Here is a 114,944-nt window from a genome sequence, read left to right on the forward strand (position 1 = left end):
CGCCGACACCGAGCGCCGGTTTGCCGGTGGAGTAGGCGGCCCGGACCATCGCGTTGCCGCCGGTCGCCAGGACCACCGAGACGGCGGGATGCCGCATCAGCTCGTTCGTCGCGGCCACCGACGGCTCGTCGATCCACTGGATGCAGTGCTCCGGCGCCCCGGCGGCGACGGCGGCGTCGCGGACAGTGCGGGCCGCCTCCGCGCTGCAGCGCTGCGCCGCCGGGTGGAAGGCGAAGATCACCGGATTGCGGGTCTTGAGGGCCAGCAGCGCCTTGAAGATGGTGGTCGAGGTCGGGTTCGTCACGGGCGTCACGGCGGCCACCACGCCCACCGGCTCGGCGATCTGGGTGATGCCGGTGATGTCGTCCTGCGCGATCACCCCGACGGTACGGATGTCGGCCATGTGGTTGGTGACGTGCTCGCAGGCGAAGATGTTCTTCACCGCCTTGTCCTCGAACACGCCGCGGCCGGTCTCCTCGACCGCCAGCATCGCGAGTTCGGCGTGCCGGCCGAGCGCGGCCACCGACGCCTTCTTCACGATCTCGTCGACCTGTTCCTGGCCGTAGGAGTCGTAGCGGGCCAACGCCGTGAGACCGTTCTCCACCAGGGTTCCGATCATGCTTCCGCCCTCCACCGGTCCGTCACCTCGAACCTAGATCCGCGGCGATCGATGCGACTACGGCCGGTGGACCCGCGAGGACGGGACCACCGGCCCGCGCTTGGCCCGCTGGATCTGCTCGTAGACGTGGGTCCGCAGCTCGGTGAACCGGGGCAGGGCCCGGGTGGTGAGCTGGTCGCGTTCCCGGGGGAGGTCGATGACGAGGTCCTCCTGCACCCGGGTCGGCGAGTTCGACAGGACGAGCACGCGCTGGCCCAGATACACCGACTCGTCGATGTCGTGCGTCACGAACACGGTGGAGATGCCACGGGTCAGGTGCAGTTCGCGGACGAGGTCCTCCAGATCGGCGCGGGTCTGTGCGTCCACGGCGGCGAACGGCTCGTCCATGATGAGCACGTCCGGCTGGTACGCGATGGCGCGTGCGATCGCCACCCGCTGCTGCATCCCGCCGGAGAGCTGCCACGGATGGCTGCGCGCCGACTGCGGCAGCCCGACCGCGTCGAGGGCGTCGGCGACCGTCCGGGCGCGTTCGGCGCGGGAGAGCTTCTTGTGGCGGAGCGGAAGCTCCACGTTGCCGCGGACCGTCAGCCACGGGTAGAGGCTGCGGCCGTACTCCTGGAAGACCACCGCCATCGCCGGGCTCGGGCCGGTCACCGGCGCCCCCTCCATCTCGACGAGGCCGCTGGTGGGGCGGAGCAGCCCGGCGAGGCATTTCAGGAGCGTGGTCTTCCCGCAGCCCGAGGGACCGACGACGCACAGCAGCTCGCCGGGGTTCATGGTGAAGCTGATGTCCCCGATCGCCTCGACCTCACCCCGGCCGGAGGCGTAGACCTTCCGCAGGTGCTCGACCCTCAGCAGGGGACGCCCGTCAGCCACGGGTCACCTCCTTCATTCCGTGGTACCAGCGCAGGACGCGGCGTTCGACGACACCGAAGACCACGGCGAGGACGACGCCGATGAGGCCGAGCAGCAGGATCCCGCTCCACATCTCGGCGATGAGGTAGTTCCGCTGGAAGTAGGCGATCCGGTAGCCGAGCCCTGCCGACGACGCGAACATCTCCGAGATCACCATGAGGATCAGGGCCACCGAGAGCGCCTGCCGTACGCCGGTCATGATGCGCGGGCTCGCCGCCGGGAGGGTCAGCCGCCACAGCCGGTCCCACCGGGAGATCCGGAACGAGTACGCGGTCTCCGTCATCACGCTGTCGGTCGCCCGGACGCCTTCGATCGTGTTCAGCAGGATCGGCCAGATCGCGCCGGAGGTGATGACGACGACCTTCATGGTGTCGGTGATGCCGAGCAGCAGCATCGCGACCGGGATCAGCACGGGTGGCGGAATCGCCCGGAAGAACTCCAGCAGCGGTTCGAGCATCTCGCGCAGCGGGCGGATCCGGCCGATGACGACGCCGGCGGCGACGCCGAGCAGGATCGACGCGAACAGTCCGATCAGGAGCCGGTACAGGCTGGGCAGGACGTCGTCGACGAACGCCGGGCCGATCCAGGTCTGCCGGAACGCGTCGAGGAGCGTGCCGGGGCCGACGAGGAAACGGTTCGTCGACCGGGTGGACCAGGCGGCCCAGAGCGCCACGGTCAGGACGGGAAGCCCGACCGCGAACAGGACGTTCTCGGCGACCCGGATGCCCAGATCGCGAGGGCGGGCCCGGCCCGCGCCGAGGGCGGTCACCGGGTCGCCTCGTCCGCGAGCACCGACTGGTGCCAGGCCAGCGAGCGCCGTTCGACGAAGCGGAACACGACGTTCACCAGCAGCCCGAGCATCCCGGTGACCACGACGAGGCCGTACAGGCCGACCGCGTCCCCGGCGGAGCGGGAGAGTTCGATCATGCGCCCGAGGCCGGGGTTGCCGATCACCATCTCCGCGGTGACGGCCAGGATGAGCGCGACCGCCGCGCCGAGACGCAGGCCGGTCATCAGGTACGGCAGCGCGGTCGGCAGGACGAGGTATCGCAGACGCTCGGCGCGGGTGAGGCCGAAACTGCGCGCGGTGTCCCGGGCGACGGTGTCGACGTCTGCGACGCCGTAGATCACCTGCACGAACACCTGCCAGAACGCCGCGTAGACGATGATGACGAGCGCGGCGCGCATCTGCAGGCCGAACATCAGCACGGCGAGGGGGATCAGCGCGACCGACGGCACCGGCCGCAGGAACTCGACTGTCGTGTGCGTCGCGCGGCGCAGGAACGGCACCATCCCGACCACTGTCCCCAGCGCGACCGCGGCGAGCGTCGCCACCGTCAGGCCGATCGCCCACGAGGTCATGGTGAGCCTGACCCGTCGCCAGAACGCCAGGTCGCGCACCTCCTGGGCCAACCGCCCGAACACGTCGGTGGCGTACGGCAGGTAGTGCGGGTCGACCAGTCCCAGGGTCGGGATCAGTTGCCAGACGACGAGGAACCCCAGCAGGCCCGCGGCGCCCAGCAGGATCTTGCGCATCGGCCGGCTACTGCTGCTGGATGAGGCGGTCGAAGTCGGGTCGCCGGTCGAGGACGCGGTACTTCTGGGCGAGCGTCGCCAGTTGCTCCAGGCCGGCCCGGTCGAGCTCCCACCCGAACGCCGGGAGCCGCACGGAGTCCGCCACCGCCTCCGGTAGTTCGAGATTGTCCTTGATGGCCTGACGCAGGTCCTTCTCGTTGGCCGGATCCTTGGCCCAGGTGAGCGTCTTCTTCATCGCCGCCGAGAAGTCCGCGACCAGGGCGGCGTCGGAGTCCTTCAGCTTGCTCGACGTGATCGTCGTCAGGGTGGTGAGCCCGGGGACGGTGGCCTGGTACGGGGCGACCACGAGGACGTCACCGCGCTTGCGCATCTGGGTGATGAACGGCTCGGTCACCCAGGCGGCGTCGATGTTGCCGGCGGCGAGCTGGGCCGGCGCGTCCGGGAAGGCCACCTCGACGAACTTGACCTTCGCGGGATCGCCGCCGTCCTTCTCGACCGCCGCCATGATCGTGACGTCGCCGGCGGCGCCCAGGCTGTTCACCGACACCTTGCGCCCGGCGAGCTGGGCGGGCCGGGTGATGCCCGACTTCGCCGACGCCACCACGGCGTTGATGTCGTCACCGTCGGCGTAGGACGACGCGTAGTTTCCGATGATCACCACACCGAGGTTCTGCAGGTCGGCGCGGAACGGGCCGAACGGCTGACCGATGGCGAAGTCGATGTCGCCGTTTAGTAGCGCCGGGATGGCCTGTGCGCCGCCCTGCGCGGGCACGACCTCCACGTCGAGCCCCTGCTCCCGGAAGATGCCCGCCTTGATGCCGCCCCACAGCGCGGCGGTCTCGCTGATCGGCAACGCGGCCACGCGGACCTTGCGCAGGTCGCCGCTCGCTCCGGGAGACGGATCGGTGGCGTCGGAGTCCGTGCAACCGGTCAGGGCGATCGCGACGCCGGCGAGAACAGCGAGGGCGGTGACCTTCTTCATGGACGAGCCCTTCCGTGCGAAGCGCTGGTGCATCCGGAGGATTGGGGGCCGGTGAGGTGAGGTGAGGTGAACCATCCGACCGCGTCGATCAGCGTCATGCAGAGGTGATTGATTGTCAAGAATTCCGATAAGGCGAATCGCATTGCGGGACGAGTGGTCGGAACTCGATGTGAATACGTCTTGACGAGTGACGATTTTGTGACCAAACTGTGCGGTTGGTGGTCCGGTGGCGGAGGGAGCGACGACTTGGCGATCGTGATCGTGGGCGCGGGGATCGGTGGCCTCACCACCGCTCTCAGCCTGCACCGGGCCGGCTTCCGTGAGATCACCGTCTACGAGCGGGCCGACGTGCTGCGCCCACTCGGCGTCGGGATAAATCTGCTCCCGCACGCCGTCCGCGAGCTGACCGAATTGGGCCTCGGCGACCGCGTGGAAAGGCTGGGGGCCGCCCCCGGCACGCTTGCCTACTACAACCGGCACGGTCAGCAGATCTGGAGCGAACCGCGCGGACTGGACGCCGGATACCGCTGGCCGCAGCTATCCGTGCACCGCGGCCGGTTCCAGATGGAACTGCTCGACGTGGTGCGGGAACGGCTGGGGCCCGACGCGGTACGCACCGGGCACCGGCTCGTCGGCGTCCGCGACGGCGTCGCGCACTTCGAGACGGGGGCGGGGGAGGTGAGCGTCGCGGGCGACCTGATCGTCGGAGCGGACGGCATCCACTCCGCGTTGCGCGGGCAACACCATCCCGGCGAGGGGCCGCCGATCTGGAACGGGCTGACGCTGTGGCGGGGCACGGCCCGGGCACCCGGATTCCTGGACGGGCGAACCATGATCATGGCGGGGGACGCGGAACAGAAGTTCGTCGCGTACCCGATCGGCGCCGGTTTGATCAACGTCGTCGCCGAGCGGCGCGGGCCCGGTTTCGCCGGGCCCAACGCGGACTGGAACCGGACCGTCGACCCCGCGCCGGTCGTCGCCCTCTTCGCGAACTGGCGTTTCCCGTGGCTCGACGTGCCGGAACTGCTCGCCGCCGCCGACGAGATCCTCGAATACCCCATGGTGGACCGCGACCCGATCGGCACCTGGACCCACGGGAACACGACGCTGCTCGGCGACGCGGCGCACCCGATGTACCCGAACGGTTCCAACGGCGCGTCGCAGGCGATCCTCGATGCGCGTACCCTCGCCTTCCACCTCGCCACCGCGCCGACGGTCCGGGCGGCGCTCGACGCCTACGAGGCGGACCGGCGGCCGGCGACCACCGCGCTCGTGCTGAGCAACAGGCGGCAGGGCCCGGAACAGGTGATGGTGCTCGCCCATGAGCGCGCGCCGGACGGGTTCGACCACGTCCACGACGTCATCCCGCCGGAGGAGCTCACCGAGATCGCCACCGGCTACAAGAAGGCGGCCGGCTTCCTGCCCGCCGACCTCAACGAACGGGCCTCCCTCACGCCGACTGTCTTCTCCGGTGTCCTGCCGTGACCGGCCCGGAGCCGGCCGAGCTGGACGCGGCGCGACTGGCGTCGGTGATCTCGCCGCTGCGCCGCACGCTGCTCGCCGCCGCCCGCGCCGCCGAGCACCTGCCGGAGATCCCGGACGCGCAGATCGAGATCGTGCGGGCCCTGCCCCGGGGCACCGTGTCCGGCCCCGGCGAGCTGGCCGAACGACTCCGCCTGAGCCGCTCGACGGTCAGCAACCTGCTGACCACGATGGAGGGCAACGGTCTCGTCGAGCGCCGCCCCCGCCCCGGCAACCACCGCCACGTCGACGTCCTCGCCACCCCGAAGGCCCTCGACCTGTTCGACCGCTTCGACCTCGCGAGCGGAGACCTGGTCGCCCGCGCCGCGGCCACCCTTCCGGCGGCGGACCGCGCGGCCCTCGCCGCCGCGGTGCCCGCGCTGGAACGCCTCCGCGACGCCCTCGCGCAGACCAAGGACACTCCATGAGTACGCGCCGACACGTCGGCCGCGACCCGGCGGTTCCCGGTCTGGAGGCCGCGTTCGACGTGGAGGTCCGGCTCGGCGCGCTGGAGGACCACGGGGTGACCCGCGCGGGCCACCGCCGCGTGGTGCCTGTCGTCGGCGGCCGGGTCACCGGCCTCGTCGAGGCCGACATCCTTCCCGGCGGCGCCGACTGGCAGCTGGTCCGCCCCGACGGCGCGATCGAGATCGACACGCGCTATTCGGCGCGCACCGCCGACGGCGGTCACGTCTACCTCCGCACGTTCGGCGTCCGCAGCGGCCGCCCGGAGGTCCTTGAGGCGTTGCTGCGCGGCGACGCGGTCGACCCCGCCGAGTACTACTTCCGGCTGGGCGTACGACTGGAGACGTCGGTGCCCGCGCTGGCCGTGCTGGAGCAGTGCGTCTTCGTCGCGTCGGCGATCCGTGAGGCCGACCGGGTGCGCTACACCGCCTACCGCGTCACGTAGTCGTTCCCGCGCGGCGCGTTGTGCGCGTTCGCCCTCCCCGTGCCCGGCCGCCGTGATACCCCATCTACTATGCGCCTGTAGTAGACGCTGGTTGTCGAGGTGGACGCCACGCGCCGGGCCGGACGTGCGGAGGGCATGGGATGGGACGCGCTCACCCGCTGCTGCGGCTGGCGCTGTTCGTCGCCGTGACGTTCGGGGTGTTCGGCATGCACACCTTCGGCCACCCGGCCGGACCCGACGCCGCCCACGCGAGCGCCGTACACGGGAGCACCGGCCACGCCGCCGACGCCGCCCGCGAGATCGCCGCCGCGCCCGGCGCCGCACACGGAGACGACAGCTCGCCCGGACGCCACGACGGGACGCACGTGTTCACCGTGTGCCTGGCGGTGCTGGGCGGCGCGCTCGTCCTCGGCGCCCTGTCCCTGCTGTGGCGGCCCCGCCGCGGCACCGGCACGCCGGCCGGCCCTCGGTCCCGCGGGCCCCGCCCGGACCGGGGTCCACCCCGCCGGCGCATCGGGCTGCTCCTGCGAGCCGTCACGGTCCTGCGCACGTGAGGAGAACACGGTCCGGCGTCTCGCCCGGACCCGACGACTCCGTTCCGGCACACCTCACGACAAGGACCACGTACCGATGAAACCGACCATCCTGCGCCGCGCCGCCCTCGCGGGCGTCGCCCTGACCGCCCTGCTCGCGACCGCCGCCTGCGGCGGCGCTGACGACACCGGCGGCATGACGCACGGCACCGGCAGCAGTTCCGCGGCGGGCGCTTCGGCCTCCGCGGACGCCACAGTAAACGACGCGGACGTGATGTTCGCCCAGATGATGATCCCGCACCACCAGCAGGCGGTGACGATGGCCGACCTGGCCCCGACGCGCGCGAGCGACAGCGAACTGAAGGACCTGGCCGCGAAGATCAAGGCGGCGCAGGATCCGGAGATCGCCACCATGAAGGGGTGGCTCACGGCCTGGGGCAAGCCCACGGACCTGCCCAGCGACCACAGCATGCCCGGCATGAGCGCCACGCCCGGGCACGGCATGCCGGGGATGGACGCGGGGATGCCCGGCATGATGTCCGAGCAGCAGATGAGGGACCTCGCCGCGGCGAAGGGCCCCGCGTTCGACAAGATGTTCGCCGAGATGATGATCGCCCACCACAAGGGCGCCATCGACATGGCCAGGACCGAGCAGGCCGACGGGAGCAACCCCGAGGCCAAGGCGCTGGCCGCCAGGATCGCCTCGGACCAGGCCGCCGAGGTGCAGACCCTGCAGAAGATCCTCGACCGCCTGTAGGCGACCGGGCGCGGCCGGTCCCGGCTTCGGGGCCGGCCGCACCGCCACGACACCTGACGTACCCTGACCGGCACGAAGGGAGAGCACGTGGCGGAACTGGGCAGACTCGAATCGGCGGTGATGGACGTCCTGTGGCGTGCCCCCGAGCCCGTGCTCGTGCGTGACGTCCTCGACGCGGTGACCACCGACCGGGTCCTGGCGTACACGACGGTGCTCACCGTGCTGGACAACCTGCACCGCAAGGGCTGGGCCGTACGCGAGAAGGACGGCAAGGCCTACCGCTACCGGGCCGCCGGCACCCGCGAGGAGATCATCGCGCGGACACTGCGCCGGGTCGTCGAGACGAGCACCCACCCCGACCTGGTGCTGCTTCACTTCGCCCGGTCCGCCTCCGACCACGAGCTGCACATCCTGCGGCAGGTCCTCGACGAGCGGGAGTCCGGGGCGTGAGCCTCGCGCTCGCCCTCGTCGCCGGCGCGGCGCTGGTCGCCTGGTGTGGCCCCGCCGCGTTGCGGCTGTCCTTCCGGCACGTCGCCGACCCCGTCGCGATGCTGCTCGGCTGGCTCGGCCTGATCGTCGCGGTGCTCGGCACCTTCGTCCTCGCCACCGTGATGCTCCTCGCGCCGGGCAGCACCCGGCAGTGGGCGCTGCACGACCTCGCCCGCATCTGCTGGCACTGGGCACAACCCAGCCGGCCGCCCGCCGCCGACGAGATCGTCGGGGCGACCGGAGCGCTGCTCCTGCTGGCCGTGCTCGCCCGGTTCACGGTGACGAGTACCCGCCTGGCGATGCGCGCCCACCGTGCTCGCCGCGCCCACGCCGACCTGCTCACGCTCGCCGGCGGCCCGCCGGAGCCCGGCGAGGCGCCGGTGCTGTGGATCCCGCACCCGACCCCGATGGCTTACAGCCTCGGCGGGTCCGGCGGGCTCACGGTCCTGGCCAGCGCCGCCGGTGACCTGCCGGCGGACCAGCTCGCCGCGGTGCTCAGCCACGAGCGGGCACACCTGCGGGAGCGCCACCATCTCCTGGTGGCCGCCGTGGAAGGGCTCGCCGCCGCCGTACCGTGGCTGCCCCTGACCCGCCAGGCGCCCGCAGCAGTGCGCCTGCTCGTCGAACTGCGCGCCGACGCCGCCGCCGTCCGCGAATGCGGTCCGACTGCCGTACGCGACGCGTTGCTGACGTTCGCCGGCGCGCCGCGCCCGCCGTCGGCGCTGTCGATGGCCGGCGCCGACGTGGCGATCCGGCTGCAGCGCCTCCAGGGACGCCGCCCGCACCGCCGCAACCTGCTCGCCCGCGCCCTGCTCGCCTCGACCGCCCTGGTCGCCCCGCTGGGCGCCGGCGTGGTCACCGGCATCCTGTTCTGCCTGTAGACCCCGGGGCCGCCCCGGTCACGCGGGCCCGGGTCTACATGCCGGTGTTGACCAGGACCGCGGTGGCCAGCAGGACGGCGACCATCAGCACCGCCTCCGCCAGCACCGTGCGGCGCAGGCGACGCATGCCCTCCGGGGTCGGGTGGTCCAGCCGGGGCACCACCCGCCTGCTGTTGTAGAGCCCGACGACGGCGACGACCGCCACCAGCGCGACCTTGACCAGGAGCACCTGGCCCCATCCGGTGCTCACCAGGTGACCGGGCCGGTCCAGGATCGTCAGCGTCAGCGCGGCACCGGCGACGCCGGTGAGCGTCACCGCCGCGGTGGCCGGGACGGAGAAGCGCACCGCCATCTCGGCGGCGCCCGTCGGCACACCGAGGCGCGCACGGCCTAGCAGCAGCGCCGCCAGGAGCAGAACGCCGCCGACCCACACCGCCGCGGCGACGGTGTGCGCCACGTCCGCCGCCACGACGACCGCCCGTGGCCCGGCGGTGACGGTGTGCCCGTCGAACAGGAACGAACCGAGCAGCAGCGCCACCGTGACGCCGAGGAGCACCGGCCGGACCGCTCGCGCGCGGACCCGCTGCGCCTCGTCGCCGCTCACGTCGTCGGTGGGTGGCACGACAAGAGGGCGAGGGGCGGTCGGGATCGCGGCGACCGTCACCACGGCGTGCCGCCCGACCGCGTGCCGGCCCCGGATCAGCGCCGCCTCCAGGGAACCGGCCACGAGCAGCCCGGCCGCGCCGGCGAACCGCAGACCCAGTCCGGCGGCGACCGGCGTACGGCCGAGCGCGGTCAGCGCCTGCGTGCTGACCGCCGAGGCGAGACCGCCCCCGCCGAACACGGCCGCCAGCGCCGCCAGTTCGAGCAGCACGCCGGCCACCACCGTCAGCCCGGCGATGCGTACCCAGACCTGGACCAGCCGGATGTCGCTGCGTGTACCCACCAGTGTGGTCAGCGCGAAGACGAGACCACCCACGCCCAGCAGGATCGCCCCGTAGGACAGCCAGCGCCCCGCCGTGCCGACGAACCGCACCGGACCCTGGCCGGCGTCGGCGGTGTGGCCCACCGCGTGCCCGCCGGAGTGGGCCGGCGGCGACGCCGACGGAACGGCCGGTCCGTCGTGACCGGTGTGCCCGTGCGAACCAGCCGTGGGCCGGGGGGCGACGGTCGCGCCCGGTGGCGCGTCGGCCGGGACCACTGTGAACGTCACATCGCCGGTCAGCGGATGGGCGTCCGGGGCGGCCACGCTCCAGCGCAGCGTGAACTTCCCGTCGGGCAAGGCGGCGGAGGGGTGGACCAGCCACGTACGGCCCCCGTCGGGGGTGTGCGTGGTCACCGGAACGGCAGCACCCTCGCGGGAGAGCTTGAAGCCGGTCGCGGTGGGCGTGCCGGGGGCGCTGAACGTCAGCCGGATCTCCGTGACCGTGCCGTCCACGCGGGCGCCGTCCGCCGGTACGACCTTGAGCAGCTTGAAGTGCGCGGCGGCGGGCGACGCGAACCCGAGCACCACGAACACGGCGGGACAGCACGCCAGCCACACGAGCAGCAGCCACCGCGCCACGCGACGCGTCGGCGAGCGATGACGCCGCGGGAGAGGCACCACTGATCCCCTTCGTCAGGGAGACATGGACCCGGCGCCCATCGCTCCGACCTGATGCGGTCGCCATCCTAGGGGAACTACTAGGACCTGGTAGTAGAGCGTCGGCCTGATCAACGTCGTGGCCGAGCGGCGCGGTTCCGGTTTCGCCGGGCCGAATGCGGACCGGAACCCGTCACGTCCTCGTTCCCGGAGGCGGACGGAACCGCGGGCTTCAGAACTGCACGCCCGAATAGATCCGCGGCACGATCAGCGCGTACGCGAGGACGAGCGCGGCGACGGTGACCACTGGAGTGCCGACGAGCACCACGGCCGATGCCACGCGGACCCGGGTTCGCAGCCCTCTGTGCATGCCGGGGGTCTGCGTCAGCACCATCAGCGCGGTGACCCACGTGGCGAGGCCGACCGTGGCGACGATGCCGAGCCACGACAGCAGCACCATGACGTTGGTCCCGAACCGGTCACCCGCGTCGCTGCCGTACTGCAGCAGATACGGCCGGTTCCGCAGCCCGATCCAGAGGTTGACGCCCGCGAACGCGGTGAGGGCGACGGACCACAGGGCGGCGAATCCGACGGCGGTGCCCCGCAGCCGGGTGCGGGTACGCTGCGCTGCCTCGTCGAGTACGGCCATGCACGGATGCTAGGCCATCGGTGGTTCACCTGATCAGCGCGCGCTTGTCCGGCTTTCCGCTCGGTGCCGTCGGCACCCGCTCGATCGGCTGGATCGCCTGCGGGACCGACGCCTCGCCCAGCGCCTCCGCCACCACCGCGCGCAGCCGCCCGGCATCAGGTACGCAACCGGCGGCGGGCACCACGTAGGCGTGCACCGCCTCCCCGGTGACGTCGTCGGGACGGCCGACGACGTACGCCTCGGCGACTGTGGGATCGGCGGCGAGGACCCGCTCGATCGGGCCCGCGTACACCAGGTTGGCCTGCACGATGACGACGTCCCGGATCCGGCCGAGCAGGTGCAGGTAGCCGTCGCCGTCGAGCCGGGCCAGGTCGCGGGTGCGGACCCAGCCGTCGGCGAACACCTCGGCGCTCTCGGCCGGATCGTTCCAGTACGCGGTGGCCTGCGCCGGTGTCCGGACGAACAGTTCCCCCTCGGTGGCGGGACGGCCCTCGGCGTCCCGGATGGACAGCGCCGTCACCGGGGGAGGCCGGCCGACCGAGGCGAGCGCGGCCGGGTACGCCAGCATCTCGGCCGGCGTCACCATCGTGATCATGCCGGTCTCGGTCTGGCCGTAGCCGTGGAAGACGACGGGCCCGAGCACGTCGAGCGCCTCGGCGAGCCGGCCCGGTGCGAGCGGGGAACCGGAGACCAGCAGGGCCCGCAGGCTGCTCAGGTCGACCGGGTCGGTGCGCTGGTCCCGCACGAGCTGGTACAGCTTGCCCACGGTGATCACGCTCGCGGTCGCCCGGTGCCGGGCGATCATGCCGGGGAAGCCAGGGGGCCGGGCCGCGACCAGGGTGCCGCCCGCGGCCAGGGTGAGGATGCCGTACTCCAGCATCACCTGGCTGCTCAGCGAACCGAAGACGAGATACCGCTGGAGCCGGGTGGCGAGGTCCGCGACCGCCGGCGGCCAGCGATCGGGGTACGGCGTCCAGGCCGCGCTCATCGCCGCGTACGTCTGGGCGCAGCCCTTCGGGCTGCCGGTGCTGCCGCTGGTCCAGATGATCCGGGCGACGTCGTCCGGGTGCCCGGCGGCGATCAGCGGTCGTCCGTCGTCGGGGGTGCGCGCCAGTTCGGCGACCCGGGCGTCGTCGACCAGCAGCGTGGTGCCGCCGAGCTGCCAGGCGCGGTGCGCCGGGCCCAGGTCGGGGCGGATCCCGGAGACCCGGGCGCCCACCGCGAACGCCGCGATGATCGCCGCGAACGCTTCAGCTGTGACACCGAGCCGCAGCGCCACCCCGACACCGGGCCCGGCCCCGGCGGCGCGGAGCCCGGCGGCGATGCGACGGACCAGCCGGTACATCTGGGCGGTCGTGACCGTCCGGTCGCCCTCCTCGAAGACCGGCCGGTCGTCACCGGCGGCGAGCAGGTCCAGCACGGGCTGGGGCCAGACCTCAGCCGGCATCGGAGAGGACGCCCTTGACGAAGAGCACGAGCGGCTGGTGGTGCACGTCCGGCAGGTTCCAGTGGTTCTCCAGGTTCTCCGCGAGGTGGTGCGCCGCGACGACCTTCCCGCCACGATGGACCCGGACGACCGGGTGCAGGTAGCTCGCGTCGTGCGCGTGCGCGGCGTCGTTCTCGGCGATCCGCGGCACCGTGATGTCGAACGGGTCGACCTGGTCGTGGTCCGGCCCGTACTCCAGGGTGACCACGAACGCGAACGGTTCCGGGCCCAGCCCGCCGTCGTGCACGTACGCGACGGGCACCTCCTCGTGGTAGCGCGCGGTGTCGCCGGAGACGACGACGACGTCACCGAGGACGGCGAACTGCTGCCACAGCGCCGAGGTGCGGTTGATCCGCGCGATGATCGCGTCCGCGATCGCCTCCGGGGTGACCTCCAGCGGCGTGGTCGGCCACGGCGTGTCGTGGTGGCGGGCGCCGAGGATCCGGTGCAGGGCGCGTACGCCGTACCGGAAGCCGTGGATGAACCCGTTCGTCGAGCGCTTGAAGTCGCGCTGCTGGGTGAGCGTGCCGGCGAAGTAGAGGTCCGGTACGTTCACCGACTCGTACGCCGAGGTCTGCTCGGGAAAGCGGTCGTTGATGACGAGCCGCGGCCGGGCGGACGGGTCGAAGATGCCCGCGTCGAACCGGAAACCGGTGCAGAGGATGACCCGGTCGTAGTCGATCCGCCGGATCGCCTCGACGGTGCGGGCGTACCGGAAGTCGATCCGGTAGCCGCCGTCGTCGCGCCGGACGATCCGCTCGACGGTGCCGTCGAGGACCGCGTTCTGCGACTTGAGCTGGTACGTGTCGAGGAAGTTGTTGTTCACCGCGCGCAGGTGCCCGACGTAGTGCGTCTGCCACGCCAGCTTGATCGAGTGCGGGCCGGCGACGTGGATGACGGCTGCCGTCTCGACGAGCGCGTCGGCGGTCTCGAATGCGGAGTTGCCCTTGCCGATGATGAGGACGCGCTGGTCGGTGAAGTCGTCCGGGTCGACGCTGACCGTGTCGTACCGTTCGGCGAGTTCGGCGCCCTCGATCGGCGGCACGTACAGCTGGGACACGCCGGTGGCGACTACCACCCGGCGGGCGGTGAGCGTGTCGTCGCCGGCGTCGACGGTGAACAGGTCGCCGTCGCGCGCGACCCGGGTGACCCGGGTGCCGTACCTGATCCGCAGGCCGCGGGCGACGTCGGCGAGGTAGCGCACCATGTCCGCGGCGTCCGGGAAGTAGCGCCGGCTGTAGTTCTTGAACAGCAGCGCCGGATCGTCGGTGAGCAGTGAGTTCCAGTCCGCGCGCAGGTTGAACTCCGGGTCGTCGGAGCCGGTCCAGACCTTGTTGATCGAGATGAGCTGCCGGTGCCGGGGGTAGGTGGCGAAGAACGTGCCCGGCGCCGGGCCGGCCTCCAGGACCAGGTAGTCGTGGCCGTCGCGCTCGAGCAGGTGAGCGAGCTGCAACCCGGCCGGTCCGGCTCCGATGATCAGATAGTCGAGCGTCATGCGCCGCAACGTAGCGACTCGATCTCAGAGCGTTCTGAGAATTCGTCTCTAGGGTGCGATCCCATGACGACAGAGGTGGACCTCGATGTCCCACTGCGGATCGCCGACCTCCGCGCCGCCCGCGACCCGATCAAGGTCGTGGCCGGGCCGCAGGTCCGGGGCCGGGTCACCGCCGCCCGCACGTTCCTGTCCGCGGTGCTCGGCGAGGACCGCGCGGTGTACGGCGCCACCACCGGCTTCGGCGCCCTGGTGGGGTACGCGGGCCGCCCCGACCTGCGCGACCAGGCCGACAACACGCTCGCCCACCTCGGCGCCGGCCAGGGCCCGGACATCGATCCGGACGTGGTCCGCGCGACAGTGCTGCTGCGGGCCGCGTCGCTGGCCCAGGGCGCGTCGGGGGTCTCCCCGCACGTGATCGACGCCCTCGCGGCGATGCTGGCGACCACGTTCGTCCCCGCGATGCCCCGGCTGGGCTCGGTCGGCGCCAGCGGTGACCTGATCCCGCTGGGCGCCGCGGCGCAGGCGTTGCGCGGCCGGGGGCACGCCTACCTGGACGGGGTGCGGATGCCGGCGGGCGAGGCGTTGACGCTGGCCGGCCTGGAGCCGTTGCCGCTGGACGGCCGGGACGCTCTCGCCCTGGTCAACGGCACATCCCTGACCACGGCGGCGACGGCGCTGGCGCTGGACGCGGCCCGCGCCGCACACCGGGCGGTCCAGGTGCTCACCTGCCTGCTCGCCGATCTGCTCGGCAGCGACACGCAGTTCCTCGACGCCCGGCTGCTGGGCGCGTACGGCCATCCGGGCGCGATCGACGTGGGCGAGCGGATGCGACGGGTCAGCGCCGGCCTCGTCGCGTCCGGCGCGCGTCCGTTGCAGGAGCCGTACAGCATCCGCTGCACGCCGCAACTGCTCGGTGCGGCCGAGGACGCCCTGCGCTACGTCGACGCCGTGGTCGCGGCCGACCTCGCCAGTGTCACCGACAACCCGCTGTTCTTCCCCGGCGACGACCTGGTGGTGCACGGCGGCAACTTCTTCGGCCAGCCGGCCGCGTTCGCCGCCGACGTGCTGTCGATGGTCGTCGCGCAGGTCGGCAACCTCGCCGAACGGCAACTCGACCTGCTCGTCGACCCGAACCGCAACGGCGGCCTGCCGCCGATGCTGGCCGCCGGCCCGGGACAGCAGCACGGGCTCCAGGGGGTGCAGCTGGCGGCCACCGCGCTGATCACCGAGATCCGCCGGGACACCATGCCCGCGAGCATGCAGAGCGTGCCGACGAACCTGCACAACCAGGACGTCGTCCCGCTCGGCACCCAGGCCGCGTTGCGGGCACTGGACCAGGCCCGGCTGCTGCACCTCGTCGTCGGGTCGCTCGCGCTGGGGCTGCGCCAGGCCGCCTACGTGGGCGCGCGTACGCCGACCGCGTCCGGCTGCGCCGAGGCGCTCGCGGCGCTGGCCGCTGTCGTACCGCCGGTCGATCCGGACCGGCCGCTGGACGGTGACGTGCGGCGCGCGGCCGACGTGATCGCGGATCTCTCCGTTTCTCTTCCCTGAGGGTGGGCGCACATGACGCTTGACTATCTGATCGTCGGGGCCGGGCCGGCGGGCCTGCAACTCGCGGCTCTGCTGGAGGCCGACGGCAGGCGCGACTATCTGGTCCTGGAACAGGCGGACGTCCCGGGGGCGTTCTTCGCCACCTATCCCCGCCACCGGCAACTGATCTCCATCAACAAGCCGCACACCGGCTCGGACGACCCGGAGCTGAACCTGCGGCTGGACTGGAACTCGCTGCTCAGCGACGACCCGGCGCTGCGTTTCACCGGCTACACCGAGCGGTACTTCCCGGACGCCGACGTGATGCTCCGCTACCTGGCGGACTTCGCCGCGAAGACGGGGGCACGGGTCCGGTACGGCACCCGGGTGACGTCGATCGGCAAGGCCGACGGGGTGTTCGAGGTCCGGGCGGGGGAGGAGGTCTTCCGGGCGCGGCGGCTGATCGTCGCCACCGGCGTCTCCCGGCCGTACCTGCCGCAGATCCCCGGGCTCGAACTCGCCGAGCAGTACGCGGACATGTCCGTCGACCCGCGCGACTACCTCGACCAGAAGGTGCTGATCATCGGCAAGGGGAACTCCGCGTTCGAGACCGCCGACAACCTGATGGAGACCACCACACTGATCCACGTCGCCGGGCCGAGTTCGGTGCGGATGGCCTGGCGTACGCACTACGTGGGTCACCTGCGCGCGGTGAACAACAACTTCCTCGACACGTACCAGCTGAAGTCGGCGAACGCGATCCTCGACGGCGAGGTCAGACGTATCGAGCGCGACGACGCCGGCTACACGGTGACGTTCTCCTTCTCCCGCGCCGACGAGGTGGTCAAGGAACTGCGGTACGACCGGGTGCTCGTCTGCACCGGGTTCGCCTTCGACGCGTCCGTCTTCGAGGACACCTGCCGGCCGGCGCTCGCGATCAGGGACCGCTTCCCGGCGCAGACCCCGGCGTGGGAGTCGGTGAACGTCCCCGGCCTCTACTTCGCCGGCACGATCAGCCAGGAACGGGACTTCAAGCGCTCCACGAGCGGCTTCATCCACGGTTTCCGGTACGCCGTCCGGGCGCTGCACCGGATCCTGGAGCGACGGTACGGGGACACGCCGTGGCCGGCGGAGAAGCTGGACGCGACCGGCGAGGTGATCGCCGACGCCGTCGTCGCGCGCGTCAACCGCACGTCGGCCCTGTGGCAGCAGTTCGGCTTCCTCGGCGACGTGGTCACTGTGGCCGGGTCCGACGCGCGCTACCACGACGAGGTGCCGGTCGAGTACTTCACCCGCACCGGCCTGCGTACCCCTGACCACGACTACACGGACGCCTTCGTCGTCACCCTCGAGTACGGCCCCGACCACGACCGGGTGGACCCGTTCGACATCACCGTCAGCCGGATCGCCCAGGACGTCCCCGGTCAGGCCCACGACGCGGCCTACCTGCATCCGGTCGTCCGCCACCACCGGGCGGGCCGGGTCGTCGCCACCCACCACCTCGCGGAGAACCTGGAGAACCGGTGGGACCGGCCGGAGACGCACGTCGCGCCGCTTGTCGCGTTCGTCGACAGCTGCCTGAGCCGTGCCGAGGCTTGAGATGCGCCCGCTCGCGGGCGCCGCGCTGGACGGCGCGGCGCTGAACCTGACCGAGCTGGCCACCGACGCGCGGGGCCGTCTGGACCCGGTGCACTGGGACTTCTTCTCCGGTGGAGCGGGCGAGGAGCGCACGGTCCGCGCCAACGAGGCGGCCTTCACCAGGCGGTACGTGGTGCCCCGCGTCCTGCGCGGCGCCGGACGGCGCGACCTGCGGATCTCGCTGCTCGGCACCCGGATCTCGATGCCGTTGCTGATCGCGCCGACCGCGTTCCACCGGCTGGCCCACCCCGAGGGCGAGGTGGCCACCGCCCGCGCCGCCGCCGAGGCGGGCACGATCATGGTGGTCAGCATGGCGGCCACCCGGCGGGTCGAGGAGGTCGCCGCCGAAGGCGGCCCGCTCTGGTTCCAGCTCTACCCGCAGGCGGACCTCGACTTCACCGCGCTCGTGGTACGGCGGGCCGAGGCGGCCGGCTGCTCGGCCCTCGTCGTCACCGTCGACTCGCCGGTGTTCGGCCGGCGGGAACGCGACCTGCGGCACGGCTTCGCCGACCTGCCGCCGGGGATGGCCTGCGAGAACATGCGCGACGCGAGCGGCCGGGTACGCGACATCGGGATGGACGCCGGGCTGGACTGGGACCGGATCGCCTGGCTGCGCGAGGTGACCACGCTGCCGATCCTGCTGAAGGGGGTGCTGCATCCGGCTGACGCGGCGCTTGCCGTCTCGTACGGGCTCGACGGTCTGCTGGTCTCCAACCACGGCGGCCGGCAGCTCGACGGCGCGCTCGCCACCCTGGACGCGTTGCCCGCCGTGGTGGAGGCCGCCGGCGGGCGGCTGCCTGTGCTGCTCGACGGCGGCATCCGCCGGGGAACCGACGTCCTGGTGGCGCTGGCGCTCGGCGCGAGCGCGGTGCTGGTCGGCCGCCCGGTGCTGTGGGGGCTCGCGGTGGGCGGCGCCGCCGGGGTACGCCACGTGCTCGACCTGCTGCACGCCGACCTCGACCGGGCGCTGGCGCTGGTCGGCGCCGCCGGTCCGGCCGACCTGAGCGCCGATCTGGTCGCCACGGTGGCGTGCGGATGAGCGCCCTGATCGTCCTGGCGGGGGTCGGCGTGGCGTGGACCCTGCCGTACTGGCTGCCCCGCACGGTGGTCCGGCTGCGGGAGTGGGTGTTCGTCACCGTCAACGGCGTCGAGGGCGTACCGGTGCCCGGCCCCACTGTCGGCATGGAGCACTTCGAGCGGGTGTACGCCGATCCGGCGGCGGACGGGCGCAGCCGGGGAGCCGGGTTGTCCGACCTGTTCTGGTACTGGCTGGCGCCCGGACCGCACATGCACCAGGAGCACCTGGAGCCGGGCGAGCGGTACCGGACCGTGGCCGCCACCACCCGGCGGGTGCTCGCGGTACGCCGCGGGCGCTGCGACGACCTGGCGACCGCCGCCACCGGGCGCGCGCTCGACCGGCTGCCCGCCGGCCGGACCAGCCACGTCCGGCTGCGCGACCTCATGATGCCGGTCTGGGCCGAGGTCTACTACGAACTCGTCTTCGGTGAGGCGTGCCCGGCGGACGCGCGGGCGCTGATCGTCGCAAACGCCGAGGACGTGGTGAACGGGCTGAAGTGCACCGGCCTGCGGCACATGCGGCGGCGTGATCGGCTGACCCGGTATCTGCACGACCGGATCGAGGCGGGGACCTGCCCGGTGACGCTGCCGCCGCCGTTCACCAGCCGGGAGACGGCCTGGTATCTCCAGGGTGCCTTCTTCAACACCGCCGTCGTGCAGATGTCCGAGGCGATGGCGCACGTGCTGCTCGCCCTCGCCACTCATCCCTCCCTGCAGCGCGGACTCGACGACGACGAGGCGCTGGACCGGGTGATCGACGAGACGCTGCGGGTGCATCCGCTCTTCGGCGTGGCGCACCGGATCACGTCCGCGCCGATCACGCTGCCCACCGGCGTGTCCCTGCCCGCCGGAACCGTACTGCTCTTCAACTATCTGGCGTTCCACCGCGGCGGAGCCGCCGGCGACGACCGGTTCGACCCGGACCGGTGGCTGACGCTCAAGCGCGGCGACGCGCACTTCATCCCGTACGGGGTCACCGCGAACCGCGCCTGCCCGGCCCGCGGCGTCGCGCCGGTGATGATGCGCGCCGCGACCCGTGAGGTGCTGCGCCGGTACGTCCTGACGTCCTCCGCGTCACACACCCGCTCGCTGCCCAGCCGGGGTCCGGCGTACCTGACGCCGGCCGGGTCCCCCGTCCCAGGGCGGCTGCGGCTGGCCGCGATGCGGTCGCGGGACCGGTGGGCCGACGTGGGCCGCAGCGTCCGGCAGTTGGTTTTCGGCACCTGGATGGTGCTCGACGCCCGCCGGCAGCGGTTGTGCACCGACTACTTCGAGAGGGCTGTCCGATGACACCAACGGAGCTGGCGCCACGGTTCTTCATCGCGGTCACCGTGATCCTGATCTTCTGCAAGGGGGTCGCGTGGCTGCTCGGCAAGGCGGGTCAGCCCGCCGTGGTGAGCGAGATGCTCGCCGGCGTGCTGCTCGGCCCGTCGTTGCTCGGGCTCCTCCTGCCGGACGTGCAGGACGCCCTGTTCCCGGCCCCGCTGCTGCCGGTCCTCTACGTCGTGGGTCAGGTCGGCCTGGTGCTGTTCATGTTCCAGGCCGGGTACGCGTTCAGTGCCCACCGGGTCACCGGGCTCGCCGGCACCGCCGGGGTGATCTCCCTGGCCGGGGTCACCGCACCGCTCCTGCTGGGGGTGCTGCTGGTCCTGGTCACGGCGGGCGCCGTGCCGATCCAGGCCGACGGGACGGCACTCGGGGTCTCGGCCGCGTTCGTCGGCGTCGCCCTGGCCATCACCGCGTTCCCGATGCTGGCCCGGATCATCACCGAACACGGGCACGCCGGCACCCGGCACGGCACCCTCTCCCTGGCCAGCGGCGCGATCGACGACGTGGTGGCCTGGATCATGCTGGCTGCCGTCCTGGCCTTCGCGTCCGGCCGGGCCGGTCCCGCGCTCGTCACCGCGGGCGGAGCGGTCCTGTTCGGACTGGTGCTCTGGTTCGGCGGGCGGGCGGCGGCCTCCACGCTGATGACCCACCGGGCCCTCAGCGACCGCGCCCGGCTGCTCGGCACCGTCGCCCTGCTCTTCCTGGTCGCCTGGTACACCGACGAGATCGGCCTGTACGCGGTCTTCGGCGCGTTCGCGGTCGGCGTGGTGATGCCCCGGACCGACAACACCGACCGGGTGGTGGACACGCTCACCCCGGTCGCCGCGACGCTCTTCCTGCCGCTGTTCTTCACCTACTCGGGGCTGCGGACCGAGTTCGGCCTGCTCGGCTCCCTGCCGGTGCTGTTGTTCGCGCTCGCCTGCGTGACGGCGGCGATCGCCGGCAAGTTCGGCGCCTGCTGGGCGGCGGCCCGGCTCCGTGGCGAGCCGCCGGGTGTAGCGCTGCGGGTCGGCGCGCTGATGAACGCCCGGGGCCTGATGCAGCTCATCGCGCTGAACGTCGGGCTGGAGGCGGGCATCGTCAACCCGGCCCTGTTCACCGTGCTGGTACTGGTCGCGCTGGTCACCACGCTGATGACGACGCCGGTGCTGAGCTGGATCGAGCGCCGCGAGGCCCGGCAGCCGGAAACCGTCCACACGCCGGCGCTCGCGGTTTCAGATAGTTGAAGAGGCAAATACCGGTGCTTCCATCGGCCGCTATCTATGAGATCGTTAACATATGCGGGGCGGAAGATCGAACCGGCTGCTGCTGGTCGAGGACGACGCGGACCTGACCGAGATGCTCACCGAGGCGCTGGGTCAGGAAGGCTACCTGGTCGACCGGGCCTTCGACGGCCAGCGCGGCCTGCATCTCGGGCTGACCCGGTCGTACGACGTGATGGTCATCGACCGGATGCTGCCGGCGCTCGACGGCCTCGACCTGGTCACCCGGCTGCGCGCCCGGGCGGTCCCGTCCCGGACCCTGATGCTCACCGCGCTCGGCGCGGTGGACGACCGCATCGCCGGGCTGGACGCGGGCGCCGACGACTACCTGGTCAAACCCTTCGACCTCGACGAGCTGAGCGCGCGGGTCCGGGCGCTGTGCCGGCGCACGCCCGAGCCGACCGATGTGCTGCGCATCGGCGCCGGGCGGCTCGACCTGGCACCACGCGAAGCGGTGCTGGCCGACGGCACCCGGGTGGCGCTGTCCACCCGCGAGTTCGAGCTGCTGCGGGTGCTGGCGGTCCGGCCGAACGCCGTCCATCCCCGCGCGGTGCTGCGCCGCAAGGTCTTCGAGGAGGCCGCGGCGGCGTCGATAGTGGACACCTACGTCTACTACCTCCGGCGAAAGCTCGGCCGTGCCGTGGTCCGCACCGTGCACGGCCTCGGCTACCGCCTCGGGACGCTCTGATGGAGGCGTCCGAGCGGGTGATCGTCCGGCGGACCCGGCTGCGGATCGGCCTGTTCGTCGGGCTGACCATCGGGGCCCTGCTGCTGCTGGCCGGCGGTATCTCCTACGCGGTCCTGGTCCGCGGCCAGGAGGCGCAGATCCAGCGCGAGCTGACGTGGGGCACCGAACACGGCACGATCGCCGGGCCGCCCGCCTGCAGCTGGATCTTCCAGTACGACGGCGCCACCGTGCGCACCGGCGCGAACCCGCCACCACCCGGCTTCCCGTTGCGCGACGCGCTGGACACCGTGGCGGCCACCCGGGCCACCGAGATCATCACCGTCGCGCGCAACGGCACGACCTACCACGTGCGCACCGAGGCCCGCGGCGACACCGTCGTCCAGGCGGTGTTCGACGCCCGGTTCCAGCTGTCCGACCGCCGGCACCTCCTGCTCGCGTTCAGCCTCGCGGCGGTGGCCGGGCTGCTCGCCGCCATGCTGACCGGTGTGCTCGTCGGCCGCCGGGCCGTCGCGCCACTCGCGGAGGCGCTGACCCGGCAGCGGCGCTTCGTCGCCGACGCCAGCCACGAACTGCGAACCCCGATCGCCCAGGTGCACACCCGCGCCCAACTGCTCGCGCGGCGGGCGCGCCACGACGGCACCGCCCGGAACCTGGACGACCTGGAACGCCTCGTCCGCACCACCCGCCGGCTCGGCGAGATCGTCGACGACCTGCTGCTCTCGGCCCGGCTCGCCGCCGCTCCCGCCGACCGGGAACCGGATCCGCCGGTCGACCTCACCTCGCTGGTCGGGACGACGGTCGCCGCCGAGGGCGACCGCGCCGCCGAGCGCCGGGTCACCCTCACCCTGGACACCCCCGGCGACCCGCTGCCGGTGCCGGGCGTCGAGTCGGCCCTGCGCCGGGTCGTCGGCGAACTGCTCGCGAACGCGCTGGCCCACACGCCGGCGGGCGGCCGGATCGACGTGACGCTGCGGGCCGCCGGCGACGCCGCCGAGTTCGTCATCGCCGACACCGGCAGGGGGTTCGACCAAGCCGACGCCCGGCGGATCTTCGACCGGTTCCACAGGGGTGCGGGCGCCGGGGACCGGCGTTTCGGCCTGGGTCTGGCGTTGCTCCAGGAGGTCGTCACGAGCCACCACGGCACGATCGAGGCCGAGGGCCGTCCGGGGCGGGGAGCCCGATTCACGGTGCGCCTGCCCCGGACGCGATCGCCGGGCACTACGAGTAGGGCCTCGCGGATCAGGAACCTCCGGGTGTGGCAGCTCGGTGCCGGTGCGTGAGCGCCGGATCGTGGAGCGCGTTCTCCGGCCCACCGCCGGAAGGCCCGAGGTGCAGGATCGCGGTCGGCGCGTCGGCCAGGTTCCCGCCGGCCGGCAGCCGGGTCGCCGGGGGAGTCGCCGCCTCGGCCACCGTGCCCGGTGCGCTCCTGCGCCGCACCAGCACCAGTGCGAGCGCGCCCAGGCCCGCGGCGACCAGCAGGCCGCCCAGGAGGAACATCGACGTACTGCCGCTCTCCTCACCGGTGGCCTTGAGCGTGGGCGGCGCAGCCGCGGGAAGGTCGTCGCCGGCCGCCGCGGCGGGAGGGCTCGCCTCCTCGGCGGGCGACGGCGACGCAGTGGCCGGCGTGGCCACCGCGGCAAGGGTCAGGCGTACGGTGGCGACGTCACCGGCCCTGCCCCGTACGGTCGCGCGGGCGGTGCGGTAGCCGTCCACGGAGGCGCGGACCGTGATGGATCCCTCCGCGATCGTCCGGCCGGCCCTGGCGGTGATCGAGAACTGGCCGCTGCGGTTGCTGGTCGTCCGGTACTCGTGACCGGCGCTGTCCCGGATGGTCAGGTCCGCGCCGCCGATCGCCTTTCCGTCGGCGTCGAGGACCCGGCCGGAGACCCCGCTCACCCCGGCCGCCGGTGCGGCCCCGCCGGTAAGCGAGGCACCCGGTCCGTGGACGTAGACCATCTTGTAGGCGTAGCTGTTCTGCCCGGCGAGCCGCACGCCGATCGAGATGTTGAGGCCGGTGGTCTCGCCCGGGCGCGCATCCGGGGCGACGACTGTCGCGTCGAAGGTCCGGCTCTGGCCGGGGCCGAGATTCGGCTCCACCCGGCAGCCGGTGGTGCACCGCAGGCCGCCGCCCACCACCACGATGGCCGTCTCGGCCCGCCGGCCGTCGTTGGTGACGCGGAACTGCACGCGTACCGTCTCGCGGGGTTTCACGTTCTCCGCCGAGACGCTCAGGATGCTCACCGTCTCCGGTGCGGCCGTCGCCGGTGCCGCCGCCACCGCGAGCGTCCCTCCGGCCAGCATGGCCAGTACGGCCGCCCGGGCCCGTCGGACACGTGCGCGCGTCGTCACTTCCCACCACCTTCGCGGAGAGCAGGCAACATCGGTCGATGGAGCCGCGGGCCACTATGCCCTGTGCGGGACGGGTGGCGCGACCCGCCCCGATGACCGCGGCGGCCCGCCACGGGATCGACGGGTCCGTTCCGGCGACTGCTAATCGGTTGCCCGGCGTGCCGAGGGCTGCCTAGATTGCCGATCATGAACGACATCGACGGGTGTGCCGGATGAGCAGCCGTCTCCGCGAGATCGCCCGGCAGACGGTAGCGATCGCCGAAGCGGGACGCTACCGCAACGATGCCGGCGAGGACGTCGCGATCGAAACCGTGGTACGCGCCGCGGTCGACGGCACCCGTGAGCACCTGCCGGACGACGTCCTCCACCTCGACGGCGCGAAGCCCGGCGCCGGTGACGTGGAGGTGACGCACGAGTCGACGTTGCAGGCGGCCCGCCGGCTCGGGCCCGGCGCGGCGTGTCTGGTGTTCGCGTCGGCGAAGAACCCGGGTGGCGGGTTCCTGGGCGGGGCGAAGGCGCAGGAGGAGAGCATCGCCCGTTCGTCCGCGCTGTACCCGTGTCTGCTCGCAGCGCCCGGCTTCTACGCCTTCCACCGCGGCCAGCGGGATCTGCGCTACAGCGACCGGGTCGTCTACTCCCCGGGCGTGCCGGTGTTCCGCGACGACAAGGGAAACCTGCTCGACCGGCCGTACACCACGTCCTTCCTGACCGCGGCGGCGCCGAACCTGGGCGCGATCGTACGCAACCAGCCGGAGCACGCCGCGGACGTGCCGGCGGTGCTGGCCCGGCGGGCCCGCCGCGTGCTGGAGGTCGCTGCCGCGCACGGGCATCGCACGGTGGTGCTGGGCGCCTGGGGTTGCGGGGTGTTCCGGAACGACCCGGCGACGGTGGCCGGCGCGTTCGCCGACGCACTCCTGGCGGTCGGCCGGTTCGACCTCGTGGTGTTCGCCGTGCGTGACGGGCTGCCGGGCACACCGGTGTACCGCACGTTCGCGGAACGCTTTCGGTAGGTTCGTCGCATGAGCGACGACACCTTCCGGTCGGTGGAGATCGAGCGCACAAGCGTGGGCAGATACGTGGCGCGCAACGCCCGTGGCGGCGAGCTGTCGATGGGTACGGGGGAGGACGCGACCTTCACGCCCGTGGAGCTGCTGCTGGCGGCCCTCGGCGGCTGCACCGCTGTGGACGTCGACCACGTGACGAGCCGTCGCGCCGAGCCGACCCGGTTCGCCGTCACGGTGAGCGGCGACAAGATCCGCGACCCGGAGGCCGGGAACCGGATGGAGAATCTCACCGTCACGTTCGCGGTGACGTTCCCGGACGGCGCGGACGGCGACCGGGCCCGCGAGGTGCTGCCCCGCTCGCTGCGGCAGTCGCACGACCGGCTCTGCACCGTGTCCCGGACGGTGGAGCTGGGCACACCCGTCTCCATCGTCGACGCGACCGCCGACCCGGCCTCGACCGAACCGCGGTAGCGGCCGGAGGCGCCCGTCGGAGGGCGATCGATGCCCGTCACCTTGACACTCGTCTATGTTAACGAGAACATTGCCGTAACCCGGCGGTAATGCCGTTGCCATGAGCGTCACGGGCGAGGCGAGCCGCCGCAGCCGGCCGGAGGCGGCCGAGCGCAGGAGGTTTCGGTGACAGGGACCGCTCGGACGACGCGTACGGCCACGGTCGTGGTCGCGGCCGTCCTCGCCGCGGGAGTGGTGGCCGGGATACCCCCGGCGTCGGCGGCGACAGTGGACACGTCCGCGTCGTACGTCGTAGTGAACCGGCACAGCGGCAAGGCGATGGACCTGTACGACTGGTCGACGGCGGAGAACGCCCCGGTGAACCAGTGGACGCGCAACGACCTCGCCGTGCAGCAGTGGCAGTTCGTGGACGCCGGCGGCGGGTTCTACAAGGTGCGGTCCCGGCACAGCGGGAAGGTGCTGGAGTTGCCGAGCGGCGGCGACGGCACCCAGCTCGTGCAGAGCACCGACCGGTCGTCGGCCACCCAGCAGTTCCGGTTGCAGGATTCCGCGGGCGGGTTCGTGCGGTTCGTGAACCGGCAGTGGGGCAAGGTCGTCGACGTGTGGCAGTGGTCCACCGCCGACGGTGGGCGGCTGGCCGGCTACACCGATCTGGACGGCGTCAACCAGCAGTGGCAGCTGATCCGGCTGGGCGGCGGCACGCCCACCACACCGGCGCCCACGACCCCGGCACCGACCAGCCCGGCGCCCGCCTACCCGCAGCCCGGCCGGGTGACCGGGGACATCGGCGTCCACGATACGACGGTGGTCAAGCGACCCGACGGCACCTACCTCGTCGCGCACACCGGTGACGGCATCGCGCTGAAGACCTCCGCCGACCGGATCGCCTTCCGCAACGCGGGCGCCGTCTTCCCCGGTGGCGCGCCGTGGACCACCACGTACACCGGGGGAGCGCGCAACCTGTGGGCGCCCGACCTGTCGTACCGCAACGGGCGTTACCACCTGTACTACTCGGCGTCGACGTTCGGTTCCAACCGCTCGGCGATCTTCCTCGCGACCAGCACTACCGGCAATGCCGGGAGCTGGACCCACGAAGGGCTGGTCGTCGAGTCGCGGACCACCGACGACTTCAACGCCATCGACCCGAACCTCATCGTCGACGACCAGGGCCGCTGGTGGCTCACCTTCGGCTCGTTCTGGTCCGGCATCAAGATGATCCCGATCGACCCGGCCACCGGACGCCGGCTCGGCACCGCCGTGTACGCGCTCGCGAACTACGGCCCCGGCATCGAGGCGCCCGTCCTGGTCAAGCGCGGCTCCTGGTACTACCTGTACGTCTCGTTCGACCGTTGCTGCCAGGGCGCCGCCAGCACGTACCGGATCATGGTCGGTCGTTCGGCGAGCCCCACCGGGCCGTTCGTGGACCGCACCGGCCGGGACATGCTCGCCGGGGGCGGCACGCAGATCCTCGCCTCGCACGGCAGCGTGCACGGCCCCGGCCACCAGGCGGTCCTCGCCGACACCGACGGCGACGTCCTCTTCTACCACTACTACGCCGACGACGGCGCGTCGCTGCTCGGTGTCAACCGCATCGGCTACGACGCCGCCGCCTGGCCCTATGTGTACTGACCCGGCCGGCGCCCCGGCACGGACCGACGAACCCGCCGACCTGGGAGGGCGCGTATGTCGCCTCGGCACCTTCTCCGCCCGGTCCTGGCCGCGGCGCTCGCGCTGCTCACCACCTCGGCCGGCCTCGCCGTGCCCGGCCCCGCGCAGGCGGCGCCCGCGGTGAGCTACACCAACCCGCTGGTGAGCCAGCGGGCCGACCCGCACATCGTCCGGCACACCGACGGCTACTACTACATGACCGCGACGGTGCCGCAGTACGACCGGATCGTGCTCCGGCGGGCCACCACCCTGCAAGGGCTCGCCACCGCCACCGAGACGACGATCTGGCGCCGGCACACCAGCGGCGAGATGGGCGCCCACATCTGGGCTCCGGAGATCCACTTCATCAACGGCAGGTGGTACGTCTACTTCGCCGCCGGGCGGACCGACGACGTGTGGCGGATCCGGATGTACGTGCTGGAGAACGCGAGCGCGAACCCGCTGACCGGCTCGTGGACCGAACGCGGCCGGATCACCACGCCGTGGGACACGTTCAGCCTGGACGCCTCGACGTTCGTGGTGAACGGGGTGCGGTACCTGACCTGGGCCCAGCAGGAACCGGGCATCGCCACCAACTCCAACGTCTACCTCGCCCGGACGGGCGCCGAACCGTGGCAGATCACCGGCCCGGTGGCCCGGCTGGTCATGCCCACGTACGACTGGGAGACCCGCGGTTACCGCGTCGCCGAAGGGCCGACGGTGATCCAGCGCAACGGCCGGGTCTTCCTCACGTACTCGGCCAGCGCCACCGACGCGAACTACTGCCTCGGCATGCTCACCGCGTCGGCCGGCGCGAACCTGCTCGACCCCGCCTCCTGGAGCAAGAGCCCGACACCGGTGTTCGCGAGCAACGCCGCCACCGGCCAGTACGGCCCCGGCCACAACTCCTTCACCGTCTCCGAGGACGGGCAGAGCGACATCCTGGTCTACCACGACCGCAACTACCGGGACATCAGCGGTGACCCGCTCAACGACCCGAACCGGCGGACCCGGATCCAGAAGCTGTACTGGAACGCCGACGGCACCCCGAACCTCGGCATCCCGGTACCCGACGGGGCCACCCCGGTCCGGTTGCGCTCGCACGACCTCCCGGCCGCCTACGTCCGGCACTACGACTACCGGGCCCGCGTCGAACCGAACGTCACGAACCTCGCCGACTCGCAGTTCCGCATCGTGCCCGGCCTCGCCGGCGCCGGATCGGTGTCGCTGGAGTCGACGAACTTCCCCGGCTACTACCTGCGGCACCGGGCCTTCGCGCTCTACGTGGAACGCGACGACGGCTCGGCCCTGTTCGACAACGACGCGAGCTTCCAGCGCCGCTCCGGCCTGGCCGCGGCCGACGGGCTCTCCCTCGAATCGCAGAACTACCCAGGCCGGTACGTCCGCCACCGGGACGGCCTGCTCCAGCTCGAAACGGTGGCCGCCGACGCGGACCGGGCCGCGGCCACCTTCCACCTGGAGTAGGCGCCCGACAACCGCTGCGCCGCACCCGGCGTACCCCCTTCCCGGAGGTCGAACGATGTTCAACCCCGCAGTGACGTCGTCGCCCGCACGCCGCCGGGCCGGTCTGGCGCTGGCCCTGGTGGCGGCGCTGGCCGCCGCGGTCGGCGTCGCCGTCGTGGCCGCGCCGTCGGCGCAGGCGGCCACCATCGACACCAGCGCCTGGTACGTGCTGGTCAACCGCAACAGCGGCAAGGCCCTCGACGTGCGGGACACCTCGACCGCCGACGGCGCGGCGATCCAGCAGTGGTCCCGCAACGACGGCGAGTGGCAGCAGTTCCAGTTCGTCTCCTCCGGCAGCGGCTACTACCGCCTGCGGGCCCGCCACAGCGGCAAGGTGGTGGACCTGTGGGAGTGGAACGTCGCGGACGGCGCGGAGTACCGGCAGTGGCCCGACCTCAACGGCACCAACCAGCAGTTCCAGGTCCTCGACTCGGACGGCGGCTACATCCGGCTGATCAACAGGCACTCCGGGAAGGCCCTGGAGGTCTGGGAACGGTCGACCGCCGACGGCGCCCGGATCAGCCAGTACGCCGATCTCAACGGCACCAACCAGCAGTGGCAGATGGTCCGGGTGGGCACCGGCGGCACGCCGACCACGCCGCCGCCGTCCACCGGGTGCGGCAGCGGCTCCTACCAGGCCGAGGCGGTGCTGAACGGTGGCACCTGGACGGCCCGCAACGGATCGTCGACCGTGTACTCGGGCGGGGACATGCTCGCCGCGATGCAGGCCGCGGTGAACTCGCTGCCGGCCGGCCGGACCGCCAAGCAGCGGGTGGTGGTGCGCGGCTCCGGCTCGATGAGCGCGGGCTCGCGGCTGTCGCTGCCGTCGTACACGACGCTCGCGGTCTGCGGCACGATAAACGTGACCGGCTCGGGGTCGGGTGACTACGCGCCCGTCTACTCGCGCGGGACCACCGACGTCGAGGTGCAGCACCTCACCCTCACCGGCGCTCCGCTGTACGGGATCTTCATGCGCAACGTGAACAACCTGACGCTCGGCCAGATCGACATGCGGCTGTCCGGCGGCCTGGGGGTGCGGATCGACAACCACGGCGGCGACCGGGCGGTCAAGGTGCGCAACGTGCGCATCGACAGCGTGTACGTGTCGGGGACGGGCGCGCACGGCGTGGAGACGTACGGCGTGGACGGCCTGACCATCGGCACCGTCACCGCGCGCAACACCGGCTACTCCGGCCTGCTGCTCAACGACACGATCAACGCCACGGTGGGCACGGTCGACGCGCAGGGCGCCGGCACCGGGACCGGGTACGCGGCGTTCCGGATGGCCAACCGCAACGGCCGCATCGGCAGCTCGTACCCGACCAACATCCGGGTCGGCACGGTGATCGCGTCCGGTGGCGGCCGGGGGATCTTCTGCGTGTCGGAGTCCGGCGGCGCGGTCATCGACCGGGTGACGATCTCGAACACCGGCAACAACTCGATCCTCCTGGAGAACTGCTACAACGTCACCATCGCCGGGGTGTCCGGCACGGTGACCGGCGGCGGCGAGGTGCGCATCGCCTCGCGGACCGAGTTCCCGATCTCCTCCGGCATCCGCTTCCAGAACCTGACTGTCACCAACACCAACATCACCCAGAACCCGTGCGGCGGCGCGAACAACACGATCAGCAACGTCACGCGCGTCAACTCGACGCTGACCTGGTGCTGACGATCCGGCTGCCCGCAGGGCGTGAGGTCCGCGGTGTTCCGCGTTCGGCAGCGCGGGACGGGCCGTCTTTGTGACGCTTCGATCGTGGAGACACCGGGCGGCGACAGAGGCGTCGAGCTGCGCGTCCACGGGGTGTCCGGCGCGTCGGCGGAGACGATCGTCGACCATCCCATCGTGGTACGCGTGGCCGGCGACGGGCACGCCGGGTTCTACCGGGTCCGGGAAGGGCTCGGCTCGGCGGGCGGCGCGACAGCCGGGGTGGTGGTGGAGGCGTACCGCTGGGGGACGCTGACCGCCGGGGTGGCGGTGCGTACGGCGTCGATGCTGGTGCTGCTGCCGTTCATGCTGAGCAACCTGGCGGTGTGGATGCGTTCCACCCCGGTGGACCGCTACGGCCTGCTCGGCGGACTGTGCCGCCTGCTGGCCGGATCGCTGACCGTGGCGTTCACGCTGGCGCTGGTCGGGGTCACCATGAACCTGACCGGCTGGCAGTGCGTCCCGTACGCCGAGTGCCGGGAGGGTAGGCCGTACCTGTCGTGGCTGGTGGCGTTGCCGATCGGCCCGCGCCTGGCCGTGCTGGCACTGGTCCCGCTGCTGGCGCTGCGGGTGTTCTGGGCCGTCGGGAAGCGGTCGGCCGCCGCTTTCGAGGGCTTCGGATCGGCGCCGCCGCGCGGGCGGCTCCTGGAGTCGACCGGGAGTCTCGCCGCCCCCGGGGTCTGGCACGACGAGCAGATGACCTCGTGGCTGCGCCAGATCCACGTGGGTCTCGGCGCCGGCACCGTCGGCGTCAGCCTCGTCGTCGCGGTGTCGCACGGCCGGTGGAGCGCCGTCGCCCTCGGGCTGCTCGGCCTCCCCGCCGGGCTCGTGGTCCTCTGCGCCGTGCTGCTGACAGTGACCGTCCCCGCCGGGTGGGCCGGGCCGTTGCGCCGCGTGGTCTGGAGCCTGGTCTTGGTGGCCACGGTCTCGAGCCTGGGGTACGCCGTGTCCCGGCGGGAGGTTCCCGTGCCGGCCGGGCAGATGCCCGGCTACGAGGGTGCCGTCGCCGGTCTGGTCGCGGCGCAGGGGCTGATGCTGGTCCTGATCGCCGCGGTGACGCTCGCGCGCCGGCGTGCCCGGCCGGCCGGTTCCCGCGCCCTGCTCCGCGGGCTCGGCACACCGCTGGTCGCGGCCATGTCGGTCACCGTCGCCTCCGCCTACACGGCCACGCTCGTGTTCCGGACGGCGGACCAGCTCGACCGGGGCCGCATCCCCGACCCGATCCGGAACAACCCGCCCGCCCTGGGACCGCTGGAACCACCCGTCGGGTACTGGTGGGCGGCGCTGGCCGGGCTCGCCGCTCTGCTGGTCGTCAGCGCGGCGATCGCCGTCACCCTGCCGGTGGCCCGGCGCCGGCGGCGGGCGTACGCGCGACGCGTGGTCGAGCACGACTATCCCGACGCGCCCGCCGAGGCGACGCCACGACTCGACGCGGTCCGCTCGACGATCGCCCGGTCCTTCGTGACCGACGAGCTCGGGCCGACATTCGTGGCGTTCTTCGTGATCTCGTCGGTCGGGCTCGCCACCGTCGCGCTCGACCTGATCGGGATCGGCCCCACCCAGCTCGTCGCCCGCCTCGGCCGCCGGCACGACACGCTCGCCGTGCTGACCGCGTACGTGACGGACGTCGGCATCTGGGCCATCAGTCTGCTCGTCATCGGGCTGCTGATCCTGGGCTACCGGGCGTACCGGTCGCCGGAGACCCGCCGGCTCGTCGGCGTGCTGTGGGACCTGGGCACGTTCTGGCCGCGTACGGTGCACCCGTTCGCGCCGCCGTGCTACGCCGCCCGCGCCGTACCGGAGCTGGCCCGGCGGGTCACCGCGCTCGCCGCGCAGGGCCCGGTGGTGATCTCCGGACACAGCCACGGCTCCGTCCTGGCCGCCGCCACCGTCCTGCAACTGCCGCCGGAGGCCCTGCCCCACGTCGCGTTGCTGACCCACGGCAGTCCGCTGCACCGCATCTACGCCCGCCTCTACCCGGCGTATCTCGGTGAGCAGGCGCTGCGCGACGTCGGCGACCGGATCGGCTGGCGCTGGCGCAACCTGTGGCGCGACACCGATCCGATCGGCGGCCCGATCTTCGCCGACCCGGGTCTGCGGGCCCACCTGCCCCCGGCCGCCGGGGCGGTCGACGTCCGGCTGCGGGACCCCCGCAGCGTCGTCGTGGAGGCGCCGGACACCGTGCCGCCGCCCGTCGAACGCCACTGGCACTATCACACCGAGCCGGAGTACCGGGAGGCCGTACGGGAACTCGTCGACGACATCCGGGCCGGCGCCCCCGGCTGAGGCCGCCCCGCGTACCGGCGCCGGCCACCGCGAGGACCGGTGGCACCGGGATGGTCTCGTTCGCCACCGGTCAACCCGTCGAGGGCGACAATCGGCTGGTGGTGGACACGGTGGTGGAGACGCTCGTCGGGCTGCCGCCGGTCCTCGTCCTGACGCTGGTGTTCGTCCTGCCGGCGCTGGAGTCCTCGACGCTGCTCGGGCTCGTCGTACCGGGTGAGACAGCGATCCTGATCGGCGGGCTGGTGGCCCACGGCGGCGCGCTGCCGTTGTGGGCGGTGGTGGCCGCCGGGGCGGCCGGGGCCTGCCTCGGTGACCAGGCCGGGTACGCCCTCGGCCGCCGGTACGGCCCGGGTGTGCTCGCCCGCGCTCCGCGGGTGCTGCGCCGGCGCCTCGACATCGCGCGGGCCCGCCGCCTGGTCGCCCGGCGGGGGGCGTGGGCGGTGCTCATCGGACGCTGGGTGGCGGTGCTGCGCGCCGTGGTCCCCCTGATCGCCGGCACCGGTGGGATGCGGTGGCCGGTGTTCCTCCGGGCGAACCTGGCCGGCGGGCTGGTGTGGGCGACGGCCGTGGCGCTGCTGGGCTACCTGGGCGCCGCCTCGTACCGCTATCTGGAGCGGGAACTGGGCATCGGGGAGTGGGCCCTGCTGGCCGTGATCGGCGTCGTCGTGGTGCTGCGGGTCTGGCGGATCCGGCGCCGCGCGGCGCGCCGATGAACGGTGGCGTCAGCCGTGACCGCGTACCAGGGGCAGAAACACCTCGTCCACGATCTCGACCAGCACCTCGTCGGGGACGGAGGGGACGCCGCGCATCGCGTACTCGGCGCGCAGCAACATCATCGGTACCGTCGCCACCCGGTGACGGACTGCTGCCGCCGGCGCTTCGCCCCTGGCCGCGGCCCGTTCCAGCATCCCGATCCACGCGCGGTCCATGGTGTCGGCGCCGGACCGTTCGCGCATGAGGGTGAGCAACTCCGGGTCGTCGGCCGCGGCGGCGAGCAGGCCGCGCAGGACGGCCCCGTGCGGCGACGACCACGTCTCGTTTGCCAGCCGGAGCATCTCGAGCGCGTCGCCTCGCAGCGTGCCCGTGTCCGGGTTCGGCATGGCGGCGTCGGACAGGTGGCGGTACGCCGCGACGCCCAGCGCCGCCCGGTGCGGCCATCGGCGGTAGATGGCGTTCTTGTTGGTCCCGGCGCGGGCGGCCACCCGGTCCATCGTCATCCCCGCGTATCCGGACTCGCGTAGTTCCTCCGCCGCGGCCCGCAGGATCGCCTGTTCCAGTTCTTCGCCCCGTCGCCTCCTCATGCCTTGCAGGGTACGCGCCGTACCTTATAGGGTACGGCTCGTACCCTAAGAGTGGAGTTCTCGATGCGCGTCTTCGGCATGAACTACGACACCGGCTTCGTCAGCGCCGGATCCACCACCCACGAACCGTTCGACCCCGACGTCGTGCGCAGCGACCTGCGCGTCATCCGCGACGAGCTGCGCTGCGACGCGGTCCGCGTGACCGGCGGCGTGCAGGACCGGCTGGAGCTGACCGCGCGGCTGGCGGCCGAGGCGGGGCTCGAGGTGTGGTACTGCCCGTTCACCAACGGCCTGGACCGCGACGGCCTCATGGCGTTCCTGCTCGACGGCGCCGAGCGGGCCGAGCGGCTGCGGCGTGACGGCACCCCGGTCGTCTACCTCACCGGTTCCGAGATCTCCCTGTTCACCGACGGTTTCCTGCCCGGCCGTGACCTGACCGAGCGGATGGCGGTGTTCACCGACCCGATGCGGATGCGGGAGGCGGTCCCGGCCGCGCGGGCCGCGGTGCGCGACTTCCTCGCCGAAGCGGTACCCGCGGTGCGGGAGCGCTTCGGCGGCCCCGTCGGGTACGCCTCGATCCCGCTCGAGGACGTCGACTGGACGGCCTTCGACATCGTCGCCAGCGACGCCGGCTACCGCGACTCGACCAACTCCGCGGCGTTCCCGCAGTCCCTGGCGGCGGCCGTGGGGCAGGGCAAGCCGTACGCGGCGACCGAGTTCGGCTGCTGCACGTTCCGCGGCGCGGCCGATGTCGCGGGCGCGACGGAGCCGGTGGCATACGACGAGCACGGCCGTGCGGCGAAGCTCACCGCGGAACTGGAGCGCGACGAGGAAGGCCAGGCACGCTACCTCGTCGACCTGCTGCGCGACTACGAGGCCGGCGGCGCGGAGGCGGCGTTCGTGTACACGTTCGCGAACCGGCACCTGCCGACCACCGGCGACCCCGAACACGACTACGACCTGGCGTCACGCGGGATCGTGCGCGTGCTGCCGGACGGCTCGTGGACGCCCAAGGCCGCCTTCCACGCCCTGGCCGAATACGGCCGCGCCCGTGCGCTGAGCCGGCCCGAATTCGGTGGTGGCGGTCGCGGCGGACGGGCAAAGTAGGACTGCACACCGGCGGCGAGCGCCGCCACGGCGACGACCACCAGGAGAGATGATGCGAGCAGCTTCCACGCTTCGGACCCTTGCCCGTCCTACCGTGGAGCTCCGCCTTGGCCCTGTTGAACCTCGGAATCGTCGCGCATGTTGACGCCGGAAAGACCAGCCTGACCGAACGCCTGCTCTACGAGGCAGGCGCCGTGGCCGAGCCGGGCAGCGTCGACGCCGGCACGACCCGGACCGACTCGATGGACCTGGAACGCCGCCGCGGCATCACCATCCGGGCGGCCGTCACGTCGATCACCATCGGCGACCTCGGCATCAACCTGCTGGACACCCCCGGCCACCCCGACTTCATCGCGGAGGTCGAGCGCTCCCTGGCCGTCCTCGACGCCGCCGTGCTCGTGGTGTCGAGCGTGGAGGGCGTCCAGCCGCAGACCGTCGCCATCTGGCGGGCGCTGCGCCGCATCGGCGTACCGACTGTGTTCTTCTTCAACAAGGTCGACCGCGGCGGCGCCGACGTCGACCGGGTGACGGCGCAGGTACGGCAGCGGCTCGGCGCGCGGCCGGTCCTGCTCGGCACCGTCACCGGCCAGGGCACACGCGAGGCCCGGGTGCACGCCGTGGGCCTCGACGCCGAGCCGGTGGTGGCCGAGGTGGCGGAGGTCGACGACGCGGTGGCGGCGCGCTGGCTGGCCGACCGGCCGGTCCGCGTACGCGACGTCCGCCGGGCGCTGCGCCGCGCGGTGCGCCGCGCCGAGCTGGTCCCGGCGGTGTGCGGCTCGGCCATCACCGGCGCCGGGGTACGCCGGCTGTGCGACGTCCTGGCCGACCTGCTGCCGTACGGCGAGGCGCGGGACGGACCGCCGGCGGGCACCGTCTTCGCCGTCGACCGCGACGGGCACGGCCGGCGCGTCTGGCTGCGGCTGTGGTCCGGGCGCCTGCGGGTACGGGACCGGGTGCGGCTCGGCGACGGCCGTCCGGAGCCGGTGACGGAGATCGCCGTCATCGAGCCCGCCGGCGTGCTGGTGCGCCGGTCGGTCTCCGCCGGGCAGATCGCGGCGGTACGCGGGGTGTCCGCCCGGATCGGCCAGCACATCGGCGACCCGCCTCGGCGGCACGACTACCGGTTCCCGCCACCGACCCGGCAGGCGGTCGTCGAGCCGGTAGACCCGGCGCAGCGCCTGGCGATGTTCGCCGGCCTGGCCGAACTGGCCGACGAGGATCCGCTGGTGGACCTGCGCCTCGACGAACAGCAGGCGGAGGCGGTGATCCGCCTGCACGGCGAGGTCCAGAAGGAGGTCCTCGCCGCCCTGATGGAGGACCGGTACGGCGTCCGGGTGCGGTTCTCCGGCACGCTCACCGCCTGCATCGAACGGGTCGCCGGCACCGGTACTGCCGAGGAGCGGGTACGGGAACGCGGCAACCCGTACCTGGCCGGGCTGGGGTTGCGCGTCGAGGCCGCACCGGCCGGGCACGGCATCGGGTTCCGGCCCGGGATCGAGCCGGGCCGGCTGCCCCCGGCGTTCGTCGCCGCCACCGAGGAGGGCGTACGGGCCGCGCTGCGGCAGGGCCGGCACGGCTGGCCGGTCACCGACTGCACCGTCACCATGACGGCGTCCCGGTACTGGCCCCGGCAGAGCCGCCCGCACCAGAAGTTCGACAAGTCGATCTCGACGGTGGCGGCGGACTTCCGCAACCTCGCCCCGGTCGTGGTCGCCGCCGCGCTGCGGCAGGCCGGTACGCGGGTGTGCCAGCCGATCGAACGGTTCGACGTCAACCTGCCGCGGCACGCGGTGGAGACGGTGCTGGCGCTGCTCGGCCGGCTCGGCGCGGTCGTCCACGACACCGCCGTCGCGGGCGGCTACCTGGAGGTGAGCGGCACCGTGCCGTCCGCCCGGGTGCCGCGGGTCGTCGCCGCCCTGCCCGACCTCACCGGCGGCGAGGCGGTGCTGACCACCACCTTCGACCACTACGCGCCGGTCGCCGGCGAGGTGCCGCCGGCACTGCCCCGGCGCGGGCCCGACCCCTACGACCGGGAGGCGTGGTTCCGGGCGGTACCGAGGTAGGCGGCGACCGCGGCGCTCCGGGGATAGGATCACCGGCGCCCGCCGCCGCCCGTACCCCGTTGGAGCCCCGCTGTCCCCGCAGCCGGCCACCCACCTCGCCCGGCGAGTCCGCCGGGTGCTGGCAGTGGTGTGCCTGCTCGTCGTTGCCGGGCTGCCCGCCGGATCCTCGAACGCCGGCGCCGCCGGCCCGGGAACGCTGCGGGTGCTGCAGATGAACCTGTGCAACAGCGGCCGGGCCGGCTGCTACACCGGCCGGGCCGTCCCGCGGGCCGCCGACGTGATCGCCGCCGAGGCACCCGACGTGGTCACGCTCAACGAGATCTGCCGCGACGACGTGGCGACGCTGGAGCGGACGCTGCGGGCCGCCCGCGCCGGCGGCACCGTGGTGTCCGCGTTCCAGGCCGCCGGTGACCGCCCCTCCGGTGGTCCTACCCGGTGCGACAACGGCGAGCCGTACGGGATCGGGCTGCTGACCCGCCTCGACGGCCGGGACGCGCGGTCGTCCGTGCACCGCGGGACCTATCCGGCGCAGGACCTCGCCGACCCGGAGGAGCGGGTCTGGCTCTGCGTCCGGGGCGACGGGCTGCATGCCTGCACCACGCACCTGGCGAACACCAGCGGCCAGGTGGCGCTGGCCCAGTGCGGGCAGTTGCTCGGCGCGGTGGTGCCGGGGACCCGGGGCGACACCGGGAGCGCGCCGACAGTCCTCGGCGGTGACCTCAACCTGCGCGCCGGCGGCACCCCGGACGTGCGCTCGTGCGTGCCGGTCGGTTACCGGCGGATCGACGACGGTGCCCGGCAGCAGATCATGGCGTCCGGCGGCGTGACGATCTGCTGCCGCCGCGCGGTGGACATGCGCGGGACGACTGACCACCCGGCGCTGGTGGCGACCATGATCGGCGCCCGCCGTCACCTGTGATCAGAGGAACCGCCAGCGCTGGTGCGCCGCCCCGGTGTCGTCGGCGAGGACCGCCTGCGCCCCCTGGGCGCCGGAGCCGCCGCTGAGCCCGAGCACCCGGCCCCCGTTCGCGCACTGGATCCGGAACCAGCCGCCTCCGCCGTGCCGCAGCCGCCACCTGTGGTCGGCGGTGCCGTTGTCGGCCCACTGGACGATCCGGGCGTCCGCCGCGGTCGAACCACCCTCGACGCCGAGCACCTTGCCGCTGTTGCCGTTGCGCAGCCGCAGGTAGCCGCCGGTGTCCACGAGCGCGGTCCAGAGGTGGTCGGCGGTGCCGGTGTCGCCCCACTGGATGACCGGCCCGCCGTCGGCGGTGGACATGTTCTGTACGCCGAGCACCAGCCCGCTGCCGAGGTTCTGGATCCGCCGCGCGCCGTTGGGCAGGAACCGCCACTGGTTGTCGAGGCTGCCGTTGTCCGGGTCCTGCACGGCGAACGCGCCCTGGGCGGTCGAGCCGCCGGAGATGCCGAGCAGCTTGCCGGTGTGCACGTTGCGCAACTTGTGGCTGCCGTCGCCGACGTCGACCACTGTCCACAGGTGGTCGGCGGTGCCGTTGTCCGCCCACTGGAGGATCCGAACGCCGTCGGCGGTGGACATGTTCTCCACCCCCAGCACCTTGCCGCTGTTGACGTTGCGCAGCCGCAGCGCCGACCCGTCTACCACAAGCTGCCAGTCGTGGTCGGCGGTGCCGGTGTCACCCCACTGCAGCGCGAGCCCGCCGTCGGCGGTCGACATGTTCTGGATGCCGAGCACCAGCCCGCTCGCCGCGTTGGCGAGCCGGAAGCTCGCCTCCCCGCCGCCACCGCCCGCGCCGACCCGCCAGTAGACCGTGTAGTTGTGCCCGTGGGCGTCGTAGAAGGGGCCGAGGTTGACGGTGGCGCCGTCGGCCCGGGCGGTGAACGCGAGAGAGCCCGTGCCGGTACGGGTGATGGAGGCGGGATCCAGCGTGGGCAGGCCGCTCAACGTGGTGTTGCCGTAGTTGCCGGAGAGCACCACCGGCCCGTACGTGACGGCCTGCACCGCGGCGTCGTCGTTGGCAGGCACCGTGGCGACCCGCATCGGCAGCCGGACCGTGACCGTGTCGCCGGAGGTCCAGGCACGGGTCAGGACGGCGTAGCTGCCGGGCGCGGTGGCGATACCCGCCGCGACGCCGTTGACGCTGACGCTCGCCCCGCTGGTCCATGCCGGGATCCGGATCCGCATCGTCCACGAGCCGCTGACCGAGCCGGTGACGGTGAGCGTCGTGGTGTCGCCGACCGGGTACGACGTGGCCTGGGTGACGGTGATGCCGCGCTGGCTCCAGGTGAGAACGGACGGGACGAACAGGTTGACGGTCAGCGTGGTGCCGTTGTGGAAGTAGATCGCGTCCGCCAGCGTCGTGTTGGTCTCCAGCCCGGTGCCCTGGCAGCACCAGAACGAGTTGTAGTCGGTGCTCCACGTGCCGCCGCCCCACGCCGGGCCGACACCGCGCCGCCCGCCCGGGTTGAGCGGGGTGAAGTACGTGACGTGACCGTGCGCGTCGGCCGGGTTCTGCTGGCCGATCATGTGGTTGAGCAGCGCACGCTCGTAGAAGTCGGCGTACGCGACCCGGTCCGGGTCGAGCTGCCACAACTCCCGGGTCAGCTTGAGCATGTTGTACGTGTTGCACGCCTCGCACGTGTCGTTGCGCAGGTAGCCGGCGATCGCGTTGGGCGCGCGGAAGTGCTCGGCCTGGCTGTTGCCGCCGATGGCGTACGTGTGGGCGCCGACGGTGATGGCCCACGCGTTCGCGGCGATGTCCCGGTAGCGGGTGACGCCTGTCGCCTTGTACTCCCGGGCCGCGCCGATCCACTTGGGCACCTGCGTGTTGGCGTGCAGCCCGTTGAGCTGGTCGGAGTTCGCGGCGAGCGGGTTGAACACGGCGGCGTGGTCGAACCGCTGCGCGACAGTCAGCCACCGCGCGTCGCCGGTCTGCTGGTAGAGGTCGGTCAGCACCGCGTTCATGCCGCCGAACTCGGTGCCCAGCATGGCCTGCATCTGGGCCGAGGTGAGCCGGCCGGTGCGCTGGTCGACCCAGCCGGCCAGCGCCAGCAGCACGTCCCGGGCCTGGGTGCTGCCGATCAGCCGCCACACGTCCAGCAGCCCGGCGAGCGTCTTGTGGATGCAGTAGTAGGGGACGTTGCCGTTGCTGAGGGTCCGGGCCTCCAGCGCGGTGAAGTCGGACTCCGGGAAGCCGGACAGGTAGCCGGTGCTGAACCCGGCCGCGCCGTTGTTGGCCTGGCAGCGGGCCAGCTCGGCCACCGTGGTGAGCGCCTTGTCCCGGCAGGTGGTGTCGCCGAGCACCGCCCACGCCTGCGCCCAGGCGGTCAGGAAGTGCCCCTGCATGTGGGTGCGGAACGGGAAGTTCGGCGCGTCCCAGCCGCCGTTGGCGGCGGCGCCGCCGGTGGACAGGCGGTGGTTGGCCCGGAAGTTGTAGAGCAGCCGGTTCACGTCGACGAAGCGCAGGTAGGCGACCGTACGATTCTGGTTGTCCTGCCATCGGCCGGCGGTCAGCCGGACCTGACCCGGGTCGAAGGCGTACGCGGACACGCCGATGTCGGGGCGGGCCGGTGGCAGCGCGGCGTGCGCCGTACCGCCTGCGGTGACGGACCCGGCGGCGGCGCCGGCGGTGGCCGCGACGGCGGTGGCGCCGGTGGCGCGGAGCAGGAATCGGCGGTTCACCAGGGGAGCGGGCATGGACGGCCTCCGTGGCGGGACGGTGGTGGTGGGGGACGGCGGTGGTGGGGGACGGTTACGCGGTGACCCGGAACGTGGCGTCCTGCCTGTCGATCGCGGGCGAGCCGGTGCCGAGCGGGTCGATGCGCAGCCGGTAGTCGTGGTGCCGTAGGTAGCGGGTGGGGAAGTTGTGCGAGCGGAACGACGACCAGGTGCTGTCCGCCAGGCCTGCGGTGCGGTGGAAGGTGGCGTCGGCGCGGAACGTGGCGGTGCCGTCGTTCGGGTCGAGCCGGACCGCGTAGTCGTAGTGCCGCAGGTAGTTGCCCGGGTAGTTGACCGACTCGAACGAGACGCCGGCGGCGTCGGCCAGGCCGGGGACCATCCGCCACATCTGGTCCTGGTAGGGGTCGAACGGGTACGCGTCGACGCGGGCGATCCGGTCGGCGTGCCGGACGTAGCGGTCGGGCAGGTTCGACGACTTGAGCCGGACCCAGTTCGGTGTGCCCCAGCGGTTGACCAGGCCGGCGTACTCGGCGTCGCTGATGCCGATCATCGAGCCGTGCTTGGAGTTCAGCGGCGGGGTGTAGTCGCGCTGGTTCAGCGGCGTCCACGAGTTGCCCGAGATGGTCGTCGTGGACCAGGCGTAGTAGTCGTTGTTGACCGGGCTGAACGAGTCGCCCCACAGCCGCCAGCTGCCCTCGTTGGTGCGCAGCAGCAGCGGTGCCTCGATCGCGGTGCCCTGCCGCAGCCCGCTGGTGTACGTGGTGAAGCTGTTCGGCGCGGCGGTGGTGGAGCGGGCGCCGTACAGGTAGCCGTCGTTGAGGTTCTTGTAGTACAGGTACGTGGTGCCGCCGTCGACCACGACGTCGCCGTCGAGCACGCCGAAGGCGGGGCTGAAGTAGACCTGCGGGGCGCTGACGGTGCGGAAGTCGCTGGTGTAGTTGACGAACAGCACGTCCCGGCCGTTGTTGGCGGAGTAGACGATGGCGTACTGGCCGCGGGCGGCGTCCCAGAACGCGGTCGGCGCCCACGTGTGGGTGTCGAGCGTGTGCATCCGGATGCGCCGGTAACCGGTGAACGCGGTCAGGTCGGTCGAATCCCACACGTGCAGGTACTGGCTGGTCAGCCCCCAGTTGGTGCCCTTGAGGTCGGTGGCCAGTACCACGAACGTGCCGTCGGTCCTGCGCAGCACGAACGGGTCGCGCAGGCCGAGCTGCCCGGCGGTGGGGGTGACCACCGGGTTGTTCTGGTTCAGCGGGGTCCAGTTCAGGCCGTCCCGGCTGACGGCCAGGTGCAGGCCGTAGTCGGCGCCGAGGCCGTTCGGCGTCTCGGTGAAGTAGGCCATCGCGTAGGCGGTGTTCGCCGCCGCGAGCGCGCCGCGGGGCAGGCTGAGCGCGCCGGTGGCGGCGGCAGCGGCGGACAGGGCGCCGACTGTGAACGCGCGTCGGGTCAGGGGCACGGGAGGGCCCTCCTCTGCGGGGGAGATGACGGCCGCGTTAACGCTAACAATCTCCCCTAGCCTGGCGTTCACATAGTCGTCTGTCAATCGAATGGTGGCGTTAACGCGTTCAGCTGCGAACCTCCCGGCGCACCGCCGTGGTCTCCGCGTACACGATCAGGATCAGCAGCGCGGCCAGCAACGCGGAGCCGGCCAGCAGCGGCAGCCCGTACGCCAGGACGCCCAGCGCCACGATCACCGCCAGCCCGGCCGGCCGGTACCAGGTCACCCGGCGGTGCACGGCCGCGGCCAACCCGATCCAGCCGATCAGGAACAGTGCCGGGCCGCTGAGCGCCACCACGAGCGCGGCCGGATCGCGGGACAGTGGATCCCCGATCATCACCTGCGCGCCGACCGCCGTGGCCACCACCCCGGCCACCATCACCAGGTGCAGGTAACCGGCCAGCAGGCCGAGCCGGCTCCCGGACGGCCCGCGCGCCTCGATCGCCTCGCCGAGCCGCATCCCGCCCGGCACCAGGTAGAGCCGCCCCACGGTGACCGCGTTGACGAACGCCAGCGCGAACGCCACGGTCCGGTAGCCGTCGAAACCGGCGTTGCTGAACACGATCCCGGCGGACAGGATCAGCTCGCCCAGCGCGATGATGTAGATCTGCTGGTAGCGCTCGGCCAGGTGCTCGCCGACCACCTGGAGATCGCGCCAGCTCGACCGGCCCAGCCCCGGTGTCGGCCAGCGCAGCCGCGCCAGGACGAGATCCAGGACGATCGCCGTGGTCCAGAGCGCCACCTGCGCCGTCCCGGCGAGCGCGCCGGTCACCCACAGCACCCCTGACACACCGAACCAGATCGCCACCCGCAGGCTGCGCACCCGCAGCGGATGTCCGCGCAGCGCCGGCAGCAGGATCAACGGCCGGCCCAGGTGGATCGCTACGTACGCGCCGGCGAACACGAGCGCGTGCCCGGTGTACGCGGTGGGCGCCGCCGCCGCCATCAGCAGGCCGCCGAACATGACCCAGATCAGCAGCGTGACGATCGGCGGGGAACGCGGGTCGAACCAGTCCGTCGACCAGGCGGTCACGAACCACACCCACCAGATCGGCACCAGCAGCAGTGCGGCCCGGTACGCCCCGCCGAGGCTCAGATCCTCCTCCAGCACCAGGGACACCCGGTTCAACGCGAGGATGAAGGCCAGGTCGAAGAAGAGTTCCAGGAACGACGCCCGGCGGGAGGCCTCGCGGGGCCGCAGCAGGTGCCCACGCGGCTCACTCGCCATCCGGTCCCTTCCGTACGCGCCGTCGACGACACCAGTCGTACCAGCCGCGGACGGGGTCGCGCGGGCGAACGCCGCAGGGCGGGCCGACGGTCGTCCCGGCCCGCCCCGACGCGGGTCAGCGGTTGCGGTAGTGGTTCATGGCAAGGGCCACGCCGGACGCCAGCGCCAGCACGCCGAAGGCCGAACCGGCCCACGGGTTTTCCAGGACGTTCGACAGCGTCACGTTCGCCACCACGCCGACGACGAGCACCAGCCAGAGCAGCGGGCGCATCCGGGTGACGGGCGTCGTCGCGGCGGTGGTCTCGGCGGTACGGTCCAGGTCGTTCACGGCTGCCTCCTCGGGTGATGTCCTTGCACCTGAACGTTAGGCGCGCGGCCGGCCGGCAACGATCCCGCCAGCACGACAACCGTGGTACAGCAGGCTGTACTTTCCGCCCCCGGCCCTGACGCACGGCGACGGCGGTGACCTATCGTGACGGCCGGGGGTGGGCCGGGGATGGAGTACGTACGCGGGCGGTTCCGTGCCGCGGTGACCGCGCTGGAGCACCTCATCAGCGGGCTGGGCACCGCTGTGCTGGCGCTCGGCCTGCTGCTCGGGACGGTCGTGGTGGCGGCGGCGTGCGTCGGCGGGGTCGGGCTGCTGCTCGTACCCGGGCTGCTGCAGGCCGTGCGGTCGGTGGCCGACCGGGAACGCGCCCGGCTGTCCCGGTGGGGGCCGCCGATCCCGGCGCCCGGCCCGGTGCCGGCCGGGGTGCGCCAGGCACTGCGCGACCCGGTCGTCCGGCGGGAACTGCGCTGGGTGGCCGTCCACGGAACGCTCGGCTTCGGCGCCGGGCTGATCGCGCTCGCACTGCCGATCTACGCCGTGCAGGACATGACGTTCCCGCTCTGGTACCGGCTGGTGCCGCCGGAGGCCGGCGCGCCCGGCCTCGGCTGGTGGCACATCGACGGGCTCGGCGACGCGCTGGCGGTCGCCGTGCTCGGGGTCGGCTGGCTGTTCCTCGCGGTCACGACCGGCCCGGCACTCGCGCGGATCCAGGCCCGGCCGGGCCGCCGGCTGCTGCCCCCGCCGCCCGGGTTCGACCTGTCGTTGCGGGTCGCCGAACTCACCGCCACCCGGGCCGCCGCGCTCGACGCGCACGCGGTGGAGCTGCGCCGGATCGAACGCTCGCTGCACGACGGCACGCAGAACCGGCTGGTCGCGGTGAACGTGCTGCTCGGCGCCGCGCGGCGGGCGGTACGCCGCGACCCGGACCGCGCCGACGAGATCCTGGAACGCGCGCAGAACGCGGCCGAGCAGGCGCTCGGCGAGCTGCGTACGGTGGTGCGCGGCATCCTGCCGCCGGTGCTCGACGACCGGGGCCTGGCCGGGGCGCTCGACGGACTCGCCGCGGAGTGCGCGGTGCCGTGCCGCCTGTCGGTGGACGTCGACGTGCGCTGCGCGGCGTCGGTCGAGGCCACCGCGTACTTCGTGGTGGCCGAGGCGCTGACGAACGTGGTCCGGCACAGCGGCGCGAGCGCGGTGGACGTCTCCGTGCGCCGGGAGGGGGACCGGCTGCTCGTGACGGTCACCGACGACGGGCGCGGGGACGCCGACGAGACGCGCGGCTCCGGGCTGACCGGCATCCGCCGCCGGGTCGAGGCGTACGACGGGCGGATGACGTTGACGAGTCCACCGGGAGGACCGACGAGGATGCACGTGGAGCTGCCATGCGGATCGTGATCGCCGAGGACGACGCGCTGCTGCGCGAAGGGCTGGCGCTGCTGCTGCGCGCCGAGGACCTGGACGTGGTGGCCACCGCCGGCACACCGGGGGAGTTCCTGGCCGCTGTGGACGAGCACCGGCCGGACGTGGCGATCGTCGACGTGCGGATGCCGCCCACCCACACCGACGAGGGCATCGTCGCCGCGGTCGAGGCCCGCCGCCGCCGACCGGGCCTCGCGGTGCTGGTCCTGTCCGCGTACGTCGAGCAGGCGTTCGCCACCGAGCTGTTCTCGGTCGGCGCCTCCGGGCTCGGCTACCTGCTCAAGGAGCGGGTGGGCCGGGTCGAGGAGTTCCTCGCCGCGCTGCACCGCGTCGCGGACGGCGGCAGCGTGATCGACCCCGAGGTGGTCGGCCAGCTGCTCGCCCGCAACCGGCGGCCGGACACCGCGCTGGCCGAGCTGTCGCCGCGTGAGCACGAGGTGCTGGCGCTGATGGCCGAAGGGCTGGGCAACGGCGCGATCGCGGAACGGCTGTTCGTCACCGACGGCGCGGTGCACAAGCACATCCGCAGCATCTTCGCGAAGCTGAGCCTGCCGCCGGACGACCGCGCCGACCGCCGGGTCACCGCCGTGCTGCGCTACCTCGACGGCCGGCGGTAGACGTACGCACGCGCGCCGCCTCGCGTGAGGCGGCGCGCGTGCGGTGAACCGGGGATCAGCGGCCGGTGCCGCACAGGGCCGCGTCGAGGGTGCTGGTGACCGCCTCCAGCATCTCCATGCTCGTCGGCAGCCCGGTCACCGCGACCACCGCGCTGCGCCCGTCGGTGGTGGACAGGTTGCGGGTCTGGAAGCCCTGGATGTCGCCGCCGTGTCCCCAGGCGTGACCGCCGCAGGGCAGTTCGTGCCGGGCGATGCCCAGGCCGTACTCCCAGACGCCGGTGGGCTCGAAATCGGGCGCCGGCACCGTGCGCATCAGCGCCGCCTGCTGGGCCGGCTCGAGCAGCTTGCCCGCCAGCAGCGCCTCGAAGAACGTGCGCAGGTCCGACGGGGTCGAGACGAGCTGGCCCGCGGCCCAGCCCAGCGACGGGTCCATCCGGGTCACGTCGACCCACGGCGCGCCCGGTTCCACCGCCACGTATCCGCGCGGCAGCCGGCCGGGCAGGTCCTGCTCGCCGGTCCGCGGCCAGTACGTGTCGCGCAGCCGCAGCGGCTCGATGATCCGCCGGGTGATCTCCTCACCCACCGGACGTTTGGTGACCCGCTCGATGATCAGCCCGGCCAGCACGAAGTTGGTGTTGCTGTACTCCCACTTCTGACCCGGCGGGAAGCGCCGGTCCTGGGTGAGCGCCTCGTCCAGCAGCCGGCGCGGATCGAAGTAGTCGCTGCGCCGGTCCACCAGGTCCTGCGCCTCGCTGAACACGACCTCGTCGTAGTCGGGCAGGCCGCTGGTCTGCTGCAGCAGCTGGCGTACGGTGATCCGCCGCCCGTCGTTGCCGTTGGCGCGCACCATCCCGGGCAGGTAGCGCTCGACGGTGGCGTCCAGGTCGACGCGGCCCTCGCCGACGAGCTGAAGGACGACCACGGCGGTGAACGTCTTGGTGTTGCTGCCGATCCGCACCCGGGCGTCGCGGGGAATCCCGGCGCCGGTGCGCAGGTCACCCACGCCCGCGGTGTAGTCGCGTACCCGGCCGTCGCGGCGTACGGAGGCCAGCGCCCCGGGGAAGCCGTGCTCGGCGACCAGGCCGTCCAGTCGCTTCTGGACCGCGTCGGCGGCGGGACGCCGGGCGTCGGTGGTGGTGGCGGACGCGGCGGGCACACCCAGCGCGGTGACGGTGAGCAGGGCCGCGGCGCCGACGGCGACCGGGAAGGTACGGCGGGTCATGGGAACTCCTCGACGGAGGTGAACGGGTACGGGCTCAAGCCTCGCCAGAATCGGTTCCGCGCTCCATCCCGCCTGCTACCGAGCCGGGGTAGCGCTGGCACTACTTGATGGCGCCGATGCCGCCGGTTAGGCTCCGCCCAGCGTCGCGTGCCGGTGGCAGACCGTGTCAGGCATGGAGGCGCCGGATCGAAGGGAGCACGACGATGACACTCGTCGTCCCTTCGCCCTCGCCACGTGGCTGAGGGCGAACAGACCAGGCTGGTGGCCTGGAGCCGGGAGATGCGCGCCGTCCACGAGCGGCTGCGCGAGGCGCTGGCGGTGACCCGGCGGGCGCTCGCCGACGGTGCGCCGGCCCGCCCGGCGACACGTGAGCTGCTGTTGTTCTGCCACGGGTTCTGCGCGGCGCTGACCGCGCATCACGAGGGCGAGGACCACAGCCTCTTCCCGGCGATCGCGGCGCGGCATCCGGACCTGCGCGGCACGCTGGACCGGCTGCGGCAGGACCACTCGATGATCGGGTACCTGCTGGCCGGGCTGAGCGCGGCGGTGGCCCGCGACGCCCCGCCCGACGAGCTGGCCCGGCACCTGGAGGGCGTGGCGGCGATCATGGAGTCGCACTTCCGGTACGAGGAGCGGCAGCTGCTCACGGTGCTGGAGACGCTCTCGCTGGACGCCGACCCGGGCGACGTGTTCGGGCCGTTGTGACCACTGTCGCGGCCCGGCGGATGCGCACCGCCGGGCCGCGACCGGTCCCTGTCAGTTCAGGCCGCAGGTGGCGAACCCGTCCAGGTTCGGGCGCTGCGCGCCGACCCGGTTGAACGCGATCTCGATGCGGTCGAGCGCCGCGACGCGCTTGCTGCGCAGCGGGCCGAGGATGGCGTTGTCGATGAACGCCGGTCCGCCCTCTGGGCGTACCGCGAGGCGGGCCAGGCGGGCGTCGGCCTCGGCGATCTGCTTGTCCAGCGTGGCCAGTTCGGCCTGCACCTGGCCGGCGGCCGCCGCCGGGACGGCGGGCAGCGCCACCCGGGGGCAGTTCACGGTCCGCGCCGCGCCGCCGGCGTTGCCGTTCTGGCCGCCCGCGTTGCCGTTCTGACCGTTGCCGTTCTGCCCGCCGGCGTTGCCGTTGCCGTTCTGGCCGGCACCGTTCTGGCCGGTGCCGCCGTTGACGGCGCTCGGCACGCCCGGGGCGTTGAGCGAGCAGGCCGCCAGCGCGTCCAGGTCCGGCCGCTGCGCGCCGATCCGGTTGAAGGCGATCTCGATGCGGTCGAGCACTGCGACGCGCTTGCTGCGCAGCGGGCCGAGGATGGCGTTGTCGATGAACGCCGGTCCGCCCTCGGGGCGTACCGCCTGCCGGGCCAGCCGCTCGTTCTGCCGGGCGATCTCCTGGTCCAGGTTTGCCAGTTCCCGTTCCACCTGGGCCGACGCCGCCGCGGGGACGGCGGGCAGCTTGTCGCGTACGGTCGGGCAGTTCACGGTCTGCGCGGCGGCAGTGGTGGCCGGGCGGTTGTTCTCGCCCGCCGACGCCAGCTGCAGTCCGCCGGCCAACAGCAGCGCCGCGAGGGCACCCACCCCGCCGAGCTTCAGGACCGCGGTCTTGCGCGTACCCCTGGCCATGCACCTCTCCTCTGGTTGACCGGGAGGGCCGGCGCGGCGGGTGCCGCCCCGTCTCCACGGTGCGAAGTGACGACTGGAGGAATCGTGCTCGTGCCCGCTCCGGCATCGCGGTTCCGGCCGATGTTCCGGTCGGCAGTGGATACGGACGGCGCGGCGGGATCGTTCAGTGCGGGCCGAGGTTTGACCACATCGATGTCCGTCGTTAGGCTGCGCTGAAAGCGCTTACTGCGCGGGAGCGTGAGCGTTCGTGGCACGGCCGTCCGGGTATCAAGGCCCGCCCCCGACACCGACCGGGCATCGGTGCCGGCGTGGGCACGGCACCACCACCCGCAGGAGACCAGCATGATCAACCGACACCGCCGTACGGTGTTGTGGACGTCCGCCGCGGCGACGGCCGCGCTCGCCGCGTCCGGCCTGGCCGTCGGCGCGACCGCCGCCCAGGCGGCCGCCGGCTGCCGCGTCGACTACGCCGTCACCGCGCAGTGGGGCGGCGGCTTCACCGCCAACGTCAACCTGACGAACCTCGGCGACCCGCTCAACGGCTGGGCCGTCACCTGGACCTTCGCCGCCGGTCAGACCGTCGCCCAGGCCTGGGGCGCCGAGATCACCGCCAGTGGCGCCTCGGTGCGGGCCGCAAACGTCAGCTACAACGGCAGCCTGGGCACCAACGCGAGCACGTCGTTCGGCTTCAACGGCACCTGGAACAACAGCAGCAACCCGGTCCCGACCTCGTTCGCCGTCAACGGTGTCACCTGCACCGGCGGCGTCACGCCCACCACCGGCACGCCACCGACCAGCGCCCCGCCGAGCAGCCCGCCCCCGAGCACCCCGCCACCGACCACGCCGCCACCGGCCGGTGGCGCGATCTACGCCGCGCCGAACGGCACCGCCGGGGCGGCCGGCACCCAGGCCAGCCCCACCACGATCGCCGCGGCGATCACCCGCGTCGGCGCCGGGGGCACGATCTACCTGCGCGGCGGCACGTACAACCTGTCGCAGACGGTCACCGTCGCCGCCGGCAACAACGGCACGTCGAGCGCCCGCAAGAACCTGTACGCCTATCCGGGCGAGACGCCGATCCTGAACTTCTCCGCGATGAGCGAGGATCCGGCCAACCGGGGACTGGCGCTGAACGCCTCATACTGGCACGTGCGCGGGCTCGTGGTGGAGCGGGCCGGTGACAACGGCATCTTCGTCGGCGGCAGCAACAACATCATCGAGCGGACGGTGACCCGCTTCAACCGCGACACCGGGCTGCAACTGTCCCGGATCGCCTCCAGCACGCCCCGCGACCAGTGGCCGGCGAACAACCTCATGGTCAGCGTGGAGTCGCACGACAACGCCGACTCCGACGGCGAGGACGCCGACGGCTTCGCGGCCAAGCTCACCGTCGGCGGCGGCAACGTCTTCCGGTACGCGGTGTCGCACCACAACATCGACGACGGGTGGGACCTCTACACCAAGTCCGACACCGGCGCGATCGGCACGGTGACCATCGAGGACTCGCTCGCGTACAGCAACGGCACGCTGAGCAACGGCACGCAGAACGGCAACGGCGACCGCAACGGCTTCAAGCTCGGCGGTGAGGACATCGCCGTCAACCACACCGTCCGGCGCACCATCGCCTACCGCAACGGCAAGCACGGGTTCACGTACAACCGGAACCCGGGCACGATGACGATCTCGAACAACCTGAGCATCGACAACACCGAACGCAACTTCTCGTTCGACGCCGGTACCTCGGTGTTCCGGAGCAACACGTCCTGCCGCTTCGCCGGCAGCGGCTCCAACGACAAGACGGTCGGCAACGTGGACGGCTCGAACCAGTTCTGGTCCGGCTCCAACGGTTCCCGCTGCGCCACGTACTCCGGTGCCCTGGCCTGGTCCTTCGCCGGCGACGGCCGCCTGACGGTGACCCTCGGCGGCCGCCCGGTCTCGCTCTGACCCCGGCACCCCACCGGGTTGATCATGAGGTTGGCGGCCGGATCGGAGATCGACATCGCCGTCAACCTCATGATCGACCGGGGAGGGGTGCGCTGGGGAGGGTGGGGTGGGGGGTGGGACGGGGGAGGGAGATCGGACCGAAGGACCGGCTTGACAGGATGATCGAGTCTTAGGTTAGCCTAACCTGCGTGACGAGCGGAACGATGCGGGCCGACGGCCTGCGCGGCAGTGAGCTGCGGCTGGGCTACCACGGCAAGACGGTGGTGCACGACGCCGCCATCACGCTGCGGCCCGCGGCGGTGACCGCGCTGGTCGGCCCCAACGGCAGCGGCAAGTCGACGCTGCTGCGCGGACTTGCCCGCCTGCACCCACTGGAGCACGGCGAGATCGTGCTCGCCGACGGCACACCGGCCCGGACGCTGTCCGCCCGGGACTTCGCCCGCCGGGTCACGCTGCTCGCGCAGAGCAGGCCCACCCCCAGCGGGGTGACGGTGCGGGACGTGGTCGGGTACGGCCGGCACCCGTACCGGCAGCGGTGGCGCGCGAACGACCTCGACGGACCGGCCGCGATCGACCGCGCCATGCGGGTGACAGGCGTCGACGGCATGGCCGGACGGCCGGTCGACGAACTCTCCGGCGGCGAACTGCAACGGGTCTGGCTGGCCACCTGCCTGGCCCAGGACACCGCGATCCTGCTGCTGGACGAGCCGACCACGTTCCTGGACCTGCGCTACCAGGTGGAGATCCTCGACCTGATGCGCGACCTCGCCGACACCGCCGGCGTCGCCGTCGGTGTGGTGCTGCACGACCTCAACCAGGCGGCCGCCGTCGCCGACCAGGTCGTGCTCCTGCACGAGGGCCGGGTACGCGGTACCGGCACCCCGCACGAGGTGTTCACCGAGGCGGCGCTCACCGAGGCGTACGGCATCCGCGTCGAGGTGAGCGTCGACCCGGTCACCAATCTGCTCTCCACACGTCCCGTCGGCCGGCACACGACCCGCGTCTCCGCCTGACCGACTCCTGCACACAGAAGAGAAACCCGATGCTGCGTACCCGAATGACCCTGCTCGTCGCCGCCGCGGCGAGCGCGCTGCTGATCGCCGGCTGCGGCACCACCGAGGAGCCCGCCGCCGCACCGTCCCCCTCCGACGCCGCGTCCACCGGCCCGGTCACCGTCACCGACAGCCGGGGCAAGACCATCACGCTCAAGAGCCCCGCCAGCAAGGTCGTCGGCCTGGAGTGGGGCGAGGTGGAGATGCTCGTCGGCCTCGGCGTGATGCCGGTCGGCGTGGCCGACCCCAAGGGGTACGCCACCTGGGTGACCGCCGCCCCGCTCGACGCGAGCGTCAAGGACGTCGGCACCCGGGGCGAGCCGAGCGTCGACTCCATCGTCGCCCTCCAGCCGGACCTCGTGGTGATGGAGGCCGAGCGCGGCTCCGCCGTCGTCACCCAGCTCGAGAAGTACGTCCCCGTGCTGGTCACCAAGGGCAGCGACGCCTCCGACAACATCGGCCGGATGCGCGCGGACCTGAAGATGATCGCCACCGCGACCGGGCGCACCGCGCAGGCGGACAAGCTGCTCGCCGATTTCGACGCCGCGCTCGCCGACGGCAAGAAGAAGATCGCCGACGCCGGTGCGGCCGGCAAGCAGTTCGCGATCGCCGACGGCTGGAAGGAGGGCAGCACCGTCTCGATCCGGATGTTCGGCGAGGGCGCGCTCGTCTCCCAGCTCGGCATCCAGCTCGGCCTCAAGAACGCCTGGACCGGCAAGACCGACGAGATGTGGGGCCTGGGCCAGACCGACGTCGAGGGCATGACCGTCCTCAAGGGGCAGGACGTGCACTTCTTCTACAACGCCTCGGACGGCACCGACGTGTTCGCCGACGGCCTCGCCGGCAACGCGATCTGGCGTTCCCTGCCGTTCGTTCAGCAGAACAAGCTGCACAAGATGCCCAACGGCATCTGGACCTTCGGCGGCACGCTGTCCGCCAAGCAGTACATCGACGAGCTGGTCAAGGTCTACACGGCTTGAGCGCGATGACCGCCCCCGCCCCGCCGGGGCCGGCCACCCGGCCGGCCCCGGTCGGGCCGCCGCCCGCCCGGCGCAGCCGGGTCGCCGGCGCGTTCGCCCTCGCCGCCGCGCTGCTCGTCGCGATCACCGCGGTGCACCTCACCCAGGGCACCTCCTCGGTGGGGGCGCTGGACCTGCTCCGGCTGCTCACCGGCGGCGACGACGAGACCGCCCGGGTGCTCGTCGCCTCCCGCCTGCCCCGGCTGCTCACCGGCCTGGCCGTGGGCGTCGCGCTCGGCTTCGCCGGCGCGGCGCTGCAGTCGACCACCCGCAATCCGCTCGCCTCGCCGGACACGCTCGCCGTCAACGCGGGCGCGCACCTGGCGATCGTCTCCACCGCCGCGTTCGGGATCGCGCTGCCCGCGCTGCCCGCGGGCGGGCTGGCGTTCTGCGGCGGCCTCGCCGCCGCCTCCCTGGTCATGCTGCTCTCGGCCGGCGGTCAGGCCGCCACCACCCGGCTCATCCTCGCCGGCTCGGCCACCGCGATGGCGCTCTCCTCGCTGACCATGCTGCTCATGCTGCTGTTCGAGCAGGCCACCATCGGCCTGTTCGCCTGGGGCAACGGCTCGCTCGTGCAGGGCGACCTGGTGGCGTTCACCCAGCTCGCCCCCGTGATCGCTGTCGCCGCGCTGGTGCTCGTGGCCCTCGGGCACCGGCTGGACCTGCTCGCCCTCGGCGACGACACCGCCACCGTGCTCGGGCTCAACGTGCGCCGTACCCGGCTGACTGTCGTGCTGCTGGCGGTGCTGCTCTCCGCCGCGGCGGTCACCCTGGCCGGCCCGATCGGCTTCGTCGGCCTCGGCGCGCCGGTGATCGTCCGGCTGCTCGGCCGGTGGGTGCCCGAGGTGCATCGGCACCGCGTCCTGATGCCGCTGTCCGGCATCGTCGGCGTGGTCATCGTCCTCGGCTCCGACGTGCTGCTGCGCGCCGTGCTCGGCGGGCAGGCCGGGGTCGACGTGCCGACCGGCGTGGTGACCACGCTCTTCGGCGCGGTGCTGCTGGTCTGGCTGGCCCGCCGCCACCGCGACGCCGGACCGACCCGGCAGGCGCCGGGCGGCCACGCCGCCGTCCGCTCCCGCGGCTTCGTCGCCGTCGTCGTCGCGGTCTGCGCGGTCGTCGTCACCGCCGCGCTGGTGCTCGGCATGCTCGCCGGCGACACCTGGGTGCTGGTCGGCGACATCGTCAACTGGGTGCAGGGCCGCACCGGACCGGCGTACACCTTCGTGCTGGACGCCCGCTGGCCGCGCGTCGCCGCAGCGCTGCTGGCCGGCGCGGCGCTGGCCCTGGCCGGCACCACGGTGCAGGCGGTGTGCCGCAACCCGCTGGCCGAACCGGGCATCCTCGGCATCACCGGTGGCGCCGGCATCGGGGCGGTGTCGCTGCTGACGTTCGCGCCGATGGCCGGCGTGCTTGCCCTGTCCGGCGCCGCCGGACTCGGCGCGGTCGTCGCGTTCGCACTGGTCTACGGCCTGGCCCGGCGGCGGGGGCTCAACTCCGACCGGCTGGTGCTGATCGGGTTCGCGGTCTGGCAGGGCGGCACGGCGATCATCACGTTCATCGTGGTGTCCTCCGACCCGTGGAACACCGGCAAGGCGCTGACCTGGCTGTCCGGCTCCACCTACGGGCGTACCGCGCCGCAGGTGCTGCCGGTGGCGATCGCGCTGCTGATCGCGCTGCCGGTGGTCGCCGCGGTGCGCCGCGAGCTGGACCTGCTCGCGCTCGACGACGACACGCCCCGGGTGCTCGGCGTCCGGCTGGAACGCGCCCGGCTGGTCGCGCTCGGCCTGGCGGCACTGCTCACCGCCACCGCCGTGTCGGCGGTCGGCGTGATCGGCTTCGTCGGCCTGGTCGCGCCGCACGCGGCCCGGGCGCTCGTCGGCGGGCGGCACACCCGCGTCCTGCCGGTCGCGGTGCTGCTCGGCGCCACCCTGGTCAGCCTCGCCGACACGCTCGGCCGCAGCGTCATCGCCCCCGCCCAGGTCCCCGCCGGTCTGGTCACCGCCATGATCGGCACCCCGTACTTCGTCTGGCTGTTGTGGCGCTCCCGCGCCGCGGCGGCCGCCCGTTGACCCGTTCGCCGACGAACCACCCCCCGCACGTGAGAGGAATGACGCATGACCAGCACCTTGGCCGTCGCGCCCTGGCGAGTCTTCACCGTCGAGGTCCGCGCGCTGCGGCGGCTCGGCCCGTCGTTCCTGCGGGTGACGCTCACCGGCCCGGACCTGGACCGGTTCGCCGACAACGGGTACGACCAGCGGATCAAGCTGGCCCTGCCGCCGGTCGACGGGGCGCCGGGGGAACTGCCCGACGGGCCGGACTGGTTCCCGCGGTGGCGTGAGCTGCCGGACGGGCTGCGTAGTCCGATCCGCACCTACACGGTGCGGGCGGTGCGGCCGGAGGCATACGAGGTGGACGTGGACATGGCGCTGCACGGCGACGGCGGCCCGGCCACCCGGTGGGCCCGGCGGGCCCGCCTCGGCGACCGGATCGCCGTGGTCGGCCCGGATGCCGGCTGGGACGGGCCGCACGGCGGCGTCGAGTTCCAGCCGCCGGCCGGCGCGACGCTGCTGCTCGCCGGCGACGAGACCGCCGCGCCGGCGATCTGCGCGATCCTGGAGCGGCTGCCCGCCGAGGCGCGCGGGCACGCGCTGGTGGAGGTGCCGGAGACCGGTGACGAGTTGCCCTGCGCGGCCCCGGCCGGCGTCACGGTGACCTGGCTGCCCCGCGACGGCGCCCCGCACGGCAGCCGGCTCACCCCGGCCGTGACGAGCCTGGCCGGCCGGCTGGTGCCGGTGCCGGTCGCGGCGGGCGCCGCGCCGCTGGCCGAGGTGGACGTGGACCGGGACATCCTCTGGGAGGTGCCGGAGCGGCCCGACGGGGCGGCGCTCTACGCCTGGCTGGCCGGGGAGGCGGCGGTGATCCGCGGCCTGCGGCGGCACCTGGTCACCGAGCGGGGCATGGACCGGCGCGCGGTGGCGTTCATGGGCTACTGGCGGGCCGGTCGCGCGGAGAACTGATCGTCTCCACCGCTGTGCGAAGCGGGCCGGCGCATGGTGCGCCGGCCCGCTTCGTCATGCGCGCGGCGCGTACGGGGCGAGCGGGTTGACCAGCGTGCCGGCGAACTGCAACGCGGCCGACGGGTCGGACAGGTCCACCATCTGCTGGTTGTTGCGCAGCTGGAGCCGGTTGAGGCAGGACAGCGTGAACTCCGGCGCGAACAGGTCGTGCCGGCGCATCCGGTCGGCCAGGTGCGGCACCGTGGCGGCGTAGTCGGTGGCGCACGCGGCGACGGTGCGCCAGAACTCGTCCTGGTCGAGCACGCCGCGGGTGTGCAGGGTGGCGCTGAGGTGCCGCAGGAAGCAGTCGAAGACGTCGGTGAAGATGGACAGGATCTTCTCGCCCTCGGGCACGGCGGCCCGGATCCGTCCCACCCGCTCGGGCAGGTCCGCGTCCGGGTCCATCACCACGATCTCCTCGGCGATGTCCTTGAACACGGCCCGCTCGACCACGCCGTCGCGCAGCACCAGGATGACGTTCTCGCCGTGCGGCATGAACGCCAGGTCGTAGGCGTACAGGCTGTGCAGCAGCGGCACCAGGTAGGCGTCCAGGTAGCGGCGCAGCCAGTCGGCCGGCGCCAGCCCCGACTCGTCGATCAGCGCCGCGGCCAGCGACCGCCCGTCGCGGTCCAGGTGCAGCAGCGAGGCCATGGTGGCCAGCCGCCGCCCGGGTTCCAGCCCGGGTACCGGGCTCTCCCGCCACAGCGCCGCCAGCATCTTCCGGTACGGGGAGTACCTGTCGGTCGCCGTCTCGTACTGCCGGTGGCGGTAGCCGATTGCGGCCCGCTCCCGGATGATCGACAGACCGGTGCGCTTGAGCACGGGGTCGCCCTCGATCAGCCCGGTCAGCCAGTCGTTGATGGCCGGCGTCGCCTCCATGTACGCGGCGGACAGGCCACGCATGAAGCCCATGTTCAGCACCGACAGCGCGGTCTTCACATAGTGCTTCGCCGGGTCGCTGACGTTGAAGAAAGTCCGGATGGACTGCTGCGCGAGGTATTCGTCCGGCCCCTCGCCGAGGCAGACCAGCCGGCGCCGGGCCACCTCACCGGCGAACGTGACGGCGAGCTTGTTCCACCACTGCCACGGGTGCACCGGGACGAACAGATAGTCGGCCGGTTCCAGGCCCAGCCCGGTGAGCGTGGCGGTGAACCCGGCCAGCGTCTGCTCGCCCAGCTCGGCCCGCATCAGCGTGTCGTAGTCCAGGTCGCCGGCGCAGGTGAACGTGGTGTGGTCGCGGTGCGCGGCGAGCCAGAGCAGCCGTACCGGCGCGGCGGCCTCCGGGGCGTACGCGTGGTACTCGTGCACGCCGAAGCCGATGCGGCCGTTGTTCGCCACGAAGCAGGGGTGTCCCTCGGTCATGCCGGTCTCGATCGCCTGGAACCCGGCGGCGGCCAGCTCGGCGGCGCTCACTGCGGGCTTGGCCAGCTTGTACGCGGTCCCGGCGAGCGTGGAGGTGATCTCCTCCAGGTAGACCGGCAGGATCGCGTCGGTGAGGCCGAGTGCGCCGCGCAGCTCCACGCAGAGGTCCACGGCGTCGGGCGGCAGGTCAGCGCCGTCGCGGCGGCGCACGATGCTGTCCGCGTCGACCTCCCAGTGGTCCAGCGCCAGCCGCTGCGCCGCGAACCGGTACTCGACGGCGCCGTCGTCGCTGCGGACCAGCCACCGTCCCGGGCCGTCGGGCTCGGGGGTGATCAGGCGCTCGTGGGCGAACTCGGCGAGCGCCTTGCGCACCAGCAGCCGGTTTGCCGTCGCCCACGCCTCGGGGGTCAGGTGGTCCACGGATGCGCTGGCGTTCACGCCGGTGCCCCTTTCTCGCCTGTGGGCGCGCCGGTGGCGGCCCGGAACTGGTCCCGGGTGCAGAAGCTGAGCAGCGCCTCCTTCTCGGGCTTGCGGATCGGGCCGACGACGGTGAAGCCGACTGCCGCGTTGAGTGCGTGCACGGCGGTGTTGCGCACGTCCGGTTCCACCACCACCCGGCGGGTCGCCGGGTCGGCGAACAGCCAGGCCATCACGGTGGTGATGACGGCACGGGTGAAGCCGTGCACCGGCGTGTCGGCGGGTGCGCAGAGGAAGTGCATGCCCACGTCGCCGGGCTCCGGGTCGTACAGGCCGGCCAGCTCGACGTGCGCCGGGTCGTACCGTTCGGCCAGGAACGCCGGGCTGCCGCGCCACGACCCCAGGTACGCGTCGTGGTGCGGGTGGTCGGCGATGCGCCGGTACTCCTCGGCGACCGCGTCAACGTCGGCGTCCTGCATCAGCCAGAACGCGGACTTGGGATGGGTCACCCAGCGGTGCAGCAGCGCGGCGTCGGCGTCCGGGTCCAGCGGGCGCAGCGTGAACTCGCCCAGCGCGTCGTCGATGCGGGTGAAGCTGGTCATGCCGGGCTGTTTGGGCATGCGCTCGCGGCCCTCGCTTCGCTCGGTGCGCTCGCTCATGCCGGTACTCCGAACTCCTGGAACGCGATGGTCTTCTCCACCGGGTAGTGCTCCCGGCCGGTCATCTCCCGGATCAGCCACGAGTTGCGGTACGGGCCCATGCCGAGGTCGGGCGAGGTGATGCTGTGCGTGTGGGTGCCGCCGTTCTGGAGGAACACGCCGCGGCCGGTGTGGTCGACGCTGTAGTTGCGGGCCACGTCGAAGCGGCCGTGCGCGTCGAAGCGCAGCCGGTCGCGTACCGGCGCGAGGAACTCCGGCACCCGGTAGTGGTAGCCGGTGGCCAGCACCAGCCCCTGCGTGTCCAGCGTGAACGCGCGGTTCTGCTCGGTGTGGCGCAGCCCGAGCCGGTAGCGACCGTCGGTGTACGCCGCCTCGACCAGTTCGGTGTTGGTGAGCAGGCGGGTGGGCACCGGCCCGGGCAGGCTCTTGGCGTACAGCAGGTCGTAGATGTCGTTGATCAGGTCGGCGTTGATGCCCTTGAACAGCGGCTTCTGCGCGGCCTCCAGCGCGTAGCGGGTCGGCTCGGGCAGTGCGTGGAAGTAGTCCACGTAGTCCGGTGAGGTCATCTCCAGCGTGAGCTTTGTGTACTCCAGCGGGAAGAACCGGGGCGAGCGGGTCACCCAGGTGAGCTGGTAGCCGTACGTGTCGATGTCACCGAGCAGGTCGTGGTAGATCTCGGCGGCGCTCTGGCCGCTGCCGACGATCGTGATGCTGTCCTTGGCCCGCAGCGCCTCCCGGTGTTCCAGGTAGCGCGAGTTGTGGATCATGTCACCGCCGAGCCCGGTGCAGGCCGGCGGCAGGTACGGCGGTGTGCCGGTGCCGAGCACGAGGTGCCGGGCCCGGTGCGTGACCGGCCCGTCCGGCGTGTCGGCGTGCACCACGTACCTGTCGTCGGCCTCGTCGTACTCGACGGCGGTGACGGCGTGCCGGAAGCGCAGGTTCGGCAGCTTGGCGGCGGCCCAACGGCAGTAGTCGTTGTACTCGGCGCGCAGCGGGAAGAAGCTCTCCCGGATGTAGAACGGGTAGAGCCGGCCGGTCTCCTTCAGGTAGCTCAGGAACGAGTACGGCGAGGTCGGGTCCGCGAGCGTGACCAGGTCGGCGATGAACGGCGTCTGGAGCCGGGTCGATTCGAGCAGCATGCCGGGATGCCAGTCGAAGCTGTCCCGCGCCTCCAGGAACAGTCCGTCGAGGTCGTCGATCGGGGCGGTGAGGCAGGCCAGTCCGAGGTTGTAGGGGCCCAGCCCGACGGCGATGAAGTCGTGGGTCGACATGGGGTTCTCGTTCTCCTCGACGGGGGTCAGCCGACCGGGCAGGACAGCTCGGTGGCGGTGGCGGTCCGGGCGTACCAGGCGGCGTGGTCGGCGACGAGGTCCAGCACGTGGGCGATGTCGTCCACTGTGGTCTCCGGGTTGAGCACTGTGAGCTTCAGGTGGTGGGCACCGTCGACCCGGGTGCCGGCGACCAGTGCCGCGCCGGAGGCGGCGAGCGCCTCGCGGGCGTACAGGTTGGCCTCGTCGACCAGGTCGGCGGCGAGGCCGGCGGGCCGGTACCGGAAGACCACTGTGCTCAGCTGCGACGGCGCGGCCACCTCGAAGCGCGGGTCGGCGTCGAGCCGCCGCCACGCCTGCGCCGCGAGATCGACGACCTGGTCGAAGAGCGCGCCGATCGCGTCCGGCCCCATGATCCGTAGGGTCAGCCAGAGCTTGCAGGCGTCGAACCGGCGGGTGGTCTGGATGCTCTTGTCGACCTGGTTCGGGATGCCCTGCTCGACCGCGCGGGCCGGGTTGAGGTAGTCGGCGTGCCAGGTGGCGTGGCGCAGCGTCCGGCCGTCGCGGACCAGCAGCGCGCTGGAGCTGACCGGCTGGAAGAACGACTTGTGGTAGTCCACAGTCACCGACGCGGCCCGTTCGATGCCGTCGAGCAGGTGCCGGCGGGTGGGGGAGACCAGCAGCCCGCAGCCGTACGCGGCGTCGACGTGCAGCCAGACGCCCGCGGCGGCGCAGATGTCGGCGATCTCCGGCAGCGGGTCGACGGTGCCGAAGTCGGTGGTGCCGGCGGTGGCGACGACGGCCATCACCACCTGACCGTCGCGGTGACAGCTGTCGATCGCGCGGGCCAGTTCGTCGGTGCTCATCCGGCGGTTCGCGTCGGTGGGCACGGTGAGCACCGCGTCGGCGGCCAGGCCGAGCAGCTTGGCGGCCTTCTGCACGCTGAAGTGCCCTGCTGCGGAGGTGATGACGCGAAGCCGGGACAGCACCTGTGGCCGGTCCGGCCGGCCGCCGGTGCCGCCCACCACCGTGCGGTACGCCTCCTCGCGCGCCAGCAGCAGCGCCTGGAGGTTCGACTGGGTGCCGCCGCTGGTGAAGACCCCGTCGGCGCCGGCGCCGAGCCCGATGCGCCCGGCCGTCCACTCGATCAGGCGGCGCTCCATCAGCGTCGCGCCGGCGCTCTGGTCCCAGGTGTCCAGTGAGGAGTTGACCGCGCTGAGGACCGCCTCGCCGAGCAGCGCCGGGATGACCACCGGGCAGTTCAGGTGGGCCAGGTAGCGCGGGTGGTGGAACCAGACGGCGTCGCGCAGCCACACGTCGTGCAGCTCGTCCAGGGCGGCGTCGGTGTCGCCGAGCGGCCGGTCCAGGTCGATGGCGCCGACGAGCGGGGCCAGTTCCTCGGGCGTGACGCCGGTGAACGGACGGTCCGCCTCGGCCACCCGGCGGGCCACCCGGTCCACGCCGCGCGCCAGCACGTCCCGGTAGCGCCCGAGCGAGCCGGCGTTGAACAGGTGGCCGCGTGCCGTGGCGGCGGCGCGGCCGGTGTCGGCGGGCGCGGCGCCGGTCGGGCTCCCGATCGAACTCATGCGACATCCCAGCGGTCGTACGGACAGGACGCGGCCAGAGCCGCGGCGATCAGGTTAGGTTAGGCTGGCCTAACTATCAAGCGCGACTCGGGATGCTTTGTCCCGGATGTGCCGCCGGTTGGCGCCCCGTCCGCGTCGCGGTAAGGTCGCCCTCGGTTAGGGGAGGTTATCCTAAGTTGACTGTCGAACGGAACCGTCGCCCGGCGCGCCGAGGTGGCGCGAGACGATGACACACGTCGATCGCGACCAGTGGGGCGTGCCCCAGCTGTGGGCCGGCGACGTCGACGCGCTCGCGCGTCTGCAGGGGCGTGTCGCCGCGCTGGACCGGGCCTGGCAGCTCAGCGTCGAACGATGGCGCGCCGAGGGTCGCCTGGCCGCCCACGTCGGCCCGGCCGAACTGGCGTGGGACCGGTTCGCCCGCCGCGTACGGCTGGACGACACCGCCCGGCGCTGCTACGAACGGCTCGACCCTGATACCCGGCGGTGGGTCGGGGCGTACGTCGACGGGGTCAACTCCGGGCTCGCCGAGGGCGCCGCCGCGGCACCCGAGTTCGCCGCCACCGGCGCCGCGCCCGAGCCCTGGCGCCCCTGGTCGCCGCTCGGCGTGTTCCTCGTCCAGCACGTGCTGTTCTCCACCTTCCCGAACAAGCTCTGGCACGCGCACGTGGCCCGGACGCTCGGCCCCGAGGCCACCGGACTGTTCGCGGTCGAGGGACCCGCCTCGTCCGGCAGCAACGCCTGGGCGCTGCCCGCCGACCCGGCCACCGGGCGCGGCCCGCTGATCGCCGGTGACCCGCACCGGCTGCTCGAACTGCCCGGCGTCTACCAGCAGGTCCGGCTGGCCTGCCCGGAGTTCGACGTGGTCGGTCTCGCCTTCCCCGGCGTGCCGGGCCTGCCGCACTTCGGCCACACCGGCCACGTGGCCTGGGCCGTCACCAACGCGATGGCCGACTACCAGGACCTCTACCGCGAGCGGCTGCGCCGCGACGGCGACCGCGTGCTGGCGCGCGACGCCGACGGCTGGACCCCGGTCGCGCGTCACGTCGAGGAGATCGAGGTCCGCGGCGGCGACCCGGAGACGGTCGAGGTGATCGAGACGCCGCGCGGGCCGGTGATCGACCACGACCGGGTCACCGGCGAGGCCATCGCGCTGCGCGCCCCGAGCCGGGTGGAGGCCCGGCTCGGCTTCGAGGCGCTGCTGCCGCTGCTGCGCGCCCGGCGCGCCGCCGACGTCGCCGACGCGCTGCGCCACTGGGTCGAGCCGGTCAACAGCGTGCTCACCGCCGACACCAAGGGCGGCGTCCGCCGTCTGGTCGCCGGCCTGGTCCCGGTACGCGACGAACGCTGCCGCCGCGAACCCGTGCCGGCCTGGGAACCGGCCTACCGGTGGCGGGGCGACTACCTGCCGCTCGTGGACGAACCGGTCGACGGCGCGGCGGTGTGCGCCAACGACCGGCGCGACGACGTCGCAGCGCACGGTGTCGACTTCGCTCCGCCGCACCGGGCGCGCCGGATCCGCGCGCTGCTCGCCGAGGGCGCCGAGGCGTCCACAGTGCACACCGACGACCGGCTCCCGGCCGGCCCGCTGTACCGGCTGCTCGACCGGCTCGACCCGGGCCGGCTCGACGAACCCGCCCGCGCGCTGCTGCTGCGGCTGCGCGGATGGGACCGGGCGATGGCGGCCGGCTCGGCCGAGGCCGGCGCGTACGCGGCCTGGCGGGCGGCGTTGGCCCGGCGGTTGCGCGTACACCCGAGGTTGCGTGCCCTCGACGAGCCGTGCGGGTTCGACGAGCTGTTCGCCCCCTGGACCGACCCGGCCGCCCGGATCGGCCTGGCGCTGGACCACCTGGCCGCCGCGCTCGACCTCGCGGAACCGGCGGCCGAGGCGCTGGCCGAGGTGGCCGCCGGCCCGCCGCCCGGCGAGTGGGGCGGCCGGCACCTGCTGCACCCGGTGCACCTGGGCGTCGCCCCGGCGGTCACCGACGCGGTCACCGCGATGCGGCGGCGGGTGGCGCTGGCCGGTGACACCGACTGCGTGCTGGCCACCTCCAGCGTGCCGGGCGTGTCGGACGCCTGCTGGCGCGGCCCGGTGGCCCGCTACGTGTGGGACCTGACCGACCGGGCGGCCAGCCGCTGGATCGTCCCGTTCGGCGCGTCCGGGCGCCCCGGCGACGCGCACTTCGCCGACCAACTGACCCACTGGGCCGCCGGGACGCTGATCCCGGTGCCCGCCGGCCCCCTGACGGGAGACGAGACGACGTGATCCACCTGGAGCGCATCCCCGGCCTCGGCGAGCTGGCGCTGGAGCCGGTACGCCCCGACCGGGACGCCGGCCTGCTGCACGGCTGGGTGATCCGGCCCCGCAACCGGTTCTGGGGCATGGGGTCGCACACCGTCGACGAGGTACGCGAGATCTACGCGTTCGTCGACGGCCTGGAGACCCACCACGCGTACCTGATCCGGCTCGACGGCGAGCCGATCGGGCTGTTCCAGACCTACCAGCCGGAGGCGGACCCGGTCGGCGAGCGCTACCCGGTGCAGCCCGGCGACGTGGGGACGCATCTGCTGCTCGACGCGCCCCGGCCGTACCCGGGTTCGCTGACCGGCGCGGTCTTCCCGGCCCTGATCCGGTTCCTGCTGCGCGACCCGGCCGCGCGCCGGGTGGTGGTCGAGCCGGACGTGCGCAACGACGCCATGCTGCGCCGCCTGCGCATCGAGGGCTTCACGTTCGGCCCCGACATCGACATGCCGGACAAGCGGGCGAGGCTGGCGTTCCTCACCCGGGAACGGTTCGAGGCGGACCACCCGGCGGCGTGACACCCGGCCCGCGTCACGGCCCGGCGGCGCGCAGCCGCCCGGCCAGATCCCGCACCGTCTCGGCGTACGCCGGGTCGTCCTCGGACGGGAGATGACCCTTGATCGGTGGCGGGACGCTGTCCCAGGGCGGGGCCACCAGGCTCTCCGGATCCCGGAGACGACGGTCCACAGTCGCCTCCGGGCCGGTGACGCGGGCCGGCTCGTCCGGGCGGTGCGGGGAGAAGATCCAGCCGCCCAGCGCGTCGGTGTCGCGCCACAGGTTGCGCCACCGCCAGCCGACCCGGCCGCCGATCCCGCGCAGCATCTCGCCGCCGACGTAGGCGGGGAACAGCCGGGCGTAGAGCCGGCGCAGCGGCGAGCTGTAGGTGAGCAGGGCGACCCGCGAGCTGACCTCCGCCGGCAGTTGCAGAACGGTGGCGGCGACGAGCACCGAGCCGTGGCTGTAGCCGGAGAGCAGCACCCCGTTGCCGCTGTGCACCAGGTACGTGATGCGCCGGGCCAGCTCCGGCACGGCCCGCTCGGCGTAACAGGGCGGTGCGAACGGATGCGCCGCCCGGGGCCAGAACGTGGCCAGGTCGAAGAGCACGCCGACGTGGTGCCGGAACCCGGGACTGCGGTAGGCGAAGATCCCGGCGAGGATGAGGGCCAGCACCGCCGCCGAGATCGCCACCCCGCCCACCTCGATACCGAACATGACCAGCTCCGCCGGCACGTGCGTGCGGTGCTCCAGCGTCTCGCCCGGATCGGGACGGACCAGCGCCATCGCGGTGGTCGCCGCGCCCAGTCCGGCCATGACGGCGAACAGCACCGCCAGCGGCACCAGCAGGTCGGTGAACCGGGCCCGCACGATCATCGTCCGGACCTGCCGCAGCCGGGGCGCCGCCTCGGCCGGCGGCGACGGGAAGTCCCGCTCGACGATCGCCTCGGCGGCCCGCGTCCGGCCGCGCCTGGACACCAGCGCCACCACGGCCGCGACCACCAGGGTCACCAGCAGCGCCCGGAAGAAGCCGTAGATCGCCCAGGTGTACGCGTGCGCCGGACCCGGTATGTCGTCCGCCGGGGACACGCCCCGGTCCAGCAGGTCGGCGGTGCGCTGGACCAGCTCGGCGGAGTACGCCACCGCGAGCCCGCCCGCCGCCGCGGCGACCACGAGCGCCCCGAGGCCGTTCGGCGGCTGGTGGCCGCGGACCCGTAGGCGGTGCCAGATCAGCACCGCGGCCAGGCCGCCGAGCAGTACCGCGTGCGTGACCAGCAGCCAGGTCAGGATCGAGCCGTAGCCGGGCAGCCCGCCGCCGGTACGCCAGCGGGCCGGGGCGAACAGCAGGTACCCGGCCACCACGACGGTGAGCCCGATCGCGGTGCCGCGCAGCACCCGGGCGACCCGGTCGCGTCGCGGGTCGGTGGGCGCCCGGTCGACGAGCGGCGGCACGCAGACCAGGACCAGGCAGGCGAGCAGCACCGCGCCGGTGACCGCCAGCAGCACCGCCACCGTGGGCGGGACGCCCTGCGCGGCCCGGGCGGCGAGGAGACAGCCGTCGAGGGTGGCGAAGGCCGCCGCGATGTGGATCGAGCGCAGCCGGCCCATCAGCGGCTCGGTGTCCCACTGGCCGATCGTGCTCAGCGGGGGCCCGGCGGACGCTCGCTCCGGCGCCCGGAACGCGGTGAACGAGCGGCCCGGCCGCCGGGCGCCCCACCAGACCAGGCTCACCGCGGCGGACGGGACCAGCGCCAGCACCACGAGCCGCAGCCCGACCGGCCGGCCGCCCATCCAGGACAGCCACTCCCGGTCGGCGACGCAGGCCGGGACGGACAGGCACTGCCAGGCCACCAGGTCCAGCGCGACCCCGGCCCCGGCGAGCACGTACAGCGCGGTCAGGCTCAACCCCAGTACCCGGCACAGCGCCCGCACCACCGTGCCGCCGACGGCGTCCCCCGGCCGCATCCACACGGCCACGTTGAGCAGCATGAAGGGCATCAGGAACAGCAGCGAGAGGGTACGCAGCGCGGTGCCGGACGGCAGGTCGTTCCACTGGTACGCCTCCAGCGTCACCCCGCTCGCGCCGCGCCCGTCGGCCAGGTCCGGACGGGGACGGTAGAAGCCGGCGCTGCGGTCGCCCGCGACCTGCCGGACCAGCGGCCTGCCCAGCACCTCGGCGGCCCCGCCCGCGGAGACCCCGTGCACCCGCAGCTCCACCACCTCGCCCGGTGGGGCCTGCGCCCGCCCTGGTCCAGCCGTCATCGACCCTCCGCGACGTCCCGGCCGCCCACGCCGCCTGCACGGCCCGCCCTCGGGTGGCGCAGCGTCCTACCCGGCCGGGCCGGAGGCAAACGCCCGCGCGGGCCCGGCGGACGTCCGTTCGAAGCCCCGCCGTCCGGGTAACCGCCGCCGGACGTACTCGGGAGGGAGATCGGATGACCGGCACACCATCACCGCGCGGCGCGCCCGGATGACGGGGGTCACGGCGGCGACCCGGCTGCCGCCGATCGACGTCAGCCGGTGGGTGAACTCGGCGCCGCTGACGCCGCAGGAGCTGCGTGGGCGCGTGGTCCTGGTGGACGTCTGGGAGTACACCTGCGTGAACTGGATCCGCACCTCCCCGTACGTGCGGGCGTGGCACCGTGACTACCGCGACCTGGGGCTCACGGTGATCGGCGCGCACGCGCCGGAGTTCGGCTTCGGCCGGCTTCCGGAGAACATCGACCGGGCGATCCGCGACCACGGGCTCACCTACCCGATCGCGATCGACGACGACTACACGTTCTGGCGTGCCCTGCGCAACGACGCCTGGCCGGCGAGGTACCTCTTCGACGCCGACGGGCGGCTGGCCGACCGCTGGGTCGGCGAGGGCGGCTACGACCGGACCGAGTCGCTGATCCGGCGGCTGGTCGAGGCCGCCACGCCCACTCCCGCGCTGCCGCCGGTCACCCCGGAGGTGACCGCGTTCGTGACCGGCCCGCAGCCCACGTACGCGGGGATGACCCCGGAGACCTATCTCGGCGCGGACCGGGGTGTGCCCGGCACGTACGAGCTGACCGGCGACTGGCGGGTCGAGGGCGAGTACGTCGAGACGGGCGGCGCCGGTGCGGAACTGGTCCTGCCGTTCACCGCCGGTGAGGTGAACCTGGTGGCCGACCCGGGACCGGAGGGACCGGTAGTGGTTCGGGTGCTGCTGGACGGGAAACCGGCAGCCGACGCGCGCGGCACCGACGTGGGACCGGACGGCCGGGCCCGGGTCGACCGGGCGGCCATGTTCCGGCTGGTCGACGGCGCGACGCCGGGGGAGCACCGGCTCACCCTGCGCGCCGAGCGGCCCGGTCTGCGCGCGTACGTCTTCACGTTCGGTCCCTGACCCGACCCGAGGAGGACAGCCCGTGGCCGTCAAGACCATGACGCGTACCGGCACCGACATCCGCGAGTTCCGTGTCGACGTGCCGGAGGAGGACCTGGCGGACCTGCGGTCCCGGCTCGCGGCCACCCGCTGGCCGGAGCGGCAGACAGTCGACGACCAGTCGCAGGGCGTGCCGCTGGAGACGAGTCAGGCGCTCGCCCGCTACTGGGCCACCGAGTACGACTGGCGCAAGGTCGAGGCGCGGCTGAACGACCTGCCGAACTTCGTCACCGAGATCGACGGCCTGGACATCCACTTCATCCACGTCCGGTCCCGGCACGCCGACGCGCTGCCGCTGATCGTCACGCACGGCTGGCCGGGGTCGGTGATCGAACAGCTGAAGATCATCGGCCCGCTCACCGACCCGACGGCACACGGCGGCAGCGCCTCGGACGCGTTCCACCTGGTGATCCCGTCGATGCCCGGCTACGGCTTCTCCGGCAAGCCGGACCGGCCCGGCTGGGACCCGCAGCACGTCGCCCGCGCCTGGACCGAGCTGATGCGGCGGCTGGGCTACACCCGCTTCGTGGCCCAGGGCGGCGACTGGGGCGCGCTGATCACCGACATGCTCGGCGTGCAGGCGCCGCCGGAACTCGCCGGCATCCACACGAACATGCCCTGCGTGGTGCCGCCGGACATCGACGCGCTGCTGCAGAGCGGCATCACCGGCGTGAACAACCCCCTCGAGGAGCTGCCGGCCGGGCTCTCGACCGAGGAGCGGGCCGCCTGCGAGCGGATCGACTTCTTCTGGAAGCACTCCGCGTACGCGCTGATCATGACGACCCGTCCGGAGACGCTCACGGCGCTCGCCGACTCGCCGGTCGGCCTGGCGACGTTCATGCTCGACCACGACGCGGCCAGCCTGGACCTGATCTGCGCCGCCTTCGCCGGGCGGCCCGGCGGGCTGAGCCGCGACGACATCCTGGACAATGTCACGCTCTACTGGCTGACCAACACGGGCGTGTCGTCGGCCCGGCTCTACGCGCAGAACGCGCGGTCGTTCTTCGCTGCCAAGGGCGTCCAGGTGCCGGCCGCGGTGAGCCAGTTCCCGGACGAGATCCTGCTCGCGCCGCGCAGCTGGGCGGAGCGGGCGTACCCGAACCTGATCCACTACAACACGCTGGACCGGGGTGGGCACTTCGCCGCCTGGGAGCAGCCGGAGCTGTTCGCCCAGGAGATGCGGGCGGCCTTCCGGTCGCTGCGCTGACCGACGGCGGACGCGGCCGGGTGGGGCGCCCACCCGGCCGCGTCGGTACGCCCGGACTCAGACCTCGGTCAGCCGGACCGCGTCGGCGATGACCAGGCCGGCGGCGGAGCTCCACCGGCTGACCGCGACGCGGTTGGCGTCCCCGGCCGGCAGCGTGAACGTGCCGAGCGAGCGCCACTGCCCGCCGGTGGCCCGCTGGTCGACCACCACCGTCCGATTGCCGGTGGTGGTGGCGACGATGTACGGCGTGGCCGCGTTGTAGCCCGCGTTCGCCGGCCACCACGCCTCGACCCGGTAGTTGCCGGTACGCGGGACGTTGAACTTGTACCAGGCCGCGTCGCTCGCGGCGACCGGGTCCGCGTAGCGGTAGTCGGCGCCGTAGCGCTGCCCGGAGTACGTCGAGGTGCCCCAGCTCGCGCTGGCGGTGAACCGGCCGGCGGTGGCGTTGTCCACGATCGACGTCCAGCCGGTGCCACCGCCGGCCATCTTGGCGGCCACGTCGGCGCGCATCGTGTTCAGGTCGATGAAGGACGGGTCGATCTTGCCGGTGGTGCTGGTCTCCCGGTGGCCGCGGGCGTAGCTGGAGTCCCGGCCGAGCCGCTTGAGCACGGCGGCGGTGGCCGCGATGCTCGCGTTGTACTGGGCGGTGGTCATCCGCTGGTCGACGCCGTTGTAGTCGATCTCCCACCCGATCATCAGGGTGTTGCCGTCCCCGGCCGGGATCGGGCCGCTGCCGCCGCTGGTGCCGGCGTGGTTGCACCGGCCGGCGGAGATCACGTGGAACACGCCGTGGTAGTCCACGAGCGCCTGGCAGAGCGGGCCGGGCAGGTCGGACCGGCCGTTGATGCAGATGTTCAGCGCCGGGTGCGGGTTGGTGGCGCTGGACGTGGCGGCGGTGTGGTGCCAGAGCACGCCGATCGGGTCGAACGAACCGGAGCGCATCCGGTTGAGCCAGTCGCCCTCGACCACGACCTGTACGCCGGCGCCGCGCAGCACGTCCACGAGCCAGGGAATGGTGGCCATCACTGCTCCCCGAGCAGGTCGGCGAGGCACTCGGCCTTCGGCGCGGCGTGCGCCGTACCGGGACGGACGGCCACCGCGAGGGCGGCTGCCACCAGGGCGGGTACGCCGAGCAGACCTCGGCGTCGCAGACGGGGGGATCGTGACGTGGACATGGCGCTCCTCGGGTGACGACGCTCACCGATCGACGGATGTGAGTGCGGGCACGCTATACCGGCACCCGCCGTTCTGTCGATACCCTTCAATGATCGTTTCCGTCGTGAAAACTTTCGCCACCGCCATCTGTCGCCATTCGTCGATGCGTGGTAGAAATCCTGCCCAAGTCTCGCCGTCGAGCGAGGAATCCTTCACAGGAGGGGCGCCGATGAGAGCGATCGCCACGGCCCTGACACTTCTCGCCGTGCTCGCGGCCACGGCCCCGGCCGCGCCTGCCGCCGCGGCCGGGACGCCGGCCGCCGTCGCCGCGGTCGGCCCGCAGCCCGGCACCTTCACCGGCAAGGGCTTCGACACGTGCACCGCGCCGTCGCAGGCCGCGATGGACGCCTGGCTGAGCGCGTCGCCGTACCGCGCGGTCGGCGTCTACATCAGCGGCGCCAGCCGCACCTGCGCCCAGCCGAACCTGACCGCGACCTGGGTCGCCGACCAGACCCGCAAGGGCTGGCGGCTCATCCCGATCGAACTGGGCTACCAGGCACCGTGCGGCACCCGTACGCCGAAGATGTCCGCCGACCCGGCCACCGCCCGCGGGCAGGGGAGGACCGCGGCGGACAGCGCGGCCGCCGCCGCCGCGGCGCTCGGCATCGGCGCGGGCAGCACGCTCTACAACGACGTCGAGCAGTACCCGTCGAACGCGAGCTGCCGGGCCGCCGTGCTCTCCTTCCTCTCCGGCTGGGTCGAGCGGCTGCACACGCGCGGCTACCTCGCCGGCATGTACTCCAGCGGCTCGTCCGGCATCACCGACGTCTGCGCCGCCTACGACGACACCCGGTACCTGCGCCTGGACCAGATCTGGATCGCCTGGTGGAACGGCGTCGCGGACACCGACGGGGGCACGTACTGCGCCGACGACCGCTACGCCGACCAGCAGCGCCTGCACCAGTACGCCGGGGACGTCACCGAGACGTGGGGCGGCGTGACCATGAAGATCGACCGCAACTACCTCGACCTCCGGGCCGGCACGGCGACGCCCGCGCCGTGGAGCGTGACAGTGGACAACGCCACGTCGGGCGGGTTCAGCGCGGGCGCGGCGTGGGGCACGTCGGCGTACTCCGGGCAGCGGTACGGCGCCGACTACCGCTTCGCCACGCCGGTGGCGTCCAGCGACGTGGCCTGGTTCCGGGCGAGCCTGCCCGCGACCGGCTCCTACGAGGTGTCGGTGTGGTACCCGGCCGACCCCGGCTACAACGACCGCACCCCGTACCTGGTCGCCACCACGACCGGCAACCGGTCGGTGGCGGTCGACCAGCGCACCGGTGGCGGACGCTGGGTCTCGCTCGGCGTGTTCACGCTCGCCGCCGGGACCGGGGACAAGGTCGGGGTGAGCCGCTGGAGCGCCGGCGCCGGCTACGTGGTCGCCGACGCGGTCCGCATCACCCGGGTGTGAGGCCGCCGAACCGTGAGCCGGCTCCGCCTCGGCGGGGCCGGCTCACGGCGTGCTGTCAGCTCAGGTGCGCCAGCAGGGCGGTGGCCATGCCCTGCTCACCGCGGGCGTTCGGGTGGAACGGCGCGGCGGAGTTCTGCGGCACCAGTCCCTCCACCCAGCGGGTGCCGCTGCTCTTGCACGCGTCCCGCCCGATCGACGGCGTGTAGACGTCGGCGTAGCTCGCCCCGCCCGCCGCCGCGGTGTCGGCGAGCATCGTGTTCAGTGCCTTCTGGACCCCGCGCAGGTACGGCACGTCCTGGTAGGCGATCGGCACCACCGGCCAGCAACCGTACCCGCTGTCGGGCAGGATCGCCGGGTAGCCGAGCACCACCACGCGCGCGTTCGGCGCGGCCTGGCGGACCGCCCGCAGCACGGCCGTCACCTTCGGCGCGGTGGCGGCGATCCGGGCCCGCAACTGGTCCGTGCCGCCCGCGGTGAACCGGTCCTTGCAGGGCGACCCGAGCGGGCTGCTCACGCTCGCCTCGGCGCAGTCGCCGATGATGCCGGAGAAGCCGATGTCGTTGCCACCGATCTGGACGGTCACCAGCGCGGTGGCCGAGGTGACGGCGTTCACCTGCGGCGGCAGCGCGATGCCCAGCGCACCGTCCCCGCCGTACAGGATGTCCTCGGTGGTGGCGCCGGAGCAGCTCACGTCGGCGAACGACGACGAACCGGCGGACGTCGCGACCAGGGACGGGTAGTTGCGGTTGGAGCGCAGGCAGTTCAGGTCGACCTGGGTGGGCACGAGCGGGGCGGAGGTGTAGGAGTCGCCGAGCGCGACGTAACGCCCGGCGGGTGCGGCGGCGACGGCGGGTGCGGCGACGGTGAGCAGCACGCCGGCGGTGGCCGCGGCGACCGCGGCGAGTCTGGTGGCGGTCCGCATCAGCGGCAGGCGGGGACGGATCATGGGGCCCTCCCGGAGGGGTCCTGGTGGTGGTGCTGGGATTCTGTCCGCGCCTGTGACATGCGTCAATATAGACGATCCTCACTAAGTGGCGGTCCAGGATGTGGTCCGCCGCCGCCCCGCCGGCGTCGGCCGGTGTCGCGTACGTCACACTTTTCGGCGTCGTGGATGCCGGGTACAGGTCGATCGCCGATCGGTCGATCCGTTGCGTCACAACGGTCCCCGGCCCGTCACGCCTGATGGGCGGGCGGATGCCGGATCCGGGCGCGCACGCACCGGAGTGACCCCGGCACGGCTGGTGAAGAACGTATCGAATGTCGGCGATCGTGAATTTGCAGGCGTCATTACGCTGCGGGGTGGTTGATCGCCGGAACCACGGACGACAGGTGGAAGAACCTCAGATGAGTGACAATCACCCTCCCTACGGAGGCTATCCGGACCCGAACGCCGGAGCGTGGGGCAACCAGCCCGACCCGAACGCCCCGTACGGCGCGCAGCCGGCCTCCGGCGCACCCTACGGCTCGCAGCCGGCATCGGGTGCGCCCTACGGTGCGCAGCCCGCGTCGGGCGCCCCCTACGGCGCCCAGCCGGGGTCGGGTGCCCCGTACGGCGCGCAGCCGGGGTCGGGCGCTCCGTACGGCGCGCAGCCCGCGGCGCCGTACCCGGGTCAGCCGGGCTACCCCGGGTCGGCGCCGTACGCGCCCACCCCGCCCCCGAGCGGCGGCAAGAGCAAGGGCCTCATCGTCGGCCTCGCGGCCGGCGCGGTCACGCTGACGCTGCTGTGCTGCGGCGGCGGCCTCGCCTACGTCGCCTTCAACGGTGACGAGGAGGACCCGAAGCCGGTTGCCTCGGGCAGCGCCACCCCCGGGCCGGACAACAGTCCGTCCGCGACCCCCAGTGCGGGCGGGCCGGAGTCGACCGGGCCGGACGGGCCCACAAACAACGACTCGATCACCGCGCGGTACGCCAGCGAGATGTCGGCGGTCTGCGACGGGGGAGCGATCCTCAACGCCGCGCCGTACACCGCGCCGGCGGGCTCGAAGGCGTACGTCTTCTCCAACTCCCCGGACCGGCCGTCGTTCTGGTCGCAGAAGACGATCAGCTCGGCCAAGCCGTACTACGCGAAGTCGGCCGACTTCGCCACGGTGTCGGTCATCGGCTGCCTCAAGATGGTCGAGGGCAGCGAGGGCACGCCGAAGAAGTGCCAGTACAAGAACAGCGAGGACAAGGTCGTCACCGTCGACTACATCTCCTCGCGGTACACCCTGACCTTCCACGCCGCCAAGACCGGCGAGAAGGTCGGTGACGGCGGCACGGTGACCGCGCCCGCCGCCCGGTGCCCGAGCTTCATCTCCTACAACAAGGTGACGATGAAGTCGTACGCGTCGCCGGACAGCGGCACCATCGAGGCCGCGCTGGACCGCTTCCTCAAGTAGGTGACACCCGGTCGCGGTGTGCGGGTCGGACCGACCCGCACACCGCGACCGGCGTTCAGGCCGGACGCGGCCGGCCGTGCGCGTCCACGCGCTCGCGGGCGAACAGCCGCAGCAGCTCCGGCAGGTGGAGACGCTCGTCCGGGGCGCCGGGGTCGACCGGCACCAGCAGATTGTGCTGGACCAGATGCTCCACCATCCGGTTGGCCTGCTGCCGGGGCAGGCGCAGGATCTCCACCGCGCTGGCCGGGGTGATGAACGAGTCGGTGCGGGCCAGCGCGTGCAGCGCCCGGCGGGCGTCGACGTCCAGCGCCTGGTAGCTGACCGAGAGGCTGTCGCGTACCGAGATGTCCCCGACGGACAGCTCGGACAGCCGGTTCTCCTCGTCCTCCAGATGCGCGGCGAAGCCGGGCAGGGCGACGTCGGGCTGGGTGACGAGCCGGCTGCCGACGATCCGCAGGGCCAGCGGCAGCCGGTCGCAGGCCGCCGCGATCCGGCCGAACACCTCCGGCTGTTCCCGTACCCGGCGCTCGCCCGCGATCGTGGCGAGTAGTTCCACCGCGTCGGCCCGGTCGAGCGCGCCGAGCGTCAGCCGCCAGCCGACGTCCAGGTCCAGCAGGCGCTGCCGGCTGTTGATCAGCACCAGGCTGCGACCCGCCCCGGGCAGCAGCGGACGCACCTGCTGCGCGCAGTCGACGTCGTCGATGATGAGCAGCAGCCGCCGGCCGGCGAGCGCGCACCGCAGCACGGCCGAGCGCTCCCGGATGTCCTCGGACACGTCGGTCAGCGGCACGCCCAGCTCGACCAGCAGCTCCCGGATCAGCTCCCCGCTGCCGCGCGGCGGCTCGTCGCCGCTGTCGAAGCTGACGAAGAGCTGACCGTCGGGGAAGAGGTCGGCCAGGTCGTACCCGCTGCTCACCGAGAACGACGACTTGCCGACGCCCGGCGCGCCGGAGACGAGCACGACCCCGGCGTGCTCGTCGGCGCCGGCCGGGTCGGCGATCCCCTCGGCGATGGCGCGCAACTGGCCCGCCGTGGTGTCCCGGCCGACCAGGGACGGCGGTTTCATCGGCAGGGCCTGCGGGCTCGGCGGCGGGTCGGGCGGCGACGCGGGCCCGGCGCCGAGGGCCGCCGGCCAGCCGGCCGGTGGACGGACCTCGGCGGACTCCGCGTCCAGTGCGGTCTGGAGGGCGCCCTGGAGGGTGGGACCGGGGTCGACGCCGAGTTCGTCGACGATGCCGCGCCGGGCCTGCTGGTACACGGCCAGCGCCTCGGCCACGCGCCCCTCCAAGGTCAGCGCGGTCACCAGTTGCGCCTGCCGGCGTTCGTCGAGCGGCTCCTCGGCCACCATCCGGCGCAGCGGCGGGATGACCCGGGCCGGCTGACCCAGCCGCAGGCGCAGGTCGATCAGCTCGGTCGTCATCTCCCGGTGCTGTTCCCGCAGCGCCGTGACGGTCGCGCCGAGGTCGGTGCCGAGATCCGCCAGGTCCTCCAGCGGATGCCCGCCCCACAGCTCGACCGCCCGGTCGAACAGGTCGGCGGCGGCCTCGGGGCGGTCCCCCCGCGCGGCCCGGCGGGCCTCGTCGGCGAGACGCCGGAACCGCAGCAGATCCAGCTCGTCCTCGTCGACCCGCAGGTGGTAGCCGGTGCCGTCGTGGACCAGCCGGTCGGCCGAGTCGCCACCGCGGTCCAGCGTCTGCCGGAGCCGGTGCACGTACGTGCGCAGGTTGCGGACCGCCGACGCGGGCGGCGCGTCCGGCCAGAGGCCGTCGACCAGCCGGGATGTGGGGACAGTACGTCCCGGGCTCAGCAGCAGCACGGCGAGCAGCAGGCGGGGTTTGGTGCCGGTGAGCGTGACCGGCCGGTCGTCCACATGAACGGTCAACGGGCCGAGGACACTGAACCGCATCGATGCATTCCCCCGCTCCGCAGTACCGTCCACAGTGTGGTGTACCGATGGATTTCCCACCTTCGGCTGGGGAATGCCTCGCTCCCAGATGGTGCAAGTAATCACCGTTCGGTGTGTACTTCGTGACCCGGTGTCAGCTGTGCCGTCGCCCGCCGCGCCGCGTCGAGCACCGCCACCGCGTCCGCCACCCCGGCACCCGCCGACCGGCCCTCCCGGACCAGCCCGGCGAAGTCCTCCGCCTGACGGGCCAGGGCCGCGTACATGGTGGCGTCCCCGTCGGCCGGGTCGAGGAAGGTCAGCCGCTCATGGTCGCGGGTGCCGAAGACCTCCACCGCCGCCATGTCGCCGCCCCGGTGGTGCCGGCCGAGCGACACCAGCGCGGTGCCGCCGCCGGACAGGCCGAGCAACGCCTGCGCGCTGTCCACGTCCCGGCCGCGTACCGCCGGGTCGGTGACCGGCCCGGCCGGCTGCACCGCGAGCCGGTCGATCTCCTGCCCGGTCAGCCACCGGATCTGGTCGAACTCGTGCACGCCCATGTCCACGAAGATCCCGCCGCTGCCGGTCCGGAACGCCGCCGCCGGTGGTTCGCCGTCCCACTGCGCCGCGGCCACGAACAGCACCTCGCCGAGCTCGCCGCCGGCGATCCGCTCCCGCAGCCGTCGTAGCTGCGGGACGAACCGGCGCCAGTAGGCGACCTGGAACGGGATCCCGGCCGCGGCGGCCACCCGGCCCGTCTCCGCCGCCTCGGCCGGGCCGAGCCCGGCCGGCTTCTCGCACAGCACCGGCAGTCCCGCCTTGGCGGCGGCCGCGATCAGCGCGCCGTGCCGCCCGGTGGGCGCCGTCACCAGGAGACCGTCCGGCACGGCGTCCGCGAGCAGGTCCTCCACGCTCGGATACGCCGGCAGCCCGGCGGCGGTGACCGCCTCCCGTGCCGCCGGAACCGGATCGACCACGTACCGGATCCGGACGGCCGGGTGGTCGGCCAGGGCCCGCAGGTGGTGGTGGCCCATCCGGCCCGCCCCCACCAGTGCCAGCCGGAACTCATCGCTGCCGGTCATCGTCGGTGCCCCTCTCCTCGTCGCTGTCGGTGCTGTCGTCGCTGTCGATGCCGTCGCGGCCGTCCGTGCCGTCGTCGCCCAGCCAGCCGGCCAGCGCGGCCACCACGGCCGGCGCGCCGGTGGCGAAGACCTCGAACCCGTCGTGGCCCCACCGCCGGCTCACGCCGCCGGCGGCCTCGACCAGCGCGGCGCCGGCCGCGATGTCCCACGGCGCCGGGTCGAAGCTGACGAACGCGTCCAGCTCGCCGCGGGCCACCGCCGCCAGGTCACAGACCGTGGATCCGGTGTTGCGCAGGTCGGCGACGCGGGGCGCGACGCCCACGAGCGCCTGGTACGCCCGCCGTCGCGGCCCCGGCGCGTTCGGCACCGCGAACGCGACCAGGGCGTGCCCCGGCTCGGCCTCGCGGTTCACCGCGACCGGTGCGTCGCCGTCGAGCACGCCGTCGTCGTCGAGTACCAGGCAGGCGCCGGTGGCCGGTTGCAGCACGGTGGCCGCGACCACCCGGCCGTCGCCCACGTCGCAGCCGGTCGCCACCGCGATGCTGACCGCGTAGCGGCTCGCCCCGTGGCTGAAGTTCAGCGTGCCGTCGAGCGGGTCGACGATCCAGCGCAGGCCGGAGCAGCCGTCGCTGGCCCCGGACTCCTCGGCCAGCACGGCGTCCTGCGGCCGGTCGCGGGCGAGCAGGCCGAGGATGGCCCGTTCGCTGGCGTGGTCGGCGCTGGTCACCGGATCCTGGGCCGCGCCGCCCTTGTGCTCTGTCTGCAGGCCCCGGCCGCGCGCCTCGCGGATCGCGTCCGCCCCGGCCCGCGCCGCGCGCAGGCTCAGGTGGCGCAGGTCGCCGGGAGCGGCACCGATGCTCATCGCGCCACCTGCGCTTCCCGCGGCGCGGCGACCCGCGCGTAGTCGCCGTCCACGAACAGCAGCGGAGGGGTCGGCCGGAGCAGGCCCGCGGAGCGGACCTCGCCCATCAGCACCGCGTGGTCACCGGCCGGATTCGCGGAGACCGCCTCGCAGCCGAAGTACGCCACCCCGTCGGTCAGGCGCGGGCAACCGGTCGCCCGCTCGTCGTCGTACGCCACACCCGCGAAGCCGTCGGCGCCCGCCGGCCGGCCCCGGCTGGCGAACCAGGCCGCCTCCTCGCGCTGGTCGTCGCCGAGCACCGTCACCGCGAACCGGCCGGTACGCCGCACCGCGCCGAGCAGCCGGCAGTCCCGCCGCAGGCAGACCAGCAGCATCCGGGGCGACAGCGACACGGTGGTGAAGGAGTTGACTGTCATCCCCACCGGTCCGTCGGGCCCGACGGCGGTCGCCACCGCCACTCCGGTGGCGAAGCGCCCGGCCACCGAGCGGAACGCCCGTTCCTGGTCCTGTCCGTTCCCTGTGCCGGTCATCACCGTGCTCCTCTCGTCGCGCCGCCGACCAGGTCGGCGGCCCGCCGTCGGTCGGTCTTGCCGTTGGCGTTCATGGGCAGCGCGGCCACGTGGTGGATCCGCGCCGGCACCATGTAGGCGGGCAGACGCTCCGCGCACCTGCGGGTCAGCTCGCCGGTGATCCCGGCGGCGCCGGTGTAGACCGCGCGCAGGGAGACGTCGTCGCCCGCGCCGAACGCCAGCACCACCGCGTCCTGCACCCCCGGGTGGCCGCGCAGGACCATCTCGATCTCGCCCAGCTCGATCCGGTAGCCGCGCAGCTTCACCTGGTCGTCCAGGCGGCCGTGGTGCACGAACGTGCCGTGCTCGCGCCGGACCCGGTCACCGGTGCGGTAGTACCGGCGGCCGGCGTACGTGACGAACCGGCCGTCGTCGTCGGCCGGGTCGAGGTAGCCGTCGAACCGCTGCGGCCCGTGCACGCACAGCTCGCCGTCGTCCACGCCGACGGCGCCGTCCTCGGCGCGCAGGATCGCGTCCAGCCCGGGGTGGGCGTCGCCGATCGGCACGGTGCCGTTGGAGGTGGCCGGCCAGGCCGCCGGATCCGCCGGCAGCCGGTGACCGGTGCAGGTCACGGTCAGCTCGGTGGGACCGTAGAGGTTCTCCACCACGCTGCCCGGCGCCGCCGCCGCCCACGCCCGCGCCTGCTCCAGCGTCAGCGCCTCGCCGGCGAAGAGGCTGTGCCGCAGACCGGGCATGGCGCCGGGGGAGAGCATCCGCATCCGGCGGGCCAGCGAGACCACCGAGGGCACCGAGAACCAGTGCGTGATCCGCCGTTCGTTGACGAACCGCACCGGCGTCAGCACCTCGTCCGGCTGCGGCACCACGAGCGTGGCACCACCGCCCCAGGCGACGAACATGTCGAACACGGACGGGTCGAAGGTCAGGTCGAAGGTCTGCGACAGCCGGTCACCAGGGCCGACGGGGTAGCGGTCCCGGCAGTACGCGAGGAACGCGTCCACGTTGCGGTGCCGGACCGGCACGCCCTTGGGCCGCCCGGTCGAGCCGGAGGTGAACAGCAGGTACGCCACGTCGTCCGGCGCCACCGGGGCGGCCGGCGGCGGGACGGCGGGCGCGCCGTCGAGGCGTACCGTCACGGCGTCGCCCGCGACCTGCGCCGCGGTCGCGGCGCCGGCGTCGTCGACCACGAGCGCGTCCACGCCCGCGTCCCGGCACTGCCGGGCGGTGCGGGCCGGTGGGAAGGCCGGGTTGAGCGGCACCACCGCCGCTCCGGCGCGCAGCGCGGCCAGATATCCGGCGTACGCGGGCAGGCTGCGGGCGGCCAGCAGGCCGACCGCGCGCGGGCGGTGGCCCACCTCGGCGTGGATCCGCCCGGCGAGGCCGTCGGCGAGGTCGCGCAGCCGGCGGTAGGTCACCGGCTCCCCGCCGACCTCCAGCGCGACCGCTTCGGGCACGCGTGCCACGGTCCGCTCGAACCAGGAGTAGAGACTCACGGCGTTGCTCCCTTCACTGTGCTGTCGTCGATCGGTCTTCCGGCGCACCGGCGCGGGACGTCGTGCTCAGGTCACCGTGCCCACGAGTTCGTCGGCGTGGTCGGCGATGCCGGCGAGCATCGCGCCGGTGGCGCCACCGGCGATGCCGAACATGGCCGCCTCGGTACGCAGCTGCGCCTCCCCGCCGTCGCGGAACGCGTCCGCGCCGCGCAGGCGCACCGCCTCGGCGGCGACCCGGTCCACGGTCTCGGCGGCGCTGACCTTGAGCAGCATCCCGGTGACCGCGGACGGGACGGCGGCCGGCGCGTCCAGCAGCGGCGCGCACAGCGCGTCGAGCTGGTGCGTGGCGACCAGGCACCGGGCGTACCGCTCGCGGACCGCCGGGCGGTCCCACAGCGTGCCCGCCCCGGCCGGCCGCCGCCGCAGCCAGTCGTGCAGGCCCGCCAGCATCCGGTGGCACATCGCCCGGGCCCACAGCGCCCCGGCGACCCGTTCGACGCCGACCTGCCGGGCGAACCCGGCCAGCGCCCGGCCGGGGCGGCCCAGCACGGCGTCCGGGCCCAGCGCCACGCCGGCGAAGCGCAGGTGGCCCACGCCGGACCCGGCGAACGCCCGCCCGGCGGACTCGGCCGTCACGCCCGGCGCGGCGGCGGGCACCAGCACCCAGCAGAAGCTGGTGAAGTGCCGCGCCTCGCGGTGCCGGGCCAGCACCAGCGCCGCGTCGCAGCTCGTCGCGTTGGTGATCCAGTCCTTGCCGCCGTCCAGGACGGCGCCGTCGTCGCCGGGCTTCACCCGGGTCGTGGCGTCGAGCAGGTCCGAGCCCGACCCGGCGGCGTCGGTGACGGCCAGCGCCACCACCGTCTCGCCGCGCAGCATGCCGCGCCGCGCGGTCTCCGCCGGGCCGGTCGCGCCGGCCAGCAGCGGCAGTACGGTGGCGACCTGCACGCAGACCGACAGCGTCACGCCGAGCGGGCACCGGGCGTCCAGTTCGGTGAGCAGCGCCGACAGCCGCCGGGGGTCCGGCTGGACGCCGTCCGGATAGAGCGCCTCGACGATCCCGGCGGCGCCCAGCGCGCGCCACACCGCGCCGGGGTCGGTGGGATCCGCACCGGACAGGGCGGCCCGCACCGCGGCGGCGTCGTCCCCGGCCGGCGTCGGCTCAGGCAAGACGCACCCCCGGGTCGCGCAGCGACAACGCCCCGTTGGCCAGGCGCAGCCGGTCGTTGGCGTAGTTCAGCGAGGCCGAGCGCAGATCCCGGAAGGCGCGCTCCAACGTCAGCGGCGAGTCGGTCAGGTAGCCGTGGCGCAGGCCGGTCAGCTCGACCAGCTCGTCGGCGGCGGCGAAGGACTCCTCGGCCGCCCGGATCTTCAGCGTGTTGAGCAGAAGCTGCACCGGCGCCGCCGACATGTCCGGTGCGTCGGTGACCACTGCGACGGTGTGCCGCAGCAGCGCGTGCGCCGCGTCCAGCCGGGTGCGGATGCCGGCCAGCCGCAGCAGCACCAGCTCGGAGGAGGGGGCGAACTGCCGCCGTCCCGCCTCGCTGCGGGCGTGCCGCAGCACCCGGGCGTACGCACCGGCGGCCGCCCCGATCCAGGCCGCCGACCAGCCGACGTGGGCCAGCGGCGCGAAGACCCGGGTGGCGATCTCCCGGAACCCGCCGTGCTCGCCGATGACCTGCCACTGCGGCACCGCGCCGCGCAGCCGCATCGGCACGCTGTGCGTGGCCCGCATGCCCAGCGGGCGCCACCCGCCGGTCACCTCGGTCTCCACCTGGTCCCGGTCGGCGTAGACCAGGTCCACCTGGGCGGCCGAGCCGGCCCCCGGCGCGCGGGTCGTGATGAGGAAGGCGTCCGCGTACGGACCGCCGGTCACGATCGGTGCCTGCCTGTCGATCCGCAGCATCTCGCCGTCGTGCTCCAGCGCCGACTCGGCGGTCAGCAGGTGACCGCCCTTGCCGGCCTCGGTGGTGACCGAGCCGAGATACCGCTCGCCCCGGGCCACCGTCGGCAGCACCTCGGCGCGCAGCTTCTCGCCGCCGTACGCGGTGATCGCGGCGACCTGCTGGCAGTGCATGGCGAAGACCATCGCCACCGACATGTCCACCCGGCCCAGCGTCAGCGTGACGTCGACCAGGTCCGTCAGCGTGCCGCCGGCACCGCCCTCGGCGGCCGGGACCAGCAGCCCCAGCAGCCCCGTACGGCGCATGGCGGTCAGCGCCTCGGTCGGGAAGGCGGCGTCCTCGTCGGACTGGCGGGCGTGCTCCGCAGCGACCTCGGCGACGGTCTCGGCGGCCGGGGCGTACCCGGCGGTCGCGGTCATCGGGAACCACCGCCGACCGGGGCGCGCAGTTCCTCGACCACGCCCCACAGCCCGCCGGCCGTGGCGAAGGTCGAGTCGACCAGCTTGTCGTCGGGCACGGCGACTCCGAACGTGTCCTCGATGGCGAACAGCAGCTCGATCTCGCGCATGGAGTCCAGGCCGAGGTCGCGCAGGCGCGACTCCTCGGTGATCTCGTCCGCGCCGGCGAACTTGAGGAACGGGCGGAGCAACTCGGTGAATTCGGCGTTCATTGACGTCACCTTTCTTCTCGGGTTTCGGCAGTGGCGCCCGGCGCGTCGACCGGGTGCCGCGTCAGGGTCAGCCGGGACGTCTCGACGACGCGGTCGCCGTCGCAGACGACCTCGACCGGCGCCGGGTGGCCGAGGAAGGCCAGCAGGCTCGCCGAGAGCCCGTACGCCCCGACGTTCGGCACGGCCAGCACGTCGCCCGGCCGCACGTCGGGCAGGTTCGCGGCGCGGGCCCAGGTGTCCAGCGGCGTGCACAGCGGCCCGGCGACGATCGCGGCCTCCAGCGGCGCGCCGTCGCGGCCGTCGGCGGCGTGCAGGGCGGGTACGAGCGGCGGCAGCCGGCGCAGGCCGGACATCCCGCCGAGGTGGTTGATGCCGGACTCCAGCACCACCACCGGCGTACCCTGCGACCGCTTGACGTCCAGCACGCGCGTCAGCAGCGTGCCGGCGGTCGCGGTGAGGAACCGTCCGGACTCGAAGGCGACCGTCGGCGCCCCGTCGCGCCAGCCGGGGAAGAGCTCGTCCAGGGCCGCGGCGACCCGTTCGGCGAGGCCGGTCAGGTCCGCGTTGCGGCCGGGCCGGGCGAACGGCGCGCCGAAGCCGCCGCCGAGGTCGAGCAGGGTCAGGTCGATGCCGAGCAGGTCCCGCAGCCGCCGGGCGGTACGCGCCGCCGCGGTGAACTGGGCCACCAGCGCGTCCACCGAGTCGACGTTGCTGCCGGTGTAGAGGTGGAATCCGCGTACCGGGGCCGACGGGCGGGAGCGGAACCGTTGCGGCTCCTGTTCGATCCAGTCGGCGTCGGCGCCGAACTGGGACGCGACGCCGGTCATGGTGAGCCCCTGACCCGGGTTGGGCACCCGGTCGTTGACCCGCAGCAGGCACCGCACTTCGACGCCGTGCGCGGTGGCGATCCGGTCGGCCTGGTCCAGGCCCTCGGGCGAGTCGACGGAGAACCAGCGGACACCGGCGCGCACCGCCTCGGCCACCTCGGCGTCGCGCTTGCCGGGTCCGGTGTAGAGCATGCGCTCGCCCGGCACACCGGCCCGTAGCGCCGCGGCCAGCTCGCCCGGCGAGCAGATCTCCGCGTCGCAGCCGGCGGTGTGCAGCGCCGCGACCAGCGCCGGGTGCGGGTTGGCCTTGAGCGAGTAGAACAGCCGGCTGGGCGCGGGCAGCGCGGCGACCAGGGTGGCGTGGCTGGCGCGTACCCGGGCCAGGTCGTAGCGGTACGCCGGGGTGTCGAAGGGCAGGTCAGCCATCGTGCTCACCCGCCAGCCGGGCCAGCGCCCGCCGGTCCACCTTGCCGTTGCCGGTCAGTGGCAGGTTGGGCAGCACGACGCAGCGCGCCGGCACCTTCATCTCCTCCAGCTGTTCCCGCAGCCGGCGCAGCACGTCGGCGGGGGTCAGCGCGGCCACCACGAACAGCGTCGCGCCGTCGCGGCCGTCGGCCGGCGGCAGCACCCCGGCCGCGTCCACGCCGTCGACCCGGTACGCGGCGGCCTCCACCTCGGTGGCGCTGACCCGGGTGCCCTTCTCCTTGTAGACGTCGTCGCGGCGGCCGGCGAAGTGGACGTACCCGTCGGCGTCCACGTGACCGTGGTCGCCGGTGTGCAACTGCGGGAACAGCCCGTGGGCGCGGCGGAAGCGTTGCGCTGTCAGTTCGGGTCGCCGCCAGTAGCCGGCCATCACGTGCGGGCCGCGTACCACAAGCTCGCCGCGGACGCCCGGTGGCTGACGCCGCCCCTCGGCGTCCACAGTGAAGATCTCGGTGCCGGGCAGCGCGCGCCCGCAGGCGCCGGGCCGGCGCAGGTCGGCGTCGGGCGGCATGATCGCCGCGCGTTTGCACTCGGTGAGGCCGAACATCAGCTGGACGGCCAGGCCGGGCAGCAGCCGGCGCAGGCCGGCCAGCACCTCCGGCGGCATGGCGGCGCCGGTGTTGGTGAGCAGGCGCAGCGGCGGGCGCGGCGCGCCGGCCCGGCCGAGCAGCCGCAGCAGGTTGATCGCGAGCGACGGTACGCAGGGCAGCACCGTGGCGCCGGACTCGACGAGGGTCGCCAGCAGGCGGCCTCCGGTGTCCCCGGGATCACCGAGGCGCAGCCGGGCGCCGGCCACGGTGCTCAGGAAGATCTGGTAGAGGCCGTAGTCGAACGACGGCGGCAGCAGGACGTGCACCACGTCGTCGGGCCGGTAGCGCAGCTCCGACTGGATCGCCCGGACCGCGAACGTGACCTGGGCGTGCGTGGACACCACGGCCTTCGGCATGCCGGTGCTGCCGGAGGTGTAGATCAGGCAGACCGGGTCGACCGCGAGCGGGGCCGGGCCGGTGGGCGCGTCGCCGATCGCCGCGGCGGACGCGGCGTGCCGCGCCTCGGCCGCCCTGTGGACCGGGACGCCGCGGGCGCGGGACAGGCCGGTCAGGACCGGGTCGTCGGTGAGGACCAGGCCCGGTTCGGCGTCGTCGAGCACGTGGGCGAGGGCGACTTCGGGGGCCGGCGTCCGGAGGACGACGAAGACCGCGCCGGCCCGGGCGACCGCGTACAGCAGCGCCGGCAGGGTCGCGTCGGCGGGCAGCGCCACCAGCACCCGGTCGCCGCGCCGGACGCCCTGCCCGCGCAGCCAGCCGGCCAGGCGCAGGCTGTCGGCCCGGACCTGACGGTACGTGAACTCGACGGTCCCGTCCCCGGCGGCGGGCGCGTCGGGCCGCGTGTCGGCGGTGCGGTCCAGCAGGTCGTGCAGCAGTTCGGTACTCATCGGGCACCTCCGGTGGCGGCGCCGAACATGGCGCACAGGGAGCCGACGTCGCGCAGGTCGGCCGCGGACAGCGCGGTGGCCGGCACCTCGACGCCGAGCCGGCGTTCGACCCGGTCGATGACGTCGACCAGCCGGAACGAGTCGAAGCCGGGCAGTTCCCGGAGCACGTCGGTGGTGCGCAGGGCCGAGCCGTCCAGGTCCAGGGTGTCGCCGAGCGCGCCGAGCACCGCCGCCCGTACCCCGTCGTCACCGGCCCTCTCCGGCGCGGGCGGCGCGGCGTCGTCGCCGGTCGCGCCGGCCGGTCCGGCGATCGACTCCAGCGCGGCCAGGTGCTCGGCGATCAGCTCGCCGAGCGCGTCCGCCAGTTCCGGCGCGGCCGGCCGGCCCGCCTGAGCCCGCCGCAGCGCCACGTAGCTGCGCGTGGCGAGCTGCTGCCAGCGCGCGGCCTGCCCGGCCAGCGCGGAGGCGGCGTCGGGCGCGACCGCGGCGAGCCAGCGTTCGTGCAGGTCGCGGGCGCGGGCCAGCAGCCAGACGTCGAGGACGAAGCGGTGCAGCCCGGCCACCGTGTCCAGGGCGGCGGCGGTGCGGGTCAGGTAGCCGTCGATCTCCGGGCGGGCCCGGCCGGCCCGGGCGGCGTTGCCGGCGAGCATGGCCGGTACGTCGAGCTCCGGGGCCGGGTGCGCCGTCACCGCCAGGGTGTGCGCGCCGCCGGCCAACGCCGTGTCGAACACGGCGTCGGGCAGCCGCCACACGCCGGGGCGCGCGGGACCCCAGGCGGTGTCGTTGTGGTACGCGTCGACCACTGTGACCTCGTCCGGCGCGGCGGCCGTGACGAGGAAGCTGTGCCGCATGTGCTCGTGGTCGTGGTAGGGGCACCAGGGCAGGTCGTACGCGTCGGCGGTGACGTAGAGCGGCTGGCCCGGGGCGGACAGCCGGCGCACCTGTGGCCCGTCGAGCTGCATCCACCGGCCCTCCACCCGCAGGCCCAGCAGGTCGACCGCCTCGGCGGCCCGGTCGTCCGAGGTCGCCTCGACGGTGACCAGGCCGTCCTTGTCCCGGGTGTGGAACCCGAACCGGGCGCCGAGGGCGAGGTGGCTGCCGGACCCGTTCGCGTGGTCGGCCAGCAGGGCGAAGCTCGTCTGGAGACAGTCCAGCGCGGTCGCGTGCAGACCGGTCAGGATCGGTGTCCACACCGGATCCGTGCTCGGCCGGTCCGGCGCGTTCGGGACGTGGTGGGACATGGGAACTCCTCGTTACGGATACGTGGGCGGGGCCGCCGGCGCGGTGGGTGCCGCGCCGGCGGCCGGTGCGAAGGTCAGCTGTCGGTGCGGCCGTCCAGCCCGTTGGCCCAGGTGGCGAGCGCCTGCGCCTGCTCGGCGAGCGCGTGCTCGTCGGTGCCGATCGGGTCCTTGAAGAAGAACCCCAGCTCCTCGATCGGGCCGACGTGCCCGGCCCGGTGCGCCGCGGCGGTCAACCGGGCCAGGTCGAGCACCAGCGGGGCGGCCAGCGTGGAGTCCACTCCGCTCCAGGTCAGCTGCATGGACATCCGGACGCCGAGGAAGCCCTCGAACGAGACGTGGTCCCAGGCGGTCTTGTGGTCGCCCAGGTCCGGCACGTTGTCGATGTGCAGCGGGGCGGTGACGTCCTCACCGAGCAGCGCGGGCAGCACGCCCGACTTCGAGCTGAGCTTGCTGCGGGCGTTGCGCGGGTCCTCCAGCGTCGCGCCGTCACCGCCGCCGAGCAGGTTGACCCCGGCCCAGGAGAGCACGTGCAGGGCGCGGGAGGTGAACATCGGCGCCAGGGCGGTACGCAGCAGCGTCTCCCCGGTCTTGCCGTCGGAGCCGGCGAACGGCACGCGCTCCCGCTGCGCCATCATCTCCAGCGCGGGCAGCCGGGCGCCGGTGGACGGGGTGAAGTCGACGAAGCCGCAACCGGCCTGGAACGCCGCGTACGCGACCACCGAGCTGGCCGGCAGCGCCTTGTCGTCCGGGTCGGCCATGGCGCGGGTCAGCGCGTCCAGGTCGTCGTACTCGGGCCGGTGGTCGGCCGGCGGCTCGGTCGAGGAGACGTTGATGACGACGACCCGGGACAGCCCGTGGCGGCTGCGGAACTCCTCGATGTCGCCGGCCAGCCGGTCGACCACCTCGGCCAGCGGCGCGGTCTCGGTACGCGCGTCGTACCCGGTGCGCAGGTTCTGCTCGACCTCGGGCAGGCTGCCGCGCACGGCGGCCAGCACCGGCGCCGGGATGACACCGGAGTCGACGAGCGACTCGGCCTTCTTCTCCAGCGGCGTGTCGACGATGTCGTGCCCGCCGACCACCATGTCGTTCCAGCTCGCCAGCGGCGCGTCGCGCAGCATGCCGGTGTCGGTGACGCAGCCGGTCGAGTCGGCCATGCCGGCGCGCAGCGCCAGCAAGCCGGTGATCGCGGTGGTGGCGACCGAACCGCGGGCGCCGTTGAGCCACACGCCGACGGGTGCGTCCGTGTCGGGGGACGGGGCGTGCGAGGTCTCGCGTTGGGTGACGGTCACGGGAAGACTCCTTCTCTGGGTGCGCCGGGACGGCGCGGTTCAGCGGGTGAGCACCTTGGTGACGGCGGCGGCGATGTCCTCCATGTCCTGTTCGGTGCCGAGGAAGGTGCTGTGGTGTGTCTGGACGGTGTGGGCGGCGAGCCACTCGGTGTTGGGGTACGTGCGCTCCCGGTGGATCGCCGCGAAGCGTTCGGCCAGCGGCGCGAGCAGCGGCTTCGTCCACGGCTGGAGCAGCCGGCTGCGGTGCAGCGGCTCGTCGGTGCAGTAGAACCGCCGGCCCAGTTCGGCGGTGAGCGCGGCGGCCGCGGCGGCGTTGTCCATGCCGGCCGGCAGCTCGTCGAAGACGATCGTGCCCTCGTAGATCGAGATGCGCGTCTGGTCCGGCGCCGGTTGCAGCAGCCGTACCCCGTCGACGCCGGCCAGCAGCTCGCCGAGCAGCCGGTAGTGGTGGTTGCGCACGTCGTGCTGCTCGTCCAGGGTGGTCAGCTGGGCGCAGGCCACCGCGGCGGAGAACTCGTTCAGGCAGAAGTTGGCGCCCTGCACCCCGGCGCTCTCCTCCAGGTCCAGCTCGCCGGCCGGCGTCCGGTCGCCGCGGTAGCGGCGCGAGTCGGCCCGCAGCTCCTCGAGCACCGGCGCGAGCGTGTCGTCGTCGGTGACCACGGCCCCGCCCTCACCGCAGGTGAGCACCTTGCCGTGCTGGAAGCTGAAGCAGCCGAGCCGGCCGAGCGAGCCGGCCTGGCGGTCCTGCCAGGTGGCGCCGTGGGCCTGCGCGCAGTCCTCCACGACGGAGATGCCGCGCGGCCGGGTGACCGCGTCGAGCGCCGGCACGTCGGCCATGTTGGAGGCCCAGTGCACCGCGACCACGGCGCGCGGGTCCACCGACAGGTCGATGTGGTCCGGCCCGACGCAGCCGGTGTCGCGGTCGACGTCGACGAGCACCGGGACCAGGCCGGCGCGCAGCGCGGCGGTCGCGGAGGCGGTCCAGGTCAGCGCCGGTACGAGCACCGTCTCGCCGTAGCCGAGGCCGAGTGACTCCAGGGCCACGACGAGGGCGCTCGATCCGTGGTCGACCGGCACGCAGTGGCGGGTGCCGACGTAGCGGGCGAAGTCGGCGGCGAAGCGCCGCTCGTACAGGCCGGTGCCGCCGACGGACGGGCTGCTGATCGCCCACCGGCCGCCGGTCAGCACCGCGGAGAGGTTGCCGGCGGCGTCCGGCGCGGGGATCGGCCAGCGTGGCCACGGACGGTCGGGCGGGCGGACCGGCCGGCCACCGTCCACGGCGAGCCGCCGGTCGAGAGGAATGGAGGTCGTCATGTCCTCGACCTTGATGCCCATCGATACATCAGCGGTACACACGCGGTAGCCGGCCCGGCCGGCGCCGTGTATCGGCGTTGTATCCGGGTGGTCGAACCTCGGGACATGAGCCGATCCGCATCGCACGTGAGCGAACCGACCGAACCCCGCGCCGTCACGCGCGGCGTCTCCGTCGTCATCCCGGTCAAGGACCGGGTGGCGGAGATGCGCCGTCAGCTGCGCAGCCTGCGTGACGCCGCCCCGAACTGCCCGGAACCGGTGGAGGTGGTGGTCGTCGACGACTCGGCGCCCGGCGCGGCCGCCGCGCACCGCGCCGCCTGCGCCGAGTACGGCGCCCGCTACGTGCGCGGCCCCCGGCACGTCGGCGCCAAACGGAACCTGGGCGTCCGGCACGCCCGGTACGACCTGCTGCTGTTCACCGACTCCGACTGCCGGGTGCCGGCCGACCTGATCACCCGGTACGCGGCCCGGCTGCGCGCCTCCGGCGAGGAGGTCGCCGGCGTCACCGGCCCGGTGATCGTCGAGCCCGGCGACAGCGCGTTCTTCCGCGTGATGCGCCGCTCCTACCTGCTGCTCGGCGACCTGACCCGGCCGCTGCACTACGAGCGCGTGTCCTGGGGCGCCGGGGCGAACATGGCGGTGAAGCGCTCCGTCTTCGAGGCGGTCGGCGGATTCCCGGAGGACTCCCCGATGCCGCTGGGCGGCGAGGACCTGCACCTCGGGCTGCTGCTCACCGACGCCGGCTACGTGCTGCTCACCGACCCGGACGGGGTGATCACCCACGACACCGGCGTCGCCGACACGTTCCGCGCTGTCGCCTACCGGTTCACCACGTACGGGCGCTCCGAGCAGTGGCTCTGCCTCGCCCACCCGCACCGGCGCAGGTTCGTGCTCAACACCGCCAGCACGCTCGCCGTGACCGCGCTGGCCGGGATGCTGACCGCCCGGCGCAGCGGTGGGCGCAGCCTGCTCGCGGTGCCGGCCGTCGCGGCCGCAATGATCGCCGCGAAGACACCCGGCCGGCTCGGCGGCGACCGGGGACCGCGCGCGGTGGCCGAGTCGATGGCCTGCGCGGCGATCGAGACGCTCTTCGACGGGGCCGCGTTCGTCACGTCGCTCCGGCTCGGCCGCCCCGACCTGCTCTTCACCGGCTTCCGCGCGCCGGACGAGGCCGACTACCAGCCGTACGGGGCGGACCACCGGCCGGTCGCGCCGGTGGCCGTGCCGCCGGTGGCGGTCTGACGGAGGGAGTGGTGGTGCCGACGACGTACCCGCTGGCCCCCGGCCAGCAGATGATGTGGGAGTTCATGACCGCGCTCGACCCGGGCCACCCCGGCGCCTCACGGCTCGTGGTGGTGGAGTTCCGCCGGCTGCGGGGCACCCTGCGGGTCGACGTGCTGCGGCAGGCGATGCAGGACGTGGTGGACCGGCACGACGCGCTGCGGATGCGGTTCGACCGCATCGGCGTGCAGCCCGAGGTGCGGATCCTGCCGCACGTCGAGTCGCCGCTGGAGTACGTCGACCTGTCCGGCCTGCCGCCGGCCGAGCAGCAGGCCCGCGTCGAGCGGATCGCGTACGCGCACCGCAACGACGCGTTCGACCCCGGCCGGGCGCCGCTGTGGCGGGCCGCCCTGGTCCGGCTCTCCGAGACCGAGCACGTGCTCGCGCTCTGCTTCTTCCACATGGTCTCCGACGGCTGGTCGTGCCGCGTCGTGGTGGAGGACCTGTGCCACGCGTACTCGGCCCGGCTCGGCGCGGCCGATCCGCAGCCGCCGCTGGGCGTGGATCCCACCGCGCTCGCCGCGCTCCAGGAGGCGGAGCAGGCCGGCAACGGCGTCGACGCCGCCGCCCGGGCCGCGTACTGGCGGGACCGGCTGCGGCCGGTGGAGCCGTACCAGCTCTTCCCGGCGTCGCCGCCGGCGCCGGACGTCGCGCTCAGCGCCGAGGTGGCCACCCGTTTCGCGTTCCCGCCGGAGGTCACCGCGCGGCTGCGTCCGGCCGCCCGGCGGGCCCGCACCAGCCCGTACGTGCTGCTGCTCGCCGCGTACCTGGTGCTGCTGTCGCGGCGGGCCGGCCGGTCCCGGGTGGTGCTGGGCACCACCACGCTGGGCCGGGAGAGCCCGCTGTCCCGGCAGCTCGTCGGTCAGTTCACGAACAACGTCTACCTGCCGGTCGACGTCGCGGCGGACGCGCCGATGAGCGCGGTGGTAGGCGCCGCGCACACCTCGCTGGCCGAGGCCGTCGCGCACGCCACCGCGTTCCACCGGCTGGCCCGGGCGGTCCGCCCCGACTTCGCGGCGATCCGTCCCTGGCCGGACAACCACCTGTTCGACGCCTGGTTCCAGTCCGCCGCGTCGGCGTCGCCGGTGCTGCACTGCCCGGGGCTGCGGGTGGAGCCGGTCGACATCACCGCCCGGCCCGCGCCCGGCACGCCGCCGCCGGTGGTCGCCGCCGACGTGCCGCCCGAGTGCCTGCCCGTCTGGGTCAAGCGGGGTTCGCCGATCGTCGTGGTGGACGACGACCGGGCCGGCGGCGTGGTGATCCGCAACCGGGGCGTCTTCGGCGACGACCTGGTACGCGGCCTGATCGACGACTACGTCGCGGTGGTCTCGGCGCTCGTCACCGACCCGGGAACCACCCCGGAGCGGGTGCGCCTTCCTGACGGTGCGTGCTTCCTCGACCACGCGATCGGGTAGGAGTCCCGACGGACCGATCGGAGAGAGGTACGACGACCATGACGGACACCTCGACGAACCAGCACACGGCGGAGCAGCCCGCGCCGCCGGTGCCACGCTCGGCCGTACGGGCCCGCTGGTCGGTGGCGCTGCTCTTCGTCATCATGGGCCTGGCCATCGGCGGGTGGTCGGCCCGCGTACCGGAGGTGCGGGACGCGGTAGGCGTCGGCAACACCGGCTGGGGCCTGGCGAACATCGCCACGAACGCCGGGGAGCTGGTCTCCCTGGTCGTGGTGGCGGTGCTGATCAGCCGGATCAACACCCGCCGGCTGGCGCTGGCCGGGGCCGCGCTGATCCTGCTCAACGCGCCGCTGCTGGCCGCGTCCACCACAGTGGTGGCGCTGGTCGGCGGTCTGGCGGTCTGGGGCTTCGCGGCGAACCTGCTGGCCACGCCGATGAACGCCCAGTCGGTCGAGGTGCAGAAGCGCTACGGGCGGCCGATCCTGTCCACGTTCCACGCCGGCTTCAGCATCGGCATGCTGGCCGGTGGTCTCTGCGGCACCGGCGCCGCGGCGATCGGAATGTCCCCGTCGGCGCAGATGGCCGTCACCAGCGTCCTGCTGGGCGCGCTGCTGGTCGGCACGCACCGCTGGCTGCCCGATACGCCCCGGCAGGAGACGAAGGACGGCGAGGACCGGCGCCGGCTGCGCGACCGGTTCACCCCGCAGCTGCTGCTGCTCGCGGTGATCGCGTTCCTCGCCTCGTTCATCGAGATGGCCGGCGCACAGTGGAGCGCGCTGTACGCGACCGAGGTGGCGGGCGCCGCCGCGGTGCTCGCCGCGGCCACGTACACCTGCCTGTCGCTCGCCGCGACCGTCGCCCGGCTGGTCGGTGACCGGCTGGCCGGCCGGTTCGGGCGGATCCGCTTCGTGCGGCTGTCCGCGCTCGTCGCCACAGTGGGTGTGGCGCTGCCGGTGGCGTACCCCCATCCGGCCGCGGTGATGGCCGGCTTCGGACTGCTCGGCTTCGGCCTGGCGTGCGTGACCCCGACGGTGCTCGGCTTCGCCGGCGAGCAGCCGGGCCTCACCTCCGGTGAGGGCGTCTCGGTGGTGGCGATGGGCCAGTGGCCGGGTGCGTTGCTCGCGGCGCCGGTGATCGGCCTGCTCGCCGGTGCCCTGAACCTGCGCAGCGCGTTCGTGGTGGTGGCCGTGATGGCGATCGCCGTGGTGGCGTTGATCGGACGGGTCCGGGCGACGGCGCTGCCCGGTGAGAGCCCGGTCCCGCCCCGGCCGTGACGGCCGGGGCGGGGGCGGCGGTCAGAAGTCGTCGTCGAAGGTGACCGACCCGGTCACCCCGACCTGGTACGCCGACACCCGGCGTTCGAAGAAGTTGGACAGCTCCTGCACGTCCTGCAACTCCATGAACGTGAACGGGTTGCCGCTGCCGTACATCGGGGCGATGCCGAGCACGGCGAGGCGCCGGTCGGCCACGTGCTGGAGGTACTCGCGCATGTCCGCCGGCGACATCCCGGGCACGCCCTGCCCGAGCAGGTCGTCGGCGAAGCTCACCTCGCACTCCACCGCCTCGGCCAGCATCTCCTTCACCTGCTTCTCCATCTCGTCGTCGAACAGGTCCGGTTCCTCGGCGCGTACGGTCTCCACCACGTCGAAGGCGAACGCCATGTGCATCGACTCGTCCCGGAACACCCAGTTGGTGCCGGAGGCCAGCCCGTTGAGCAGGCCCCGGGAGCGCAGGAAGTAGACGTAGGCGAACGCGCCGTAGAAGAACAGGCCCTCGATGCACGCGGCGAAGCAGATCAGGTTGAGCAGGAACGCCCGCCGGTCCGCCCGGGTCCGCAGTTCCCGCAGCTCGAAGACGGAGTCGATCCACCGGAAGCAGAACTCGGCCTTGCGGGCGATCGACGGGATGTTCTCCACCGCCGCGAACGCGGCGAACCGTTCCTTCTCGTCCGGCACGTACGTGTCCAGCAGGTTCAGGTAGAACTGGACGTGCACCGCCTCCTCGAACAGCTGCCGGGACAGGTAGAGCCGGCCCTCGGGGGAGTTGACGTGCTGGTAGAGGTTGAGCACCAGGTTGTTGGCGACGATGGTGTCGCCGGTCGCGAAGAACGCCACCAGCCGCGACACCAGGTGCCGTTCGGCGGGGGACAGCTTCGCCAGGTCGGCGAGGTCCGAGTGCAGGTCCACCTCCTCGACCGTCCAGGTGTTCTTGATCGCGTCCTTGAACCGGTCGAAGAAGCGCGGGTAGCGCATCGGTCGCAGGGTCAGGTCCATGCCGGGGTCGAGCAGCATGTGCCGGGTCGGTGCGGTGGTGGTCACTGGCATGCCTCGCAGCTCTCGGGGTTCTCCAGGGAACAGGCCAGCGCCTCGTCGTCGCTCACGGAGGAGACCACGCCGGAGACCGGGGCGAGCGCCGGCGCGACGGTGGCCTGCTGGATGCGGGTGGCGGGACGGGAACGCAGGTAGTAGGTGGTCTTCAGCCCGGCCTTCCAGGCGTACAGGTACATCGAGGACAACTTGCCGATGGTCGGCGCGCTCAGGAACAGGTTCAGCGACTGGGACTGGTCGACGAACGGCGCCCGCGCGGCGGCCAGGTCGATCAGCGCCCGCTGCGGCAGCTCCCAGGCGGTGCGGAACAGCTCCCGCACCGGCGCGGGCAGCTCGGCGATGTCCTGCACCGAGCCCTCGGCCCGCTTGATCCGGTCGCGGACCTGCGGCGTCCACAGCCCGCGCGCCTTCAGCTCCCGCACCAGGTACGTGTTGACCTGGAGGAACTCCCCGGACATGGTCTCGCGCTTGAACAGGTTGGACACCTGCGGCTCCACGCACTCGTAGCAGCCGGCGATGGAGGCGATGGTGGCGGTCGGCGCGATCGCCACCAGCAGCGAGTTGCGCAGCCCGTGTGCGGCGATCCGCTCGCGCAGCGCCGCCCACCGTCCGGCCTGCGCCGGCTCCGCGCCCCACAGGTCCGGGTGCAGGTCACCCTTCGCGGCCCGGGTCTGCGGGTACGCCGGATGCGGCCCGAACCGCTCGGCCAGCCCGGCGGAGGTCTCCAGCGCGGTCAGCAGGATCTCCTCCTGCACCCGGGTGGACAGTTCCTTCGCCTCGGCGGAGTCGAACGGCAGGCGCAGCGTGAAGAACGCGTCCTGCAGGCCCATCAGCCCGAGCCCGACCGGCCGCCAGCGCGGGTTGGACGCCGCCGCCTGCTCGGCCGGGTAGTAGTTGATGTCGATCACCCGGTCGAGGAACACCACAGCGGTGCGTACCGTGGCGCGCAGCCGCTCCCAGTCCACCCCGTCGGCGGTGACGTGTGCGCCGAGGTTCACCGAGCCGAGGTTGCACACCGCGGTCTCGGTGTCGTCGTTGACCTCCAGGATCTCCGTGCACAGGTTGGACAGGTGGATCACGTTGCCCGGCTCACCGGTCTGGTTGGACAGCCGGTTCGCGGCGTCCTTGAACGTCATCCAGCCGTTTCCGGTCTGCGCGAGCGTGCGCATCATCCGCCCGTACAGGTCCCGGGCCTTCACCGTGCGCACCGCGTTCTTCTCGGCCGCCCGGTACGCGGCGTCGAACGCCTCGCCGTACAGGTCGGGCAGCTCCGGGGCGTCCGACGGGTCGACGAGCGACCACTCGCCGTCGGCCTCGACCCGCCGCATGAACTCGTCCGGGATCCAGTTGGCCAGGTTGAGGTTGTGCGTCCGCCGGGACTCCTCGCCGGTGTTGTCCCGCAGCTCCAGGAACTCCTCCACGTCCGGGTGCCACGGCTCCAGATAGACGCAGGCCGCGCCCTTGCGCCGGCCGCCCTGGTTGACCGCTGCCACCCCGGCGTCGAGCGTCTTGAGGAACGGCACGATGCCGTTGGACCGGCCGTTCGTGCCCCGGATCAGCGCGCCCCGGCCGCGCACCCGCGACCAGGCGATGCCGATGCCGCCGGAGAACTTCGACAGCTTCGCCACCTGGTGGTACCGCTCGTAGATCGAGTCCAGCTCGTCGCGCGGCGAGTCGACCAGGAAGCACGACGACATCTGGGTGTGCCGGGTGCCGGAGTTGAACAGCGTGGGGGAGCTGGGCAGGTACGCGAGGCTGGACATCAGCCGGTAGAAGCCGACCGCCTCGCCGGGGGTGCGGGACAGCCCGCAGGCCACCCGCAGCAGCCAGTACTGCGGCGTCTCCACCACCAGCCGCGACTGCGGGTGCCGCAGCAGGTAGCGGTCGGCCACCGTGCGCAGTCCGAAGTACTCGAACCGCCTGTCGGCGTCCGGGTCCACGGCGTCGTCGAGCTTGCGGGCGTGCCGGGCCACGAACGCGGCCGTCTCGTCGCCGATCAGGCCCAGCCCGTGCGCGTACGCGATCGACTGGCTGAAGCTCGCCACGCCCTGACCGCGGACCTCCTTGTCCACGTACGCGGCCAGCAGCCTTGCTGCCAGCTTCGAGTACTGCGGCTCCTCGCCGATCAGCTCCGCCGCGGTCTGGATCGACAACCGGTCCAGCTCGGCGGTCGTCGCCCCGTCGTAGAGCCCGCTGATCGTCTTGGTGGCCACCCGCAGCGGGTCCACCTCGTCCAGGTCGGCGACCCAGCGCTCGACCGCCCGGACGATCTTGCCGACGTCCACCGGCTCGGTGTCGCCGTCCCGCTTGCGTACCCGCATCGCCGGCCGGCGGGCCTCGGACCCGCCGGTGGCGGACGGGGGACTCTCCTGCACGACAGTCATGACCTCTCCTCGCTGTCACCGTCTGGAGACGGCGGGAGACGCCAACGGGCACGGCGCGGCCGGCCCGGCTGCTGGCGTCGGTCGTCCCGCGCGACCTCCGGCCGCCGTACGCGGAGGCGTACGGCGCGCTGGCAGGTCTTCGGACTCGCGGGCCCGACCGGGGTCGCCGGTCGCCTACCGGCCGTCGCTTCCCAGGCCGGTGGCCCAGTGCTGTTGACGGCTGTCGTTCCCACTCACCGCTGCGGGGCAGTCCCGGATTCCCACCGGGTTCCCTCTTGCCTCGGCCCCGCCCCGGAGGGCTCGGCCGAACCAGCTGCGGCACCACCATATATGGCGGTGAGGGCTTGTGTGCAACACCAGATGTCGTGTCGGCGTGTCGGAATGATCTCACTGTCCACAGTGCCTACCCCCGATTCCGGCGCGACCCGGCGGGCGCGATACTCGGCGTATGGGGAATACCGGGCGCCGCTGGGCGTGGGTGGCGGTCCTGTTCGTCGGCGTCGGGCTTCACCTGCTGGTGCTGGAGACACTGGCCGGCACCGGGACCGTCACGTTCGTACCGGCGCTGATCGTGCTCGGCGCGTGCGTCGCGCCCGCCACGTTCCTGGCCTTCGCCCAGGGACGGCCGGCCCGCCGCCCGGTCCCCGGCTCCGTCGTCGGCGTCGCCGCGCTCCTCGGCGGCGTGGTCGGCGTGGTCGCCGCCGGCTGGCTGGAGTACGGCACGCTGCACCGCCTCGGCGTCCTGCCGATGGCGCTCGTCGGCCTGGCCGAGGAGACCGCCAAGCTGATCGTGCCGGCCGGCATCCTGCTGCTGTGGCGGCGGCACCCGTCCCCGGCGCAGGGCCTGGTGATCGGCGTGGCCTCCGGCGCCGGGTTCGCCGCGCTGGAGACCGTGGGGTACGCGTTCGCCGTCTTCGTCGGGTCGGAGGGCAACCTCGGCGCGGTCGAGCGGACGCTGCTGGTGCGCGGTCTCACCGCGCCCGCCGCGCACCTGGCCTGGACCGGGCTGACCGCCGCCGCGCTGTTCACGTTCGCCGCCGCGCCCGGCGGCCGGAAGCTGGCGGCATTCCTGCTCACCTTCGCCGCCGCCGTCACGCTGCACACCTGCTGGGACACGTTCGGCACCCAGCCCGCGTACGTGTTCATCGGCGCCGTGTCGCTGGGCTGGGTGTTGCTGCGCCTGCACCTGGACCGCGAGCGGCCGCCCGCGTCCGGGACGCCGGTCGTGCCGGCATCCCGGGAGACGGCAGCGCGTGCCGGCTGAGCCGGGCGGCCGGCCCTCCGGCTCCGCGCCGCCCGGCACGTCAGCCGACGGCCAGCCGGACGCCGAGCGCGACGAAGGCGACAGCGCAGAGCCGGTCGACGCGCCGCGACCAGCGGCTGTCGCCCCACCGCCCGGCGAACCGGCCGGCGCCCACGCCGAGCGCCAGGTCCACGGCGAGCTGCACCGCGACGAACAGCGCCCCGAGCAGCACCAGCTGCGCCGCCACCGGGCCCGCCTCGGGCCGGACGAACTGCGGCAGGAACGCCACACTGAACAGGATCATCTTCGGGTTGAGCAGGTTCGTCAGCAGCCCGCGCCGGAACGCCCGCCCGGCGCCGCCGTCCGGGCGGTCCGCCGGGGCTCCGGGCCGGCCGGTGCCGCGCAGCGCCCGCAGGCCCAGCACGATGAGGTACGCCGCACCGGCCCACCGGATCGCGGTGAACAGCACCGGGGACGCGGCGATCAACGTGGCGAGCCCGGCCACCACGGCGGCGACGTGCACCGCTTCCCCGGCGGCGACCCCGAGCGCGGCCACCGCGCCCGCCCGCGGGCCGTACCGGGTGGCGTTCGCGAGCACGAACATCATGTCCGGCCCCGGGGTGAGCATGAGCACCACGATCGCGGCCAGGTAACCGGCGAGCGTGGCCGCCGACAGTCCGAGCACCGCTCAGCCCTCCCCGGCGCCGTCGAGCAGCGCCCGGCGCAGCGCCAGCCGGTGCTCGCGCCGGATCTGCGCCTCCCGGTAGCGCCGCCGGTCACCGTCGGTCTCGGCGTGCAGCGGCGGCACCGGCCGGGGCTGCCCGTCGTCGTCGACCGCCACCATCACCAGGTGCGCGGTCGCCACGTCCACCGGCGGCACCGCGCGGTCCCACCGGTCCGCGCTGACCTTCACCGCCACCTCCATCGAGCTGCGGCCGGCCCAGGTGATCCGGGCGTCCACGTGCACCACGTCCCCGACGCGTACCGCACGCAGGAACGCGGTCTCGTCGATGGCGGCGGTGACGGCCGGGCCGTCGGAATGGCGGGCGGCGACCACACCGGCGACCGAGTCGATCAGGTTCAGGATGCGCCCGCCGTGGACCGTGCCCATCAGGTTGGTGTGGTGCTGGTCCATGATCTGCGACAGGGTCAGGTGCGAGGCCGACGGTGGTCGGCCGGTGAGCGTGATGGTGTCGGGCACTGTGCGGTTCCGTCCTCGCAGAAGCGGACCGCCGACCGGCCGGGGTGTGCACGTCGAGGACACGCCGACGGCCCTGCGTACGACGTGTCACCCGCCCGACCCACCCGCGAGGTCGACGGCGGCGCGCACCGGTGGTACGCGCGGCGCGGGCAGGTCTTCGGACTCGCGGGCGTGACACGAGGTCGCCTACCGGCCGTCGCTTCCCAGGCCGTGGCCCAGTGCTGTTGACGGCTGTCGTTCCCACTCACCGCTGCGGGGCAGTCCCGGACTTCCACCGGGTTCCCTCTTACGACACCCGGCCGTCGCCGACCGGGTGAACCAGCGCTTCCCGCAGCGTAGCCCAGCGCCCGAGGCCGGCGGCACAGGCGTCAGGCCGGCGCCGATCCCGTCACAGCGGCAAGCGGCGCCGCGCCGAACGACACCGCGAACCGCTTGCACCAGATCGACACGCTGCGCAGGCCGTCCAGGTCCACCGACGCCGGGATGTCGTACGCCTGATCGCCGATGTTGCCCTTGAGCCGGCCCAGCTCGACCCAGCGGCCGTCGTCGAACACCTGCCAGCCGGCCCGGCCGGGCAGCACCTTCCGGTCGGTGAGCCACACCCGCAGGTCGGGCCCGTCCGAGGTGTCCAGTCCGCGCAGGAGCAGCTGACGGCGGCCGTCGGCGAGACGGACCAGCTGCGCCCGGCCGGACGTGTCGTGCTCGTGGGTGACGAAGTCACCGGCGGCGAGCACCACGTCGGCGGGCGGTGCGCCGGTCGGCGACGGGCCGGCCGCCGGTGAGCCGGTCGTGCCGGCCGGCTGCGGCTCCGCCACAGTGGGCAGCGCCTCGCGTACCTCGCGGTCGGTCACCAGCCGCCACGGCTGGAACAGGTACAGGCTCACCCCGAGGCCGGTGACGGCCGCGACGGCGAGCACCGACAACACCACACGTCTTCTGCCCATGCTCCGACGGTAGGCGCGGACCCGGCGGAAAGATCTTTCCGTCCGCTTACGGCTCGACCGCGGGCCGCCGCGCCGGGACGCCGATGGGTAGCGTCTGGCGCATGGGGCGCTACGTGCTCGTCGTCGACGACGACCGGACGGTGAGCGACGTCGTCCGGCGCTATCTGGAGCAGGACGGCTGCCGGGTCCGGCTGTCCTTCGACGGGCCGGACGCGCTCGCCGCGGCCGAGGAGGAGCCGCCCGACCTGGTGGTCCTCGACCTGATGATGCCGGGTCTCGACGGCATCGAGGTGTGCCGGCGGCTGCGGCGCCGGCTGCCCGGCCTGCCGGTCGTCATGCTCACCGCGCTCGGGGACGAGGCCGACCGGGTCGCCGGGCTGGAGGTCGGCGCGGACGACTACGTGACCAAGCCGTTCTCGCCGCGCGAACTGGTGCTGCGCATCAGGTCGGTGCTCCGGCGCGCGGCCCCGCAGGACCGGGGACCGGCAGGGACGCTGCGCGACGGCGACCTCACCGCGGACACCGGCCGCCGCGTCGCGGAGCGCGGCGGGCAGCAGCTGTCGCTGACCGTACGGGAGTTCGACCTGCTCGCGTTCCTGCTGGCGAACCCGGGACGCGCCTGGTCACGGGCCGAGCTGCTGGACCGCGTGTGGGGCTGGCGGTTCGGCGACCAGTCCACAGTCACCGTTCACGTCCGGCGGCTGCGGGAGAAGATCGAGGACCACCCGGCGCAGCCGCGCCGCATCGTCACCGTGTGGGGCGTCGGTTACCGGTACGAGCCGTCGGAGGCGTCCCGGTGAACGAACTGATGGTCATCGGGCTCTACGCCCTGCTCGCCGGCGCTGCCGTCGGCGCGCTCGGCGTCGGCGCGTTGCGGCTGGTGCGCCACCGGTCGATCCTCGCGCACATCGCGGTGCTGCTCGCGGTCACCATCGCCTCGGTGACGGCGGGCGTCACCGCCGTCGCCCAGGCCATGTTCCTGTCCGCGCACGACCTCCAGGTCGTCCTCGTCACTGTCGCGGCGTCCGCGGCGCTCAGCCTGGCCGTCGGGGTGGCGTTCGCCCGCCGCCTCGCCCAGGCGGCGGTCTGGGCCGACCAGGCCCGGCAGCGGGAGCGGCAGCTGGAGGCCGGCCGCCGCGAGCTTGTCGCATGGGTCTCCCATGATCTGCGTACGCCGCTGGCCGGGCTGCGGGCGATGGCGGAGGCGCTGGAGGACCGGGTGGTCGAGGAGCCGGCGGCGGTGGCCGAGTACCACCGCCGGATCCGGGTCGAGACGGACCGGATGACACGCCTGGTCGACGACCTGTTCGAGCTGTCCCGGATCACCGCCGGAGCGCTGCGGCCCGCGCTGTCCCCGGTGCCGCTCGGCGACGTGGTCTCCGACGCGATCGCCGCCACCGCGCCGCTGGCCGCCGACCGGCGGGTCCGGGTGCTCGCCCCGGAGACCGGCTGGCCGACCGTCCGTGCCGCCGAGGCCGAACTCGCCCGCGTCGTGACGAACCTGCTCGTCAACTCGGTGCGGTACACGCCACCGGACGGCACTGTGCGCATCGACGCCGGGCGGGACGACGACGACGCGTGGCTCGCCGTCTCCGACACCTGCGGCGGCATTCCCGAGGCGGACCTGCCCCGGGTGTTCGACGTGGCGTTCCGGGGCACCCGCGCCCGTACCCCCGCACCGGCCGGCGCCGACGAGTCGGCGCCGGCCGGCGGCGGGCTGGGTCTGGCGATCGTGCGCGGACTGGTCGAGGCGCACGGCGGGCGGGTGCACGCGCACAACGTGACCGGCGGGTGCCGGTTCGTGGTCCGCCTGCCGGCGGTCTGACCGCCCGGCTCACCGGGGCGGGCCGGTCGCCGCCGGCGGCGGGTGCGGCGGGCCGGTCAGGCGGCGTCCGGGGGACCGGTCTCCACCAGGCGTCCGTCCGCCAGGCGCAGCCAGCGGCCCACGTCGATCGCGGCGAGGAACCGCTCGTCGTGGCTGACCACCAGCAACGCGCCCCGGTAGGCGTGCAGCGCGCTCTCCAACTGGCCGACGCTGACCAGGTCGAGGTTGTTCGTCGGCTCGTCGAGCAGCAGGAGCTGCGGGGCCGGTTCGGCGCCCAGCACGCACGCGAGTGTGGCGCGCAGCCGCTCCCCGCCGGAGAGCACACCGACCGGAAGGTGCGCGCGCGGGCCGCGGAACAGGAAGCGGGCGAGCAGGTTCATCCGCTGCGCGTCCGGGGCCTGCGGCGCGAACGCGGCCAGGTTCTCCGCCACGGTACGGTCCAGATCCAGCAGGTCCAGCCGCTGCGACAGGTACGCGATCCGGCCGTCCGCGCGGGTGATCCGGCCGCTCTCCGGCTCCAGGTCGCCGTCGATCAGCCGCAGCAGCGTCGACTTGCCCGCGCCGTTGTCGCCGAGCAGGGCGATCCGTTCCGGACCACGGATCGTCAGGTCGACCCCGTCGGCGGCGAACAGCGACCGCTCGCCGTGCCGGACCTGCACCCCTTCGGCGCTCAGCAGCGTGCGTCCGGCCGGGACGGTGGTGGCGGGCAGCTCCACCGTGATCGTCTTCTCGTTGCGCAGCGCCCGCTCGGCCTCGTCGAGGCGCGCCCGGGCGTCGTCGACCCGCCCGGAGTGCATCTCGTTCGCCTTGCCCGCTGCCACCTGCGCGTCCCGCTTCAGGCCGCCGGCGACGATCCTCGCCAGACCCGCGTTCTTCAGGTTCCGGGAGGCGTTGCCGGCTCGCCGGGCCGCCCGCTCGCGGGCCTCCTGCAACTCCCGCTTCTCCCGCTTGAGGTCCTGTTCGGCGCTGCGGACGTTCTTCTCCGCCACCTCCTGCGCGGCCCGTACGGCCGCCTCGTACGAGGTGAAGTCGCCGCCGTGGAAGCGCATCTCACCGCGATCGAGTTCGGCGATGCGGTCCATCCGGTCCAGCAGCGCCCGGTCGTGACTGACCAGCAGCAGGCAGCCGTGCCACTGTTCCAGCACGTCGTAGAGCCGGTGCCGGGCGCCCAGGTCGAGGTTGTTCGTGGGTTCGTCGAGCAGCAGCACGTCGGGCTGCTTGAGCAGTTGCGCCGCCAGCCCGAGGGAGACCACCTGCCCGCCGCTGAGCGTGCCCAGGCGCCTGTCGAAGGCGAGGTCGCCGAGGCCGAGCCGGTCGAGTTGCGCGCGGGTGCGCTCCTCGATGTCCCAGTCGGCGCCGATCGTGGTGAAGTGCTTCTCGTCGGCGTCGCCGGCCTCGATGGCGTGCAGCGCCGCGATCAGCGGGGCGATCTCCAGGACCTCGGCCACTGTCAGGTCGGCGGCCAGCGGCAGGCTCTGCGGGAGGTAGCCCAGCACGCCGTCGACGGTCACCGACCCGGCGGCCGGGCGGTACTCGCCGGCGATCAGCTTGAGCAGCGTGCTCTTGCCGGCGCCGTTCGGCGCGACCAGACCGGTCCGGCCGCCGCCGATGGTGAAGGAGAGGTTCTGGAAGACCGGGGTGTCGTCCGGCCAGGAGAAGCTCAGGTTCGAGCAGACGATGAAGGAATCGGACATCGGGAAGACGACCTCGACGATGAGGGCGGGCGGACCTCAGCCGCCCGGCGGGGGACACGGTCTCGGGGTACGACGGAACGACCACGGCGCTCGCCTGCGGTCGGTCACATGTCCGGTCTCACCCGGAGATGTCGTCGTCACCCGCCATGTCTGGTCTCCCTGCCTGCCTGATCGCCACTGGATCACTCCGGTCCACCGTAGCACCGGCGGTGGTCGCCAGGCGGTCCTGGAGACGGGCATGCCGGAACTGGTAGACCGGCCCCACCGTGCGCAGCACCGACCGGCGGTGCGCGTCGTCGAGGAATCGGAGCAGCCGCAGCGGCGCCACCCCGGTACGGCGCAGCTCGACCATGACGAGCAGGGCGCGCCAGGTCTGCGAGGACGTCACGCCGAGCAGGAAGCCGCCGACGATGCCACAGGCGATGCCACCTTCCGCCGATCCGGCGAGCCGCCCCACCAGGCCACCCAGGACGCCGAGCACGGACCCGAGCCAGAGGCCGCCGCCCACCGCGGACCACAGGTCCCGCCGCCAGGACAGCCGCGACGACACCGGGTCGTCCTCGTCCGCCGACCCGGCCATCGCCAGGTACACGCCCAGGGAGAGGCAACCGAGGAAACCGGTCGCGGTGAAGGCGAGGAAGACCGGGAAGGCCCGGCCGGACCCGATGCCTGTGACGTCGGCGCACGCGGCGACGAGGAGCCCGAAGAAGCCCAGGAACAACGCACCGGTGAGCCCGGCGCCGAGCACGTTCTCCATCCGCTGACGGCTGATCACCCGGCTCCACCTGATCCGGCGGAGCCGCAGTGGACGCCGGCCGATCAGCACGTCCCGGGAGAGCTTGGCGGTGAACGTGAGCACCAGCCCGAACGCCAGCCCGGCCAGGACGCCGAACGCCGGGCCGGCGAGCAACCCCGCGCTCAGTCCGGCGCCGAGGCCGGTGACGAGCACCGTCGAGACCGCGTACAGGTCCCAGGAGGTGAACGACGCCAGGTGCCACCACACCAGATCGCGGCTGCCCACCCGGTTCATCAGGTGGGCGAGGTGACCGAGCCAGCGCGCCGCCTGCGCAGCCGTGTAGCGCGGCTCCGGTACGCCGGGCTGGACGGCGTACGCCGCGGGGAGCACCCGGTCGAGCAGGGCGTCCTCCACCGCCTCCCGGCTGTGGTAGCGGTCGAGCAGCTCCGCGGCATCGTCGTCGGTGGTCACCGTGTCCCGGAACAGGCTCAGCATCAGCGGGCTGCGCAGCGCCTGCGCGACGGGACCGTCCGGCCGGTCGCGCACCTCGTCCACCAGCCGTTGCCACCCCGGCGGCAACGGCTGGGTCCGGCTCCTGGTGACGTACGCGGCGATGTCCGCGCCGGTCAGCGGCTCCAGCTCCAGGGCGGCGGCGCCGGAGAGGTGCCGGGCGGCGGCCACCGCCTCCACCAGCTCGCGGCTGCGGGTCGTCACCACCAGCCGGAACGTGGTCTGGACGTCGAGCGCGCGCAGGGCGACCGGTCGCAGCTCCGGCGGCAGTTCGTCCAGCCCGTCCAGGAAGAGGGCCACGTGCCCGCCCGTGACGAGCCGGCGGGCCGGTTCGAGCCCGCCGAGGACATCGTGATCGGCGGCCAGCCGGGCGGCCAGCCAGTCGGCGACCGGTTGCCGGCGCGGATCCCAGCCGGACACGGTCAGCAGCACCGGCACGGGTACCCGTGCGCGTTCCTGCTGCGGCAGGCGCTGCCGGTGCTCCAGCGCGTCGATCAGCAGCAGGACGACCGCTGCCGACTTGCCCGCACCGGGCCCGCCGAGCAGCAGGAGGCGGCCGGAGCCCAGGCCCGCGTACACCCGGAACAGGTCGTGCAGGTCGCCGTGGGCGAGGTCGGCCGCCCGCACCGGCGGGACGGCCGGCAGGGGCGGGAACCGGACCAGGTCGCCCTCGGTCGCGGCGGCGTCCACCGGCCCGGTGACCGGCCGGTCCGACCACCGCCAGTGGACCCGGATCGGAACCGGCGCCCACAGCCCGCGTTCGGTCGCCGCGCGGCTCCACTGCGCGAGGACGGCGGCGGCCAGCTCGTCGGCCGCCCGCTGCGCCGCGGGGCCGGGGCGGCGTGCACCCCGGTGGTTGCGCCGCCACAGCCAGCCCAGGATCGGCCCGCCCGCCGCCAGGACGGCGAGGACCGACTGCAGCAGGGTGAGCTGCCGGTCGGTGGCGTTCGGCAGCCAGGCTACCGACGCGCCGAGCCCGGCCGCGACGAGCATCGCCAGCACCGACCAGACCCCCCGCCGCATCCCGGTAGTGTGCCAGCCGGCCGGCTGTCCACACAGGCCCGTTCGCCGAGCCGGGAGTGTTCCGGCCCTATGCTCCTGGCCATGTCCCAGGTGACTGCGAGCCGCTGGTTCGGGCCGGCCGGATCCACGGCCGGTGACGCCCAGGTGTTCGTCTTCCCGTACGCCGGTGGCGTCGCCGCCTCCTTCGCGCAGTGGCGGGACCTGGCCGCGCCGGAGCTGTCGGTGCAGGTCGCGCTGATGCCGGGCCGGGGCGCCCGGCTGCACGAGCCACCCGTGGGCGACCTCGCGGAGCTGGTGGACGCGCTGGCCACAGCCGTCGCCGAGCGGGCGTCCGGGCCGTACCTGCTGTTCGGCCACAGCCTGGGGGCGCTGGTGGCGTTCGAGGTGACCCGGGAGCTGCGCCGCCGGGGCGCGCCCGCGCCGCTGGCGATGCTGGTCGGCGGCGCGGAGGCGCCGCAGACCCGGCTGGTACGGCGGCGCGTGCACGACCTCGACGACGCCGGTCTGATCGACGCGCTGCACGACTTCGGGGCCACGCCGGCCGCGCTGCTGGCCGATCGCGACCTGATGGAGCTGATCCTGCCCGGGGTACGGGCGGACTTCGTGCTGTCCGAGCGGTACGCCTACCGCCAGGGGCCGCCGCTGGAGGTGCCGGTGCACGTGCTGCTCGGCGACCGGGACGAGCACGTGGACCCGGGCCGGGCCGCGGGGTGGGCGCGGGAATGCGTCACCGAGCCGCAGTGGCACGTGTTTCCCGGCGGGCATTTCTTCCTTACCGACCATCTGCCGGAAATCATCGACCTAATGCGACACATCGTCGCCAGTCACACCCCTGTGGCGGAATAGGCGACAAAGAACGGGTAAGGACTCGTACCCGTACCGGACCTTCCGCAATGTCCGGTATTCGACCTGGTGAACGGCCGAGAAGCGGTGTTAAAGTCTGCCATCCGTTCGCCGAAGGGACGTCGCTGACGAGGCGGCATACTGTCGCGTGCGCCGAGGTGTCCATGAGCCGGCCGTACCTTCCGTCCCTGGTCCTGCGCGATTACCTGCACACCGTGGCGACCCTCCACCCGCAACTGCGCGAACTGCTCGACTTCGGCCGCCCCGGCGCGGACGCAGCACTCGCGGAACTGGCCGGCACGGTCAGCGAGTTCGACACCGACTCCACCGGCCGGGGCGATTCCTACCGCCGGGCCCAGCGGGACACGCTCGTCCGCTGGACCGGCATGCGGCGGCTGCTGGACCTCGCCACCCCGGACGCCGCCGCCCCGGTCACGCTCATTCTCGACGTGCTCGGCGGCGACGGCACTGTGGCCCGCGCCGCGAGCAGCCAGTCCGCCTGCTTCGAGTCCAAACTGGCGTTCATCACCGGCGACCTGTCCGGCCACATGGTCGACAAGGCGCTCGCCCACGGCCTGCCTGCCGTCCGTCAGGCCGCGCACTTCCTGTTCCTGCGTGACGCCGGTATGGACGCGGTGCTGCTGGCGTACGGCACGCACCACATCCCGGCGGCCCGGCGGCCGCAGGCGGTGGCCGAGGCGGCCCGGGTGGTCCGGCCCGGCGGCCGGATCGTGCTGCACGACTTCGACGAGTCCAGCCCGATGGCCGGGTTCTTCGGCGAGGTGGTGCACCCGCACGCCGCCGGCGGCCACGACTACCGGCACTTCAGCCGCGCCGAGCTGACCGGACTGTTCACCGCGGCCGGGCTGCCGGTACGCGTCGTCGACCTGTACGACCCGCTGATCGTGCGCGCCGACAGCGCCGAGTCCGCCTCCGCGGGCATGCGCGACTACGTCGGCGACATGTACGGCGTGCGCGACTACTTCGCCACGCTCACCGATGACGAGGTGTGGGGGCTGCTGACCCGCCACTTCGACCACACCGGCTACCTGGCCGGGATCGGTCGCGACGACGTGCCGGCCCGTCCGCTGGTCTACCGGGCCGACGGGCAGTTCGTCGCCGAGGTGCCCCGGATGGCGATCGTCGCGGTCGCGACGAGGACGCGGTGAGCGCCGTGACCGGCCCGCGCGACCTGGCCGGCCCGCGCAATCTGACCGGCCCGCGCTACCTGATCGACCTGGTGCACCGGCCCGCCGGTGCCGACGACGACCGGCCCGCGATCGTCGGCCCGGACGGCGAGCTGAGCTACACCGCGCTGTGGGAGCGGGTCGGCGCGACGGCCGAGCTGCTGCGCCGCGCCCGCGTGCGGCCGGGTGACCTGGTGGGCCTGTACCTGCACCGGTCCGCCGACTATGTGACGTCGCTGCTGGCGACGCTCGCGGTGGGCGCGGTGGCGGTGCCGATCGACCCCGAGCTGCCGTCGGGCCGGGCCGAGCAGATGCTCGCCGCCGCCGCGCCCCGGCTCGTCCTGTACGCCGACCGGCCGCCTGCCGTCGCCGCGCCCGCGCCCACCGGGTGGCGGGACGTGCGTACCGCGCGGGCCGGGTCGCCGGCCGACCTGACCGATCGCACCGGCTGGCTGCCGCCGGGCGAGCACGCCGCGCTGGTGCTGTTCACCTCCGGCTCCACCGGCCGGCCCAAGGGTGTCGTGCTGCACCACGCCGGGCTGGTCAACCGGCTGGCCTGGGGTCACGACTGGTTCGGCTTCACCGCCGACGACCGGGTGCTGCACAAGGCGTCGATCGGGTTCGACGCGTCGGTGCACGAGATCCTCTCTCCGCTGATCGCGGGCGGCGCCGTTGTCGTTGCCGGGCCGGGCCTGCAGTTCGACAGCCTCGGGCTGGTCCGGCTGATCCAGCGGGAGGCGGTCACCACCGCGCACTTCGTACCGACCATGCTGCGGCACGTGCTCGACGAGCCGGAGCTCGCCGGCTGCGGCACGCTGCGGCGGGTGCTGTGCGGCGGCGAGGCGCTGGACATGCGGCTGGTCCGGCGGCTGCGCGAGGTGCTGCCGTGCGGGCTGTTCAACGGGTACGGCCCGAGCGAGACCTCGATCAACGTGTCCTACTGGGACTGCGCCGAGGCGTACGCGGGAAGCATCGCCCCGATCGGCCGGATCATCGACGGCGTCACCGCCCACGTGCTCGACGACGACCTGCGCCCGGTGCCCGAGGGCGGGACCGGCGAGCTGTGGATCGGCGGGGTCGCGGTCGGGCTGGGCTACCTGCGCGACGACGAGCGGACGGCGGAGCGTTTCCGCCCCGACCCGGCGCGGCCGGGCGCGCGGCTCTACCGCACCGGTGACCTGGTGCGGATCGCGCCGCAGGGCTTCCTGGAGTTCCGCGGCCGGGCCGACGACCAGGTCAAGATCCGCGGGGTCCGGGTGGAGCCGGGCGAGGTGGCCGCCGTGCTGCGCGAGCATCCCGCCGTGCACGACGCGGTGGTGGTGACCGTCCCGGACACCGACGACGGTCCGCGCCTGGTCGGGTACGTAGTGCCGCAGCCCCGGCAGGCCCCGGCCGTCGGCGAGCTGCCGCGGTTCCCGCTTCCGAACGGCATGGCGGTCACCGCGGCGTCGCCGGACGAGGCGGTCTTCCTCTACCGGCAGATCTTCGACCAGGCCGAGTATGCCCGTTTCGGCGTGCGCGTCGGCGACGGTGCCGTGGTCCTCGACGTCGGCGCCAACATCGGGCTGTTCTCGCTCTGGGCGTCCCGGCAGGCGCGCGACGTGCGGCTGATCGCGGTCGAACCGAACCCGGACACGCTGCCGTACCTGCGCGCCAACCTCGGCCTCTACGCCGGCTCCGCGTCGGTCGTCGAGGCCGCCGTGACCGACGCGGCCGGCACCGCCGAGCTGACCTCGTTCCCCGAGCTGAGCTACCTGTCCGGCCTCGGCGCCGACCGGGCCGGCGCCGCCTCCGACCTGGTCCGGTCGCACTACCGCCACGGCGGCGGCGACGCCGACGAGACCGAACAGGCGGCGCTCCTGGCCGACGCCCGGCGCCGCCTGGCCCCGGTGGCGCACGTGGTGCCGACGGTGACGCTGTCGGACCTGCTGGACCGCTTCGAGCTGGACCGCGTCGACCTGTTGAAGATCAACACCGAGGGTGCCGAGCTGAGCGTGCTGCGCGGGCTGCGCCCCGAGCACTGGCCCCGCATCCGCCAGGTCTGCCTGGAGGTCGAGCGCAGCAGCGTGACCACCCCGCAGGTGCGCGAGCTGCTGTGCGCGGCCGGGTTCGAGGTGCACGACATCGGCGACTGGAACGTCGGCGCGGACGCCGACGTCAGCTACGTATACGCCGTACGGCCGCAGGAACCACCACCGGCGGCGACGCCGCGGGACGAGCCCGCCGACCACCTGCTGACCACCGGGCTGCTCCAGGGCTACCTGGCCTCGGCGCTGCCGTCCGCGATGCGCCCGGACCAGATCGTCCTGGTCGACCGGCTGCCCCGCCTGCCCAACGGCAAGGTCGCGCGGCTGGAGCTGCCACCGCCACCGCCCCGGCCCGCCGGGGTCGCGGCGGAACCGGCCGGTGGCGCCCTCACCGACCGGCTGCGCGAGGCGTGGCGGGCCACGCTCGGCGTCGACGCGGTGCACGACGACGACACGTTCGTCGCGCTCGGCGGGCACTCGCTGACCGCGCTGCGGATGGCGCTGCGGGTACGGGAGATGGCCGGGCTGGAGGTGTCCCCGGCGAGCTGCCTGCGCGCCGGATCGTTCGCCGACTGGGTCGACCGGGTCACGGAGGCGGGGCGCGATGTCAGCCCGGTCCGCTGACGCGCGGCACGTCGTCGTGGTGGGCGCCGGCCGGCTGGCCCGCTCGCTGTGCCACACCCTGGCCGCGACGCCCACCCCGGTGCCGCTGCGCGTGACGGTCCTGGCCCGCGACCCGGACGCGGCGCACGCGCTCGCCCGGGCCGCGCGGGTGCGCGCCACAGTCGCCGGAACCCCCGTCGCCGTCACCGCCCGGCCGTTCACCGTCGAACCCGGTGCCGACCCGGGGGAGGGGTACGCCGCCGACGCCGCCTCGATGGCCCGGCTCCGGCCCGACGTGCTGGTCTGCGCCGCGTCCGCGCAGTCGCCGTACGAGCGGGCGGCGGCGCCGTCGGCCTGGACGGACCTGATCGCCGCGGCCGGCTTCGGGGTGACGCTGGCGCTGCAGGCCGAACTGGTGTCCCGGCTGGCCGCCGCGCTGGCCGGCGGCGCGCCCGGCGCGACGCTCGTCAACGGCGCGTTCCCGGACGCGGTCAACCCGCTGCTCGCCGCGCGGGACCTGCCGGTGCGCTGCGGCATCGGCAACGTGGCGACGCTCGCCGCGTGCCTGGACGCCGCGCTCGGCCGTCCCGGCCAGCGCCGGCTGGCGGTGCTCGGCCACCACGCCCACCTCGCCGCGCCCGGCCCCGACGACGAGGACACCGCCGAGGTACGCGCCTGGCTGGACGGCCGGCCCGTCCCGGACGTCACCGGGCTGCTCGCCGGCTACCGCGCGCTGCCCCGGCCGGAGCTGAACGCGCTCGCCGGGCACGCCGGGGCGGCCCTGGTGGCGGCGCTCGCCACCGGCGACGAGGTGACGGCGAGCCTGCCCGGGCCGCTGGGACTGCCGGGCGGCTACCCGGTCCGGCTCACCGCCGGCCGGACCGAGCTGCGGCTGCCGGCCGAGCTGCCGGTGGCGCAGGCGGTCGCCTGGAACACCGCCGCCGGGCGCCGCGACGGCGTCGAGGTCGGTGGCGGCCACGTCCGCTACCCGGAGCGGGCCCGGGCAGCGCTGGCGGCGTACCGGCCCGACCTGGCCGGCGGCTGGCACGCGGGCGAGCTGCCCGAGATCGCCTGCCGCTTCACCGCCCTGCGTGACCATCTGCGAACGGTGCCGCCGGCGCCGGCCCGGAGTGTGTTGGAGGAAGCCCGATGACCGTGACCACCCCGGCCACCCGCAACATGATCACCGACTACTACGACGTCGTCGCGTCGGCGGTGCGCCGGTGCGGCGCGGTCCCCGGCGACGCGCCCGGCACGCCCGGCTTCGCGCCCGGCTTCGACCTGCCCGAGCTGACCCCCGCGGTACGCGAGTTCTACGCCGCCGCCACGGTCAGCTGGTCCCCGCTGGGTCACTACGGCGGGCACGACCTGACGATGCTCGACCTCACCGCCAACCCCGGCACCCGCACCACGAAGACGTTCGCCTCGATGGTGATCGTCGCCCGCGCGGTGGAGCACATCCGACGTACCGGTGAGCGGCTGTGCATCGTCACCCCGACCTCCGGCAACAAGGGCGTCGCGCTGCGCGACTCGGTGGCCCGCGCGTACGCGGCCGGGCTGGTGACCCCGGAGCAGCTGTCCATCGTGGTGCTGGCGCCGGCGGCGACCCGGCACAAGTTCCGCCACGACGCGCTCGCCGACGATCCCGCGACCCGCGCGGTCAACCCGCTGCTGCGGTACACCGGCGCGGACCCGGAGGGCGTGAAGGCGCTCGGCCGCGCGTTCGTCGACGAGTACGCCGCCACCGCGTACGACAAGCACGGCGTCACCCTCTGGTACACCCTCGACCTGCGCAACTACCTGGTCGCCGACGCCGCCCGGGCCGCCTTCGAGGCCGACGTGTCGCCGGCCACCGGCTCGCGCTGGCACGCGCACGCCGTGTCCAGCGCGTTCGGCCTGCTCGGCTACAACCTGGGCCGCGACGTACTGGAGGCGGCCGGCGACGCCGACCCGGCCGACCGGCCCGGTTTCCTGCTCGTGCAGCACCTCGGCACGCCGGACATGGTGCTCAGCCTGCGCCACGGTTCGTTCGAGCGGGACCACTGCCCGGCGTACACGTTCGACGAGAGCCGGGGCGTCTGGACGCAGGACGCCGACCTGCGCTTCCCGGCCGTCACCGACGACCCGGCCGAGGTGCTCGACCCGACGTTCTACACGCACCGCCCGGTGACCTCCCCGGCCATGAACGCACTCATCGAACGGCACGGCGGCGACGGCATCGTGGTGTCGCGGCGCGAGTGCGTCCGGCGCTACCCGGTCGCCCGGCAGTGGCTCGCCGACGCCGGTCTGACCCTGCCCGAGGATCCGGCCCGGCTGCGGGAGTGGTCGATCCTGATGGCGCTGACCGGCGTCTGCAACGCCGTCGACCGGGGCCTGTTCCCGGCCGGGCACGAGATCGTGGTGCACGGCACCGGCAGCTACTGCGACGACTTCCGGATCGCCGAGGCGGACGCCGAGGTGTCCACGCTCGCCGACGTGGTCGCCGCCGCCCTGGACCAGCGGTGAGCCCGTCTCCGCAGCCGCTCGGCCTGCCGCCGCGGTTCGCCGCCCGGGCGCGCGCCGCGGGCGCCGACCCGGCCGCCGTCGTCCTCACCGCCACGGCTCTGGTGGTACGCCGGTACACCGGATCCCCCGTGGTGACGCTGCGGCACGGCGGCGACCCGGTGACGCTCGACCTGACCGCCGACGCGCCGATCCGGGAGTTGTGCCGCTCGGTGCGCCCGGCGTCGCCGGACCACCCGGTCGACGCCACTGTCGAGGTGCGCCCCGGCCTGGCCGGCGTCACCGTGTCCGGGCTGCCCGCCGCGTACGCCGACGACCTCCGCGCCGACCTGGCCGATGTCCTGTCCACGCTGGACCCGGACGCCTCGTCGGCGGGGGTGCTGCCGTCGGCCCGCTACGAGCGGCGTCCGGCGCCGGACCTGTGGCGGCTGCACGGCGGCGACGGCACCGAGGCCGGCCGGGTATGCGGCGACACCATCCCGGCCGCGTTCGCCGCGGCGGTGCGGGCGTACCCGGAGCGGGCGGCGGTGCTCGCCGACGACGCGACGGTGACCTACCGGGAACTGGGCGCGGCAGTGGCCGCGACCGCCGAAGCGCTGGCCGGGCCGGGTGACGTCGCGGCGCCGGTGGCGGTGCTGTGCCGCCACGGCGTCGCCACGATCACCGGCATCCTGGCGGCGCTGGCGTCGGGGTCGCCGTACGTGCCGCTGGACCCGGCGTACCCGGCGGCCCGGCTGGCCGCGATGCTGCGCGACGCAGGCGTCCGGGCGATCGTCGCGGACCCCGGCCACGAAGAGCGGGCCGCCGCGCTCGCGGCCGACGCGGGGCTGGAGCTGCCGGTGGTGTCGTTGCGCCGGGGCGAGGCCGGCGTGCCGGTGCCGGCCGGGCCCGCGCGCCCGGACGACCCGGCGTACGTGCTCTACACCTCCGGGTCCACCGGGAAGCCGAAGGGCGTGGTGCAGAGCCACCGCAACGTGCTGTTCGGTGTCCGCAACCACGTGCGCAACTTCGCCGTCCGGCCGGACGACCGCACGAGCGTGCTCACCTCGTTCGGCTACGACATGGCGGTCACCGACACGTTCAGCGCGCTGCTGTCCGGCGCCGCCGCCGTCCCGGTCGACGTCCGCACGCACGGCCTCGGCCATCTCACCGGCGCGCTCGCCGACCGGGGCGTCACCGTCTACCACTCCACCCCCACCGTCTTCCGGTACGTGGTGGCGAGCCTCGGCGAGCACGGGCGGCTGCCGTCGGTCCGCGCCGTCGTCCTCGGCGGCGAGGAGGTCACCCGGCACGACGTGACGCTGGCCCGGCGGGCGTTCGCGCCGGGCGTGGTGTTCGTCAACGGGTACGGCACCACCGAGATCAGCTTCGCCGCGCAGCACCACCTGCCGCCGGACGCCGACCCGGGGCGGGCAGTCGTGCCGATCGGGCACCCGCTGCCGGGCGTCGAGGTGGTGCTGACCGACCCGGCCGGACGCCCCGCCTGCCTCACCGGCGAGGTGGTCGTGCGGACCCCGCACGTCGCGCTCGGATATCTGGGCCTGCCGGAGCTGACCGCGGCCCGGTTCACCGAGTACGACGGGGTGCGCGCGTACCGGACCGGGGACATCGCGCGGCGGCTGCCCGACGGCACGCTCGTCTACCTGGGCCGCGGCGACCGGATGGTGAAGATCCGCGGCTACCGGGTGGAGCTGGGCGAGATCGATGCGTGCCTGGCGGCGCAGCCCGGCGTGGCCCACGCGGCGGTGGTGGCGCGGCGAGGCGCGTCCGGCGCTGGCGAGCAGGAGATCGTCGCGTACGTGGTCGCCGCCGCCGGGACTGTCGTCGAGCCGTCGGCGCTGCGGGAACGGCTGGCCGCCGTGCTGCCGGACTTCATGGTGCCCCGGGCGGTGGTGGCGGTGCCGGAGCTGCCGATCGGGCCGACCGGCAAGCTCGACCAGGCCGCCCTGCCCGACCCGGACGCCGGAGGACCGGACGCTGGAGTACCGGTCACCTCCGGGCCGCCGGCCGGGCCGGTCGAGCAGGCCATCGCGGCGGGCTGGTGCGCGGTGCTCGGACTGCCCACAGTGGATCGTCTGGTGAACTTCTTCGAGGCGGGCGGGCACTCGCTCCAGCTCGCCCTGGTGCAGGGGTACCTGGAGGAACACCTCGGCCGCCGGGTGCCGCTGGCCCGGCTGGTGGAGTTCCCGACCGTGGCGGCGCTGGCCGCGTACCTGGAGACGTCAGGGGACGCTGCGGGCGTACCGGAGGACGGCCGGCTGGCCGCGGTCGGACGCCGGATGGCCCGTCGCGCCGCCGCGCGGGCCGCGGGCGGTGGGGAGGGACGGGCGTGAGCGCGGACGAGCGGATCGCGGTGGTGGGCCTGTCCTGCCGGGTCCCCGGCGCGGACGACGCGCAGGCGCTGTGGCGCAACCTGCTGTCCGGGGTGGACTCGGTGCGCCGGACCCCGGCCGGCGAGGGCGTGCCGGGCGGACCGGACTGGGTACCGGCGTTCGGCC

General features: G+C 73.6%; 97 protein-coding genes and 2 riboswitches (2 of these 99 cut by a window edge). Of the genes, 51 read left to right on the forward strand and 46 right to left on the reverse strand.

Features of this window, described 5'->3' with window-relative positions; genetic code table 11:
* The 5 genes in view from adhE to IRY44_RS08455 are tightly spaced (at most 57 nt apart) and all read right to left on the reverse strand, a layout consistent with a single transcriptional unit that may run on beyond the window.
* Nucleotides 1-619, reverse strand: the 5' end (the start) of a protein-coding gene (gene adhE / locus IRY44_RS08435; protein ID WP_194799882.1) for a bifunctional acetaldehyde-CoA/alcohol dehydrogenase. It extends 1,946 nt beyond the left edge of the window; the window shows 619 of its 2,565 coding nt (coding positions 1-619); the start codon lies at nt 617-619; the stop codon falls past the left edge of the window.
* A 57-nt stretch (nt 620-676) separates the two neighbouring features.
* Entirely contained in the window at nt 677-1,495 is an 819-nt protein-coding gene (locus tag IRY44_RS08440; protein WP_194799883.1) for an ABC transporter ATP-binding protein, read from the reverse strand.
* The gene (locus tag IRY44_RS08445) at nt 1,488-2,303 is read right to left on the reverse strand and encodes an ABC transporter permease (protein WP_269696667.1); all 816 of its coding nucleotides are present in this window, start codon (nt 2,301-2,303) and stop codon (nt 1,488-1,490) included. Before IRY44_RS08445 ends, IRY44_RS08440 begins: the two co-directional genes overlap by 8 nt.
* The gene (locus IRY44_RS08450; RefSeq protein ID WP_194799884.1) at nt 2,300-3,070 is read right to left on the reverse strand and encodes an ABC transporter permease; all 771 of its coding nucleotides are present in this window, start codon (nt 3,068-3,070) and stop codon (nt 2,300-2,302) included. Before IRY44_RS08450 ends, IRY44_RS08445 begins: the two co-directional genes overlap by 4 nt.
* A gap of 7 nt (nt 3,071-3,077) precedes the next feature.
* A complete protein-coding gene (locus IRY44_RS08455; RefSeq protein ID WP_194799885.1) occupies nt 3,078-4,052 on the reverse strand; it encodes an ABC transporter substrate-binding protein in 975 nt (324 codons plus the stop codon).
* Nucleotides 4,053-4,307: 255 nt separating this feature from the next.
* On the opposite strand from IRY44_RS08455, the gene IRY44_RS08460 reads away from it, so the two are divergent.
* The 7 genes from IRY44_RS08460 (at nt 4,308) to IRY44_RS08490 (ending at nt 9,143) form a co-directional block, all read left to right on the forward strand.
* Nucleotides 4,308-5,537, forward strand: coding sequence for a flavin-dependent oxidoreductase (locus IRY44_RS08460; protein WP_269698076.1), 1,230 nt, complete (start codon nt 4,308-4,310; stop codon nt 5,535-5,537).
* On the forward strand, nt 5,534-6,001 hold the full coding sequence (locus IRY44_RS08465) for a MarR family winged helix-turn-helix transcriptional regulator (RefSeq protein WP_194799887.1): 468 nt from the start codon (nt 5,534-5,536) through the stop codon (nt 5,999-6,001). The genes IRY44_RS08460 and IRY44_RS08465 overlap by 4 nt, the downstream gene beginning before the upstream one ends.
* The gene (locus IRY44_RS08470; RefSeq protein ID WP_194799888.1) at nt 5,998-6,483 is read left to right on the forward strand and encodes a DUF3237 domain-containing protein; all 486 of its coding nucleotides are present in this window, start codon (nt 5,998-6,000) and stop codon (nt 6,481-6,483) included. Before IRY44_RS08465 ends, IRY44_RS08470 begins: the two co-directional genes overlap by 4 nt.
* 140 nt (nt 6,484-6,623) lie before the next feature.
* Entirely contained in the window at nt 6,624-7,037 is a 414-nt protein-coding gene (locus tag IRY44_RS08475; protein WP_194799889.1) for a DUF6153 family protein, read from the forward strand.
* Nucleotides 7,038-7,113: 76 nt separating this feature from the next.
* Nucleotides 7,114-7,773 (forward strand): DUF305 domain-containing protein, encoded by a 660-nt coding sequence (locus IRY44_RS08480; RefSeq protein WP_194799890.1) that lies wholly within the window; start codon nt 7,114-7,116, stop codon nt 7,771-7,773.
* Nucleotides 7,774-7,860: 87 nt separating this feature from the next.
* Nucleotides 7,861-8,223: a BlaI/MecI/CopY family transcriptional regulator gene (locus tag IRY44_RS08485; RefSeq protein ID WP_194799891.1), complete on the forward strand. Its 363-nt coding sequence runs from the start codon at nt 7,861-7,863 to the stop codon at nt 8,221-8,223.
* Nucleotides 8,220-9,143, forward strand: a complete 924-nt coding sequence (locus IRY44_RS08490) for a M56 family metallopeptidase (RefSeq protein ID WP_194799892.1) — start codon at nt 8,220-8,222, stop codon at nt 9,141-9,143. The genes IRY44_RS08485 and IRY44_RS08490 overlap by 4 nt, the downstream gene beginning before the upstream one ends.
* A gap of 34 nt (nt 9,144-9,177) precedes the next feature.
* Here IRY44_RS08490 and IRY44_RS08495 read toward each other — a convergent pair whose 3' ends face one another.
* The 4 genes from IRY44_RS08495 to IRY44_RS08510 form a co-directional block, all read right to left on the reverse strand.
* The gene (locus IRY44_RS08495) at nt 9,178-10,707 is read right to left on the reverse strand and encodes a CopD family protein (RefSeq protein ID WP_370584895.1); all 1,530 of its coding nucleotides are present in this window, start codon (nt 10,705-10,707) and stop codon (nt 9,178-9,180) included.
* 250 nt (nt 10,708-10,957) lie between these two features.
* Entirely contained in the window at nt 10,958-11,374 is a 417-nt protein-coding gene (locus tag IRY44_RS08500; protein WP_194799893.1) for a hypothetical protein, read from the reverse strand.
* A 25-nt stretch (nt 11,375-11,399) separates the two neighbouring features.
* A complete protein-coding gene (locus IRY44_RS08505; RefSeq protein ID WP_194799894.1) occupies nt 11,400-12,821 on the reverse strand; it encodes a class I adenylate-forming enzyme family protein in 1,422 nt (473 codons plus the stop codon).
* Entirely contained in the window at nt 12,811-14,355 is a 1,545-nt protein-coding gene (locus IRY44_RS08510; protein ID WP_194799895.1) for an NAD(P)-binding domain-containing protein, read from the reverse strand. Before IRY44_RS08510 ends, IRY44_RS08505 begins: the two co-directional genes overlap by 11 nt.
* 63 nt (nt 14,356-14,418) lie before the next feature.
* Between IRY44_RS08510 and IRY44_RS08515 the strand changes: the two genes are divergently transcribed.
* Genes IRY44_RS08515 through IRY44_RS08545 form a run of 7 tightly spaced genes read left to right on the forward strand, consistent with a single transcriptional unit; the run spans nt 14,419 to nt 23,159 of the window.
* Nucleotides 14,419-15,906 (forward strand): aromatic amino acid ammonia-lyase, encoded by a 1,488-nt coding sequence (locus IRY44_RS08515; protein ID WP_194799896.1) that lies wholly within the window; start codon nt 14,419-14,421, stop codon nt 15,904-15,906.
* 12 nt (nt 15,907-15,918) lie between these two features.
* A complete protein-coding gene (locus IRY44_RS08520) occupies nt 15,919-17,484 on the forward strand; it encodes an FAD-dependent oxidoreductase (RefSeq protein ID WP_194799897.1) in 1,566 nt (521 codons plus the stop codon).
* Between the two features lies 1 nt (nt 17,485).
* Entirely contained in the window at nt 17,486-18,562 is a 1,077-nt protein-coding gene (locus IRY44_RS08525) for an alpha-hydroxy acid oxidase (RefSeq protein WP_194799898.1), read from the forward strand.
* Nucleotides 18,559-19,890 carry a cytochrome P450 gene (locus IRY44_RS08530; RefSeq protein ID WP_194799899.1) on the forward strand — a complete coding sequence of 444 codons (1,332 nt, stop codon included), beginning with the start codon at nt 18,559-18,561 and terminating at the stop codon, nt 19,888-19,890. The genes IRY44_RS08525 and IRY44_RS08530 overlap by 4 nt, the downstream gene beginning before the upstream one ends.
* Nucleotides 19,887-21,155 (forward strand): cation:proton antiporter, encoded by a 1,269-nt coding sequence (locus IRY44_RS08535; protein WP_194799900.1) that lies wholly within the window; start codon nt 19,887-19,889, stop codon nt 21,153-21,155. Before IRY44_RS08530 ends, IRY44_RS08535 begins: the two co-directional genes overlap by 4 nt.
* Nucleotides 21,156-21,207: 52 nt before the next feature.
* On the forward strand, nt 21,208-21,879 hold the full coding sequence (locus tag IRY44_RS08540) for a response regulator transcription factor (protein ID WP_194799901.1): 672 nt from the start codon (nt 21,208-21,210) through the stop codon (nt 21,877-21,879).
* Nucleotides 21,879-23,159: a HAMP domain-containing sensor histidine kinase gene (locus IRY44_RS08545; RefSeq protein WP_194799902.1), complete on the forward strand. Its 1,281-nt coding sequence runs from the start codon at nt 21,879-21,881 to the stop codon at nt 23,157-23,159. Before IRY44_RS08540 ends, IRY44_RS08545 begins: the two co-directional genes overlap by 1 nt.
* On the opposite strand, the gene IRY44_RS08550 is transcribed toward IRY44_RS08545, so the two are convergent.
* Nucleotides 23,119-24,228 (reverse strand): carboxypeptidase-like regulatory domain-containing protein, encoded by a 1,110-nt coding sequence (locus IRY44_RS08550; protein ID WP_194799903.1) that lies wholly within the window; start codon nt 24,226-24,228, stop codon nt 23,119-23,121. The two genes, IRY44_RS08545 and IRY44_RS08550, sit on opposite strands and share 41 nt — an antisense overlap.
* Nucleotides 24,229-24,440: 212 nt before the next feature.
* Between IRY44_RS08550 and IRY44_RS08555 the strand changes: the two genes are divergently transcribed.
* From IRY44_RS08555 to IRY44_RS08585, 7 genes are all read left to right on the forward strand, one after another.
* On the forward strand, nt 24,441-25,238 hold the full coding sequence (locus tag IRY44_RS08555) for a TIGR02452 family protein (RefSeq protein ID WP_194799904.1): 798 nt from the start codon (nt 24,441-24,443) through the stop codon (nt 25,236-25,238).
* A 9-nt stretch (nt 25,239-25,247) separates the two neighbouring features.
* Nucleotides 25,248-25,703: an OsmC family protein gene (locus IRY44_RS08560; RefSeq protein WP_194799905.1), complete on the forward strand. Its 456-nt coding sequence runs from the start codon at nt 25,248-25,250 to the stop codon at nt 25,701-25,703.
* Nucleotides 25,704-25,868: 165 nt separating this feature from the next.
* The gene (locus IRY44_RS31230) at nt 25,869-27,332 is read left to right on the forward strand and encodes a family 43 glycosylhydrolase (RefSeq protein ID WP_194799906.1); all 1,464 of its coding nucleotides are present in this window, start codon (nt 25,869-25,871) and stop codon (nt 27,330-27,332) included.
* A gap of 54 nt (nt 27,333-27,386) precedes the next feature.
* Nucleotides 27,387-28,835, forward strand: a complete 1,449-nt coding sequence (locus IRY44_RS08570; RefSeq protein ID WP_194799907.1) for a family 43 glycosylhydrolase — start codon at nt 27,387-27,389, stop codon at nt 28,833-28,835.
* A gap of 55 nt (nt 28,836-28,890) precedes the next feature.
* Nucleotides 28,891-30,543, forward strand: coding sequence for an RICIN domain-containing protein (locus tag IRY44_RS08575; RefSeq protein ID WP_194799908.1), 1,653 nt, complete (start codon nt 28,891-28,893; stop codon nt 30,541-30,543).
* Between the two features lie 84 nt (nt 30,544-30,627).
* Complete coding sequence (locus tag IRY44_RS08580; RefSeq protein ID WP_269696679.1) at nt 30,628-32,865, forward strand: hypothetical protein; 2,238 nt, start codon at nt 30,628-30,630, stop codon at nt 32,863-32,865.
* Between the two features lie 50 nt (nt 32,866-32,915).
* Nucleotides 32,916-33,578, forward strand: coding sequence for a DedA family protein (locus tag IRY44_RS08585; protein WP_194799909.1), 663 nt, complete (start codon nt 32,916-32,918; stop codon nt 33,576-33,578).
* Nucleotides 33,579-33,587: 9 nt separating this feature from the next.
* On the opposite strand, the gene IRY44_RS08590 is transcribed toward IRY44_RS08585, so the two are convergent.
* Nucleotides 33,588-34,166, reverse strand: a complete 579-nt coding sequence (locus IRY44_RS08590) for a TetR/AcrR family transcriptional regulator (protein WP_194799910.1) — start codon at nt 34,164-34,166, stop codon at nt 33,588-33,590.
* Nucleotides 34,167-34,217: 51 nt separating this feature from the next.
* Here IRY44_RS08590 and IRY44_RS08595 point away from each other — a divergent pair, with 51 nt between their 5' ends.
* The 3 genes from IRY44_RS08595 (at nt 34,218) to IRY44_RS08605 (ending at nt 38,255) form a co-directional block, all read left to right on the forward strand.
* Entirely contained in the window at nt 34,218-35,273 is a 1,056-nt protein-coding gene (locus IRY44_RS08595) for a hypothetical protein (protein WP_281600850.1), read from the forward strand.
* Between the two features lie 107 nt (nt 35,274-35,380).
* A complete protein-coding gene (locus IRY44_RS08600; RefSeq protein ID WP_194799911.1) occupies nt 35,381-37,336 on the forward strand; it encodes a translation factor GTPase family protein in 1,956 nt (651 codons plus the stop codon).
* Between the two features lie 115 nt (nt 37,337-37,451).
* The gene (locus tag IRY44_RS08605; protein WP_194799912.1) at nt 37,452-38,255 is read left to right on the forward strand and encodes an endonuclease/exonuclease/phosphatase family protein; all 804 of its coding nucleotides are present in this window, start codon (nt 37,452-37,454) and stop codon (nt 38,253-38,255) included.
* On the opposite strand, the gene IRY44_RS08610 is transcribed toward IRY44_RS08605, so the two are convergent.
* The 4 genes from IRY44_RS08610 to IRY44_RS08625 form a co-directional block, all read right to left on the reverse strand.
* Complete coding sequence (locus IRY44_RS08610; RefSeq protein ID WP_194799913.1) at nt 38,256-41,009, reverse strand: beta-L-arabinofuranosidase domain-containing protein; 2,754 nt, start codon at nt 41,007-41,009, stop codon at nt 38,256-38,258.
* 55 nt (nt 41,010-41,064) lie between these two features.
* The gene (locus IRY44_RS08615) at nt 41,065-42,447 is read right to left on the reverse strand and encodes a glycoside hydrolase family 43 protein (protein WP_194799914.1); all 1,383 of its coding nucleotides are present in this window, start codon (nt 42,445-42,447) and stop codon (nt 41,065-41,067) included.
* Nucleotides 42,448-42,556: 109 nt separating this feature from the next.
* Complete coding sequence (locus IRY44_RS08620; RefSeq protein ID WP_194799915.1) at nt 42,557-43,717, reverse strand: low temperature requirement protein A; 1,161 nt, start codon at nt 43,715-43,717, stop codon at nt 42,557-42,559.
* Between the two features lie 115 nt (nt 43,718-43,832).
* A complete protein-coding gene (locus IRY44_RS08625) occupies nt 43,833-44,045 on the reverse strand; it encodes a hypothetical protein (RefSeq protein ID WP_194799916.1) in 213 nt (70 codons plus the stop codon).
* Nucleotides 44,046-44,213: 168 nt separating this feature from the next.
* On the opposite strand from IRY44_RS08625, the gene IRY44_RS08630 reads away from it, so the two are divergent.
* Nucleotides 44,214-45,440 (forward strand): sensor histidine kinase, encoded by a 1,227-nt coding sequence (locus tag IRY44_RS08630; protein ID WP_194799917.1) that lies wholly within the window; start codon nt 44,214-44,216, stop codon nt 45,438-45,440.
* Nucleotides 45,428-46,081 (forward strand): response regulator transcription factor, encoded by a 654-nt coding sequence (locus IRY44_RS08635; RefSeq protein WP_194799918.1) that lies wholly within the window; start codon nt 45,428-45,430, stop codon nt 46,079-46,081. The genes IRY44_RS08630 and IRY44_RS08635 overlap by 13 nt, the downstream gene beginning before the upstream one ends.
* Nucleotides 46,082-46,136: 55 nt before the next feature.
* Here IRY44_RS08635 and IRY44_RS08640 read toward each other — a convergent pair whose 3' ends face one another.
* A complete protein-coding gene (locus IRY44_RS08640) occupies nt 46,137-47,303 on the reverse strand; it encodes a serine hydrolase (protein ID WP_194799919.1) in 1,167 nt (388 codons plus the stop codon).
* 234 nt (nt 47,304-47,537) lie between these two features.
* On the opposite strand from IRY44_RS08640, the gene IRY44_RS08645 reads away from it, so the two are divergent.
* The gene (locus IRY44_RS08645; RefSeq protein ID WP_194799920.1) at nt 47,538-48,008 is read left to right on the forward strand and encodes a hemerythrin domain-containing protein; all 471 of its coding nucleotides are present in this window, start codon (nt 47,538-47,540) and stop codon (nt 48,006-48,008) included.
* 51 nt (nt 48,009-48,059) lie between these two features.
* Here IRY44_RS08645 and IRY44_RS08650 read toward each other — a convergent pair whose 3' ends face one another.
* On the reverse strand, nt 48,060-48,917 hold the full coding sequence (locus IRY44_RS08650; RefSeq protein ID WP_194799921.1) for a hypothetical protein: 858 nt from the start codon (nt 48,915-48,917) through the stop codon (nt 48,060-48,062).
* A gap of 342 nt (nt 48,918-49,259) precedes the next feature.
* Here IRY44_RS08650 and IRY44_RS08655 point away from each other — a divergent pair, with 342 nt between their 5' ends.
* The 5 genes from IRY44_RS08655 to IRY44_RS08675 all read left to right on the forward strand — a co-directional run bounded on the left by IRY44_RS08655 (nt 49,260) and on the right by IRY44_RS08675 (nt 55,949).
* Entirely contained in the window at nt 49,260-50,861 is a 1,602-nt protein-coding gene (locus IRY44_RS08655; protein ID WP_194799922.1) for a cellulose-binding domain-containing protein, read from the forward strand.
* Nucleotides 50,862-51,064: 203 nt separating this feature from the next.
* Nucleotides 51,065-51,874 carry an ABC transporter ATP-binding protein gene (locus tag IRY44_RS08660; protein ID WP_194800125.1) on the forward strand — a complete coding sequence of 270 codons (810 nt, stop codon included), beginning with the start codon at nt 51,065-51,067 and terminating at the stop codon, nt 51,872-51,874.
* A gap of 29 nt (nt 51,875-51,903) precedes the next feature.
* Entirely contained in the window at nt 51,904-52,893 is a 990-nt protein-coding gene (locus tag IRY44_RS08665) for an iron-siderophore ABC transporter substrate-binding protein (RefSeq protein WP_194799923.1), read from the forward strand.
* A gap of 5 nt (nt 52,894-52,898) precedes the next feature.
* On the forward strand, nt 52,899-55,001 hold the full coding sequence (locus IRY44_RS08670) for an iron ABC transporter permease (RefSeq protein WP_194800126.1): 2,103 nt from the start codon (nt 52,899-52,901) through the stop codon (nt 54,999-55,001).
* A gap of 45 nt (nt 55,002-55,046) precedes the next feature.
* Nucleotides 55,047-55,949: a siderophore-interacting protein gene (locus IRY44_RS08675; RefSeq protein ID WP_194799924.1), complete on the forward strand. Its 903-nt coding sequence runs from the start codon at nt 55,047-55,049 to the stop codon at nt 55,947-55,949.
* 54 nt (nt 55,950-56,003) lie between these two features.
* Here the strand turns inward: IRY44_RS08675 and IRY44_RS08680 are convergent, their stop codons facing one another.
* From IRY44_RS08680 to IRY44_RS08695, 4 genes are read right to left on the reverse strand one after another with little or no spacing between them, the layout of a single operon-like run.
* On the reverse strand, nt 56,004-57,788 hold the full coding sequence (locus tag IRY44_RS08680) for an IucA/IucC family siderophore biosynthesis protein (RefSeq protein ID WP_194799925.1): 1,785 nt from the start codon (nt 57,786-57,788) through the stop codon (nt 56,004-56,006).
* A complete protein-coding gene (locus IRY44_RS08685; protein WP_194800127.1) occupies nt 57,785-58,369 on the reverse strand; it encodes a GNAT family N-acetyltransferase in 585 nt (194 codons plus the stop codon). The genes IRY44_RS08680 and IRY44_RS08685 overlap by 4 nt, the downstream gene beginning before the upstream one ends.
* Nucleotides 58,370-58,422: 53 nt before the next feature.
* Nucleotides 58,423-59,697 carry a lysine N(6)-hydroxylase/L-ornithine N(5)-oxygenase family protein gene (locus IRY44_RS08690; RefSeq protein WP_194799926.1) on the reverse strand — a complete coding sequence of 425 codons (1,275 nt, stop codon included), beginning with the start codon at nt 59,695-59,697 and terminating at the stop codon, nt 58,423-58,425.
* A 26-nt stretch (nt 59,698-59,723) separates the two neighbouring features.
* Nucleotides 59,724-61,280, reverse strand: coding sequence for an aspartate aminotransferase family protein (locus IRY44_RS08695; protein WP_228531753.1), 1,557 nt, complete (start codon nt 61,278-61,280; stop codon nt 59,724-59,726).
* A gap of 226 nt (nt 61,281-61,506) precedes the next feature.
* On the opposite strand from IRY44_RS08695, the gene IRY44_RS08700 reads away from it, so the two are divergent.
* Nucleotides 61,507-63,543, forward strand: coding sequence for a penicillin acylase family protein (locus IRY44_RS08700; RefSeq protein WP_194799927.1), 2,037 nt, complete (start codon nt 61,507-61,509; stop codon nt 63,541-63,543).
* A complete protein-coding gene (locus tag IRY44_RS08705) occupies nt 63,540-64,097 on the forward strand; it encodes a GNAT family N-acetyltransferase (protein ID WP_194799928.1) in 558 nt (185 codons plus the stop codon). The genes IRY44_RS08700 and IRY44_RS08705 overlap by 4 nt, the downstream gene beginning before the upstream one ends.
* A 13-nt stretch (nt 64,098-64,110) precedes the next feature.
* Here IRY44_RS08705 and IRY44_RS08710 read toward each other — a convergent pair whose 3' ends face one another.
* Complete coding sequence (locus tag IRY44_RS08710) at nt 64,111-66,336, reverse strand: hypothetical protein (protein WP_194799929.1); 2,226 nt, start codon at nt 66,334-66,336, stop codon at nt 64,111-64,113.
* 208 nt (nt 66,337-66,544) lie between these two features.
* Here IRY44_RS08710 and IRY44_RS08715 point away from each other — a divergent pair, with 208 nt between their 5' ends.
* Together IRY44_RS08715 and IRY44_RS08720 are read left to right on the forward strand one after the other, a co-directional pair.
* Nucleotides 66,545-67,447, forward strand: coding sequence for a redoxin (locus IRY44_RS08715; RefSeq protein WP_194799930.1), 903 nt, complete (start codon nt 66,545-66,547; stop codon nt 67,445-67,447).
* A gap of 22 nt (nt 67,448-67,469) precedes the next feature.
* Nucleotides 67,470-68,693 carry an epoxide hydrolase family protein gene (locus tag IRY44_RS08720; protein ID WP_370584897.1) on the forward strand — a complete coding sequence of 408 codons (1,224 nt, stop codon included), beginning with the start codon at nt 67,470-67,472 and terminating at the stop codon, nt 68,691-68,693.
* 57 nt (nt 68,694-68,750) lie between these two features.
* Here the strand turns inward: IRY44_RS08720 and IRY44_RS08725 are convergent, their stop codons facing one another.
* The 3 genes from IRY44_RS08725 to IRY44_RS08735 are packed head-to-tail and all read right to left on the reverse strand — an operon-like array spanning nt 68,751 to nt 70,094.
* Nucleotides 68,751-69,716: an N-acetylmuramoyl-L-alanine amidase gene (locus IRY44_RS08725; RefSeq protein ID WP_030268833.1), complete on the reverse strand. Its 966-nt coding sequence runs from the start codon at nt 69,714-69,716 to the stop codon at nt 68,751-68,753.
* Nucleotides 69,716-69,868: a hypothetical protein gene (locus tag IRY44_RS08730; protein ID WP_194799931.1), complete on the reverse strand. Its 153-nt coding sequence runs from the start codon at nt 69,866-69,868 to the stop codon at nt 69,716-69,718. The genes IRY44_RS08725 and IRY44_RS08730 overlap by 1 nt, the downstream gene beginning before the upstream one ends.
* 22 nt (nt 69,869-69,890) lie before the next feature.
* Nucleotides 69,891-70,094 (reverse strand): hypothetical protein, encoded by a 204-nt coding sequence (locus tag IRY44_RS08735; protein WP_194799932.1) that lies wholly within the window; start codon nt 70,092-70,094, stop codon nt 69,891-69,893.
* Here IRY44_RS08735 and IRY44_RS08740 point away from each other — a divergent pair.
* Nucleotides 70,078-71,316, forward strand: a complete 1,239-nt coding sequence (locus tag IRY44_RS08740; protein ID WP_194799933.1) for a glycoside hydrolase domain-containing protein — start codon at nt 70,078-70,080, stop codon at nt 71,314-71,316. The two genes, IRY44_RS08735 and IRY44_RS08740, sit on opposite strands and share 17 nt — an antisense overlap.
* 55 nt (nt 71,317-71,371) lie before the next feature.
* On the opposite strand, the gene IRY44_RS08745 is transcribed toward IRY44_RS08740, so the two are convergent.
* On the reverse strand, nt 71,372-72,262 hold the full coding sequence (locus tag IRY44_RS08745) for an SGNH/GDSL hydrolase family protein (protein ID WP_194799934.1): 891 nt from the start codon (nt 72,260-72,262) through the stop codon (nt 71,372-71,374).
* Between the two features lie 398 nt (nt 72,263-72,660).
* Between IRY44_RS08745 and IRY44_RS08750 the strand changes: the two genes are divergently transcribed.
* Entirely contained in the window at nt 72,661-73,695 is a 1,035-nt protein-coding gene (locus tag IRY44_RS08750; protein WP_194799935.1) for a hypothetical protein, read from the forward strand.
* A 55-nt stretch (nt 73,696-73,750) separates the two neighbouring features.
* On the opposite strand, the gene IRY44_RS08755 is transcribed toward IRY44_RS08750, so the two are convergent.
* The 13 genes from IRY44_RS08755 to IRY44_RS08815 form a co-directional block, all read right to left on the reverse strand.
* On the reverse strand, nt 73,751-75,601 hold the full coding sequence (locus tag IRY44_RS08755; RefSeq protein WP_194799936.1) for an AfsR/SARP family transcriptional regulator: 1,851 nt from the start codon (nt 75,599-75,601) through the stop codon (nt 73,751-73,753).
* A gap of 101 nt (nt 75,602-75,702) precedes the next feature.
* Nucleotides 75,703-76,659 (reverse strand): Gfo/Idh/MocA family protein, encoded by a 957-nt coding sequence (locus IRY44_RS08760; protein ID WP_194799937.1) that lies wholly within the window; start codon nt 76,657-76,659, stop codon nt 75,703-75,705.
* Nucleotides 76,643-77,521, reverse strand: coding sequence for an inositol monophosphatase family protein (locus IRY44_RS08765; protein ID WP_194799938.1), 879 nt, complete (start codon nt 77,519-77,521; stop codon nt 76,643-76,645). Before IRY44_RS08765 ends, IRY44_RS08760 begins: the two co-directional genes overlap by 17 nt.
* Entirely contained in the window at nt 77,518-78,051 is a 534-nt protein-coding gene (locus IRY44_RS08770; RefSeq protein WP_194799939.1) for a flavin reductase family protein, read from the reverse strand. Before IRY44_RS08770 ends, IRY44_RS08765 begins: the two co-directional genes overlap by 4 nt.
* The gene (locus tag IRY44_RS08775; protein WP_194799940.1) at nt 78,051-79,541 is read right to left on the reverse strand and encodes an amino acid adenylation domain-containing protein; all 1,491 of its coding nucleotides are present in this window, start codon (nt 79,539-79,541) and stop codon (nt 78,051-78,053) included. Before IRY44_RS08775 ends, IRY44_RS08770 begins: the two co-directional genes overlap by 1 nt.
* Nucleotides 79,542-79,607: 66 nt before the next feature.
* A complete protein-coding gene (locus IRY44_RS08780) occupies nt 79,608-80,708 on the reverse strand; it encodes an acyl-CoA dehydrogenase family protein (RefSeq protein WP_194799941.1) in 1,101 nt (366 codons plus the stop codon).
* Nucleotides 80,701-81,861: an acyl-CoA dehydrogenase family protein gene (locus tag IRY44_RS08785; protein ID WP_194799942.1), complete on the reverse strand. Its 1,161-nt coding sequence runs from the start codon at nt 81,859-81,861 to the stop codon at nt 80,701-80,703. Before IRY44_RS08785 ends, IRY44_RS08780 begins: the two co-directional genes overlap by 8 nt.
* Nucleotides 81,858-82,112 (reverse strand): phosphopantetheine-binding protein, encoded by a 255-nt coding sequence (locus IRY44_RS08790; RefSeq protein WP_135239575.1) that lies wholly within the window; start codon nt 82,110-82,112, stop codon nt 81,858-81,860. Before IRY44_RS08790 ends, IRY44_RS08785 begins: the two co-directional genes overlap by 4 nt.
* 5 nt (nt 82,113-82,117) lie before the next feature.
* Nucleotides 82,118-83,365: an alanine racemase gene (locus IRY44_RS08795; RefSeq protein WP_194799943.1), complete on the reverse strand. Its 1,248-nt coding sequence runs from the start codon at nt 83,363-83,365 to the stop codon at nt 82,118-82,120.
* Complete coding sequence (locus IRY44_RS08800; RefSeq protein WP_194799944.1) at nt 83,358-84,857, reverse strand: class I adenylate-forming enzyme family protein; 1,500 nt, start codon at nt 84,855-84,857, stop codon at nt 83,358-83,360. Before IRY44_RS08800 ends, IRY44_RS08795 begins: the two co-directional genes overlap by 8 nt.
* Nucleotides 84,854-86,098, reverse strand: coding sequence for an acyl carrier protein (locus tag IRY44_RS08805; protein WP_194799945.1), 1,245 nt, complete (start codon nt 86,096-86,098; stop codon nt 84,854-84,856). Before IRY44_RS08805 ends, IRY44_RS08800 begins: the two co-directional genes overlap by 4 nt.
* A 74-nt stretch (nt 86,099-86,172) precedes the next feature.
* Entirely contained in the window at nt 86,173-87,387 is a 1,215-nt protein-coding gene (locus IRY44_RS08810) for an inositol-3-phosphate synthase (protein WP_194799946.1), read from the reverse strand.
* Between the two features lie 39 nt (nt 87,388-87,426).
* Complete coding sequence (locus IRY44_RS08815) at nt 87,427-88,701, reverse strand: DegT/DnrJ/EryC1/StrS family aminotransferase (protein ID WP_228531754.1); 1,275 nt, start codon at nt 88,699-88,701, stop codon at nt 87,427-87,429.
* Between the two features lie 105 nt (nt 88,702-88,806).
* Here IRY44_RS08815 and IRY44_RS08820 point away from each other — a divergent pair, with 105 nt between their 5' ends.
* Genes IRY44_RS08820 through IRY44_RS08830 form a run of 3 tightly spaced genes read left to right on the forward strand, consistent with a single transcriptional unit; the run spans nt 88,807 to nt 92,671 of the window.
* Nucleotides 88,807-89,943: a glycosyltransferase gene (locus tag IRY44_RS08820; RefSeq protein ID WP_228531755.1), complete on the forward strand. Its 1,137-nt coding sequence runs from the start codon at nt 88,807-88,809 to the stop codon at nt 89,941-89,943.
* Nucleotides 89,944-89,957: 14 nt separating this feature from the next.
* Nucleotides 89,958-91,397: a condensation domain-containing protein gene (locus IRY44_RS08825; protein WP_194799948.1), complete on the forward strand. Its 1,440-nt coding sequence runs from the start codon at nt 89,958-89,960 to the stop codon at nt 91,395-91,397.
* Between the two features lie 38 nt (nt 91,398-91,435).
* Nucleotides 91,436-92,671 (forward strand): MFS transporter, encoded by a 1,236-nt coding sequence (locus tag IRY44_RS08830; RefSeq protein WP_194799949.1) that lies wholly within the window; start codon nt 91,436-91,438, stop codon nt 92,669-92,671.
* A gap of 21 nt (nt 92,672-92,692) precedes the next feature.
* Here the strand turns inward: IRY44_RS08830 and IRY44_RS08835 are convergent, their stop codons facing one another.
* Nucleotides 92,693-93,721, reverse strand: coding sequence for a ribonucleotide-diphosphate reductase subunit beta (locus tag IRY44_RS08835; RefSeq protein ID WP_194799950.1), 1,029 nt, complete (start codon nt 93,719-93,721; stop codon nt 92,693-92,695).
* On the reverse strand, nt 93,712-96,108 hold the full coding sequence (locus IRY44_RS08840; RefSeq protein ID WP_194799951.1) for a ribonucleoside-diphosphate reductase subunit alpha: 2,397 nt from the start codon (nt 96,106-96,108) through the stop codon (nt 93,712-93,714). Before IRY44_RS08840 ends, IRY44_RS08835 begins: the two co-directional genes overlap by 10 nt.
* 112 nt (nt 96,109-96,220) lie before the next feature.
* Nucleotides 96,221-96,437, reverse strand: a riboswitch (cobalamin riboswitch).
* 119 nt (nt 96,438-96,556) lie between these two features.
* On the opposite strand from IRY44_RS08840, the gene IRY44_RS08845 reads away from it, so the two are divergent.
* Nucleotides 96,557-97,372 carry a PrsW family glutamic-type intramembrane protease gene (locus IRY44_RS08845; RefSeq protein WP_194799952.1) on the forward strand — a complete coding sequence of 272 codons (816 nt, stop codon included), beginning with the start codon at nt 96,557-96,559 and terminating at the stop codon, nt 97,370-97,372.
* Nucleotides 97,373-97,412: 40 nt separating this feature from the next.
* Here IRY44_RS08845 and IRY44_RS08850 read toward each other — a convergent pair whose 3' ends face one another.
* The 3 genes from IRY44_RS08850 to IRY44_RS08860 form a co-directional block, all read right to left on the reverse strand.
* Nucleotides 97,413-98,036 carry a LysE family translocator gene (locus IRY44_RS08850; protein WP_194799953.1) on the reverse strand — a complete coding sequence of 208 codons (624 nt, stop codon included), beginning with the start codon at nt 98,034-98,036 and terminating at the stop codon, nt 97,413-97,415.
* Between the two features lie 3 nt (nt 98,037-98,039).
* Nucleotides 98,040-98,552, reverse strand: a complete 513-nt coding sequence (locus IRY44_RS08855; protein ID WP_030268885.1) for an acyl-CoA thioesterase — start codon at nt 98,550-98,552, stop codon at nt 98,040-98,042.
* A 130-nt stretch (nt 98,553-98,682) separates the two neighbouring features.
* Nucleotides 98,683-98,890, reverse strand: a riboswitch (cobalamin riboswitch).
* Nucleotides 98,891-98,920: 30 nt separating this feature from the next.
* Nucleotides 98,921-99,496 (reverse strand): DM13 domain-containing protein, encoded by a 576-nt coding sequence (locus tag IRY44_RS08860; protein ID WP_194799954.1) that lies wholly within the window; start codon nt 99,494-99,496, stop codon nt 98,921-98,923.
* A gap of 101 nt (nt 99,497-99,597) precedes the next feature.
* Here IRY44_RS08860 and IRY44_RS08865 point away from each other — a divergent pair, with 101 nt between their 5' ends.
* The gene (locus tag IRY44_RS08865) at nt 99,598-100,296 is read left to right on the forward strand and encodes a response regulator transcription factor (protein WP_269696702.1); all 699 of its coding nucleotides are present in this window, start codon (nt 99,598-99,600) and stop codon (nt 100,294-100,296) included.
* Nucleotides 100,293-101,321 (forward strand): sensor histidine kinase, encoded by a 1,029-nt coding sequence (locus IRY44_RS08870; RefSeq protein ID WP_370584899.1) that lies wholly within the window; start codon nt 100,293-100,295, stop codon nt 101,319-101,321. Before IRY44_RS08865 ends, IRY44_RS08870 begins: the two co-directional genes overlap by 4 nt.
* Before the next feature lie 56 nt (nt 101,322-101,377).
* Here IRY44_RS08870 and IRY44_RS08875 read toward each other — a convergent pair whose 3' ends face one another.
* Together IRY44_RS08875 and IRY44_RS08880 are read right to left on the reverse strand one after the other, a co-directional pair.
* Complete coding sequence (locus IRY44_RS08875; protein ID WP_194799956.1) at nt 101,378-103,015, reverse strand: ABC-F family ATP-binding cassette domain-containing protein; 1,638 nt, start codon at nt 103,013-103,015, stop codon at nt 101,378-101,380.
* A gap of 118 nt (nt 103,016-103,133) precedes the next feature.
* The gene (locus IRY44_RS08880) at nt 103,134-105,284 is read right to left on the reverse strand and encodes a hypothetical protein (RefSeq protein WP_194799957.1); all 2,151 of its coding nucleotides are present in this window, start codon (nt 105,282-105,284) and stop codon (nt 103,134-103,136) included.
* 81 nt (nt 105,285-105,365) lie between these two features.
* On the opposite strand from IRY44_RS08880, the gene IRY44_RS08885 reads away from it, so the two are divergent.
* From IRY44_RS08885 to IRY44_RS08915, 7 genes are all read left to right on the forward strand, one after another.
* Nucleotides 105,366-106,130: a thioesterase II family protein gene (locus IRY44_RS08885; RefSeq protein WP_228531756.1), complete on the forward strand. Its 765-nt coding sequence runs from the start codon at nt 105,366-105,368 to the stop codon at nt 106,128-106,130.
* A 161-nt stretch (nt 106,131-106,291) separates the two neighbouring features.
* A complete protein-coding gene (locus tag IRY44_RS08890; RefSeq protein ID WP_194799959.1) occupies nt 106,292-107,296 on the forward strand; it encodes a class I SAM-dependent methyltransferase in 1,005 nt (334 codons plus the stop codon).
* The gene (locus tag IRY44_RS08895; protein WP_370584900.1) at nt 107,293-109,965 is read left to right on the forward strand and encodes an amino acid adenylation domain-containing protein; all 2,673 of its coding nucleotides are present in this window, start codon (nt 107,293-107,295) and stop codon (nt 109,963-109,965) included. Before IRY44_RS08890 ends, IRY44_RS08895 begins: the two co-directional genes overlap by 4 nt.
* On the forward strand, nt 109,946-111,097 hold the full coding sequence (locus tag IRY44_RS08900) for a potassium transporter TrkA (RefSeq protein WP_194799960.1): 1,152 nt from the start codon (nt 109,946-109,948) through the stop codon (nt 111,095-111,097). Before IRY44_RS08895 ends, IRY44_RS08900 begins: the two co-directional genes overlap by 20 nt.
* Nucleotides 111,094-112,449 (forward strand): DUF6002 family protein, encoded by a 1,356-nt coding sequence (locus IRY44_RS08905; protein ID WP_194799961.1) that lies wholly within the window; start codon nt 111,094-111,096, stop codon nt 112,447-112,449. The genes IRY44_RS08900 and IRY44_RS08905 overlap by 4 nt, the downstream gene beginning before the upstream one ends.
* Nucleotides 112,446-114,779, forward strand: a complete 2,334-nt coding sequence (locus IRY44_RS08910) for a non-ribosomal peptide synthetase (protein ID WP_194799962.1) — start codon at nt 112,446-112,448, stop codon at nt 114,777-114,779. Before IRY44_RS08905 ends, IRY44_RS08910 begins: the two co-directional genes overlap by 4 nt.
* Nucleotides 114,776-114,944: the 5' portion of a polyketide synthase gene (locus IRY44_RS08915; RefSeq protein ID WP_194799963.1), read on the forward strand. The gene runs 1,484 nt beyond the window's last position; only the first 169 of its 1,653 coding nucleotides appear in the window; it begins with the start codon at nt 114,776-114,778; the stop codon falls past the right edge of the window. Before IRY44_RS08910 ends, IRY44_RS08915 begins: the two co-directional genes overlap by 4 nt.

It is taken from the genome of Micromonospora sp. ANENR4 (assembly GCF_015354395.1).
Classification (GTDB): Bacteria; Actinomycetota; Actinomycetes; order Mycobacteriales; family Micromonosporaceae; genus Micromonospora; species Micromonospora aurantiaca.

What these genes read in the sequence shown, in the direction of transcription:
- IRY44_RS08450 (WP_194799884.1), bottom strand. Translation starts at nt 3,070, where the DNA reads ATGCGCAAGATCCTGCTGGGCGCCGCGGGCCTGCTGGGGTTCCTCGTC.
- IRY44_RS08455 (WP_194799885.1), bottom strand. Translation starts at nt 4,052, where the DNA reads ATGAAGAAGGTCACCGCCCTCGCTGTTCTCGCCGGCGTCGCGATCGCC.
- IRY44_RS08470 (WP_194799888.1), top strand. Translation starts at nt 5,998, where the DNA reads ATGAGTACGCGCCGACACGTCGGCCGCGACCCGGCGGTTCCCGGTCTG.
- IRY44_RS08475 (WP_194799889.1), top strand. Translation starts at nt 6,624, where the DNA reads ATGGGACGCGCTCACCCGCTGCTGCGGCTGGCGCTGTTCGTCGCCGTG.
- IRY44_RS08480 (WP_194799890.1), top strand. Translation starts at nt 7,114, where the DNA reads ATGAAACCGACCATCCTGCGCCGCGCCGCCCTCGCGGGCGTCGCCCTG.
- IRY44_RS08500 (WP_194799893.1), bottom strand. Translation starts at nt 11,374, where the DNA reads ATGGCCGTACTCGACGAGGCAGCGCAGCGTACCCGCACCCGGCTGCGG.
- IRY44_RS08505 (WP_194799894.1), bottom strand. Translation starts at nt 12,821, where the DNA reads ATGCCGGCTGAGGTCTGGCCCCAGCCCGTGCTGGACCTGCTCGCCGCC.
- IRY44_RS08510 (WP_194799895.1), bottom strand. Translation starts at nt 14,355, where the DNA reads ATGACGCTCGACTATCTGATCATCGGAGCCGGACCGGCCGGGTTGCAG.
- IRY44_RS08515 (WP_194799896.1), top strand. Translation starts at nt 14,419, where the DNA reads ATGACGACAGAGGTGGACCTCGATGTCCCACTGCGGATCGCCGACCTC.
- IRY44_RS08520 (WP_194799897.1), top strand. Translation starts at nt 15,919, where the DNA reads ATGACGCTTGACTATCTGATCGTCGGGGCCGGGCCGGCGGGCCTGCAA.
- IRY44_RS08525 (WP_194799898.1), top strand. Translation starts at nt 17,486, where the DNA reads ATGCGCCCGCTCGCGGGCGCCGCGCTGGACGGCGCGGCGCTGAACCTG.
- IRY44_RS08530 (WP_194799899.1), top strand. Translation starts at nt 18,559, where the DNA reads ATGAGCGCCCTGATCGTCCTGGCGGGGGTCGGCGTGGCGTGGACCCTG.
- IRY44_RS08535 (WP_194799900.1), top strand. Translation starts at nt 19,887, where the DNA reads ATGACACCAACGGAGCTGGCGCCACGGTTCTTCATCGCGGTCACCGTG.
- IRY44_RS08540 (WP_194799901.1), top strand. Translation starts at nt 21,208, where the DNA reads ATGCGGGGCGGAAGATCGAACCGGCTGCTGCTGGTCGAGGACGACGCG.
- IRY44_RS08545 (WP_194799902.1), top strand. Translation starts at nt 21,879, where the DNA reads ATGGAGGCGTCCGAGCGGGTGATCGTCCGGCGGACCCGGCTGCGGATC.
- IRY44_RS08555 (WP_194799904.1), top strand. Translation starts at nt 24,441, where the DNA reads ATGAGCAGCCGTCTCCGCGAGATCGCCCGGCAGACGGTAGCGATCGCC.
- IRY44_RS08560 (WP_194799905.1), top strand. Translation starts at nt 25,248, where the DNA reads ATGAGCGACGACACCTTCCGGTCGGTGGAGATCGAGCGCACAAGCGTG.
- IRY44_RS08570 (WP_194799907.1), top strand. Translation starts at nt 27,387, where the DNA reads ATGTCGCCTCGGCACCTTCTCCGCCCGGTCCTGGCCGCGGCGCTCGCG.
- IRY44_RS08575 (WP_194799908.1), top strand. Translation starts at nt 28,891, where the DNA reads ATGTTCAACCCCGCAGTGACGTCGTCGCCCGCACGCCGCCGGGCCGGT.
- IRY44_RS08585 (WP_194799909.1), top strand. Translation starts at nt 32,916, where the DNA reads ATGGTCTCGTTCGCCACCGGTCAACCCGTCGAGGGCGACAATCGGCTG.
- IRY44_RS08590 (WP_194799910.1), bottom strand. Translation starts at nt 34,166, where the DNA reads ATGAGGAGGCGACGGGGCGAAGAACTGGAACAGGCGATCCTGCGGGCC.
- IRY44_RS08610 (WP_194799913.1), bottom strand. Translation starts at nt 41,009, where the DNA reads ATGCCCGCTCCCCTGGTGAACCGCCGATTCCTGCTCCGCGCCACCGGC.
- IRY44_RS08620 (WP_194799915.1), bottom strand. Translation starts at nt 43,717, where the DNA reads ATGGCGAGTGAGCCGCGTGGGCACCTGCTGCGGCCCCGCGAGGCCTCC.
- IRY44_RS08630 (WP_194799917.1), top strand. Translation starts at nt 44,214, where the DNA reads ATGGAGTACGTACGCGGGCGGTTCCGTGCCGCGGTGACCGCGCTGGAG.
- IRY44_RS08635 (WP_194799918.1), top strand. Translation starts at nt 45,428, where the DNA reads ATGCGGATCGTGATCGCCGAGGACGACGCGCTGCTGCGCGAAGGGCTG.
- IRY44_RS08640 (WP_194799919.1), bottom strand. Translation starts at nt 47,303, where the DNA reads ATGACCCGCCGTACCTTCCCGGTCGCCGTCGGCGCCGCGGCCCTGCTC.
- IRY44_RS08650 (WP_194799921.1), bottom strand. Translation starts at nt 48,917, where the DNA reads ATGGCCAGGGGTACGCGCAAGACCGCGGTCCTGAAGCTCGGCGGGGTG.
- IRY44_RS08655 (WP_194799922.1), top strand. Translation starts at nt 49,260, where the DNA reads ATGATCAACCGACACCGCCGTACGGTGTTGTGGACGTCCGCCGCGGCG.
- IRY44_RS08660 (WP_194800125.1), top strand. Translation starts at nt 51,065, where the DNA reads ATGCGGGCCGACGGCCTGCGCGGCAGTGAGCTGCGGCTGGGCTACCAC.
- IRY44_RS08665 (WP_194799923.1), top strand. Translation starts at nt 51,904, where the DNA reads ATGCTGCGTACCCGAATGACCCTGCTCGTCGCCGCCGCGGCGAGCGCG.
- IRY44_RS08670 (WP_194800126.1), top strand. Translation starts at nt 52,899, where the DNA reads ATGACCGCCCCCGCCCCGCCGGGGCCGGCCACCCGGCCGGCCCCGGTC.
- IRY44_RS08675 (WP_194799924.1), top strand. Translation starts at nt 55,047, where the DNA reads ATGACCAGCACCTTGGCCGTCGCGCCCTGGCGAGTCTTCACCGTCGAG.
- IRY44_RS08685 (WP_194800127.1), bottom strand. Translation starts at nt 58,369, where the DNA reads ATGACCAGCTTCACCCGCATCGACGACGCGCTGGGCGAGTTCACGCTG.
- IRY44_RS08690 (WP_194799926.1), bottom strand. Translation starts at nt 59,697, where the DNA reads ATGTCGACCCACGACTTCATCGCCGTCGGGCTGGGCCCCTACAACCTC.
- IRY44_RS08695 (WP_228531753.1), bottom strand. Translation starts at nt 61,280, where the DNA reads ATGAGTTCGATCGGGAGCCCGACCGGCGCCGCGCCCGCCGACACCGGC.
- IRY44_RS08700 (WP_194799927.1), top strand. Translation starts at nt 61,507, where the DNA reads ATGACACACGTCGATCGCGACCAGTGGGGCGTGCCCCAGCTGTGGGCC.
- IRY44_RS08710 (WP_194799929.1), bottom strand. Translation starts at nt 66,336, where the DNA reads ATGACGGCTGGACCAGGGCGGGCGCAGGCCCCACCGGGCGAGGTGGTG.
- IRY44_RS08715 (WP_194799930.1), top strand. Translation starts at nt 66,545, where the DNA reads ATGACGGGGGTCACGGCGGCGACCCGGCTGCCGCCGATCGACGTCAGC.
- IRY44_RS08725 (WP_030268833.1), bottom strand. Translation starts at nt 69,716, where the DNA reads ATGGCCACCATTCCCTGGCTCGTGGACGTGCTGCGCGGCGCCGGCGTA.
- IRY44_RS08730 (WP_194799931.1), bottom strand. Translation starts at nt 69,868, where the DNA reads ATGTCCACGTCACGATCCCCCCGTCTGCGACGCCGAGGTCTGCTCGGC.
- IRY44_RS08740 (WP_194799933.1), top strand. Translation starts at nt 70,078, where the DNA reads ATGAGAGCGATCGCCACGGCCCTGACACTTCTCGCCGTGCTCGCGGCC.
- IRY44_RS08745 (WP_194799934.1), bottom strand. Translation starts at nt 72,262, where the DNA reads ATGATCCGTCCCCGCCTGCCGCTGATGCGGACCGCCACCAGACTCGCC.
- IRY44_RS08750 (WP_194799935.1), top strand. Translation starts at nt 72,661, where the DNA reads ATGAGTGACAATCACCCTCCCTACGGAGGCTATCCGGACCCGAACGCC.
- IRY44_RS08755 (WP_194799936.1), bottom strand. Translation starts at nt 75,601, where the DNA reads ATGCGGTTCAGTGTCCTCGGCCCGTTGACCGTTCATGTGGACGACCGG.
- IRY44_RS08760 (WP_194799937.1), bottom strand. Translation starts at nt 76,659, where the DNA reads ATGACCGGCAGCGATGAGTTCCGGCTGGCACTGGTGGGGGCGGGCCGG.
- IRY44_RS08765 (WP_194799938.1), bottom strand. Translation starts at nt 77,521, where the DNA reads ATGAGCATCGGTGCCGCTCCCGGCGACCTGCGCCACCTGAGCCTGCGC.
- IRY44_RS08770 (WP_194799939.1), bottom strand. Translation starts at nt 78,051, where the DNA reads ATGACCGGCACAGGGAACGGACAGGACCAGGAACGGGCGTTCCGCTCG.
- IRY44_RS08785 (WP_194799942.1), bottom strand. Translation starts at nt 81,861, where the DNA reads ATGACCGCGACCGCCGGGTACGCCCCGGCCGCCGAGACCGTCGCCGAG.
- IRY44_RS08790 (WP_135239575.1), bottom strand. Translation starts at nt 82,112, where the DNA reads ATGAACGCCGAATTCACCGAGTTGCTCCGCCCGTTCCTCAAGTTCGCC.
- IRY44_RS08795 (WP_194799943.1), bottom strand. Translation starts at nt 83,365, where the DNA reads ATGGCTGACCTGCCCTTCGACACCCCGGCGTACCGCTACGACCTGGCC.
- IRY44_RS08800 (WP_194799944.1), bottom strand. Translation starts at nt 84,857, where the DNA reads ATGAGTACCGAACTGCTGCACGACCTGCTGGACCGCACCGCCGACACG.
- IRY44_RS08805 (WP_194799945.1), bottom strand. Translation starts at nt 86,098, where the DNA reads ATGTCCCACCACGTCCCGAACGCGCCGGACCGGCCGAGCACGGATCCG.
- IRY44_RS08815 (WP_228531754.1), bottom strand. Translation starts at nt 88,701, where the DNA reads ATGACGACCTCCATTCCTCTCGACCGGCGGCTCGCCGTGGACGGTGGC.
- IRY44_RS08820 (WP_228531755.1), top strand. Translation starts at nt 88,807, where the DNA reads ATGAGCCGATCCGCATCGCACGTGAGCGAACCGACCGAACCCCGCGCC.
- IRY44_RS08830 (WP_194799949.1), top strand. Translation starts at nt 91,436, where the DNA reads ATGACGGACACCTCGACGAACCAGCACACGGCGGAGCAGCCCGCGCCG.
- IRY44_RS08835 (WP_194799950.1), bottom strand. Translation starts at nt 93,721, where the DNA reads ATGCCAGTGACCACCACCGCACCGACCCGGCACATGCTGCTCGACCCC.
- IRY44_RS08840 (WP_194799951.1), bottom strand. Translation starts at nt 96,108, where the DNA reads ATGACTGTCGTGCAGGAGAGTCCCCCGTCCGCCACCGGCGGGTCCGAG.
- IRY44_RS08845 (WP_194799952.1), top strand. Translation starts at nt 96,557, where the DNA reads ATGGGGAATACCGGGCGCCGCTGGGCGTGGGTGGCGGTCCTGTTCGTC.
- IRY44_RS08860 (WP_194799954.1), bottom strand. Translation starts at nt 99,496, where the DNA reads ATGGGCAGAAGACGTGTGGTGTTGTCGGTGCTCGCCGTCGCGGCCGTC.
- IRY44_RS08865 (WP_269696702.1), top strand. Translation starts at nt 99,598, where the DNA reads ATGGGGCGCTACGTGCTCGTCGTCGACGACGACCGGACGGTGAGCGAC.
- IRY44_RS08875 (WP_194799956.1), bottom strand. Translation starts at nt 103,015, where the DNA reads ATGTCCGATTCCTTCATCGTCTGCTCGAACCTGAGCTTCTCCTGGCCG.
- IRY44_RS08880 (WP_194799957.1), bottom strand. Translation starts at nt 105,284, where the DNA reads ATGCGGCGGGGGGTCTGGTCGGTGCTGGCGATGCTCGTCGCGGCCGGG.
- IRY44_RS08885 (WP_228531756.1), top strand. Translation starts at nt 105,366, where the DNA reads ATGTCCCAGGTGACTGCGAGCCGCTGGTTCGGGCCGGCCGGATCCACG.
- IRY44_RS08890 (WP_194799959.1), top strand. Translation starts at nt 106,292, where the DNA reads ATGAGCCGGCCGTACCTTCCGTCCCTGGTCCTGCGCGATTACCTGCAC.
- IRY44_RS08900 (WP_194799960.1), top strand. Translation starts at nt 109,946, where the DNA reads ATGTCAGCCCGGTCCGCTGACGCGCGGCACGTCGTCGTGGTGGGCGCC.
- IRY44_RS08905 (WP_194799961.1), top strand. Translation starts at nt 111,094, where the DNA reads ATGACCGTGACCACCCCGGCCACCCGCAACATGATCACCGACTACTAC.